Annotated in this window: 99 protein-coding genes and 1 pseudogene (2 of these 100 only partly in view); 61 read left to right on the top strand and 39 right to left on the bottom strand. The window is 53.9% G+C overall.

The genetic code is table 11. The features are described from left to right. On the bottom strand, positions 1–383 hold the start of the coding sequence (locus J4617_RS16365) for a LysR family transcriptional regulator (protein ID WP_000358042.1). 517 nt of this gene lie to the left of the window's left edge; the window shows 383 of its 900 coding nt (coding positions 1–383); the start codon lies at positions 381–383; its stop codon lies beyond the left edge, outside the window. Between the two features lie 630 nt (positions 384–1,013). Between J4617_RS16365 and J4617_RS16370 the strand changes: the two genes are divergently transcribed. Then, positions 1,014–1,616, top strand: coding sequence for a response regulator transcription factor (locus tag J4617_RS16370; protein WP_001196081.1), 603 nt, complete (start codon positions 1,014–1,016; stop codon positions 1,614–1,616). 5 nt (positions 1,617–1,621) lie between these two features. Here J4617_RS16370 and J4617_RS16375 read toward each other — a convergent pair whose 3' ends face one another. Beyond that, positions 1,622–1,978, bottom strand: coding sequence for a lysozyme (locus J4617_RS16375; RefSeq protein ID WP_001120251.1), 357 nt, complete (start codon positions 1,976–1,978; stop codon positions 1,622–1,624). 280 nt (positions 1,979–2,258) lie between these two features. Between J4617_RS16375 and J4617_RS16380 the strand changes: the two genes are divergently transcribed. Then, positions 2,259–3,848 (top strand): STY4199 family HEPN domain-containing protein, encoded by a 1,590-nt coding sequence (locus tag J4617_RS16380; RefSeq protein WP_000185023.1) that lies wholly within the window; start codon positions 2,259–2,261, stop codon positions 3,846–3,848. Positions 3,849–3,860: 12 nt separating this feature from the next. Here J4617_RS16380 and J4617_RS16385 read toward each other — a convergent pair whose 3' ends face one another. Beyond that, positions 3,861–5,510, bottom strand: a complete 1,650-nt coding sequence (locus J4617_RS16385; RefSeq protein ID WP_000934254.1) for an alpha,alpha-trehalase — start codon at positions 5,508–5,510, stop codon at positions 3,861–3,863. A gap of 325 nt (positions 5,511–5,835) precedes the next feature. Here J4617_RS16385 and J4617_RS16390 point away from each other — a divergent pair, with 325 nt between their 5' ends. From J4617_RS16390 to fraE, 5 genes are all read left to right on the top strand, one after another. Next, on the top strand, positions 5,836–6,555 hold the full coding sequence (locus tag J4617_RS16390) for a GntR family transcriptional regulator (protein WP_000572570.1): 720 nt from the start codon (positions 5,836–5,838) through the stop codon (positions 6,553–6,555). 175 nt (positions 6,556–6,730) lie between these two features. Then, positions 6,731–7,708: a 6-phosphofructose-aspartate deglycase gene (gene fraB, locus J4617_RS16395; protein WP_010989080.1), complete on the top strand. Its 978-nt coding sequence runs from the start codon at positions 6,731–6,733 to the stop codon at positions 7,706–7,708. Between the two features lie 63 nt (positions 7,709–7,771). After that, positions 7,772–8,617 carry a fructose-aspartate kinase gene (gene fraD, locus J4617_RS16400; protein WP_017465320.1) on the top strand — a complete coding sequence of 282 codons (846 nt, stop codon included), beginning with the start codon at positions 7,772–7,774 and terminating at the stop codon, positions 8,615–8,617. 53 nt (positions 8,618–8,670) lie between these two features. After that, positions 8,671–9,990, top strand: coding sequence for an anaerobic C4-dicarboxylate transporter family protein (locus tag J4617_RS16405; RefSeq protein ID WP_017465321.1), 1,320 nt, complete (start codon positions 8,671–8,673; stop codon positions 9,988–9,990). Between the two features lie 58 nt (positions 9,991–10,048). Next, a complete protein-coding gene (gene fraE / locus J4617_RS16410) occupies positions 10,049–11,092 on the top strand; it encodes a fructose-asparagine asparaginase (protein ID WP_000702755.1) in 1,044 nt (347 codons plus the stop codon). Between the two features lie 46 nt (positions 11,093–11,138). On the opposite strand, the gene gorA is transcribed toward fraE, so the two are convergent. Then, positions 11,139–12,491: a glutathione-disulfide reductase gene (gorA, locus tag J4617_RS16415; protein WP_017465322.1), complete on the bottom strand. Its 1,353-nt coding sequence runs from the start codon at positions 12,489–12,491 to the stop codon at positions 11,139–11,141. Between the two features lie 104 nt (positions 12,492–12,595). Then, positions 12,596–13,438, bottom strand: coding sequence for a 23S rRNA (adenine(2030)-N(6))-methyltransferase RlmJ (locus J4617_RS16420; RefSeq protein ID WP_017465323.1), 843 nt, complete (start codon positions 13,436–13,438; stop codon positions 12,596–12,598). A gap of 210 nt (positions 13,439–13,648) precedes the next feature. Between J4617_RS16420 and J4617_RS16425 the strand changes: the two genes are divergently transcribed. The 3 genes from J4617_RS16425 (at position 13,649) to rsmJ (ending at position 17,909) form a co-directional block, all read left to right on the top strand. After that, the gene (locus tag J4617_RS16425; RefSeq protein ID WP_017465324.1) at positions 13,649–14,920 is read left to right on the top strand and encodes a phosphatase PAP2 family protein; all 1,272 of its coding nucleotides are present in this window, start codon (positions 13,649–13,651) and stop codon (positions 14,918–14,920) included. A gap of 181 nt (positions 14,921–15,101) precedes the next feature. Continuing rightward, a complete protein-coding gene (gene prlC, locus J4617_RS16430) occupies positions 15,102–17,144 on the top strand; it encodes an oligopeptidase A (RefSeq protein WP_017465325.1) in 2,043 nt (680 codons plus the stop codon). A gap of 6 nt (positions 17,145–17,150) precedes the next feature. After that, the gene (gene rsmJ / locus J4617_RS16435; protein WP_017465326.1) at positions 17,151–17,909 is read left to right on the top strand and encodes a 16S rRNA (guanine(1516)-N(2))-methyltransferase RsmJ; all 759 of its coding nucleotides are present in this window, start codon (positions 17,151–17,153) and stop codon (positions 17,907–17,909) included. 91 nt (positions 17,910–18,000) lie between these two features. Here the strand turns inward: rsmJ and dtpB are convergent, their stop codons facing one another. Together dtpB and uspA are read right to left on the bottom strand one after the other, a co-directional pair. Then, the gene (gene dtpB / locus J4617_RS16440) at positions 18,001–19,473 is read right to left on the bottom strand and encodes a dipeptide/tripeptide permease DtpB (protein ID WP_001098280.1); all 1,473 of its coding nucleotides are present in this window, start codon (positions 19,471–19,473) and stop codon (positions 18,001–18,003) included. 324 nt (positions 19,474–19,797) lie between these two features. Then, entirely contained in the window at positions 19,798–20,232 is a 435-nt protein-coding gene (gene uspA / locus J4617_RS16445; protein WP_000323565.1) for a universal stress protein UspA, read from the bottom strand. A 387-nt stretch (positions 20,233–20,619) separates the two neighbouring features. Here uspA and uspB point away from each other — a divergent pair, with 387 nt between their 5' ends. Continuing rightward, a complete protein-coding gene (uspB, locus tag J4617_RS16450; protein WP_000626193.1) occupies positions 20,620–20,955 on the top strand; it encodes a universal stress protein UspB in 336 nt (111 codons plus the stop codon). Between the two features lie 119 nt (positions 20,956–21,074). Here the strand turns inward: uspB and pitA are convergent, their stop codons facing one another. Beyond that, positions 21,075–22,571: an inorganic phosphate transporter PitA gene (gene pitA, locus J4617_RS16455; protein WP_000902764.1), complete on the bottom strand. Its 1,497-nt coding sequence runs from the start codon at positions 22,569–22,571 to the stop codon at positions 21,075–21,077. A 230-nt stretch (positions 22,572–22,801) separates the two neighbouring features. Here pitA and J4617_RS16460 point away from each other — a divergent pair, with 230 nt between their 5' ends. The 4 genes from J4617_RS16460 (at position 22,802) to J4617_RS16475 (ending at position 29,233) form a co-directional block, all read left to right on the top strand. Then, a complete protein-coding gene (locus tag J4617_RS16460; RefSeq protein WP_000439230.1) occupies positions 22,802–23,998 on the top strand; it encodes an NAD(P)/FAD-dependent oxidoreductase in 1,197 nt (398 codons plus the stop codon). 305 nt (positions 23,999–24,303) lie between these two features. Continuing rightward, on the top strand, positions 24,304–25,371 hold the full coding sequence (locus J4617_RS16465) for an HlyD family efflux transporter periplasmic adaptor subunit (RefSeq protein WP_000359836.1): 1,068 nt from the start codon (positions 24,304–24,306) through the stop codon (positions 25,369–25,371). Next, positions 25,368–28,109 carry a ribosome-associated ATPase/putative transporter RbbA gene (rbbA, locus tag J4617_RS16470; RefSeq protein WP_017465327.1) on the top strand — a complete coding sequence of 914 codons (2,742 nt, stop codon included), beginning with the start codon at positions 25,368–25,370 and terminating at the stop codon, positions 28,107–28,109. The genes J4617_RS16465 and rbbA overlap by 4 nt, the downstream gene beginning before the upstream one ends. Beyond that, a complete protein-coding gene (locus J4617_RS16475; RefSeq protein WP_001214750.1) occupies positions 28,109–29,233 on the top strand; it encodes an ABC transporter permease in 1,125 nt (374 codons plus the stop codon). The genes rbbA and J4617_RS16475 overlap by 1 nt, the downstream gene beginning before the upstream one ends. A 101-nt stretch (positions 29,234–29,334) precedes the next feature. Here the strand turns inward: J4617_RS16475 and nikR are convergent, their stop codons facing one another. From nikR to J4617_RS16490, 3 genes are all read right to left on the bottom strand, one after another. Further along, positions 29,335–29,736, bottom strand: a complete 402-nt coding sequence (gene nikR, locus J4617_RS16480; RefSeq protein ID WP_001190057.1) for a nickel-responsive transcriptional regulator NikR — start codon at positions 29,734–29,736, stop codon at positions 29,335–29,337. Between the two features lie 91 nt (positions 29,737–29,827). Beyond that, positions 29,828–30,406, bottom strand: coding sequence for a 4'-phosphopantetheinyl transferase AcpT (acpT, locus tag J4617_RS16485; protein ID WP_000285379.1), 579 nt, complete (start codon positions 30,404–30,406; stop codon positions 29,828–29,830). Between the two features lie 51 nt (positions 30,407–30,457). Continuing rightward, the gene (locus J4617_RS16490) at positions 30,458–31,507 is read right to left on the bottom strand and encodes an AI-2E family transporter (RefSeq protein ID WP_000179588.1); all 1,050 of its coding nucleotides are present in this window, start codon (positions 31,505–31,507) and stop codon (positions 30,458–30,460) included. Between the two features lie 89 nt (positions 31,508–31,596). Here J4617_RS16490 and J4617_RS16495 point away from each other — a divergent pair, with 89 nt between their 5' ends. Further along, on the top strand, positions 31,597–32,856 hold the full coding sequence (locus tag J4617_RS16495) for an MFS transporter (protein ID WP_077684039.1): 1,260 nt from the start codon (positions 31,597–31,599) through the stop codon (positions 32,854–32,856). A gap of 3 nt (positions 32,857–32,859) precedes the next feature. On the opposite strand, the gene J4617_RS16500 is transcribed toward J4617_RS16495, so the two are convergent. Further along, complete coding sequence (locus tag J4617_RS16500) at positions 32,860–33,417, bottom strand: DcrB family lipoprotein (RefSeq protein ID WP_001245277.1); 558 nt, start codon at positions 33,415–33,417, stop codon at positions 32,860–32,862. A 72-nt stretch (positions 33,418–33,489) separates the two neighbouring features. Continuing rightward, the gene (locus J4617_RS16505; RefSeq protein WP_001519906.1) at positions 33,490–34,155 is read right to left on the bottom strand and encodes a 7-cyano-7-deazaguanine/7-aminomethyl-7-deazaguanine transporter; all 666 of its coding nucleotides are present in this window, start codon (positions 34,153–34,155) and stop codon (positions 33,490–33,492) included. A gap of 169 nt (positions 34,156–34,324) precedes the next feature. Between J4617_RS16505 and tusA the strand changes: the two genes are divergently transcribed. After that, positions 34,325–34,570, top strand: a complete 246-nt coding sequence (gene tusA / locus J4617_RS16510) for a sulfurtransferase TusA (protein WP_001541054.1) — start codon at positions 34,325–34,327, stop codon at positions 34,568–34,570. 23 nt (positions 34,571–34,593) lie between these two features. Here the strand turns inward: tusA and J4617_RS16515 are convergent, their stop codons facing one another. The 3 genes from J4617_RS16515 to J4617_RS16525 form a co-directional block, all read right to left on the bottom strand. Beyond that, on the bottom strand, positions 34,594–36,237 hold the full coding sequence (locus J4617_RS16515; protein ID WP_017465328.1) for a methyl-accepting chemotaxis citrate transducer: 1,644 nt from the start codon (positions 36,235–36,237) through the stop codon (positions 34,594–34,596). A gap of 199 nt (positions 36,238–36,436) precedes the next feature. Beyond that, entirely contained in the window at positions 36,437–38,635 is a 2,199-nt protein-coding gene (gene zntA / locus J4617_RS16520) for a Zn(II)/Cd(II)/Pb(II) translocating P-type ATPase ZntA (protein ID WP_017465329.1), read from the bottom strand. 80 nt (positions 38,636–38,715) lie between these two features. Continuing rightward, on the bottom strand, positions 38,716–39,342 hold the full coding sequence (locus J4617_RS16525; protein WP_000964735.1) for a lysoplasmalogenase: 627 nt from the start codon (positions 39,340–39,342) through the stop codon (positions 38,716–38,718). A 141-nt stretch (positions 39,343–39,483) separates the two neighbouring features. Between J4617_RS16525 and J4617_RS16530 the strand changes: the two genes are divergently transcribed. Then, entirely contained in the window at positions 39,484–39,855 is a 372-nt protein-coding gene (locus J4617_RS16530) for a DUF2500 domain-containing protein (protein WP_000042852.1), read from the top strand. A gap of 21 nt (positions 39,856–39,876) precedes the next feature. On the opposite strand, the gene J4617_RS16535 is transcribed toward J4617_RS16530, so the two are convergent. Both J4617_RS16535 and rsmD read right to left on the bottom strand, forming a co-directional pair. Further along, on the bottom strand, positions 39,877–40,146 hold the full coding sequence (locus tag J4617_RS16535; protein ID WP_017465330.1) for a DUF1145 family protein: 270 nt from the start codon (positions 40,144–40,146) through the stop codon (positions 39,877–39,879). Further along, positions 40,136–40,732, bottom strand: a complete 597-nt coding sequence (gene rsmD, locus J4617_RS16540) for a 16S rRNA (guanine(966)-N(2))-methyltransferase (protein WP_000743275.1) — start codon at positions 40,730–40,732, stop codon at positions 40,136–40,138. Before rsmD ends, J4617_RS16535 begins: the two co-directional genes overlap by 11 nt. Before the next feature lie 125 nt (positions 40,733–40,857). Here rsmD and ftsY point away from each other — a divergent pair, with 125 nt between their 5' ends. The 5 genes from ftsY to livJ all read left to right on the top strand — a co-directional run bounded on the left by ftsY (position 40,858) and on the right by livJ (position 46,577). Beyond that, on the top strand, positions 40,858–42,333 hold the full coding sequence (ftsY, locus tag J4617_RS16545) for a signal recognition particle-docking protein FtsY (RefSeq protein ID WP_001118686.1): 1,476 nt from the start codon (positions 40,858–40,860) through the stop codon (positions 42,331–42,333). Positions 42,334–42,335: 2 nt separating this feature from the next. Beyond that, positions 42,336–43,004, top strand: a complete 669-nt coding sequence (ftsE, locus tag J4617_RS16550) for a cell division ATP-binding protein FtsE (protein ID WP_000617729.1) — start codon at positions 42,336–42,338, stop codon at positions 43,002–43,004. Next, positions 42,997–44,052: a permease-like cell division protein FtsX gene (gene ftsX, locus J4617_RS16555; protein WP_001081707.1), complete on the top strand. Its 1,056-nt coding sequence runs from the start codon at positions 42,997–42,999 to the stop codon at positions 44,050–44,052. Before ftsE ends, ftsX begins: the two co-directional genes overlap by 8 nt. 245 nt (positions 44,053–44,297) lie before the next feature. After that, the gene (rpoH, locus tag J4617_RS16560; RefSeq protein WP_000159621.1) at positions 44,298–45,152 is read left to right on the top strand and encodes an RNA polymerase sigma factor RpoH; all 855 of its coding nucleotides are present in this window, start codon (positions 44,298–44,300) and stop codon (positions 45,150–45,152) included. A gap of 321 nt (positions 45,153–45,473) precedes the next feature. Beyond that, entirely contained in the window at positions 45,474–46,577 is a 1,104-nt protein-coding gene (livJ, locus tag J4617_RS16565; RefSeq protein ID WP_001528146.1) for a branched chain amino acid ABC transporter substrate-binding protein LivJ, read from the top strand. An 83-nt stretch (positions 46,578–46,660) separates the two neighbouring features. On the opposite strand, the gene J4617_RS16570 is transcribed toward livJ, so the two are convergent. Both J4617_RS16570 and panM read right to left on the bottom strand, forming a co-directional pair. After that, complete coding sequence (locus tag J4617_RS16570) at positions 46,661–46,795, bottom strand: hypothetical protein (RefSeq protein WP_001517957.1); 135 nt, start codon at positions 46,793–46,795, stop codon at positions 46,661–46,663. Then, positions 46,773–47,156, bottom strand: a complete 384-nt coding sequence (gene panM / locus J4617_RS16575; RefSeq protein ID WP_000778873.1) for an aspartate 1-decarboxylase autocleavage activator PanM — start codon at positions 47,154–47,156, stop codon at positions 46,773–46,775. Before panM ends, J4617_RS16570 begins: the two co-directional genes overlap by 23 nt. Positions 47,157–47,577: 421 nt before the next feature. Between panM and livK the strand changes: the two genes are divergently transcribed. From livK to ugpQ, 12 genes are all read left to right on the top strand, one after another. Then, positions 47,578–48,687: a high-affinity branched-chain amino acid ABC transporter substrate-binding protein LivK gene (gene livK / locus J4617_RS16580; protein ID WP_000822976.1), complete on the top strand. Its 1,110-nt coding sequence runs from the start codon at positions 47,578–47,580 to the stop codon at positions 48,685–48,687. 59 nt (positions 48,688–48,746) lie between these two features. Continuing rightward, the gene (gene livH / locus J4617_RS16585; protein ID WP_000003007.1) at positions 48,747–49,673 is read left to right on the top strand and encodes a high-affinity branched-chain amino acid ABC transporter permease LivH; all 927 of its coding nucleotides are present in this window, start codon (positions 48,747–48,749) and stop codon (positions 49,671–49,673) included. Next, entirely contained in the window at positions 49,670–50,947 is a 1,278-nt protein-coding gene (gene livM / locus J4617_RS16590) for a branched chain amino acid ABC transporter permease LivM (protein WP_000803764.1), read from the top strand. Before livH ends, livM begins: the two co-directional genes overlap by 4 nt. Continuing rightward, positions 50,944–51,711, top strand: coding sequence for a high-affinity branched-chain amino acid ABC transporter ATP-binding protein LivG (gene livG, locus J4617_RS16595; protein ID WP_017465331.1), 768 nt, complete (start codon positions 50,944–50,946; stop codon positions 51,709–51,711). Before livM ends, livG begins: the two co-directional genes overlap by 4 nt. Before the next feature lies 1 nt (position 51,712). Further along, positions 51,713–52,426, top strand: a complete 714-nt coding sequence (gene livF, locus J4617_RS16600; protein ID WP_000416114.1) for a high-affinity branched-chain amino acid ABC transporter ATP-binding protein LivF — start codon at positions 51,713–51,715, stop codon at positions 52,424–52,426. Between the two features lie 131 nt (positions 52,427–52,557). Further along, on the top strand, positions 52,558–52,779 hold the full coding sequence (locus J4617_RS16605; RefSeq protein WP_001599562.1) for a type II toxin-antitoxin system Phd/YefM family antitoxin: 222 nt from the start codon (positions 52,558–52,560) through the stop codon (positions 52,777–52,779). Further along, positions 52,776–53,144, top strand: coding sequence for a type II toxin-antitoxin system death-on-curing family toxin (locus J4617_RS16610; protein ID WP_000174965.1), 369 nt, complete (start codon positions 52,776–52,778; stop codon positions 53,142–53,144). The genes J4617_RS16605 and J4617_RS16610 overlap by 4 nt, the downstream gene beginning before the upstream one ends. A 258-nt stretch (positions 53,145–53,402) precedes the next feature. After that, a complete protein-coding gene (gene ugpB / locus J4617_RS16615; protein ID WP_017465332.1) occupies positions 53,403–54,719 on the top strand; it encodes a sn-glycerol-3-phosphate ABC transporter substrate-binding protein UgpB in 1,317 nt (438 codons plus the stop codon). Between the two features lie 104 nt (positions 54,720–54,823). Beyond that, the gene (gene ugpA, locus J4617_RS16620; protein WP_000094074.1) at positions 54,824–55,711 is read left to right on the top strand and encodes a sn-glycerol-3-phosphate ABC transporter permease UgpA; all 888 of its coding nucleotides are present in this window, start codon (positions 54,824–54,826) and stop codon (positions 55,709–55,711) included. Then, entirely contained in the window at positions 55,708–56,553 is an 846-nt protein-coding gene (ugpE, locus tag J4617_RS16625; RefSeq protein WP_000572196.1) for a sn-glycerol-3-phosphate ABC transporter permease UgpE, read from the top strand. The genes ugpA and ugpE overlap by 4 nt, the downstream gene beginning before the upstream one ends. 1 nt (position 56,554) lies before the next feature. After that, positions 56,555–57,625: a sn-glycerol-3-phosphate import ATP-binding protein UgpC gene (locus J4617_RS16630; protein ID WP_000907838.1), complete on the top strand. Its 1,071-nt coding sequence runs from the start codon at positions 56,555–56,557 to the stop codon at positions 57,623–57,625. Then, positions 57,622–58,362, top strand: a complete 741-nt coding sequence (gene ugpQ / locus J4617_RS16635; protein WP_000073542.1) for a glycerophosphodiester phosphodiesterase — start codon at positions 57,622–57,624, stop codon at positions 58,360–58,362. The genes J4617_RS16630 and ugpQ overlap by 4 nt, the downstream gene beginning before the upstream one ends. A 12-nt stretch (positions 58,363–58,374) precedes the next feature. Here ugpQ and J4617_RS16640 read toward each other — a convergent pair whose 3' ends face one another. Beyond that, complete coding sequence (locus J4617_RS16640) at positions 58,375–58,791, bottom strand: DUF2756 family protein (RefSeq protein WP_000826041.1); 417 nt, start codon at positions 58,789–58,791, stop codon at positions 58,375–58,377. 125 nt (positions 58,792–58,916) lie between these two features. Here J4617_RS16640 and ggt point away from each other — a divergent pair, with 125 nt between their 5' ends. Next, complete coding sequence (gene ggt, locus J4617_RS16645) at positions 58,917–60,659, top strand: gamma-glutamyltransferase (RefSeq protein WP_000805091.1); 1,743 nt, start codon at positions 58,917–58,919, stop codon at positions 60,657–60,659. A 44-nt stretch (positions 60,660–60,703) separates the two neighbouring features. Here ggt and J4617_RS16650 read toward each other — a convergent pair whose 3' ends face one another. From J4617_RS16650 to yhhY, 5 genes are all read right to left on the bottom strand, one after another. Beyond that, positions 60,704–61,738, bottom strand: a complete 1,035-nt coding sequence (locus tag J4617_RS16650; RefSeq protein WP_000675710.1) for a phosphotriesterase — start codon at positions 61,736–61,738, stop codon at positions 60,704–60,706. Beyond that, entirely contained in the window at positions 61,735–62,706 is a 972-nt protein-coding gene (locus tag J4617_RS16655; protein ID WP_017465333.1) for a DMT family transporter, read from the bottom strand. Before J4617_RS16655 ends, J4617_RS16650 begins: the two co-directional genes overlap by 4 nt. A 53-nt stretch (positions 62,707–62,759) precedes the next feature. Further along, on the bottom strand, positions 62,760–63,521 hold the full coding sequence (locus J4617_RS16660; protein ID WP_001066509.1) for a glutamine amidotransferase: 762 nt from the start codon (positions 63,519–63,521) through the stop codon (positions 62,760–62,762). Positions 63,522–63,536: 15 nt separating this feature from the next. After that, positions 63,537–64,751: a PfkB family carbohydrate kinase gene (locus J4617_RS16665; RefSeq protein ID WP_000667440.1), complete on the bottom strand. Its 1,215-nt coding sequence runs from the start codon at positions 64,749–64,751 to the stop codon at positions 63,537–63,539. Positions 64,752–65,015: 264 nt separating this feature from the next. Next, the gene (gene yhhY / locus J4617_RS16670; RefSeq protein ID WP_001290278.1) at positions 65,016–65,504 is read right to left on the bottom strand and encodes an N-acetyltransferase; all 489 of its coding nucleotides are present in this window, start codon (positions 65,502–65,504) and stop codon (positions 65,016–65,018) included. 467 nt (positions 65,505–65,971) lie between these two features. Between yhhY and J4617_RS16675 the strand changes: the two genes are divergently transcribed. The 5 genes from J4617_RS16675 to gntU all read left to right on the top strand — a co-directional run bounded on the left by J4617_RS16675 (position 65,972) and on the right by gntU (position 70,962). Then, positions 65,972–67,009 carry an oxidoreductase gene (locus J4617_RS16675; protein WP_000172396.1) on the top strand — a complete coding sequence of 346 codons (1,038 nt, stop codon included), beginning with the start codon at positions 65,972–65,974 and terminating at the stop codon, positions 67,007–67,009. Positions 67,010–67,132: 123 nt separating this feature from the next. Beyond that, positions 67,133–67,828: a pirin family protein gene (locus tag J4617_RS16680; protein ID WP_017465334.1), complete on the top strand. Its 696-nt coding sequence runs from the start codon at positions 67,133–67,135 to the stop codon at positions 67,826–67,828. Positions 67,829–67,957: 129 nt separating this feature from the next. Further along, positions 67,958–68,953, top strand: coding sequence for a gluconate operon transcriptional repressor GntR (gntR, locus tag J4617_RS16685; protein ID WP_000730239.1), 996 nt, complete (start codon positions 67,958–67,960; stop codon positions 68,951–68,953). A gap of 138 nt (positions 68,954–69,091) precedes the next feature. After that, on the top strand, positions 69,092–69,625 hold the full coding sequence (gntK, locus tag J4617_RS16690; RefSeq protein WP_000108342.1) for a gluconokinase: 534 nt from the start codon (positions 69,092–69,094) through the stop codon (positions 69,623–69,625). Beyond that, complete coding sequence (gntU, locus tag J4617_RS16695) at positions 69,622–70,962, top strand: gluconate transporter (protein ID WP_000105950.1); 1,341 nt, start codon at positions 69,622–69,624, stop codon at positions 70,960–70,962. Before gntK ends, gntU begins: the two co-directional genes overlap by 4 nt. On the opposite strand, the pseudogene J4617_RS16700 reads toward gntU, so the two are convergent. Further along, positions 70,879–71,258 (bottom strand): annotated as a pseudogene (locus tag J4617_RS16700) (MarC family protein). The gene gntU and the pseudogene J4617_RS16700 overlap by 84 nt on opposite strands. A gap of 126 nt (positions 71,259–71,384) precedes the next feature. On the opposite strand from J4617_RS16700, the gene asd reads away from it, so the two are divergent. The 7 genes from asd to J4617_RS16735 all read left to right on the top strand — a co-directional run bounded on the left by asd (position 71,385) and on the right by J4617_RS16735 (position 83,140). Beyond that, positions 71,385–72,491 carry an aspartate-semialdehyde dehydrogenase gene (gene asd / locus J4617_RS16705; RefSeq protein WP_000799940.1) on the top strand — a complete coding sequence of 369 codons (1,107 nt, stop codon included), beginning with the start codon at positions 71,385–71,387 and terminating at the stop codon, positions 72,489–72,491. A gap of 346 nt (positions 72,492–72,837) precedes the next feature. Then, on the top strand, positions 72,838–75,024 hold the full coding sequence (gene glgB / locus J4617_RS16710; RefSeq protein WP_000098543.1) for a 1,4-alpha-glucan branching enzyme: 2,187 nt from the start codon (positions 72,838–72,840) through the stop codon (positions 75,022–75,024). Then, positions 75,021–76,997 (top strand): glycogen debranching protein GlgX, encoded by a 1,977-nt coding sequence (gene glgX / locus J4617_RS16715; RefSeq protein ID WP_000192485.1) that lies wholly within the window; start codon positions 75,021–75,023, stop codon positions 76,995–76,997. The genes glgB and glgX overlap by 4 nt, the downstream gene beginning before the upstream one ends. Before the next feature lie 14 nt (positions 76,998–77,011). Continuing rightward, on the top strand, positions 77,012–78,307 hold the full coding sequence (gene glgC / locus J4617_RS16720; protein WP_000253994.1) for a glucose-1-phosphate adenylyltransferase: 1,296 nt from the start codon (positions 77,012–77,014) through the stop codon (positions 78,305–78,307). Then, positions 78,307–79,740: a glycogen synthase GlgA gene (gene glgA / locus J4617_RS16725; protein WP_017465335.1), complete on the top strand. Its 1,434-nt coding sequence runs from the start codon at positions 78,307–78,309 to the stop codon at positions 79,738–79,740. Before glgC ends, glgA begins: the two co-directional genes overlap by 1 nt. 19 nt (positions 79,741–79,759) lie before the next feature. Next, on the top strand, positions 79,760–82,207 hold the full coding sequence (gene glgP / locus J4617_RS16730; protein WP_000993424.1) for a glycogen phosphorylase: 2,448 nt from the start codon (positions 79,760–79,762) through the stop codon (positions 82,205–82,207). Positions 82,208–82,384: 177 nt separating this feature from the next. Then, positions 82,385–83,140, top strand: a complete 756-nt coding sequence (locus tag J4617_RS16735) for an IclR family transcriptional regulator (RefSeq protein WP_000724553.1) — start codon at positions 82,385–82,387, stop codon at positions 83,138–83,140. Between the two features lie 43 nt (positions 83,141–83,183). On the opposite strand, the gene J4617_RS16740 is transcribed toward J4617_RS16735, so the two are convergent. Genes J4617_RS16740 through J4617_RS16750 form a run of 3 tightly spaced genes read right to left on the bottom strand, consistent with a single transcriptional unit; the run spans position 83,184 to position 87,179 of the window. Then, positions 83,184–84,089, bottom strand: a complete 906-nt coding sequence (locus tag J4617_RS16740; RefSeq protein ID WP_000192193.1) for a dihydrodipicolinate synthase family protein — start codon at positions 84,087–84,089, stop codon at positions 83,184–83,186. A gap of 43 nt (positions 84,090–84,132) precedes the next feature. Then, entirely contained in the window at positions 84,133–85,848 is a 1,716-nt protein-coding gene (locus J4617_RS16745) for a dihydroxy-acid dehydratase (RefSeq protein ID WP_000078494.1), read from the bottom strand. After that, positions 85,845–87,179, bottom strand: a complete 1,335-nt coding sequence (locus tag J4617_RS16750) for an MFS transporter (RefSeq protein WP_023198559.1) — start codon at positions 87,177–87,179, stop codon at positions 85,845–85,847. Before J4617_RS16750 ends, J4617_RS16745 begins: the two co-directional genes overlap by 4 nt. Before the next feature lie 337 nt (positions 87,180–87,516). On the opposite strand from J4617_RS16750, the gene J4617_RS16755 reads away from it, so the two are divergent. From J4617_RS16755 to J4617_RS16765, 3 genes are all read left to right on the top strand, one after another. After that, positions 87,517–88,626 carry a glycerol dehydrogenase gene (locus J4617_RS16755; protein ID WP_208290703.1) on the top strand — a complete coding sequence of 370 codons (1,110 nt, stop codon included), beginning with the start codon at positions 87,517–87,519 and terminating at the stop codon, positions 88,624–88,626. Between the two features lie 157 nt (positions 88,627–88,783). Beyond that, entirely contained in the window at positions 88,784–90,280 is a 1,497-nt protein-coding gene (locus J4617_RS16760; protein WP_000786253.1) for a PstS family phosphate ABC transporter substrate-binding protein, read from the top strand. A gap of 9 nt (positions 90,281–90,289) precedes the next feature. Further along, positions 90,290–90,835, top strand: a complete 546-nt coding sequence (locus tag J4617_RS16765) for a hypothetical protein (RefSeq protein ID WP_017465337.1) — start codon at positions 90,290–90,292, stop codon at positions 90,833–90,835. A 46-nt stretch (positions 90,836–90,881) separates the two neighbouring features. Here the strand turns inward: J4617_RS16765 and glpD are convergent, their stop codons facing one another. Further along, positions 90,882–92,390 (bottom strand): glycerol-3-phosphate dehydrogenase, encoded by a 1,509-nt coding sequence (gene glpD / locus J4617_RS16770; RefSeq protein WP_000448180.1) that lies wholly within the window; start codon positions 92,388–92,390, stop codon positions 90,882–90,884. 198 nt (positions 92,391–92,588) lie between these two features. On the opposite strand from glpD, the gene glpE reads away from it, so the two are divergent. The 3 genes from glpE (at position 92,589) to J4617_RS16785 (ending at position 94,673) form a co-directional block, all read left to right on the top strand. Beyond that, entirely contained in the window at positions 92,589–92,915 is a 327-nt protein-coding gene (gene glpE, locus J4617_RS16775) for a thiosulfate sulfurtransferase GlpE (RefSeq protein WP_000434523.1), read from the top strand. Positions 92,916–92,990: 75 nt separating this feature from the next. Then, positions 92,991–93,821: a rhomboid family intramembrane serine protease GlpG gene (gene glpG / locus J4617_RS16780; RefSeq protein WP_000928698.1), complete on the top strand. Its 831-nt coding sequence runs from the start codon at positions 92,991–92,993 to the stop codon at positions 93,819–93,821. A gap of 93 nt (positions 93,822–93,914) precedes the next feature. Beyond that, complete coding sequence (locus J4617_RS16785) at positions 93,915–94,673, top strand: DeoR/GlpR family transcriptional regulator (RefSeq protein ID WP_017465338.1); 759 nt, start codon at positions 93,915–93,917, stop codon at positions 94,671–94,673. Here the strand turns inward: J4617_RS16785 and rtcR are convergent. Further along, entirely contained in the window at positions 94,670–96,253 is a 1,584-nt protein-coding gene (gene rtcR / locus J4617_RS16790; RefSeq protein ID WP_017465339.1) for an RNA repair transcriptional activator RtcR, read from the bottom strand. The genes J4617_RS16785 and rtcR overlap by 4 nt on opposite strands. A gap of 189 nt (positions 96,254–96,442) precedes the next feature. On the opposite strand from rtcR, the gene J4617_RS16795 reads away from it, so the two are divergent. From J4617_RS16795 to J4617_RS16810, 4 genes are all read left to right on the top strand, one after another. Then, entirely contained in the window at positions 96,443–97,996 is a 1,554-nt protein-coding gene (locus J4617_RS16795; RefSeq protein ID WP_017465340.1) for a TROVE domain-containing protein, read from the top strand. Positions 97,997–98,343: 347 nt separating this feature from the next. After that, entirely contained in the window at positions 98,344–99,558 is a 1,215-nt protein-coding gene (gene rtcB / locus J4617_RS16800; RefSeq protein ID WP_017465341.1) for an RNA-splicing ligase RtcB, read from the top strand. Between the two features lie 3 nt (positions 99,559–99,561). Further along, positions 99,562–100,596, top strand: a complete 1,035-nt coding sequence (rtcA, locus tag J4617_RS16805) for an RNA 3'-terminal phosphate cyclase (RefSeq protein WP_000101029.1) — start codon at positions 99,562–99,564, stop codon at positions 100,594–100,596. Next, a complete protein-coding gene (locus J4617_RS16810) occupies positions 100,593–101,153 on the top strand; it encodes a hypothetical protein (RefSeq protein ID WP_000220926.1) in 561 nt (186 codons plus the stop codon). Before rtcA ends, J4617_RS16810 begins: the two co-directional genes overlap by 4 nt. Before the next feature lie 141 nt (positions 101,154–101,294). Here the strand turns inward: J4617_RS16810 and malT are convergent, their stop codons facing one another. Continuing rightward, positions 101,295–104,000 (bottom strand): HTH-type transcriptional regulator MalT, encoded by a 2,706-nt coding sequence (gene malT / locus J4617_RS16815; protein WP_000907030.1) that lies wholly within the window; start codon positions 103,998–104,000, stop codon positions 101,295–101,297. A 594-nt stretch (positions 104,001–104,594) separates the two neighbouring features. On the opposite strand from malT, the gene malP reads away from it, so the two are divergent. Together malP and malQ are read left to right on the top strand one after the other, a co-directional pair. Further along, on the top strand, positions 104,595–106,988 hold the full coding sequence (gene malP, locus J4617_RS16820; protein WP_000082250.1) for a maltodextrin phosphorylase: 2,394 nt from the start codon (positions 104,595–104,597) through the stop codon (positions 106,986–106,988). A 9-nt stretch (positions 106,989–106,997) separates the two neighbouring features. After that, positions 106,998–109,076 (top strand): 4-alpha-glucanotransferase, encoded by a 2,079-nt coding sequence (malQ, locus tag J4617_RS16825; protein ID WP_017465342.1) that lies wholly within the window; start codon positions 106,998–107,000, stop codon positions 109,074–109,076. A gap of 118 nt (positions 109,077–109,194) precedes the next feature. Here malQ and gntT read toward each other — a convergent pair whose 3' ends face one another. The 3 genes from gntT to gntX form a co-directional block, all read right to left on the bottom strand. Beyond that, complete coding sequence (gene gntT / locus J4617_RS16830) at positions 109,195–110,511, bottom strand: gluconate transporter (protein ID WP_001131741.1); 1,317 nt, start codon at positions 110,509–110,511, stop codon at positions 109,195–109,197. A gap of 376 nt (positions 110,512–110,887) precedes the next feature. After that, on the bottom strand, positions 110,888–111,463 hold the full coding sequence (gene nfuA / locus J4617_RS16835; RefSeq protein ID WP_000619387.1) for a Fe-S biogenesis protein NfuA: 576 nt from the start codon (positions 111,461–111,463) through the stop codon (positions 110,888–110,890). Positions 111,464–111,521: 58 nt separating this feature from the next. Beyond that, positions 111,522–112,205: a DNA utilization protein GntX gene (gntX, locus tag J4617_RS16840; RefSeq protein ID WP_017465343.1), complete on the bottom strand. Its 684-nt coding sequence runs from the start codon at positions 112,203–112,205 to the stop codon at positions 111,522–111,524. A 37-nt stretch (positions 112,206–112,242) separates the two neighbouring features. On the opposite strand from gntX, the gene bioH reads away from it, so the two are divergent. Continuing rightward, positions 112,243–113,013: a pimeloyl-ACP methyl ester esterase BioH gene (gene bioH, locus J4617_RS16845; RefSeq protein WP_000998145.1), complete on the top strand. Its 771-nt coding sequence runs from the start codon at positions 112,243–112,245 to the stop codon at positions 113,011–113,013. 35 nt (positions 113,014–113,048) lie between these two features. Here the strand turns inward: bioH and J4617_RS16850 are convergent, their stop codons facing one another. The 3 genes from J4617_RS16850 to feoB all read right to left on the bottom strand — a co-directional run. Beyond that, positions 113,049–113,963 (bottom strand): Rpn family recombination-promoting nuclease/putative transposase, encoded by a 915-nt coding sequence (locus J4617_RS16850; protein ID WP_017465344.1) that lies wholly within the window; start codon positions 113,961–113,963, stop codon positions 113,049–113,051. A gap of 234 nt (positions 113,964–114,197) precedes the next feature. Then, positions 114,198–114,434 (bottom strand): [Fe-S]-dependent transcriptional repressor FeoC, encoded by a 237-nt coding sequence (gene feoC, locus J4617_RS16855; protein ID WP_000157589.1) that lies wholly within the window; start codon positions 114,432–114,434, stop codon positions 114,198–114,200. A gap of 12 nt (positions 114,435–114,446) precedes the next feature. Next, positions 114,447–115,343, bottom strand: partial view of a Fe(2+) transporter permease subunit FeoB gene (gene feoB / locus J4617_RS16860; RefSeq protein WP_000736983.1) — the 3' portion only. It continues 1,422 nt past the right edge of the window; 897 of the gene's 2,319 nt are visible here — the last part of the coding sequence; its start codon lies off the right edge, out of view; it ends in the stop codon at positions 114,447–114,449.

Here is a 115,343-nt window from a genome sequence, read left to right on the forward strand (position 1 = left end):
CTACTACAAAGTTCCAGCGCAATGCCGGGATACTGATGCAAAAAAGTGGGCAGGCGCGGCATGATGAGGCTGTTTGCGAGACATGGCGGTATATCTACCCGTATTTTGCCACTGATACTGGCGGGATCAGGCTGGAAAAGACCCTCCAGTTCATCCAGGTTACTCAACAGATCTTTTGCCCGTTCGTAGTAAACCATCCCGTCCTGAGTAAGCTGTACCCGCCGGGTGGTGCGGTGGAGCAGGCGGATGCCCAGTTGATGTTCTAACGCTTGTATTTGCCGTGAGACGCTGCCTTTGGGAAGGCCGATATCTTCTGCTGCACGGGAAAAACTTTCCCGTTCCGCCACGCGCACAAACAATTTCATTGCATATATTTTATCCATCATCAGGCTCTATTATTGTTTTTATTGAAACAGTGACGCTGAAGCGGCTGGTTTTATTGATTTTCTAGCATCTAATAAGCCCTTTCGCAATCATTGCTCGCGTGACGAATACGTCTGATCGCGTTGTGCGGCGGATTTATCGCCTTCCGGCCAGGCTTTTTAGCGCCAAAAAGCCGATAAACGGGACGAGAGCGGTAAAACACGCTGATAGCCGCGGGTGTAGTGGGAGAGAGAAATGCATGTACATACACGGTATTGTCATTGACCCATCGTCGCGGTTTTCAGGCGGATTGGCTATTTTTTAACAAAATGTGCTACTTTATTTTTTGTAACACATCAGGCGAAAAGCAAATATTTCCTTTGTGACGCGCCAGGCGTACTCTTCATTAAATTAATATTCAAATTAGCCCTGTCTGTTTGTACTAATAAGATATTCCTTACTTTAAAACGCTAATGTTAGCGAATTCTGTAATCACGATGTTGAAGCTGTAAATATTCATAACCTTTCTCTTCCTCAACCAATGACTATCGGTAAAATGGCCTATACCAAATGGCGACTTCTTATTTTACCCTACGGGTAATACCCTTCCTCATCTTGAGACTATTATCTTACCCAGGTGGAGAAAAGTAATGCAGGTAATCATGTTTGACAGGCAGTCAATATTTATTCATGGAATGAAAATCAGTTTGCAGCAGCACATTCCAGGAATAAGTATCCAGAGTGTCGGTCAGGCAGAAGAACTCTGGCAAAAAATAGAAAGCGCGCCGGATGCGCTGGTCATGCTGGATAGCGGCCTGGATGCTGAATTTTGCCGCGAGGTGTTACAAAGAATCGCGCAGCAATTTCCGGAGGTGAAGATTATTATCACGGCGATGGATGGCAGTCAAAAGTGGCTGCATGAAGTCATGCAATTTAACGTTCAGGCCGTGGTGCCACGCGATTCTGATGCCGAAACCTTTGTCCTTGCGCTCAATGCTGTCGCTCGCGGGATGATGTTTTTACCGGGGGATTGGTTAAATTCAACGGAGCTGGAGTCCCGTGATATAAAAGCGTTAAGCGCCCGCCAGCGGGAAATTTTGCAGATGCTTGCCGCAGGAGAATCAAATAAACAAATTGGGCGGGCGTTAAATATTAGTACCGGGACGGTTAAAGCGCATCTGGAGTCGCTTTACCGGCGGCTGGATGTAAAAAATCGTACCCAGGCCGCCATGATGTTAAATGAATCGAATTAACGACGTTAAATTCGTAGTCCGCTTATTTCTGGCTGTGAAATATCACCCGTATTGATTAATGATAAAAAACGCTGATGTCCGATACTGAACATCAGCGCAATAAGCGTTTCGCGTTGAAACCGATCGTTAAGTTCCGGCAAACAATTCTGTAGCAGCATATCGCAGCTATTGAGGTCATCCAGCAAGAATGCCTCCGCCTGGTCGGGCGTAATGAACGTCAGCGTCTCATCCGGCGTCAACATATGCCCGTAACCAATCACCCAGTTACCCTGCCGATCGCGATACTTTTCCAGCGACAGACCCTGCCACTGTTTAATAAACGCGATGCAGGCGGAGCTAAAGCGAGATGAAATGTGCGGCATGGCATCTTTCTCATAAAAAGCGCGATTATAAAGTGTGCTGCACGCGTGGCTAGCGGTCAGACGGCCAAACGCAGGCAGGGAAAAGGTCTATGCCGTTCAGCGTCACGCCGCGTTGACAGAATGAAAAACTGATGTTTTTGGTTAGTAACCGATCTTCTTATAAATTTGCAATCATTAAGATTAAGTCACTGAAATGTGGCTAAATCTGTTATATCTATGAAAAAACATAATTAAAAGAAAACGAAGATCTCGTCGCGGGATCGTCTTTTTAGGGAAGATAATGACGAATAGCGCTTCGCAGGCGACACGCGCGCCTTTTGAACATAGCCTGGGGATTATCCGCCAGGCATCAATAGAAATCCTGCTGCTGCTGGGTATTCATACCACAGAGGGAAAAGAGCCCCGGTGGTTCATGGAACAACTTGAGCAGGCGCGTCTTAACCTGGGCGGTTGGGGCGCGGTGGCGAAAAAATTGCGGATAAATGACGCGCAGTTGAGCCAGTTTATGCTGCAACTGCGTCACCTTCAGCAGCATGTTCCCCAGTATGACAGCGGGCAAGAGGTGAGCGAAAATCAACTCCTTGCCGCGTTGCGTTTTGTCACCTCGCTGGAACATCTACGTCAGCAGCAGCCGCTACTGACGTATCAAACTGAGCTGGAAGAACCCGACCAGGAGGCGCATCTTGAGGCGCAGCGTCAGCTGCGAGCGATAGAACTGACGTTAAAAGCGCTTATTGCGCGCGCATGGCCGGATCGGGCGTCGCTGAATCACTACCTCAAGCAACATTTTGGCCCGGACCGTTTGCGCCAGTGGTTAAAACAGGGAGAAGATCAACATGCGCTGGAGGGCATGTTGTTCAGCGAACTGGCGCTTATGGTGGTCGATAAAAAATTGTTTGCCCGTCATTACGTCAGAATTTTTAATGACGCCTCAGCGTTAACGCTGTTCGCCGAGTCGCGCACCACTCTGCGTATGTTTCTGGATGATTGTCGCCTCGCGCGAAACGAGGTTATCGCCAGGCAGCCGCTTACCTCAGCGCAGCTTATGCTGCTAAACGTTCAGTATCAGCAAATCGTTCGGCCCATCCAGCGCGCCTATGCCGAAAAACGTACCCGCGTGAATCCTGCTTCGTTTCTGCTGGCGGATGAACGTGAATTGCGCCAGTTCTGGGAAACCGCTCGGCTTAAAGATCGGCAGGCCGGGGGAGATAAGCATGAGATTAGCGAGAGCATAGAACCACCGCGTAAGCGGCCTCCGCGTACGCCTGAAGAGCGTGAGCAACTTATTTCCGGCGCTTTGTGGGGCGCGGTTGGCGTCATGACGCTGGCGATACTGGCGGGCGCGTTCTGGCTATTTAGTTCGTCGTCGCCAGGCTCCGATAACGGGCAAGCTCCCGCAATGGCGCAGGATGAACCGCCGCGCGAGGCGCCTTCCGCGCGGGAAACGCTCAATCATATGGGGATTACCTGGGATGCGTTTACCATGCGGGCGGCGATAGAGCGCAATGATACGCGGGTGACGGCGCTGTTCCTCCAGGGTGGAATGAACTGGCAGCTCGCGTGGACGGAGCAGGCGTTTGCGGCAGGACATACCGAGGTGCTGCAACTGTTGTTGCGTTATCCCGCGCTGATGGATGAGGTCAAACCCTGCCGACGATTTATCACAACGTTAAGTCATGACATGTCGAGCGGCGCGCCGCTGACCGCGATGCATAAAACCTATTTGCAAACGTTTTGCACCGTTCCGGCTGTTGTGACACGCCAGCAGCACGATACGGAGCAGGCCCGACTGCGCGCTCAGGCCCGGCCCAGCGCAGACAATAAAAAATGGCTGAAAATTCAGTCAGCCATTTATGATGCGATTCACTGAGGTCGGAGCAGGTTAAGGCTCTCCGTAAAGGCCAATCAGGCGGCGCACCACGCCATTGGTCCAGCCGAACCCATCCTGTAGCGGATACTCGCCCCCGCCGCCTTCGCGGGGCGTACCGCCGGAAATATGGTATTTCTCGATCAGTTTGTGGTGCTCCTGATAAAAATGGTTCACTGTTTTTAACCAGTTATGGGCGATTTCATCGCCCAGCATATCGTCGCCATACAGTTTGAAGCCCTGAATCGCCATCCATTGCAGCGGTGCCCAGCCGTTCGGTTTATCCCACTGTTCGCCGGTTTCGTATTCGGTCGCCATAATCCCGCCGGGCGTTAACAGACGGCTGCGTACTACATTTGCCAGACGGTCGGCCTGCTCATGGTTCGCCATACCGACATACAGCGGCACGATACTGGCGGCGGAAAAGAGCGCCATTTCTTCGCGTCGCCAGTCATAGTCCCGATAACAGCCGTTTTCATCATCCCACAGATAATGGTTCACGGCGGCGCGTCGGTCGCTGGCTTTCTGACGAAATAGCGCCTCGGTGTCACGTTCGCCTTTCAGCGCTGAAATATTGGCGATAGCGCTCTCCAGTTTATACAGAAAAGCGTTCAAATCGATAGGGATAAACTGGGTCGTACGTATGCTGGCAAGCCGGCCCGCATCGCGTAGCCAGCGTGAAGAATAGTCCCAGCCGGACGCCGCCCCGGCGCGCAAATCCCGGTAGACTTCATTGGGCGGACGACCGGAATGTTTTGCGGTTTCGACATCTTCCAGCCAGGACTCGTCGCGCGGCGTGTCGCGATCGTCCCAGTAGCGGTTCAGCAGGGAACCGTCCGGCATCCGCACAACGTGGCGATAAGCCTGGTTGAGCGCCAGCGATTCGGCGCCGTCCATCCAGAAGGCGTATTCCATTTTGAGATGGTCGAGATAACGCCGCGCGCCGCGTACGCCATCTTCTTCGAACAGTTCAACCATCAGGGCGAAAACCGGCGGCTGCGAGCGGCTCAGGTAATAGGTGCGGTTGCCGTTGGGAATATGGCCATAGTTTTCAATCATCCAGGCGAAATTATCCGCCATACATTTAAGTAAGTCTTCGCGCCCGCTTTCCGCCAGACCCAGCATGGTAAAATAAGAGTCCCAATAATAGGTTTCGCTAAAACGGCCTCCCGGCACGATATAGGATTGCGGCAGCGCCAGCAGCGAAGACCACGGAATATGATCCTGCGGTTCGCGCGTCAGTATCGGCCAAAGCTGGTCAATATGTTCTTTGAGCGAGTTTTCGGGGTTAGAGACATACTCGCTGGATAAGGTTTCCGGTAGCCAGAAATGGTTCTCGACGAAGCGGCGTAAGTCAAAATCACGGTGGCGTCTGACCTTACGGTAGCGGATCAGGATATCAAGCGGGTCCATCTTCGGCGCGCAGTCCGGGAACGTTTTACTGTCTGGAAACAGTTTTGTTGACTGTACATGCTCGAACAGTTCGAGATACCGATCGGCAGGGGTCAGGGCGTCAGAGGCGGGAAGCCCCTCGATCATCTCCGGCTCCGGTTCCGCCTCGATCATTTCATCCAACTTTAACTCGCACGGGTCTGTTTCATAAAGCAGATCGACATCAATAGTCAGATCTTCAGAAGGCGTGGGGTTTAATTTCTGGTTGAGCATAATGACAAGGACCTCCGGCTTGCGTCGTAAAAGATACGGGTGTTGCCCGGCTGTCTATTAAGCGTAGACATTCGCTTCGATACCTGAGTGGCAAAGTGTGCGATAGATCACATTTTGCAATTTGTCTCTTAAGAAAAACACTTCATAACTTACTGAATAGTATTGCGAAAATCCTATTTTCATGACGCCCGCCCCAGACCTAAAATCAGAACATTCGTTTCATAGCGGTATCACTACGTCACCGCATGGCGTGGATTCACAAGCAAAGGTAACGTAAATAGTTATAATACAAGCTATGGCACCATGATAATACAAATGGATACAAATGATCGAGCAACCCGACAGTAAAAGCGCCAAACCGCTTTATAAGCAGCTTGAAGACGCCTTAAAAGAGGCTATTGCGCGTGGAGAGTATAAACCAGGCCAGCAGATCCCGACGGAAAATGAACTGAGCGTGCGCTGGCAGGTGAGCAGGGTCACGGTCCGTAAGGCGCTGGATGCGCTGACGCGTGAAAATTTGCTGACCCGTGTCTCCGGCAAAGGCACCTTTGTTTCTGGTGAGAAATTTCAGCGTAGCATGACCGGCATCATGAGTTTCAGCGAGTTATGCCAGTCCCAGGGACGTCGCCCGGGGTCACGCACCATCAAATCCGTTTTTGAATCGGTAGACGATGAGACAAAAGCGTTACTGAATATGAACGATGGCGAAAAAGCGGTCGTCATTGAACGTATCCGCTATGCCGACGATGTGGCGGTATCGCTGGAAACCGTACATCTTCCCCCACGTTTTGCGTTTTTGCTGGACGAAGATCTTAATAATCACTCTTTGTATGAATGCTTACGCGAGAAATACCATTTATGGTTTACCCACTCCCGTAAGATGATCGAACTGGTTTATGCCAGCTTTGAAGTCGCCCATTATCTTGGCGTCAACGAGGGTTATCCGCTGATCCTGATAAAAAGTGAAATGATTGATAACAAAGGAGAACTCTCCTGCGTTTCGCAACAGTTGATTGTCGGCGATAAAATACGGTTTACTGTATGATGTCAGCATTACGCTAACGAAGAGCAGGCTGAATCGGGATCCAGATCGCGGATCCCGATTTTTTTTGGTTTCCATCTTGATCAAATGTCTTTAAATGTCATATAAAAATAATAATACATTATGAGTCATTTATGGCGAATCCTCGCCTGTATCATTGATGGAACCAGAGGAAAGCATGATGGGTATGAAAGAGACAGTTAGCAATATTGTGACCAGCCAGGCAGAGAAAGGAGGCGTTAAACACGTCTATTACGTGGCGTGCGGCGGTTCTTATGCGGCGTTCTATCCGGCGAAAGCATTTTTAGAAAAAGAAGCGAAAGCGTTGACTGTCGGTCTGTATAACAGCGGAGAATTTATTAACAACCCGCCGGTAGCGCTGGGAGAAAATGCCGTTGTGGTTGTCGCCTCCCACAAAGGTAATACGCCAGAGACAATTAAAGCGGCTGAAATCGCCCGTCAGCACGGCGCGCCGGTCATTGGTTTAACCTGGATAATGGATTCACCGTTGGTGGCGCATTGCGACTATGTGGAAACGTACACGTTTGGCGACGGTAAAGATATTGCCGGAGAGAAAACGATGAAAGGCCTGCTGAGTGCGGTCGAACTGCTCCAGCAGACGGAAGGGTATGCGCACTACGACGATTTTCAGGATGGCGTCAGCAAAATCAACCGTATCGTCTGGCGCGCTTGCGAGCAGGTTGCGGAACGCGCGCAGGCGTTCGCGCAGGAATATAAAGACGATAAAGTCATTTACACCGTCGCCAGCGGCGCGGGCTATGGCGCAGCCTACCTACAGAGCATCTGCATCTTTATGGAAATGCAATGGATACATTCCGCCTGTATTCATAGCGGTGAGTTTTTCCACGGGCCGTTTGAAATTACCGATGCGAATACGCCTTTCTTCTTCCAGTTTTCCGAGGGCAATACGCGGGCGGTGGATGAACGCGCGTTAAACTTCCTGAAAAAATATGGTCGCCGGATTGAAGTTGTCGATGCGAAAGAGCTGGGGCTATCGACCATTAAAACCACGGTTATTGATTACTTTAACCACTCTCTCTTTAATAACGTTTATCCCGTTTACAATCGGGCGTTAGCTGAGGCGCGTCAGCATCCGTTAACGACGCGCCGCTATATGTGGAAAGTGGAATATTAATTACATCAGGATGGATAAAAAAGCAGGGACGCTTTTTATTGTAAAGACAAACAAGGAATAATGATGAGCATCAGCGTATTGGGTATTGGCGACAACGTTGTCGATAAATACCTGCATTCCGGCATCATGTACCCCGGTGGTAATGCATTAAATTTTGCTGTCTATGCGAAATTAGCAGACATCCCCAGCGCGTTTATGGGGGCGTTTGGCAATGACGACGCCGCGCAGCACGTACAGGATGTATTACACCAGCTACAGATAGACATCTCTCACAGCCGCCATTATACCGGCGAAAATGGGTATGCCTGTATCCGTCTCTCGCATGGCGATCGGCAATTTGTCGCCAGCAACAAAAACGGCGTATTGCGGGAACATCCTTTTAGTCTGTCTGACGACGATCTTCGCTATATATCACAATTTACCTTAGTCCATTCCAGTATTAACGGCCACCTGGAATCGGAACTGGAGAAAATTAAACAACAAACCGTCTTACTCTCTTTTGATTTTTCCGGGCGCGGTACAGACGACTATTTTGAAAAGGTATGCCCGTGGGTAGATTATGGATTTGTCTCCTGTAGCGGGTTATCGCCAGATGAAATCAAAATAAAACTCAATAAACTTTATCGTTATGGCTGTCGGCATATTATTGCCACCTGCGGGCATGAAAAAATTTATTATTTTTCCGGCAGGGATTATCTGGAGTGGCAACCTGTTTATATCGAACCTGTCGATACGCTGGGCGCAGGCGACGCGTTCTTAACCGGTTTTTTGCTTTCCATTTTGCAATCGGGTATGGCGGAACCCGATAAAGAAAGCGTGTTACGCGCCATGCGGCAGGGCGGGAAATCGGCGGCGCAGGTGTTATCTCATTACGGCGCATTTGGTTTTGGTAAACCGTTTGCACAATAGGTTACGTCCCTCAATGTAAAGCGACACTCACTCCAGATAACCCAGGAGGAAGTATGTTTTGGACGGAATTATGTTTTATCCTTGTGGCCCTGATGATAGGCGCCAGGATCGGCGGCGTATTTTTAGGGATGGTCGGCGGGTTAGGCGTCGGCGTGATGGTTTTTATTTTTGGCCTGACGCCTTCTACACCACCGATTGATGTTATTCTGATTATTCTTTCTGTTGTCCTGGCGGCCGCTTCTTTACAGGCCTCCGGCGGGCTGGATTTACTGGTCAAACTGGCGGAAAAAATTCTGCGTCGCCACCCTCGTTACATTACGTTATTAGCGCCGTTTATCTGTTATATCTTCACTTTTATGTCAGGAACGGGGCATGTCGTTTATAGCTTGTTACCGGTTATTTCTGAAGTCGCACGGGATTCAGGTATTCGACCGGAACGTCCTTTATCTATTTCCGTTATCGCATCGCAACAGGCGATCACCGCCAGCCCTATATCTGCCGCCATGGCGGCGATGATTGGTTTAATGGCGCCGTTGGGCGTCTCTATTTCAACCATTATGATGATTTGCGTGCCTGCCACGTTAATCGGTGTAGCGATGGGGGCAATAGCGACCTTTAATAAAGGAAAAGAGTTAAAAGACGATCTGGAATATCAACGTCGGCTTGCTGAAGGGTTAATTAAACCTGCGCAGAAAGAAAGTAAAAATACGGTAGTCACTTCGCGCGCCAAATTGTCGGTGGCGTTATTTCTGACCAGCGCGATCGTTATCGTTCTGTTAGGACTGATTCCGGCGCTGCGACCCATGGTAGAAACAGCGAAAGGGCTACAACCGCTTTCGATGTCCGCCGCTATCCAGATTACGATGCTCTCTTTTGCCTGCCTGATTGTGTTGTTATGCCGGCCGCAGGTCGATCAGATTATCAGCGGTACGGTATTTCGGGCGGGCGCGCTGGCGATTGTCTGCGCCTTCGGCCTGGCCTGGATGAGTGAGACGTTCGTGAATGGTCATATCGCGTTGATTAAGGCAGAAGTGCAAACTCTATTGCAACAGCATACCTGGCTTATCGCCATTATGATGTTTTTTGTGTCCGCTATGGTCAGCAGCCAGGCGGCAACGACGTTAATTCTGTTGCCGCTGGGGCTGGCGTTAGGGTTGCCCGCTTATGCATTAATCGGTTCCTGGCCTGCCGTTAACGGCTATTTCTTTATTCCGGTGGCGGGACAGTGTCTGGCGGCGCTGGCGTTTGACGACACCGGTACGACGCGTATCGGCAAATATGTGCTTAACCATAGTTTTATGCGTCCGGGATTAGTTAACGTGATTGTCTCGGTCATTGTCGGGCTGTTAATAGGAAAAATGGTTCTGGCCTGATTGTTATTCATGTTTTTATAGCACACGCCACTTATTATTTTTAATTCAGAGGAAGAAAATGAAAATTAGAGTTTTCATGGCCACCGTGTTGCTGCTCATCAGCCACTGTGTATTTAGCACAACGTCACTACCGCATATTGTTATTCTCGCGACAGGCGGTACTATCGCCGGGACGGCAGCCAATAATACGCAAACCGCCGGATATAAATCCGGTGAGCTTGGCGTGCAAACATTAATAAATGCCGTGCCGGAAATGAATAATATCGCTCGCGTTGACGGCGAGCAGGTGGCGAATATTGGTAGCGAAAATATGACCAGCGATATTATCCTGAAACTTTCACAGAAGGTGAATGCGTTATTGGCGCGGGACGATGTTGACGGTGTGGTCATTACTCATGGCACTGACACGCTCGATGAAACCGCCTACTTTCTTAATTTGACCGTGAAAAGCGACAAACCGGTGGTGTTTACCGCTGCAATGCGGCCCGCGTCGGCAATCAGCGCCGATGGCGCAATGAACCTGCTGGAAGCGGTCACGGTGGCTGCTGACCCGAATGCGAAGGGACGCGGCGTAATGGTGGTTTTAAACGATCGTATTGGTTCGGCGCGCTTTGTAACGAAAACCAATGCCACGACTCTGGATACCTTTAAAGCGCCGGAAGAGGGCTATCTGGGGGTCATCGTTAATGGTCAGCCACAGTTCGAAACGCGGGTGGAAAAAATTCATACCCTGCGATCTGTTTTTGACGTACGTAATATCAAAAAATTACCCAATGTGGTGATTATTTACGGCTATCAGGACGACCCGGAATATATGTATGATGCGGCGATCGCCCATCACGCGGACGGTATTATTTATGCCGGAACCGGCGCAGGTTCAGTCTCGGTACGCAGCGACGCGGGGATTAAAAAAGCGGAGAAGGCCGGGATTATCGTGGTGCGCGCTTCCCGCACCGGAAACGGCGTAGTACCGTTGGATAAAGGGCAGCCAGGGCTGGTGTCTGACTCGCTCAACCCGGCGAAGGCGCGAGTCTTGCTGATGACGGCATTAACTCAGACGCGTAATCCGGAACTGATCCAGAGTTATTTCAGTACGTATTAATCATGCAGGCTTGTGCGCCCACCCTTGAAGATGGGCGCACAAGATATTAACGCATGGTCACAAACTCTTCCGATGCGGTCGGGTGAATGGCGACGGTATTATCGAAGTCTTTCTTGGTAGCGCCCATCTTCAGCGCTACCGCGAAGCCCTGCAACATTTCATCCATGCCGAAGCCGATACCGTGGATACCCACAATTTTTTCTTCCGGCCCGACGCAGACCAGCTTCATACGGCACGGCTGGCGGTGCGTCGTCACCGCGGTATACATAGCGGTAAACGATGATTTATAGACTTTCACCTGCTCGTCGCCGTACTGCTCGCGCGCCTGCGGCTCGCTTAACCCGACGGTGCCGATAGGCGGATGGCTAAAGACCACGGTCGGGATGTTGCTGTAGTCCAGATGCTCGTCCGGCTTGTTGTTAAACAGGCGCTCGGAGAGACGGCGACCGGCGGCGACGGCGACTGGCGTTAGTTCTACCGCGCCAGTATTGTCGCCAACGGCGTAAATGCCTTCAACGTTGGTATTCTGGAATTTATCGACAATGATGTAACCTTTTTCATTGGTTTTCACGCCCGCTGCCGCCAGATTAATATTGTCGGTCGACGGTTCGCGACCAATGGCCCAGATCAGGCAATCAACGGTTTCACTGCGGCCATCTTCCAGTTCCAGAGTCAGACTGCCGTCGGCGTTTTTTACCACCGCTTTCGGCACGGCGTGAGTATGCAGTTGCGGGCCTTCGGCGTTCATCACCTCAACCAGCGTTTCGCTAATCATCGGGTCAAAACTGCGCAGCGGCGCATGTTTACGGACAAACAGATGCGTTTTCGCCCCCAGCGCGTTGATAACGCCAGCCAGTTCAACGGCGATATAACCTGCGCCTACCACCGCAACGCGCTCCGGCAAGGCAGACAGCGCAAAGAAACCGTCGGAATCAATGCCGTATTCCACGCCTGGAATGCTCGGATGGCTCGGACGGCCGCCGGTAGCGATCAAAATATGGTCGGCGGTGATGCTTTCGCCGTTCACTTCAATGGTTTTGGCATCGACAAAGCGGGCAAAGCCTTTAATCACATCCACGTTATTTTTGCCCAGCACGTTGTCGTATGAAGTATGGATGCGGTCAATATACGCGGTACGGCTGGCAATCAGCTTGCTCCAGTCGAACTGATTAATCGTGGTGTCAAAACCGTAGTCCGGGCCATACAGATGAATCGCTTCACGAATCTGCGCGGCATGCCACATCACTTTCTTCGGCACGCAGCCCACGTTAACACAGGTACCGCCCAGCTCTTTGGCTTCGATGAGCGCGCATTTCTGGCCGTACATAGCGGCGCGGTTAATCGAGGCGATACCGCCGCTGCCGCCGCCGATAGCGATGTAATCATAGTGTTTGGTCATGACCGCTCCTTTATGTTCGTTGTCGGACGGATAGATTCTGCGCTACCCGCCAAAATATTCGCGATTGTATACCTGAAGGTGAAAGGTTCCACCGATGGCTGTGATTACTCCGGCACGATCCAGCTTACCGAAGTGTGTCCGTGACCGTTTGGCACCAACCTGCTGTGCAGCCACGGTAGCACGTTGTTCATCTGCTGCTCCAGTTTCCACGGCGGGTTAACCACGATCATACCGGACGCCGTCATCCCGCGCTGATCGCTGTCCGGGCGGATCGCCAGCTCAATTTGCAGGATTTTACGGATGCCGGTGGCCTCCAGCTCATGAATCATGCGCTTAATTTGCTGGCGGAGCACCACCGGATACCATAGCGCGTATGTACCGGTGGCGAAACGTTTATAACCCTCGCTGATGCCGCTGACTACCGCCTGGTAGTCGGTTTTCATTTCATAAGGTGGGTCAATGAGGATCAGACCGCGGCGGGAAACCGGCGGTAATTTGGCTTTCAGTTGCTGATAGCCGTCAGCGCGTTCCACGCGGGCGCGGTTGTCTTTTTGAAACTCCGCGCGCAACAGTGGGAAGTCGCTGGGATGCAATTCCGTGAGTTGCAGACTGTCTTGCTCACGCAGCAACTGGCGGGCGATTAACGGGGAGCCCGGATAGTAGCGTAACTGCCCGCTGCGGTTGAAATGTTTTACGACGCTAATATACGGTTCCAGTTCGGCGGGCAGGTCGTCCTGCTGCCAGATACGGGCGATGCCTTCCAGATACTCTCCGGTACGTTCAGCATGTTCGCTGCCCAACTGATAACGCCCCGCGCCCGCGTGCGTGTCCAGATAGAGAAACGGTTTTTCTTTCTCTTTTAGCGACTCGATGATCAGGCTCTGAACGGTATGTTTAAGGACGTCGGCGTGGTTGCCAGCGTGAAAGCTGTGACGATAACTGAGCATGGATGCAGATATTCCGGGAAGTAAACAAGTTAGCCGATAGTTTACCGCAGATCCGCGCAGATTACCCCAGTACCGCCATGTTGTTTCGCGCGTTGTGAAAGTATTGCAAGACGTGTTCGTATCATCAAACCGTCAACTGCGCAGGCCAGCATCGCCTGTGGGCAAGGTAGTGGTTTTGACCTGGCGTTATTTTTAATGAAAGGAACCATAATGAAACTACACATTACTGTACTGGCGTCATCTCTGGCGCTGGCGATGCCGGCACTGGCGAAAGATATTCTCCTGTCCCAGGCGGAGTCGATAGCGAAAAGCGTGACGCCCGACTCGGCGAGCGTCGCCTTTAATGACCTTGAGGCTCAATGGCTGACACAGTTGCGTAAGGCATTACAAGGCGATACCGCCGCGTTGACTCGCGACGCCCTGGCTCAGATGCGACAGAATTCCATCCAGGCGGATAATGCCTGGTTAAAGGCTAGCGGTTATGATTTTCATACTACTGAGAATCAACAGATGGGGATTACCCTACTTTCCGCCTTCAATACATTGCCGGAAGCAGTATTGAAAGACAATCTGGCGACGGTGACGGCGATTAATCACGATGCCGATGTTAATACCCGTCACCAGGCGCTGGCGGATGCGGAAAGCGTGGAGTATCTCTATTTCCTGAGCGACGCAATGGGGCCGCGGCTGGGGCGGGCATTTCTCGCCGCTTATGATAAAGGTGAGTTGGGCAAAGCGGCGGCGTTGATTAAAGCCTCGGAAGTCAGCACCGGCGCGGCGAAAAAATATTTTCATTACCCGCGTCCTTACCAGGTGCCGGGTAATACTATCCATTTGACGCCGGATGATGTGGTGGTAAAAGATGGTCATCCTTATACCGCAGGTGGCGGTGCTTTCCCCAGCGGACACACGAATACCGGTTATACGGATGCGCTGTTGATGGCGGAAATGATCCCGGAACGCTTTGATGCGCTGGTGATTCGTGGCGCGCGTTATGGCTATTCTCGCCTGGTCCTTGGCGTACACTATCCGCTGGATGTGATGGGCGCGCGGATGGTCGCGCAGCGTAATGTCGCGCATTATCTTAACGATCCGTATTACCGTACGTTATTCAACGAAGCTCGCGCTCAACTGCGCGAGGCGCTGGTGAAAGAGTGCGGTACGACGATTGTCGAATGCGCGGCATCGACCGGAAAAGACGATCCGTACCGCGATCCGGCCATGCATACTTTCTACCGCTTCACCATGACTTATAACCTGCCGCAACAGAAAGGCGAGCATCAGCCGTTGAAAATACCAAAAGGCGCCGATGTTCTGCTACAGACAGCGCTGCCGAACCTGTCGCCAGCGCAGCGTCAGGCGTTAATGGAAGAGACGGCGTTACCGGCAGGATATCCGTTGTCGGGCGAGACCGAGGATCAACAGTTCTGGCAGCGTCTGGATCTGTCCGCTGCTTACGAGATGGCGAGAAAAACGCGCTGACGTTGTCACCCGGCTTATAAAACGTAAGCCGGGATGATGTTAAAGGGGCGGCTTATTGCAGCGATACCCACGTCTGTACGCTGTCCATCATTGAAATTCCCCTTACTATCCCCCATTCTAGATCTCATCGCGAGAGCGCCAAAAGCGCGCTCCACTCACCTTCTTCTACAGGACTGCGCATATGACCAATCCATTACTAACGTCTTTTTCACTGCCGCCTTTTTCTGCAATTAAACCGGAGCATGTGGTGCCTGCGGTCACCAAAGCGTTGGCCGATTGCCGGGCGGCGGTAGAAGGCGTTGTGGCGCATGGCGCGCCGTATAGCTGGGAAAACCTCTGCCAGCCGTTGGCGGAAGCCGACGATGTTCTGGGGCGTATTTTCTCGCCAATTAGCCACTTAAACTCGGTGAAAAATAGCCCGGAGCTGCGTGAAGCCTACGAACAGACGCTGCCGCTGCTGTCGGAATACAGCACCTGGGTTGGCCAGCATGAAGGGTTGTACAACGCGTACCGCGACCTGCGCGACGGCGATCATTACGCCACTCTGAATACCGCGCAGAAGAAAGCGGTTGATAACGCGCTGCGTGATTTTGAACTGTCCGGCATCGGCCTGCCGAAAGAGAAACAGCAGCGTTACGGCGAAATCGCCACTCGCCTGTCTGAGCTGGGCAACCAGTACAGCAATAATGTGCTCGATGCCACTATGGGCTGGACGAAGCTCATCACCGATGAAGCCGAGCTGGCGGGAATGCCGGAAAGCGCTCTGGCGGCAGCTAAAGCCCAGGCGGAAGCCAAAGAGCAGGAAGGTTACCTGCTGACCCTGGATATCCCGAGCTATCTGTCGGTCATGACCTACTGCGACAACCAGGCGTTGCGCGAAGAGATGTATCGCGCCTATTCCACTCGCGCCTCCGACCAGGGGCCGAACGCCGGTAAGTGGGATAACAGCCCGGTGATGGAAGAAATTCTTGCGCTGCGCCATGAACTGGCGCAACTGCTGGGCTTCGAAAATTATGCCCATGAATCGCTGGCCACCAAAATGGCGGAAAATCCGCAGCAGGTGCTCGACTTCCTGACCGATTTGGCGAAACGCGCCCGTCCGCAGGGGGAAAAAGAGCTGGCCCAGCTGCGCGCCTTCGCCAAAGCCGAATTTGGCGTTGAGGAGCTACAACCGTGGGATATCGCGTACTACAGTGAAAAGCAAAAACAGCACCTGTACAGCATCAGCGATGAGCAGCTACGTCCGTACTTCCCGGAAAACAAAGCCGTGAATGGCCTGTTTGAAGTGGTGAAACGTATTTACGGCATCACTGCCAAAGAGCGTACTGACGTTGATGTCTGGCACCCGGAAGTGCGTTTCTTTGAACTGTATGACGAAAATAACGAGCTGCGCGGCAGCTTCTACCTTGACCTGTACGCACGCGAACACAAACGCGGCGGGGCGTGGATGGACGACTGTGTCGGCCAGATGCGTAAGGCGGACGGCACATTGCAAAAGCCGGTCGCTTATCTGACCTGTAATTTCAACCGTCCGGTGAACGGTAAACCCGCTCTGTTTACCCATGACGAAGTGATCACCCTGTTCCACGAGTTTGGTCATGGCCTGCATCATATGCTGACCCGCATTGAGACCGCCGGGGTCTCCGGTATCAGCGGCGTGCCGTGGGACGCGGTCGAACTGCCAAGTCAGTTTATGGAAAACTGGTGCTGGGAGCCGGAAGCGCTGGCGTTTATCTCCGGCCACTATGAAACCGGCGAACCGCTGCCGAAGGAGCTGCTGGATAAAATGCTGGCGGCGAAAAACTATCAGGCGGCGCTGTTTATTCTGCGTCAGCTGGAGTTCGGTCTGTTTGATTTCCGTCTGCATGCGGAATTTAACCCGCAGCAAGGAGCGAAAATTCTTGAGACGCTCTTTGAAATCAAAAAACAGGTCGCCGTGGTGCCGTCACCGACATGGGGCCGCTTCCCACATGCGTTCAGCCATATCTTTGCTGGCGGCTATGCGGCAGGCTACTACAGCTATCTGTGGGCCGACGTACTGGCGGCGGACGCTTATTCCCGCTTTGAGGAGGAAGGCATTTTCAACCGTGAGACCGGTCAGTCGTTCCTTGATAACATCCTGACTCGCGGTGGTTCTGAAGAGCCGATGGAACTCTTTAAACGCTTCCGTGGCCGTGAACCACAACTGGACGCGATGCTGGAGCATTACGGGATTAAAGGCTGATTTTACGTGCGAATCTGCTTAATGGATGAAACGGGCGCCACAGACGGCGCCTTATCTGTTCTGGCTGCCCGCTGGGGACTGGAGCATGACGAAGACAACCCGATGGCGCTGGTGATGACGCCGCAACATCTGGAGCTGCGCAAGCGCGACGAACCGAAGCTCGGCGGCATTTTCGTCGATTTTGTTGGCGGCGCGATGGCCCATCGACGTAAGTTCGGCGGCGGGCGCGGCGAAGCGGTGGCGAAAGCCGTCGGTATCAAAGGCGATTATCTGCCGGATGTGGTTGATGCCACGGCCGGACTGGGGCGCGATGCGTTTGTGCTGGCGTCCGTCGGTTGCCGCGTGCGGATGTTGGAGCGTAATCCGGTGGTCGCCGCGTTGCTCGACGACGGCCTGACGCGCGGTTACGCCGATGCGGACATTGGCGGCTGGCTTCAGGAGCGTTTGCAGCTGATTCATGCTTCCAGCCTGACGGCGTTGACCGATATCACGCCGCGCCCGCAGGTGGTCTACCTCGATCCGATGTTTCCTCACCGGCAGAAAAGCGCGCTGGTGAAGAAAGAGATGCGGGTGTTTCAGTCGTTGGTGGGGCCGGATTTAGACGCCGACGGACTGCTGGAACCGGCGCGTCAGTTGGCGACCAAACGCGTGGTGGTCAAACGTCCCGATTATGCGCCGCCGCTGGCGGATGTCGCGACGCCCAACGCCATCGTTACCAAAGGGCATCGGTTTGATATTTATGCCGGAACCCCTCTGACGGAGTAACGGATTGCCCGATGGCGCTACGCTTATCGGGCCTACGATTCTCAATTATTTGTAGGCCGGATAAGGCGTAAGCCGCATCCGGCACTGAGTATTACTGTTCGGTACCTGGCGTATTAATCATTCGGTTTAACCACGGCACCATAATGGCCATCACCACGGTGACTGCCAGCGTTACCAGACCAATTTTGCTAAAGACGCCGGTATAAATGGGCAGCGTCTGCAACGGATCGGTGATGTTTTCCGGTACGGCAGTGAAGGTCGCCACATAACCGCCGAGCAGGAAGGCGGCGGCCTGGGTCAGGAACCACATTCCCAGAATAAAACCCATCAGATGCTGCGGCACCAGAGCGGCGACCATTGCCAGCCCCAGCGCGCTAATCAGCAGCTCGCCCAGACTCTGGAACAGATACACCAGCACGATAAACCACGGCGACGTCAATCCTTGCGCATCGGCAAACCACATCCCGGCGGCGGCGGCGGTCAGAAAACCCAGCGCGCAGAGGAACATACCGAGCGTAAACTTCATCGGCATAGTCAGATCTTTGCCTTTGCTACCCAGTCGGGTGTAAACCGCTGCCAGTACCGGACTGGCGACGACCACCCAGAATGGGTTCAGCGCCTGAAAACTCACCGGGTTAATGGCGAATCCAAGAATTTCATGATGCACGTTATTAATCGCAAAGAAGTTCAGCGAGGTAGGCATCTGCGCATACAGAATGTAAAACAGCACGGCTTCAATCATCAGAATAAACGCCACGAACATTTTATTGCGGCCGGTTTTATCCAGACGAAACGCTTCGCGAAAGAAGAAAATAGTGACGACGATAGAAAGGACGATGAGCACCAGATTGGCAATCTTAACGTTGTGCATCAGCCAGGCGCAGAGGAAAATCATGACGACGGTGCCGAGTAGTACCAGCAGCAAATTGCGAAAACGTAGCGGTTTATGATCCGGTTCAGAACCGATATTTTTCACCATGCCACGGCAGGCGAAGTACACCAGAAGCGCAACAATTAAACCAGCGCCGCACAGATTATAGGTCACCGCATAGCCAAATTTATCGGCAATCACCGGCGCCAGCGATAGCGATAACAAAGAACCGATGTTAATCGACATATAAAACAGGGTGAAAGCGCCATCCAGCCGGGGATCTTTAGGCTGATAGCATTTAGAGAGCAGGCTGGCGGGATTGGCTTTAAATAACCCGTTGCCCACGGCAATCGTACCCAGTGCGATAAAAATCAGATCGGGATTTAATAGCGACATGCCGGTCATAAAATAGCCAATCGCCAGCACAATCGCGCCCAGGACCAGGGTGCGTTTAGTCCCTAACAGATGGTCGCCAACATAGCCGCCGATGGAGATTAGGCCATAAACCAGCGCCGCAAAAGCGCCAAAGGTAATAAAGGCCTGTTCCTGAGAAAAACCCAATTGTTTAACGAAAAAGACCGCCAGGATGCCCTGGACGCCGTAATAGCCAAATCGTTCCCATAATTCTACAAAAAAGATCATGAAAAATGGACGAGGTTGCTGCAGCAAGCCCGTAGGTGCAGTTGTATTCATATTCCTTCGCCTTTTAATGCCATCCCGAAACGTATGAGCGCGTATATCAAAACGCGCCGAAAAGACTTACCCTGATATAGACTGCGGTTATTAGCCTGATCAATAGGTTATTATACAAATGATACGCAAACTAATTAGTGGATCACACTAATTATGTTTGGTGTGCTGGAATGATGTACTGAGTACTGCGAAGAAGGGGGGATAAACAAAACGCCCACATAAGCGGGCGTTGTTGTTGATAGCCGGAATTTGCCTGATGGTTCAGGCCAACCTGATTGACTATAGACCAGATGCGGTCTTAGCCGCCAGCCGGCACGGCAAGCATTACTCTTCTTCGTCGCGCAGCGGCACAATCAGCATGTCAACGTGAACGGTGTTGATCAGCTGGCGCGCAGAAGACATCAGTTTGCTCCAGAAGTCCTGGTGATGACCGCAAACGACCAGATCCATATCGTATTTCTTGATGGCGTCAACCAGCACCTGGCCCAAATCGCCGCTACCGCTCAGGGTTTCAGTGATAGGGTAGCCAGCGTTGGTAGACAGCTCGGTCAGCGCGTGGTGGGTTTCTTCGGAGATACGTTTCTGCATATCGCCCAGATTGACGTCAATCAGACCGGTGTACAGGTCAGAATAGTTCACATCAACGTGGATGAGGGAGATTTTCGCGTTGTAGGGGCGCGCCATAGAGACCGCTTTTTCAACCAGAACTTTACTTTCCGGGGAGAGATCAACTGCGATAAGAATGTGTTTATAAGCCATAGTGTTACTCCTTCCATAAGTTGTCGATGACCATTGAGCTACTGGCGTTTCTTATGCCGCCGCGTCACCCGCGTCCTGCGAACTCTATGCGCGGGGCTAGCTCAGCCGTTTACCATAACTATCCTTACATTATAGCGACCAGGATAATCCGTCAATCTGCCTTGCTTGCCAGTTAGTTAAACAAAATTTTCAGGGAATTGCATTGATAGTGATTAACCTTCTGGTAAAAAAATTAACTGATCTCCTACAATGTGTATAAGAGCCGTTCGAATGCGGAGCGCTAATATGGACGGCTTTCGTAGTACTCTTTCACTGATTGTCTGGCAGGGTATCGGGGAGCGGTAGTCCCGGAGAGGAACTCCGTGGGCGGGTCGCCGGGGAGGAGATATGATAAGCACCGTCTCACTATTCTGGGCTTTATGTGTCGTTTGCATTGTTAATATGGCGCGCTATTTCTCATCGCTACGCGCACTGTTAGTGGTACTTCGTGGTTGCGATCCTTTGCTCTATCAATATGTCGATGGCGGCGGCTTCTTTACCACGCATGGTCAGCCCAACAAACAGGTGCGCCTGGTATGGTATATCTACGCTCAGCGCTATCGCGATCATCATGATGAAGAATTTATTCGCCGTTGTGAACGCGTGCGCCGCCAGTTTCTGCTGACCAGCGCGTTATGCGGTTTGGTGGTGGTGAGCTTGATTGCGCTCATGATTTGGCACTGAATAAAAAAGCGGGCCAGTTTCCTGACCCGCTCGTATTAGATAAGCCTCCCGGATGACAGGCCTGTGTTGCTTCATCCTGACAGGCCGGATTAGCGACAGCGCTATCCGGCCCATTTGGCTTAAATAATCTTCAGGGAAAGCCAGTACAGCACGCCGGAAAGAATAATCGCCGCCGGTAACGTAAATACCCAGGCCATCAGAATGCTGGTCACGGTTTTACGCTGCAACCCGCCGCCATCAACGACCATGGTTCCCGCCACTGAAGAGGAGAGTACGTGAGTGGTAGAAACTGGCATACCGGTGTAGCTGGCAAGACCGATAGAGACTGCCGCCGTCATCTGTGCCGACATTCCCTGCGCATACGTCATGCCTTTTTTACCAATTTTCTCGCCGATAGTGGTCGCCACGCGACGCCAGCCGATCATCGTACCAATACCCAGCGCCAACGCCACTGCCATAATGATCCACACTGGCGCATACTCAATGGTGCTTAACATATCGGTCTTCAGCTTTTTCAGCAGGCGCTGGTCATCGCTGCTTACGCCAGGCAATTTCACGACTTTGTCGGTCGTGTCGGAAATGCACAGCATAATGCGACGCAACTGACTACGCTGTTCAACGCTTAACTTGTCGTAGCTTTCCACGTTTGCCAGCATCCCTTTCGCACGGTTAAGCGCGTTAATGGTGTTAGCCGGATGGCAGTGGAATTCAGTCGGTTCAGTCGCGCCCGGTTCCGGAGAGGGAATCAGTTGGTCAACGCCGGTGACGGCTTTCAGCAGGTCAGGACGCTGCTCAAAGTACGTTTCGACATTGTTGATAGCATCGCGCGTACGGGTGATTTCGTAGCTGGAGGCATTCATATTGACCACGAAACCCGCAGGTGCGACGCCAATCAGCACCAGCATGACCAGGCCAATGCCTTTCTGACCATCGTTCGCGCCATGCGAAAACGCCACGCCGATAGCGGAGAGGATCAGCGCGATACGCGTCCAGAACGGCGGCTTTTTCTTGCCGTCTTTCTTTTCACGTTCGGCTGGCGTCAGGTGGATACGGGCGCGTTTCTTAGTACCGCTCCAGTAGCGGCGCAGCAAGAAAATCAGACCGCCGGCGAATACCAGACCGACAATAGGGGAGATAATGAGTGAACCGAAAATATTGATAACTTTCGGGATGTTAAGCGCATCCACCACTGACGTGCCGGTCATCATCGCATTGGTTAAACCGATGCCGATAATGGCGCCAATCAGCGTGTGGGAACTGGACGCCGGCAACCCGAAATACCAGGTGCCGAGGTTCCAGATAATCGCCGCCAGCAACATGGAAAAGACCATAGCGAGGCCGTGCGCGGAACCCATGTTGAGCAGGAGATCTGTCGGTAGCATATGCACAATGGCATACGCCACGCTGAGACCCCCCAGCAAAACGCCAAAAAAGTTAAACACCGCCGCCATGACAACCGCCAGCTGCGAACGCATCGCACGGGTGTAAATCACGGTTGCGACTGCATTGGCTGTGTCATGGAAGCCGTTAATCGCTTCGTAGAACAGCACAAAAGCCAGAGCAAGCAATAATAAAAGCCCGGTATGTAAATCCAGGCCAGCAAACAAATGTAGCATAGGACGTTACGCCATTTTGAGGACATGAACGCGGCGCATTATCAGTGACTTTGGCGGCGCGGGCAAAGTGAAATATAGACTTTTTTTGATGTACTTCGTGCTTTGTTTGATATCACTAAAGAATTATCTTATATATTTCAGATAAATACCATTTTCAGGCGCTTTTCGCGCTGGTGCGACCACTGAGGAAACTTTACAATTCCCGCCCGAATTTGAGAGAGGAAGGCGACGTGGAAAGGTTTGATGCCGTTATTATAGGCGCTGGCGCAGCGGGCATGTTTTGCGCCGCGCAGGCAGGACAGGCGGGTAGCCGCGTGCTGCTCATCGATAATGGCAAGAAGCCAGGACGTAAAATCCTCATGTCCGGCGGTGGGCGCTGCAACTTTACTAATCTTTATGTTGAGCCTGCTGCGTATTTGAGCCAGAACCCCCATTTTTGTAAATCAGCGTTAGCCCGCTATACCCAGTGGGACTTTATCGATCTGGTCGGCAGGTATGGGATAGCCTGGCATGAGAAAACGCTGGGACAGCTTTTTTGCGATGATTCCGCCCAACGCATTGTCGATATGCTGGTTGCCGAGTGCGACAAAGGCGGCGTAACGATGCGCCTGCGTAGCGAGGTACTGAGCGTCGAGCGTGATGAGTCGGGTTTCGTACTGGCGTTGAACGGCGAGACGGTGACTACGCAAAAGCTGGTGATTGCCAGCGGCGGCCTGTCGATGCCGGGGCTTGGCGCATCACCGTTTGGCTATAAAATCGCCGAACAGTTTGGTCTCAAGGTGTTGCCGACGCGCGCCGGGCTGGTGCCCTTTACGCTACATAAGCCGCTGTTAGAACAGCTCCAGACGCTGTCTGGCGTCTCTGTGCCCTGCGTAATTACCGCCCGCAATGGCACGGTATTTCGGGAAAACCTACTTTTTACCCATCGTGGGCTGTCCGGCCCCGCTGTTTTACAGATTTCCAGCTACTGGCAACCGGGGGAGTTAGTGAGCATTAACTTATTGCCGGACCTCTCGCTGGAAGATGTTCTCAATGAACAGCGTAACGCGCACCCGAACCAGAGTCTGAAGAACACGCTGGCGATGCATTTGCCGAAACGGTTGGTGGAGTGTTTACAACAGTTGGGGCACATCCCGGATGTATCGCTCAGACAGTTGAACGTTCGTGATCAGCAGGCGTTGGTTGACACGCTTACTGCCTGGCAAGTGCAGCCTAACGGCACCGAAGGCTATCGGACAGCGGAAGTGACGCTGGGCGGCGTGGATACAAACGAACTATCATCGCGGACTATGGAAGCGCGCCGAGTGCCGGGTCTCTATTTTATCGGCGAAGTGATGGACGTCACCGGCTGGTTGGGCGGCTATAACTTCCAGTGGGCCTGGTCGAGCGCCTGGGCCTGCGCGCAGGATTTGGCGGCAAAACGCTAAGTACCATTACAAACAATAAGCGAATAGACATCCCGGACAGAGGTGTTAGTATCGATTTATAGCAGTTATGAGTATGCGTGTTTCATTTACGGCCAGGAACGCTGATGATGACAACATTACTCCCTCTTTTCCGGGTACCTACATCATTCACACCCTTTGACGGCGAGCGCTTCATCGGCGTCTGTTCGTCGTCTGGCCCCTTTTCTTTTTTCATTCTTATCCCGAATGGAAACCCCCGCTGAGCGCACGCCCGGCGGATTTTGTGACACGCATGGTTAGACAACAGGGATTACGGCGGGTCGATTATGGACAAAATGAAGCGTCATCTGGTGTGGTGGGGAGCGGGGATTCTTGTGGCGGTGGCCGCGATAGCCTGGTGGATGCTGCGCCCTGCGGGAATACCGGAGGGGTTTGCCGCCAGCAACGGCAGAATTGAAGCCACCGAAGTGGATATTGCCACTAAGATTGCCGGGCGTATTGATACCATCCTCGTTTCGGAAGGGCAGTTCGTTCGTCAGGGCGAGGTGCTGGCGAAAATGGATACCCGCGTGCTGCAGGAGCAGCGGCTGGAGGCGATTGCGCAGATTAAAGAGGCCGAAAGCGCGGTTGCCGCCGCCCGTGCCTTGCTGGAGCAACGCCAGAGTGAAATGCGCGCCGCGCAGTCGGTCGTCAAACAGCGGGAAGCTGAGCTGGACTCCGTCTCTAAACGTCACGTGCGTTCCCGTTCGCTGTCGCAGCGTGGCGCGGTATCTGTACAACAGTTAGATGACGATCGCGCGGCGGCGGAAAGCGCGCGCGCCGCCCTGGAGACCGCCAAAGCGCAGGTATCTGCGGCAAAAGCGGCGATTGAGGCGGCGCGTACCAGTATTATCCAGGCGCAAACGCGCGTGGAAGCGGCGCAGGCGACCGAGCGGCGTATTGTCGCCGACATCGACGACAGCGAATTAAAAGCGCCGCGCGATGGACGCGTGCAGTACCGCGTTGCGGAGCCGGGCGAAGTGTTATCGGCTGGCGGCCGGGTGTTGAACATGGTCGATCTCAGCGACGTTTATATGACATTTTTCCTGCCGACCGAACAGGCTGGGTTGTTGAAGATCGGCGGCGAAGCGCGACTGGTGCTGGACGCCGCGCCGGATCTGCGTATTCCGGCGACGATCAGTTTTGTCGCCAGCGTGGCGCAGTTCACGCCCAAAACCGTGGAAACCCACGATGAACGGCTGAAGCTGATGTTCCGCGTCAAAGCGCGTATTCCGCCAGAGCTGCTGCGACAGCATCTGGAATATGTCAAAACCGGTTTGCCGGGAATGGCCTGGGTTCGTCTGGATGAGCGCGTGCCCTGGCCTGACGCTCTAAGCGTGAGGCTGTCGCAATGACGTCGCTGAAGCTGGTGCCTGTTCCTCCCGTGGCGCAGCTTGAGGGGGTGAGCCAGCATTACGGAAAAACAGCCGCGCTGAACAATATCACGCTGGACATTCCCGCCCGTAGTATGGTCGGGCTGATTGGTCCGGACGGGGTGGGTAAGTCGAGCCTGCTGTCGCTGATTTCTGGCGCGCGGGTGATTGAGCAAGGGAACGTTATCGTCCTGGGCGGCGATATGCGCGATGCGAAACATCGCCGCGACGTCTGTCCGCGCATCGCCTGGATGCCGCAGGGGCTGGGGAAAAACCTTTATCACACGTTATCGGTTTATGAGAACGTCGATTTTTTCGCTCGTCTCTTTGGTCATGACAAAGCTGAACGCGAAGCGCGTATTACCGAGCTGCTGAACAGCACCGGCCTGGCGCCGTTTCGTGACCGTCCTGCCGGGAAGCTGTCCGGTGGGATGAAACAAAAGCTGGGGCTGTGCTGTGCGCTGATTCATGACCCGGAATTGCTGATTCTTGATGAGCCTACCACCGGCGTGGACCCGCTCTCCCGCGCTCAGTTCTGGGACTTAATCGACAGTATCCGCCAACGGCAGACCAATATGAGCGTGTTGGTCGCAACGGCCTATATGGAAGAGGCGGAGCGTTTTGACTGGCTGGTGGCGATGAATGCGGGCGAGATACTGGCAACCGGCAGCGCGCAGCAACTGCGGGCAAAAACCCATAGCGCGACGCTGGAACAGGCGTTTATCGCCCTGTTGCCAGAAGCGCAGCGCCAGGCGCATAAGCCAGTGGTGATCCCGCCCTATCACGCTGAGCAGGAAGAGATTGCCATTGAGGCGAAAGATCTGACCATGCGCTTCGGTAAGTTCGTCGCGGTTGACCATGTTAATTTCCGCATTCCGCGCGGCGAGATTTTTGGCTTCCTCGGTTCAAACGGTTGCGGCAAATCGACCACCATGAAAATGCTGACCGGTCTGCTTCCCGCCAGCGAAGGCCAGGCCTGGCTATTTGGCCAGCCGGTAGACCCGAACGACATCGATACCCGTCGCCGGGTCGGGTATATGTCGCAGGCTTTTTCGCTCTATAACGAACTCACCGTGCGGCAGAATCTGGAACTTCATGCCCGCCTGTTTCATATTCCGCCAGTGGAGATCCCGGCGCGCGTCGCGCAGATGATCGAACGCTTTATGCTAACGGAGGTGGAAGATACGCTCCCCGCTTCGTTGCCGCTCGGTATCCGCCAGCGTTTATCGCTGGCGGTAGCGGTGATCCATCGCCCGGAAATGCTGATTCTTGATGAGCCAACGTCCGGCGTTGATCCGGTCGCCAGGGATATGTTCTGGCAGCTTATGGTCGATCTTTCGCGTCAGGATAAGGTGACGATTTTTATCTCGACCCATTTTATGAACGAAGCGGAACGTTGCGACCGAATGTCATTGATGCACGCCGGTAAAGTGCTCGCCAGCGGTACGCCGCAGGAATTGGTGCAACAGCGGGGCGCGGCCAATCTGGAAGCGGCGTTTATTTCCTGGCTACAGGAAGCTGCGGGAGCGGCGCCTGAAACCCCAATACCGCCATCCCAGACGCCCGCCGCGTCAGGTAAACCGTCGCGGCAGGGATTGAGCTTCCGGCGTTTGTTCAGCTACAGTCGCCGCGAAGCGCTGGAGCTACGCCGCGATCCGGTACGTTCCACGCTGGCGCTGCTGGGAACGGTAATTCTGATGCTGATTATGGGCTATGGCATCAGTATGGACGTGGAGAACCTGCGTTTTGCCGTCCTCGATCGTGACCAGACCGTCAGTAGTCAGGCATGGTCGCTCAATCTGGCGGGATCCCGCTATTTTATCGAACAACCGCCGCTCGCCAGCTATGACGAGCTTGACCGGCGGATGCGTTCGGGAGAGCTGGCGGTTGCCATTGAGATCCCGCCTAATTTTGGCCGCGATATTGCTCGCGGTACGCCAGCGCAGATTGGCGTCTGGGTGGATGGCGCCATGCCCAGCCGCGCCGAGACGGTGAAGGGGTACGTTCAGGCGATGCACCAAAGCTGGCTGCAGGAGGCGGCAAGTCGTCAGCCGAACCCGGTTAAACAGGTCGGGCTGCTCAATATTGAAACGCGCTATCGCTATAACCCGGATGTGAAAAGTCTGCCCGCTATCGTTCCGGCGGTCATTCCGCTGCTGCTCATGATGATCCCGTCAATGCTTAGCGCCCTGAGCGTGGTGCGGGAGAAAGAGCTGGGGTCGATAATTAATCTGTACGTAACGCCGACGACGCGCAGCGAATTTTTGCTGGGTAAACAACTGCCGTATATCGCGCTGGGTATGCTGAACTTCTTGCTACTGTGCGCGCTGTCGGTCTTTGTGTTCGGCGTGCCGCTGAAAGGTAGCTTTCTCACGCTTACCCTCGCGGCGCTACTTTACGTCATCATCGCCACCGGTCTGGGGCTGCTGATCTCCACGTTTATGAAGAGCCAAATCGCCGCTATTTTTGGGACGTCGATTATTACCCTCATTCCGGCAACACAATTTTCCGGCATGATCGATCCGGTGGCTTCGCTGGAAGGACCGGGAAGATGGATCGGCGAGATCTACCCGACCAGCCATTTTCTGACGATCGCGCGCGGGACGTTTTCCAAAGCGTTGGATCTGTCCGATCTCTGGCCGTTATTTATGCCGTTACTGATTGCCGTCCCGGTGGTGATGGGTCTGAGCATTCTGCTGCTGAAAAAACAGGAGGGGTAATGCGCGGATTACGTAATATTTATAATCTCGGCGTTAAAGAACTGCGCAGTCTGCTGGGCGACAAAGCGATGCTGGCGCTGATCGTCTTCGCCTTTACGATTTCGGTTTACTCCTCCGCTACCGTCCTGCCCGGTTCGTTGCATCTTGCCCCTATCGCCATCGCCGATATGGATCAGTCACAGTTGTCGAACCGTATTGTGAATAGTTTTTATCGCCCGTGGTTTCTGCCGCCGGAGATGATTACGGCAACGGAAATGGATGCCGGACTGGATGCCGGACGCTATACCTTTGCGGTCAATATTCCGCCGAATTTCCAGCGTGATGTGCTGGCCGGACGTCAGCCTGATATTCAGGTTAACGTCGATGCGACGCGCATGAGCCAGGCGTTTACCGGCAACAGTTATATCCAGAATATTATTAGCGGCGAGGTCAACAGCTTTGTGGCGCGCGCGCGGGGAGATAACGTTCAGCCGGTGTCGCTGGAGATTCGGATGCGCTTTAACCCGAATCTCGACCCGGCGTGGTTTGGCGGCGTGATGGCGATTATCAACAACATTACCATGCTGGCGATAGTGCTGACCGGGTCGGCGCTGATCCGCGAGCGAGAACACGGCACGGTAGAGCATCTGTTAGTGATGCCGGTCACGCCCTTTGAGATCATGATGGCGAAAGTGTGGTCGATGGGGCTGGTCGTGCTGGTGGTTTCCGGTTTGTCTTTGATGCTGATGGTGAAAGGCGTACTTGGCGTACCGATTGAAGGATCGATCCCATTGTTTATGTTGGGCGTGGCGCTGAGCCTGTTCGCCACCACTTCAATTGGGATTTTTATGGGCACCATCGCCCGTTCGATGCCGCAGCTGGGGTTATTAATGATTCTGGTACTGTTACCGCTACAAATGCTTTCCGGCGGTTCCACGCCGCGTGAAAGTATGCCGCAGGCGGTGCAGGATATTATGCTGACCATGCCGACGACGCATTTTGTCAGCCTTGCCCAGGCTATTCTTTATCGCGGCGCAGGTTTGAGTATCGTCTGGCCGCAGTTCCTGACCCTGCTGGCGATAGGCGGCGTGTTCTTCCTGATAGCGCTGTTACGCTTCAGAAAAACGATTGGCACAATGGCGTAAACATTATTGCCGGATGGCGGCTGCGCCTCATCCGGCCTACAAACGACGACGTGCGAACGTAGGCCGGGCAAGCGAAGCGCCCCCGGCAAAGCGCTGGGGCGTTAGTCTTCTTTCGGCAAACACTGCAAGTGGCCGTGGCGCACGCCGCGCTGGGCGATAACATCATCGGCAAAATGCTGTACGTCGCCCATATCGCCCTTCAGAACGGCGATCTCCAGACAGTCATCGTGGTTGATATGGACGTGCAGCGTGGCGACGGATAAATCATGATGATGATGCTGGGTGGAGACGATGCGGCTGGCTAAATCCCGTTTCTCATGTTCATAAACATATGAAAGTACCGCGAAACCCTGTGTGCCGTGTTCCTGAGTGGCCTCCTGCGCCAGAGCGCCGCGCAGAATATCACGGATCGCTTCGGAGCGATTGTTATAGCCGCGTCGCTGGCTCAGGCTGTCCAGCGTTTCCAGTAAATCGTCATCGAGGGTGATGGTGACACGTTGCATCTGACTTAAACCTTTTGGTATGGCGCGTCGGCGCATGGGAAGCTCCGCATTTTGTAACACACGTCCGCCGCCAGAGGGAAAAATTAATGTGTCATAGCGCTTTCGTTATCGTCTGCGGCGTCAGCGTAAACGGTGTGGGGGTACAGACTGCCAGACTGAGCGTATCGAGCTGACACTGGCTGACCGACAAGGCAGAGGGCAACGTGCTGTCCACGCTGACGATTTGCCAGGCGCTGCCGCCGCGTTGTTTTACGATGGCTTCTTTACGCGTCCAGATACGCCAGAATGCCGCCAGTTGTTGCTCCGGACGTTCCGCTTCCATTTCAGCATGTTCGCCGAGGCTGAATACCGCATTTGCCAGCGAACGCCAGTTATCGCGCGGGCGGATCACTTCAATATCGCAGCCGACTTCACCTTCGTCGCTAAGCAACAGAGCAATAGTGTCGCCGCTATGGCTGAGGTTAAACCACAGCGGCGTTCCGGCGGAAAAAGCCGGTTTACCCTGTTCGCCATACACCATCTCCGGTAGCGGCGAGAGCGCACGGGAAAGCAGCACGCGCCCGGCCAGCCAGCTTGCCCGGCGAACGCCCTGCGGCGCCTGAGCGATTAACGCGTCGGGCAATTGACCTGCGCTTAATGTTGACACTTTTCCCAGAACGACCTGGTACATATCAGGACCAACGTTGCCTATGAAGAAGAGGAGATTGTAGCATCTGTCGCCTCATCCCGGTAAACGGCTTTTCGGTCGGCCTGGCCCCAGTAAGATCGCCAGTTTGCTGCCGCCTTTAGTGGTTTCCATCCAGATTTTGCAGACGCTGGTCAAAGGAACGGACAAGAGCATCCCGACCGGGCCTAATAGCCATCCCCAGACCAATAACGAAAGAAATACCACCAGCGTGGACATTCCCAGACGATGGCCCATCATGCGTGGCTCCATAATGTTGCCAATCACCATATGGACCACCAAAAAGAGCGCGCCGACCAGTACGCACTCGTAAAAACCGTTAAATAACAGCGCCTGAATCATGGGGGGAACGGCGGAAATCACCGAGCCGATATTAGGAACGTAATTGAGCAAAAAGGCCAGTACGCCCCACATTAGCGCAAACTGAATATCCATTAACGCCAGCCCCAGCCAGATAATCGCGCCCGTCCATAGACTGAGCAGCGTTTTCAGCGCCAGATAATGCGAGACGCCTTTCAGGGCGCGGTGCAGGCCGGCAATATGAATTTGTGGATTGTTTAGCGCGAAACGTAATTTATAAGGCACGTGACGCACCTCAAACAGCATAAAAACCACGGTCATCACCAGCAGCACAATGCTTGCCATCGCGCCCGATACGCCGGTCATTAATGTTGTGGTGAAGAGCATGATTTTATCGGAGTCCATCCCGCGGAGCATACGTTCCGGCGACATATGTAAATTCAGGAAGGGCATTAACTCCTGAAGGTGTAAGACCTTACGCGTCAGCTCCTTGCTGTATTTAGGCAGCATAGCGATAAATTCATTAAGCGATGCGGCAAGCACACCCACCAGCGCGGTAAGCACGATCAGCATGACAACCACCACGATAGTAATCGCCAGCGGTCGCTTCACGCCCCGGCGAATAAACCAGGTCACTAATGGATTAAGAACGATGGCAAAAAAGAGCGCCAGCAAGAGTTGTACAATAATATCCGCCGCGGCATGAATCCCGGCGAGAATAATAACCAGGGAGGCCAGTTTCAGCAGAATATGCATACCCGTTTTGTCGGGTTGAGCGGTTGCCATGAAGTTTTCCTTGTTGTGTTTTTTTCTAAGTGTAGCGGCTGCCCTGATACCGATAATCTGAATCTCACTACTGATTTTCACCGCGCGCCATGATAGAAAAGAAAACATGTTGTAAAAATGCGGTGATACTCATGCCCGAACCCGTCGCTGAACCGGCGCTAAACGGATTGCGCCTCAATCTGCGTATTGTCTCCATCGTGATGTTTAACTTTGCCAGCTACCTGACTATCGGCCTGCCGCTCGCCGTCTTGCCCGGCTATGTGCATGATGCGATGGGATTCAGCGCGTTCTGGGCGGGGCTTATTATCAGCCTGCAATACTTCGCCACTCTGTTAAGCCGTCCCCATGCCGGGCGGTATGCGGATGTATTAGGGCCGAAAAAAATCGTTGTCTTTGGCTTATGCGGCTGTTTTTTAAGCGGACTCGGCTACCTGCTGGCGGATATCGCCAGCGCCTGGCCGATGATCAGTTTGTTGCTACTGGGGCTGGGTCGCGTGATTTTGGGGATTGGGCAAAGTTTTGCCGGCACCGGTTCGACACTGTGGGGCGTCGGTGTCGTCGGGTCGTTGCATATTGGTCGGGTTATCTCCTGGAACGGTATCGTCACCTACGGCGCAATGGCGATGGGCGCGCCGCTGGGCGTGCTGTGTTATGCCTGGGGCGGGTTACAGGGGCTGGCGCTAACGGTGATGGGCGTGGCGCTGTTGGCGATACTGTTAGCCCTTCCACGTCCGTCGGTGAAGGCGAACAAAGGCAAGCCGCTGCCGTTTCGCGCGGTGCTGGGGCGTGTCTGGCTGTATGGTATGGCGTTGGCACTGGCCTCGGCAGGGTTTGGCGTCATCGCGACGTTTATTACCTTATTTTATGATGCTAAAGGTTGGGATGGCGCCGCCTTTGCGCTCACGTTATTTAGCGTCGCGTTTGTCGGCACGCGTTTGCTGTTCCCTAACGGCATCAATCGTTTAGGCGGGTTGAATGTCGCCATGATCTGCTTTGGCGTGGAGATTATTGGTCTGTTACTGGTGGGAACGGCAGCCATGCCGTGGATGGCAAAAATCGGCGTTTTACTCACGGGGATGGGGTTTTCGCTGGTCTTTCCGGCGCTGGGCGTGGTGGCCGTCAAAGCCGTGCCGCCGCAGAACCAGGGCGCGGCGCTGGCGACCTATACCGTCTTTATGGATATGTCTTTGGGGGTTACCGGGCCGCTGGCGGGGCTGGTGATGACCTGGGCGGGCGTGCCGGTGATTTATCTGGCGGCGGCCGGGCTGGTAGCGATGGCGCTATTGCTGACCTGGCGCTTAAAAAAACGGCCTCCGTCTGCACTGCCGGAGGCCGCATCATCGTCGTAAAGGTTACTTAATAACCAACGTATTGATGATGTTTTCAGCCGTGGTTTGCGCTTTTTGCTGATTGTCCGCAGGCAGCGTGACCTGAATCGTCAGCAATTGGTTATCCACTTTGCCCAGCACGATGGAAGAGTACGCCGTCTGGCCTTTCGCGGAGATAATGCTGTCCAGTTGTTGCAACGTATGGCCTTTGAGCTCAATAGACTTATTGGTGACCACCTGAAGCTGCGGGTCGCGGCTACGCTGTTGCTCAAGCAGGCGGTTCGCCAGCACCGGCAACGCTTCATCGGTATTATCGCCGACGATAACAATCACCGCTTTCTGGCCCGTCGGGTCAGAATAAACGTGCATATTATTCGCCTGGGTGCCCAGCTTACCGCTTTGATCGGTCATATCCGCCGGCAGCGAGAAACTGAGTTTGCCATCCATCAGGCTGATGGGCTGACCGGAGGCCTGGCTTTCCGCGGCGGCGCTTTCTGCCGACGCTTTTGTATCATTGTTATCACAGGCCGCAAGCCCCATAACCAGCAGGCCAATACCGGCATATTTAACCAAATTGCGCATTGACTTCTTCCTTTCGATAAACGGCCATAACGGCTCATTCGCTCATCTTATCACAACTCGGAAAACGAACCTTTAACTTGCCGGTAATGGGGAAATTTCAGATTTATCTGCCAGCTTTTTCAGCAACATATTCAGTAGAACGCCGTACATCGGCAGGAAGAAAATAATGCTGATGAGCACCTTAAAGCAATAATCCACCAGCGCAATTTCCATCCAGTGTTCGGCCATAAAGGCATCGGGGCTTCGCCAGAACGCAATGAAGAAAAAGGCAAGGGTATCGCTGATATTGCCAAACAGCGTTGAAGCGGTCGGCGCCAGCCACCAGCGACGATTTTGGCGCAGGCGGTTAAACACATGGACATCAAGGATCTGTCCCAGCGCGTAGGCCATAAAGCTGGCGGCGGCGATACGGGCGACAAACAGATTAAAGTTCGCCAACGCGGCGAAACCTTGCCAGGCGCCCATATAGAACAGCGATGACACCACATACGACACCAGCAGCGCAGGGATCATGACGGCGAAGATAATGCGGCGCGCCAGCGGTGCGCCAAAAATACGCACGGTAAGATCGGTGGCAAGAAAAATAAAAGGAAAACTAAACGCGCCCCAGGTCGTGTGGAAACCAAAAATAGTGATGGGGAGCTGCACCAGATAGTTACTGGAAATGATCACCAGTAAATGGAATAGCGATAGCCAGAACAACGCTTTTACGCGCTGTGATTGTGTAAACGGAGTCATATTGTGACCTTTTTGTTGGATGGGGTGAGGGAACCCAATAAAGAACCGCCGCATAATACTGTTTTGCGCTGGCATTGCAATGGCTAATTTTCACGCAATCGTTAACCTGCCTGGCTTACTGACGAAGATGGGCGTAAAATATCGCCGTTTTTCTACCATTGAGACGAAGATGAGCGATCTGTTTTCCTCCCCTGACCATACGCTTGACGCCCTGGGGCTGCGTTGCCCTGAACCGGTAATGATGGTGCGCAAAACGGTGCGCAACATGCAAACTGGCGAAACATTGCTGATTATCGCCGACGATCCGGCGACAACGCGTGATATTCCGGGGTTCTGTACCTTTATGGAACACGATTTGCTGGCGCAAGAGACGGAGGGTCTGCCGTACCGCTATTTATTGCGTAAAGCGCATTAACCGCACGGCAGATAGCATTCTGATTAGAAGCGTTCCCAGTTCGCCTGTTCTGCGGCGGGCTGTGGCGTTAAGCCTTTGCTTAACGGCGTCGGCGACGCCTCCCGACGAGGCTGTTTCTGGATGCGGAACGCGGCGACCGCCTGACGAAGTTCGTTAGCCTGATCTTCCAGCGCCGCCGCCGCTGCTGCGGATTCTTCTACCAGCGAGGCGTTTTGCTGCGTCACGCTGTCCATTTCCGATACCGCCTGCGCCACCTGCTCAATGCCTTTGCTTTGCTCATCGGAGGCAGAGGCGATTTCGCCCATAATATCGGTCACGCGGGTCACGGCGTTAACGATCTCTTTCATGGTTTCTCCCGCTTCGCGTACCTGCGTAGAGCCGGTATCAATGCGCGACACGGAGTTTTCAATCAGCACTTTGATCTCTTTGGCGGCCTGCGCGCTACGGCTGGCCAACGTGCGTACCTCTCCGGCCACAACCGCGAATCCTCGCCCCTGTTCGCCGGCGCGGGCGGCTTCTACCGCAGCGTTCAGCGCCAGGATATTAGTCTGGAAGGCGATACCGTCAATCACGCTGGTGATGTCCACGATTTTTTCCGAGCTTTCGGCGATATCGTTCATGGTGCTCACTACGTTATCCACCACGCGTCCTCCTTTACGCGCGGTTTCTGATGCGGTTTTCGCCAGACCCGTCGCCTGTCGTGCGTTATCGGTGTTTTGCCGTACCGTGGCGGTTAACTGTTCCATGCTGGCGGCGGTCTCCTCCAGCGCCGAGGCCTGCTGTTCGGTACGGGAAGAGAGGTCGCTGCTGCCAGCGGAAATTTCGCCTGCGCCAGTATAGATAGAGTCTGCGTTATCGCGCACCGCGCTGACGGTACGGATTAACGACTGCTGCATCGTTTTGAGACCGGCAGCCAGTTGGCCCATTTCACTGCGTCCTTCGGCCTCTATCTCATGGGTAAGATCGCCGTCGGCGATAGTTTGAATGTGCGCCATAATCCGTTGCAGCGGGCGGAGTAGAACGCGTTGCAGCCCCAGCCAGATAAACGCCAGTACGATGAGCACGATAAGTAGAATTATCCCCAGCGTCCATTGCATCTGGGTAAAACTGCTCTGATTCTGATCGCTGGCTAATTTTATTAATTGCGCATTTTGAGAGAGCCACTTGTCATATACCTGCTCCATGTCATCCTGCGCTTTTTGCGCGTCAAGGTTGCCATAGGCGGCGTAATTATCGGCTTTAAGATAGTGGATAGACTGCTGCAAAACGTCATACATCTGCTTAAAGCTGGCTTCGGCCTGGGCATCCAACGCCGGATCTTTGCCTGCGATCGCTTCGGAGTTCACGTAGTTGTTGAAATGTTTTTCCGCTTCGTTGAGCGACGCGCCAGCGTTGGTTAACAGCGTGTTCATGGCGTCCAGCGAGGCGGGATCGCGCTGATTTTTTAACATGCGTATCGCCACGCGGTTAATGGTAACGCGGGTTTCGATCAATGTCTGAAAACTGCCGCCCAGTTCCTGTTGTTGGTAACTCAGTGCGCTCGCATTCTGGAAATTCAGCCGATCGCTGCTGACGGCGGAATAAAACAGTATTCCTGTCACCAGCAATAAGGCGCTAAATATGCCCAGCGTCGCGATAACGCCGGTGATGACTTTGATATTTTTCATAGTGCCTAACATTCCTTATTTTGTAGACGGTATGATCAATATCGGTTGGATAAAAATTAACCTTACATCAAATCACGCTATTTCTGATTAATGGTTTGATAAGTAATAGAAAATAAATAATTTTCGCGTGAATAATATGTACAAAGAAAGGAATACCGCGGGATAACCCGGCGACACGACGCCGCCGGGCGGGAGAAGATTAGTTTTTACGCAGCAAACGTAGCGCGTTGGCGGTCACCAATACCGTAGCTCCCGTATCCGCCAGGATTGCCAGCCATAGCCCGGTAAAACCCAGTAGCGTCGTCACCAGGAAAATGGCTTTCAGCCCCAGCGCAATGGTGATGTTCTGCCGGATATTCGCGTGGGTAGCGCGCGCCAGCGTAATCATCTGCGCTAACCCGCGCAGACGGTTATGAGTAAGGGCGGCGTCAGCCGTTTCCAGCGCGACGTCAGTACCGCTGCCCATCGCAATTCCGATACTGGCGGCTTTCATCGCGGGCGCATCATTAATGCCGTCGCCCACCATGGCCAGCGGCGCTTGTTGGTTAAGAGCGGTGACTGCCCGCACCTTGTCTTCCGGCAGTAGTCTGGCTTTAAACGCCAGATCCAGCTCGCCGGCAATCGCTGCCGCCGCCCGTGGGTTATCGCCAGTCAGAATCACGCCGTTAACGCCTAACTGATGCAGATCGCGGATGGCGTCGCGCGCATCGTCACGCAACGTATCCTGGAGGGCGAGGACGCCAACAACGGTCTCGTTACGCAGCACCAGAACCACCGTCTGCCCGGCGTTTTCCAGTTCGCTAATTTGCCCGGCAAACGCTGCCGCAGGCTGTTTTCCCGCCGCGCAAATCAGAATACGTTCGCCGTTAACCTGCGCTTCAATCCCGGTGCCGGCCAGCGTTCGCTGCGATTCCGCCGTCGGGATCGCCAGATCGCGTGTCTGCGCTTCGCGGACAATAGCCTGTGCCAGCGGGTGCGTAGCGCCTTGTTCTACGGCTGCCGCCAGCGCCAACAGTTCAGCTTCGCTGATACCGCTTGCCGGATGAATCGCCGTCACCCGTGGTTTACCAATGGTCAACGTACCGGTTTTATCAAAGGCGACCTGCGTGATACGGCCCAGTTGCTCCAGCGCTGCGCCGCCTTTAATCAATGCGCCGCGCCGTGCCGCCGCCGCTAGCCCGGAGGTAATGGCCGCGGGCGTGGAGATCACCAGCGCGCACGGGCAACCGATGAGCAGCAGCGTCAGCCCTTTATAAATCCACTCCTGCCAGCCGCCATCGAACATCAGCGGCGGAATAAGCGTCACCAGCAGCGCGATGACCATAATGACTGGCGTATAGATGCGGCTGAAACGGTCAATAAACCGCTCAATGGGCGCACGGCGCTCTTCCGCCTCTTCAATCAGCGTCAGGATACGGTCAATCGCGCTGGAGCCAGGTTCAGATAACACCTCCAGGGTGACGAGACGGTCAACGCTGGTCGCGCCTGCCGGGACTTTGTCGCCCGTTGCGCGCTCCACAGGGATAGACTCGCCGGTGAGCGCGCTTTCATCAAAGCTGGCGAAACCGGAAACCAGTTTACCGTCGGCGGGTAAACGCCCCCCGGCGGCGACTTCGATAATATCGCCCGGTCGCAGGGTATTAATCGCGACCTCTTCCCGTACGCCGTCGCGCAGACGGGTCGCCGTTTCCGGTTTAAGCGCCATTAACGCGCTGACGCCTTTACGGGCGCGGCTGGCGGCCCATCCTTCCAGGCGCTCGCCGATGAGGAACAGCAGCAATACCATTGCCGCCTCCGCCGTCGCGCCAATAAACAGCGCGCCAATGGCGGCGACGCTCATCAGCGTTTCAATAGCGAACCAACTGCCGCTTTTCATCAGTCGCAGCGCCTGGCGGGCAATAGGATACAGACCGACCAGGGTGGTGGCGATAAAGGCCAGTTGGCCGAACGGGTGGTTAAATTGCTCCAGCCCCCAGCTTATCGCCATCATAATGATCAGCGTAATAAGCGGCAGGTTCTCTTTAAGACGAGATTCAGGTGCGGCGTCGCGCGAATCTTCACTACGCAAGGTATAACCCGCCTTCTGTACGGCGTGTTCAATTTGCGCGCGAAGGTCGGCGTCGGCATCGACCACTAACTTTTCGGTGGCGAACAGCACTTGCGCCTGGTTGACGCCGCGAATTTGGCGTACCGCATTCTCCACTTTTCGGGCGCAGGCGGCGCAGTCCATGCCGGAGATTTTCCAGGTATAGCGCGTGCCTGCCACGGCAGTAGAAACAGGCGCGCTGGACGCGCAATGTTCTTCGCAGCAGCAGCTATCGGCCTTCTGTATTGCCGGGGCTAATCTGAAGGAGGTAAAGGGCGGGACTTTTTTGCCATCGGTATCAGGGGTCGACATAACGTCCTCCGGTTGATGATAATTTTCTCATTAACCGGAGGATACACTCTGGAGTCGACTCCAGAGTCAAGCGCTATTATTTACAGGTACAGCGAGCGAACAATCAGGAAGTGTCCGGCAAAGTAGCAGGCGGCGGCAATTGCGTTATCCGCCCGGAAACGGCGGCGGTAATGGCTACCCAGCCAGACGATATTGCCGATAAACAGCAGCGTCGCGCCGGTAAAGGCCGAAAGGGCTGGCGCCGTTGGACGGAAGAACCACAGTTCGCCCGCCAGCCAGACCATGACCAGCGTCATGGCGATAAAAGTACATACCGGCCAGCGTAGCTCCTCCAGTCGCGTCCAGATAACGGCGATAAGCAACGCGCCGACTATCAGTAACGCCAGCGGCAGCGGCCAGAAGAACGACAACGTCATTTGGCTGGCAAAGTAAATGGTGTAGAGCAGATGCGATAAGAAAAATGCCCCGACGGCGTACAGCAGGCGTTGACGCGGCAAGAGCGTTAACGCATCGCCGACCAGCGAGGCGCACAGTCCGGCCAACACAAGATAACTGATGGCGTCAAACATCGGCGCTTGCCAGGCCAGTAACAGCAACAGTAATAACGTGACGGGCTTAAAAACCCAGCGTTGCCAGGCTGGCCCGCGATAGGAGGCGTCCACATACAGCCATGCGGACAGGCAGACAGCGATAAACGACCAAAGCATCTTAATTCCTTGAATTCGTTATTTTTTCGCAAACGGTATGCTTGCGGCTCTATTATTCAGTGTAGAGGCCGTGACGGTCAGATGACAACACTATAACGGGCAGGGTATGCTTATTTCCGCATTTTCTGACAGGTTAACAGTATGAGTAAGCCACCGCTTTTCTTCATTATAATCATCGCATTAATCGTAGTTGCCGCGTCGTTCCGCTTCGTTCAGCAACGGCGGGAAAAAGCCGCTAATGAGGCGGCGCCGTTACAGCAAAAGCTGGTCGTGGTCAGCAGTAAACGGGAGAAGCCGGTTAACGACCGACGCTCTCGCCAGCAGGAAGTGAGCCCGGCGGGAACCAGTATGCGCTATGAGGCCAGTTTTAAGCCGCTCAATGGCGGTCTCGAAAAAACGTTCCGTTTACAAGCGCAGCAGTACCACGCTTTGACGGTGGGCGATCAAGGTACGCTAAGCTATAAGGGAACGCGGTTCGTCGGGTTTGTTAGCCGTACCCCGGATAACGAATAAACCGTCATCCGGCAGCAAACGTTATTTTTTGTTCTTAAACTTCTTCTGCCAGACCAGCAGCTCAAACACGCCGAACAGGAAAATGCGGGTTTTTTCTCCCGTCGTCATCTGCGGACCCTCTTTCGGTATCGTTGATTTCAGCAGCGCCAGTTGCATACCGTGCATCAGCGCCATGAACACCAACGCCACGTTGACGAAGATATTGAGTGGGCGCGGGAAGGGATGCACCAGATTAAGAATCAAAAATGCCCACACGAAGAGCATTAATAAGCGGCCCAGATTAATCAACATCATTTTCTCCTTGCGCGTCGCGCTGATACAGACGATAAGCGACCTGTCCGGCCACCTTTTCTCGATACAATGCCCAGTTCGCCGGAACGGGCGGCAGACCGTTTTCCACCTCGCTTTCTACGTAGATTAGCGCGTCGTCGGCCAGCCATCCCTGGGTTTCCAGCAATTGTAACGTCTCTTCCAGCAGCCCTTTACGAAACGGCGGGTCGACAAAGACGACGTGATGCGGCGTCCCCGGCTGGCTGAGGAAGGCCAGAGTATTGGTATTGACGACGCGAGCATTGTTGGCTTTCAGCGTCGCCAGATTTTTTTGCAACTGCTGCGATACGGCGCGATCCATTTCCAGTAACGTTGCCTGGGCCGCATAACGCGATAGCGCTTCCAGACCCAGCGCGCCGCTGCCGGCAAAGCAATCCAGACAATGGGCGTCTACCATTACCGGAGCCAGCCAGTTAAATAACGTTTCGCGCACGCGATCGGTGGTGGGACGCAGACCCGGGCTGTCCGGAACCGGTAATTTACGGCCACGCCATTGCCCGCCAATAATGCGGATTTGGCCGCTGCCAGAGTGAGTCGGTTTTTTCATTTCTCTTGCTCGAACCGCCTGTTGCAAGTTATTCCAGGCGGTGATGTGAATTAAGTTAAGTGATAGACTATTTCATCATTTTTTTAGCTTCCATGTATATAGCGCCGCGAGGGGTGTAGTCGCAGATGGCAAAACAGAAAAAACGTGGCTTCTTTTCCTGGTTGGGCTTCGGTGATAAAGAGCAGAAGCAGGAACAGACCGAAGAACAGCAGATTGTTGAGGAACAACGACCGGTTGAGCCCCCTGTTGAAACGGCGGCAGACGTAGACGCGCAAACGCCCGCACACAGCAAAGCAGAAACCGAAGCCTTTGCGGAAGAGGTGGTGGACGTTACTGAGAAAGTTCAGGAGAGCGAAAAACCGCAGCCGGTAGAGCCGGAGCCCGCGGCGGCCATTGAGACGGCAGCGCCGCAGATCGCGGTGGAACGCGAGGAATTGCCGCTGCCGGAAGAGGTCAAAGACGAGGCTATCTCGCCGGAAGAGTGGCAGGCCGAAGCGGAAACCGTAGAGGTCATTGCTGCGGTAGAAGAAGAGGGCGAAAACGCGGCGAAATTCACCGACGAAGAGCTGGAAGCGCAGGCGCTGGCCGCTCAGGCGGCGGAAGAGGCGGTGATGGTTGTTCCGCCAGCGGAAGAAGATGCGCCGGTGGAAGCGATCGTTCAGGAGCAGGAAAAACCGACTAAAGAAGGTTTCTTTGCCCGCCTGAAACGCAGTCTGCTGAAAACCAAAGAAAATCTCGGTTCCGGATTTATCAGTCTGTTCCGCGGCAAGAAAATCGACGATGATTTGTTCGAGGAGCTGGAAGAGCAGTTGCTCATCGCTGATGTCGGGGTGGAAACCACGCGTAAGATTATCGCTAATCTGACGGAAGGCGCCAGCCGCAAACAGCTTAAAGATGCCGAGGCGCTGTATGGTCTGTTGAAAGACGAGATGGGCGAGATTCTGGCGAAGGTAGACGAACCGCTTAATATTGAAGGTAAAACGCCTTTTGTTATTCTGATGGTTGGCGTGAACGGCGTGGGTAAAACCACTACTATCGGTAAACTGGCGCGCCAGTTTGAGCAGCAGGGTAAATCAGTGATGCTGGCGGCGGGGGATACTTTCCGCGCGGCGGCGGTCGAACAGCTACAGGTCTGGGGACAGCGTAACAACATTCCGGTTATCGCCCAGCATACCGGCGCGGACTCCGCCTCGGTGATTTTTGACGCTATCCAGGCCGCGAAGGCGCGTAATGTGGATGTGTTAATTGCCGATACGGCAGGGCGTCTGCAGAACAAGTCGCACCTGATGGAAGAGCTGAAAAAAATCGTTCGCGTCATGAAAAAGCTGGACGAAGAAGCGCCACATGAAGTTATGCTGACCATTGACGCCAGCACCGGACAGAACGCGGTAAGCCAGGCCAAACTGTTCCATGAAGCGGTAGGCTTAACCGGTATTACCCTGACCAAGCTGGACGGTACGGCGAAAGGCGGGGTGATTTTCTCGGTAGCTGACCAGTTTGGCATTCCTATCCGTTACATTGGCGTGGGCGAACGTATCGAGGATTTGCGTCCGTTTAAGGCGGACGATTTTATTGAGGCACTTTTTGCCCGAGAGGATTAACAATGATTCGCTTTGAACATGTCAGCAAGGCCTATCTCGGCGGGAGACAAGCGCTGCAGGGAGTGACATTCCATATGCGGCCAGGCGAGATGGCGTTTCTGACCGGCCACTCCGGCGCGGGGAAAAGTACCCTGCTGAAGCTAATCTGTGGGATTGAGCGGCCCAGCGCCGGCAAAATCTTCTTCAGCGGGCATGATATTACGCGCCTGAAAAACCGCGAAGTGCCGTTTTTGCGCCGCCAGATTGGGATGATTTTCCAGGATCACCATCTGCTGATGGATCGCACGGTCTATGACAATGTGGCGATACCGTTAATCATTGCTGGCGCCAGCGGCGATGATATCCGTCGTCGTGTGTCGGCGGCGCTGGATAAGGTTGGACTACTGGACAAAGCGAGAAACTTCCCGATTCAACTCTCCGGAGGCGAACAACAGCGCGTGGGCATCGCCCGCGCGGTGGTCAATAAGCCAGCGGTATTGCTGGCGGATGAACCGACCGGGAACCTGGACGACGCGTTGTCGGAAGGGATTTTACGTCTGTTTGAAGAGTTTAACCGCGTAGGGGTGACGGTACTGATGGCGACGCACGATATTGGACTTATCTCCCGTCGTTCCTATAGGCAGCTCGTCCTGAGCGATGGACATCTGCATGGAGGCCTGGCCAATGAATAGGCGCGACGCGATTAACCAAATCAGGCAGTTCGGCGGACGGCTGGATCGACTGCGTAAGTCTCGCGGCGGAACAGGCGGCGGGCGCAACGCGCCAGGACGCCAGAAGCCGACGCCGAAACCAAACTCACGTAAAACAAATGTCTTTAATGAACAGGTGCGCTATGCCTGGCACGGCGCGCTGCAAGATCTGAAAAGCAAACCGCTGGCGACGTTTCTGACGGTGATGGTGATCGCCATCTCCCTGACGCTGCCCAGCGTCTGTTACATGGTCTATAAGAACGTCAACCAGGCGGCGACTCAGTATTATCCGTCGCCGCAGATCACCGTTTATCTGCAAAAAACGCTGGATGATGACGCGGCGGCGCGAGTTGTTGGGCAGCTTCAGGCCGAGCAGGGCGTTGAGAAGGTCAACTACCTGTCCCGTGAGGACGCGCTGGGAGAATTCCGCAACTGGTCGGGTTTTGGCGGCGCGCTGGATATGCTGGAAGAGAACCCGCTACCGGCGGTGGCGGTGGTGATCCCCAAGCTGGACTTCCAGAGTACCGCCTCGCTTAATACGCTGCGCGACCGTATCTCGCAGATTAACGGCATTGACGAAGTCCGCATGGATGATAGCTGGTTTGCGCGCCTGGCGGCGCTCACCGGGCTGGTGGGCCGCGTGTCGGCGATGATCGGCGTGCTGATGGTCGCGGCGGTCTTTCTCGTTATCGGCAACAGCGTGCGCCTGAGCATTTTTGCCCGTCGCGATACCATTAACGTGCAAAAGCTGATTGGCGCGACCGATGGCTTTATCCTGCGTCCGTTCCTCTATGGCGGCGCGTTGCTCGGTTTTTCCGGCGCGTTTCTTTCACTGATATTGTCTGAAATTTTGGTGATGCGTTTATCATCGGCGGTGACTGAAGTGGCGCAGGTCTTCGGCACGAAGTTTGATCTCAATGGCTTATCGTTCGATGAGTGCCTGTTGCTGCTGCTGGTCTGTTCCATGATTGGCTGGATCGCCGCCTGGCTGGCCACGGTGCAACATTTACGTCACTTTACTCCCGATTGATAAAATCGTGGTATAATCTTTCCCTGCAATGGGCTTCCGTTCGCAGGGAAAGAGTCCCTGTTGTCTCTTCCCCGCGCGTCATCTTTATGTCACAAGATTTGTGCAAATTATGCACAGTGTTACATTGAACTTGTGGATAAAATCACTGTCTGATAAAAGAGTGGGTGATATTCTCGTTGCTCATCGGCTTTGGCACGGTTGTTGCTCGCTGACGGTGCCAGGCAATACTGATTGAGAGGATTTGAATGACCAAAGAAATGCAAAATTTAGCTTTAGCCCCTGTTGGCAACCTGGAATCTTATATCCGGGCGGCGAACGCGTGGCCGATGTTATCGGCTGACGAGGAGCGGGCATTGGCTGAAAGGCTGCATTACCAGGGCGATCTGGAAGCAGCTAAAACGCTGATCCTGTCTCACCTGCGCTTTGTTGTTCATATTGCTCGTAACTATGCGGGCTATGGTCTGCCGCAGGCGGATTTGATCCAGGAAGGCAACATCGGCCTGATGAAAGCCGTACGTCGTTTCAACCCGGAAGTAGGCGTGCGCCTGGTCTCCTTCGCCGTACACTGGATTAAAGCAGAAATTCACGAATACGTGCTGCGTAACTGGCGTATCGTTAAAGTCGCAACCACGAAAGCGCAGCGTAAGCTGTTCTTTAATCTGCGTAAAACCAAGCAGCGTCTGGGCTGGTTTAATCAGGATGAGGTTGAAATGGTGGCGCGCGAACTGGGTGTTTCCAGTAAAGACGTGCGTGAGATGGAGTCGCGTATGGCGGCGCAGGACATGACGTTTGACATGTCTTCGGACGATGAGTCCGACAGCCAGCCAATGGCGCCGGTGCTGTATCTGCAGGATAAATCGTCTAACTTTGCCGACGGCATTGAAGACGATAACTGGGAAGAGCAGGCCGCTAACCGACTGACCGATGCGATGCAGGGGCTCGACGAGCGTAGCCAGGATATTATCCGCGCTCGCTGGCTGGACGAAGACAATAAGTCTACGTTGCAGGAGCTGGCCGATCGTTACGGCGTCTCCGCTGAGCGTGTGCGCCAGCTTGAAAAGAACGCCATGAAAAAGCTTCGCGCTGCGATCGAAGCGTAATCTTCGCGAATTGCCAATGAACCCTCGAATGTGAATTCGGGGGTTTTGTTTTTTGTAGGCCGGATAAGGCGTTTACGCTGCTATCCGGCAACACGTTTGCCCGATGTCGCTTCGCTTATCGGGCCTACGGGCCCTTCCTCTCCCCCACCGACACAAATCTGTTATCTGGATGTAAATTTAGCTATTCCAAAATAATAAAAATCGGGTATGTTTTAGCAGAGTATGCTGCTAAAGCACGGGTAGCTAGCCAATAATCGAAATAAAGTGCTGAACAATAACACCACAACACACGTAACAACCAGAATAATGGGGATTATCAGGATGAATATGAAGGGTAAAACGTTATTGGCAGGATGTATCGCCCTGTCATTAAGCCATATGGCATTCGCAGAGGACATTAAAGTCGCGGTTGTCGGCGCGATGTCCGGTCCGGTGGCGCAGTATGGCGACCAGGAATTTACCGGTGCGGAGCAGGCAATTGCCGATATCAATGCGAAAGGCGGTATTAAAGGCGATAAGCTCGTCGCGGTGAAATATGACGACGCCTGTGATCCGAAACAGGCGGTAGCGGTCGCTAACAAAGTGGTGAACGACGGCATCAAGTATGTTATCGGTCACTTATGCTCCTCTTCCACACAGCCAGCGTCTGATATCTACGAAGACGAAGGCATCCTGATGATAACCCCGGCGGCGACCGCGCCGGAGCTGACCGCGCGCGGCTATAACCTGATTTTGCGCACCACCGGTCTGGACTCTGACCAGGGGCCAACGGCGGCAAAATATATTCTGGAGAAGGTAAAACCGCAGCGCATCGCGATTATCCACGATAAGCAGCAGTACGGCGAAGGGCTGGCGCGCGCGGTGCAGGACGGTCTGAAGAAAGGCGGCGTTAACGTCGTATTCTTTGACGGCATCACCGCCGGCGAAAAAGATTTCTCCACTCTGGTAGCGCGTCTGAAAAAAGAGAATATCGACTTTGTCTACTACGGTGGTTATCACCCGGAAATGGGGCAGATTTTGCGCCAGTCCCGCGCCGCAGGGCTGAAAACCCAGTTTATGGGGCCGGAAGGGGTGGCGAACGTGTCGCTGTCTAACATCGCCGGAGAGTCGGCGGAAGGCTTACTGGTCACCAAACCGAAGAACTACGATCAGGTGCCAGCGAACAAACCGATTGTGGATGCCATCAAAGCCAAGAAACAAGATCCTAGCGGCGCATTCGTGTGGACCACCTACGCCGCGCTGCAATCGTTGCAGGCGGGGCTGAACCACTCCGACGATCCGGCGGAAATCGCCAAATACCTGAAAGGCGCCACGGTCGACACCGTAATGGGACCGCTGTCGTGGGATGAGAAAGGCGATCTGAAAGGATTTGAGTTCGGCGTGTTTGACTGGCATGCGAATGGTACGGCGACGGACGCCAAGTGATTTTCCTGGCGCCTTTCGCGCTGCAGGTGCGTTGGCTACGTTATTCAACCCCGGTCACTTACTTATGTAAGCTCCCGGGGATTTCATAACTTGCCGCCTGCCTGCAACGCGAAATTCTTGGAAAATTGCGAGGTGGTTTTTATCTTTTCTCCCGGCATGTAGGCCGGATAAGCGTCAGCGCCATCCGGCTTTCTTTTAGCGCTTCTCCCAGCCGTCATGCTGGGCGGTAAAACCTAACGCCTGCATAAACGCGGCCATCACGCTGCGGTCTTCAACACCGACATCCGCCATCCACCACGACGAGACGTTGGGATTATCGCGGATGACTTCTTCTACCAGGTATTGCCCGACGCCGCGGCGACGGGTGATTTCACGCACGCGTAAGGAATCCAGCGCGCCCTGCGTTCCGCTCAGCGTCACTCTTACGGCGCCCAACAAACGCTCGTTAAACCGCGCGGCATAAATCCGGTGCGTTTCATCTACGCTTAATGAGGAGGCGGAATATTCCGGCCAGATTTTGCCCAGATCGATCTGATCCTGAGCGCTAAAGTGTTCTAAACGAAGAATGGTCAGCTTCATCGACGGCTTGTCCCGATTTCAAAAGATGCGATCAGTGTACCGAAACAGGCAGGCCAGATGCTTTCTCTTTTTTGTGTCATTTACCAGGTTATTAATTTTTTAACAACGATAATTACAGTTTGAAGCATTAGAGAATGGAAAACAGGCAGCATAATTCCCTGAATGCTAGTGAATTATTCCGCTTAATATGCCGTTATTTTATGCTGACAAGCGTGCTTTTTTTTGTTTATCTATAGCGAAAAGCAGAATATTATCTTTTCTTAATAGACTGAAAAATAGAGATTTTAATCTTATTATGCTTTAAATGCTGCGCTAACTCATTAATGAGTCAGTAAAAAGCGCACCATTTATAAAAAGTACAGTCTGCTTTTTAACCAGCAAAAAACAAAACATATAACATCACGAATGGGGATACAGGCACATGAAACGGAAAGCGAAAACAATAATCGCAGGGATTGTTGCATTAGCAGTCTCGCAGGGGGCAATGGCAGATGATATTAAAGTCGCCATAGTCGGGGCGATGTCCGGCCCGGTAGCGCAATGGGGCGATATGGAATTTAACGGCGCGCGCCAGGCCATTAAAGACATCAACGCTAAAGGCGGTATTAAAGGCGATAAGCTGGTCGGCGTAGAGTACGATGATGCCTGCGATCCAAAACAGGCGGTGGCGGTGGCCAACAAAATCGTTAACGACGGTATTCAGTACGTTATTGGTCACTTGTGTTCTTCTTCTACTCAGCCAGCATCCGATATCTATGAAGATGAAGGTATTCTGATGATCTCCCCGGGGGCGACTAACCCGGAGCTGACCCAGCGCGGCTATCAGTACATTATGCGTACCGCCGGCCTGGACTCCTCCCAGGGGCCAACGGCCGCGAAATACATCCTGGAAACGGTGAAACCGCAGCGCATCGCTATCATTCACGATAAACAGCAATACGGCGAAGGACTGGCGCGCTCCGTGCAGGATGGTCTGAAGCAGGGCAATGCCAATATTGTCTTTTTTGATGGTATTACCGCCGGCGAAAAAGATTTCTCCGCCCTGATTGCCCGCTTGCAAAAAGAGAATATCGACTTTGTGTATTACGGCGGCTACTACCCGGAAATGGGGCAGATGCTGCGCCAGGCGCGGGCTAATGGCCTGAAAACGCAATTTATGGGGCCGGAAGGCGTGGGTAACGCGTCGCTGTCCAATATTGCGGGCGGTGCGGCGGAAGGCATGTTGGTGACGATGCCAAAACGTTATGACCAGGACCCGGCGAATAAGGCGATTGTTGAGGCGCTGAAAGCCGACAAGAAAGATCCCAGCGGTCCGTATGTCTGGATCACCTACGCCGCCGTCCAGTCGCTGGCGACCGCAATGACGCGTAGCGCCAGCCATGCTCCACTGGATCTGGTGAAAGATCTTAAAGCGAACGGGGCTGATACCGTTATTGGGCCGCTGAAATGGGATGAAAAAGGCGATCTTAAGGGATTTGAATTTGGCGTCTTCCAGTGGCACGCCGACGGCTCGTCAACCGTCGCGAAGTAATGCCAGAAGATAAGTTATCCCACCGCCCGCACGCCGGGCGGGTTTAAAAAGGTTACCTTATGTCCGAGCAGTTTCTCTATTTCTTGCAGCAGATGTTTAACGGCGTCACGCTGGGGAGCACCTACGCGCTGATTGCTATCGGTTATACGATGGTGTACGGCATTATCGGCATGATCAACTTCGCTCATGGCGAGGTGTATATGATCGGCAGCTACGTCTCTTTTATGATCATCGCCGCGCTAATGATGATGGGAATAGACACCAGTTGGCTCCTGGTGGCCGCCGGATTTATCGGCGCGATTATTATTGCCAGCGCCTACGGCTGGAGTATCGAGCGAGTCGCTTACCGGCCCGTGCGCAATTCCAAGCGCCTGATCGCCCTGATTTCCGCCATCGGGATGTCCATCTTTCTGCAAAACTACGTCAGCCTGACGGAAGGTTCGCGCGACGTGGCGTTACCCAGCCTGTTTAACGGCCAGTGGATTGTGGGCAGCAGCGAAAACTTTTCCGCATCCATCACCACCATGCAGGCGGTTATCTGGATAGTCACCTTTCTGGCTATGCTGGCGCTCACCATTTTCATTCGCTACTCCCGGATGGGCCGCGCCTGCCGCGCCTGCGCGGAGGATCTGAAAATGGCCAGCCTGCTCGGCATTAATACCGACCGCGTCATTGCGCTAACGTTTGTTATCGGCGCGGCAATGGCGGCGGTGGCGGGCGTGCTGCTCGGTCAGTTCTATGGCGTAATTAACCCCTACATCGGTTTTATGGCCGGGATGAAAGCGTTCACCGCGGCGGTGCTGGGCGGGATTGGCAGCATTCCGGGCGCGATGATCGGCGGTCTGATTTTGGGCGTCGCCGAAGCGCTCTCGTCTGCATATTTAAGTACCGAATATAAAGATGTCGTGTCGTTCGCTCTGCTGATTCTGGTACTGCTGGTGATGCCGACCGGTATCCTGGGGCGTCCGGAGGTAGAGAAAGTATGAAACCGATGCATATTGCGATGGCTCTGTTCTCTGCGGCGATGTTCTTCGTTTTGGCTGGCGTCTTCATGGGCGTACAACTGGAGCTGGACGGCACCAAACTGGTGGTGGATACCGCCGCCGACATCCGCTGGCAGTGGATCTTTATCGGTACGGCAGTGGTTTTTTTCTTTCAGTTGCTGCGTCCGATGTTCCAGAAAGCGGTGAAGCACGTCTCCGGACCGAAGTTTATTCTGCCGGCGATCGATGGCTCTACCGTTAAGCAAAAGCTGTTTCTGATGGCGCTGCTGGTTATCGCCGTGGCATGGCCGTTTATGGTGTCGCGCGGTAGCGTCGATATCGCCACCATGACCATGATTTATATCATCCTCGGTCTGGGGCTGAACGTGGTGGTGGGGCTGTCCGGTCTGCTGGTATTGGGCTACGGCGGCTTTTACGCCATCGGCGCTTATACCTTTGCGCTGCTCAACCACTATTATGGTTTGGGTTTCTGGACCTGCCTGCCGCTGGCGGGACTGGTCTCCGCCGCTGCTGGTTTCCTGCTCGGCTTCCCGGTACTGCGTCTGCGCGGCGACTATCTGGCGATTGTGACGCTCGGCTTCGGCGAAATCGTCCGTATCCTGCTGCTCAACAACACTGAAATTACCGGCGGCCCGAACGGCATCAGCCAGATCCCCAAACCGACGCTGTTTGGTCTGGAGTTTAGCCGCAACACCCGCGAAGGCGGCTGGGATACCTTCAGCAATTTCTTTGGCGTGAAGTACGACCCATCCGACCGGGTCATTTTCCTCTATCTGGTGGCCCTGTTGCTGGTGGTCCTGTCGCTGTTTGTCATTAACCGCCTGCTGCGTATGCCGCTGGGCCGGGCGTGGGAAGCGTTGCGTGAGGATGAGATCGCCTGTCGCTCATTAGGTTTAAGCCCGACGCGCATCAAGCTGACCGCTTTTACTATCAGCGCCGCGTTTGCCGGTTTCGCCGGGACGTTGTTTGCCGCCCGCCAGGGCTTTGTCAGCCCGGAATCTTTCACCTTCGCCGAATCCGCCTTCGTGCTGGCGATTGTGGTGCTGGGCGGAATGGGCTCGCAGTTTGCGGTGATCCTGGCGGCGGTTCTGTTGGTGGTGTCGCGCGAGTTGATGCGCGATTTCAACGAATACAGCATGTTGATGCTCGGCGGTTTGATGGTGTTGATGATGATCTGGCGCCCGCAGGGATTGCTGCCGATGACGCGTCCGCAGTTGAAGCTGAAAAGTGGTCAGGCGAAAGGAGAGCAGGCATGAGTCAGCCATTATTAGCGGTTAACGGCCTGATGATGCGCTTTGGCGGTTTGCTGGCGGTCAACAATGTATCGCTGGAATTGCGTGAGCGGGAAATTGTGTCGCTGATTGGCCCTAACGGCGCGGGTAAAACGACGGTGTTTAACTGCCTGACCGGTTTTTATAAGCCGACAGGCGGTACGATCATGTTGCGCGAGCGGCATCTGGAAGGGTTGCCGGGCCAGCAGATCGCCCGCATGGGCGTGGTACGTACTTTCCAGCATGTTCGCCTGTTTCGCGAAATGACGGTGATTGAAAACCTGCTGGTGGCGCAGTACCAGCAACTGAAAACGGGCCTCTTTTCCGGCCTGTTGAAAACGCCCGCTTTCCGCCGCGCGCAAAGTGAAGCGCTGGACCGCGCGGCGACCTGGCTTGAGCGTATTGGCCTGCTGGAACATGCCAACCGCCAGGCCAGTAATCTGGCCTACGGCGACCAGCGTCGGCTGGAGATTGCCCGCTGCATGGTGACGCAGCCAGAAATTCTGATGCTCGACGAACCGGCGGCTGGTCTTAACCCGAAAGAGACCAAAGAGCTGGATGAGCTGATTGCCGAACTACGTAACCATCACAACACCACTATCTTGCTGATTGAACACGATATGAAGCTGGTGATGGGCATTTCCGATCGCATTTACGTGGTGAACCAGGGCACGCCGCTGGCGAACGGCACGCCGGAAGAGATCCGCAACAACCCGGACGTCATCCGCGCTTATCTGGGTGAGGCATAAGATGGAAAAAACGATGTTAACGTTTGAAAAAGTCAGCGCCCACTACGGCAAGATTCAGGCGCTGCACGACGTCAGTCTGCACATCAACCAGGGGGAAATCGTTACCCTGATTGGCGCTAACGGCGCGGGGAAAACGACGCTGCTTGGCACCTTGTGCGGCGATCCGCGCGCCTCCAGCGGACGGGTGGTGTTTGACGGTAAAGACATAACCGACTGGCAGACGGCGAAAATCATGCGTGAAGCGGTGGCGATAGTGCCGGAAGGGCGGCGCGTCTTCTCGCGGATGACGGTAGAAGAGAACCTGGCGATGGGCGGTTTTTTTGCCGAGCGCGATCGGTTTCAGGAGCGTATCAAGTGGGTGTACGAGCTGTTTCCGCGCCTGCATGAGCGCCGTATCCAGCGAGCGGGCACCATGTCCGGCGGCGAACAGCAGATGCTGGCGATTGGCCGCGCGCTGATGAGCCAGCCGAGGCTATTGCTGCTGGATGAACCGTCGCTGGGGCTGGCGCCGATCATCATCCAGCAGATCTTCGACACCATTGAGCAGTTGCGCGAGCAGGGTATGACCATCTTCCTTGTCGAGCAAAACGCCAACCAGGCGCTGAAGCTCGCCGACCGCGGTTATGTGCTGGAAAACGGCCACGTAGTGCTATCCGATACCGGTGATGCGCTGCTGGCGAACGAAGCGGTGCGCAGCGCCTATCTGGGCGGTTAGACTGTGCCAGGGGGAAGCGCGTGCGCCGCCCCCCGGTAACGGCAAGCGGTAAAATTTTTCAAAAGAGCCTGATGGCTCTTTTTTTGTACATGTTTGTTGTACAATAAACATGTACAACTGGGGAGGTGTTTATGCGTACGGTTAACTATAGCGAAGCGCGGCAAAATCTGGCCGAAGTCCTGGAAAGTGCGGTGACGGGGGGCCCTGTCACCATCACGCGTCGTGGGCATAAGTCCGCAGTGATCATCAGCGCCGAGGAGTTTGAGCGTTATCAGACGGCGCGAATGGATGATGAGTTTGCTGCCATTATGGCGGTTCATGGCAATGAGCTCAGGAAGCTGGCGGATAAATGACCCTACAACTTATCTCAGCGGAAGAGATAATTCAGTTTCACGACAGGCTTCTCCGCGTTACGCCTGGTGTAACAGGCATGCCTGATCCTGGCCGCGCGGAAGCGCTAATGTATCGGGTACTCAATCAAATCGAATATGAAGGGGTGACCGACGTGTGGCTGCTGGCGGCAATGCATTTGCTTGCTATATCCCGTGGGTATATCTTCAATGATGGTAACAAACGCACCGCCTTATTTATTACGCTGCTGTTTTTAAAGCGTAACGGGATCTCACTCGCTGCGAATCCGGATTTTGTCGATATGACAGTCGATGCGGCGGCAGGGCGGCTTACGCTGGAGCAAATTGCCGTTCGCTTACGTGCCTGAGACGTTAATCCCGGCGACGCTCCGTCTGGTTGGGTTACGGCATGTGCGCCGCCCCCGAGAATAACGTCGTACCTATTCGTGCCGTAGCTCCCACTTTTCTTTTCCGGCGCTTTCACTGCCTTGCCATCTCTCTGTCGCCTTACTATCTTTTTTTTGTAATAAAAAAGTTATTTTTCTGTCATTCGAGCATGTCATGTTACCCCCGCGAACATAAAACGCGTGATATCGCGCATCCCGGCACAAAAAGAGAGATAACCGATGATATCGTTACGACATACAGCTTTAGGACTGGCGCTGAGTCTGGCATTTACGGGTCAGGCGTTGGCCGTCACCACTATTCCATTCTGGCATTCAATGGAAGGGGAGTTAGGCAAAGAAGTTGATTCACTGGCGCAACGTTTCAACCAGGCCAATCCGGATTACAAAATCGTTCCGGTCTATAAGGGGAACTATGAACAGAACCTGAGCGCCGGGATCGCGGCATTCCGTACCGGCAACGCGCCGGCAATATTGCAGGTTTATGAGGTTGGGACGGCGACCATGATGGCCTCGAAAGCCATTAAGCCGGTTTATGAAGTGTTTAAAGACGCCGGTATTAACTTTGACGAGTCCCAGTTTGTACCGACCGTTGCAGGCTACTACACCGATGCTAAAAGCGGGCATCTGCTCTCCCAGCCCTTTAACAGTTCCACGCCGGTACTGTACTACAACAAAGACGCCTTTAAGAAAGCCGGTTTAGATCCGGAACAGCCGCCGAAAACCTGGCAGGAGCTGGCTGACTATACCGCGAAACTGAGAGCGGCAGGCATGAAATGCGGTTACGCCAGCGGCTGGCAAGGCTGGATCCAACTGGAAAACTTCAGCGCCTGGAACGGCCTCCCCTTCGCCAGTAAAAAAAATGGCTTTGACGGTACAGATGCGGTGCTGGAGTTTAATAAGCCAGAGCAGGTGAAACATATCGCGCTGCTGGAAGAGATGAATAAAAAAGGCGATTTTAGCTATGTTGGGCGTAAGGACGAGTCTACCGAGAAGTTTTATAACGGTGACTGCGCGATGACAACCGCGTCCTCCGGTTCGCTCGCCAATATCCGCCAGTATGCCAAATTTAACTATGGCGTGGGTATGATGCCGTACGACGCTGATATCAAGGGCGCGCCGCAAAACGCCATTATCGGCGGAGCCAGCCTATGGGTCATGCAGGGTAAAGATAAAGAAACCTATACCGGCGTCGCCAAATTCCTCGACTTTCTGGCAAAACCGGAAAACGCTGCTGAATGGCATCAAAAAACTGGCTACCTGCCGATTACCACCGCCGCCTACGAGCTGACCCGCGAGCAGGGTTATTACGATAAAAACCCCGGTGCGGATATCGCCACTCGCCAGATGTTGAATAAACCGCCGTTACCCTTCACCAAAGGCTTGCGTCTGGGCAATATGCCGCAGATTCGTACCATCGTGGACGAAGAGCTGGAAAGCGTCTGGACCGGGAAGAAAACCCCACAACAGGCGTTGGATACCGCAGTGGAGCGCGGGAATCAGTTGCTGCGTCGTTTTGAGAAAGCGAGCAAATCTTAAGTGTATAAGTGCCTGGTGGCGCTGCGCTTATCAGGCCTACAGCGTTTGTAGGCCGGATAAGGTGCTTGCACCGCCATCCGGCACCTTCCAGGAAAAGAACCTTCATGTCATCATTCCGTCCGGTGTTCCGCTCGCGCTGGCTGCCGTATTTACTGGTTGCCCCGCAGTTGGTTATCACCGTTATTTTCTTTATCTGGCCTGCGGGCGAAGCGCTGTGGTATTCGCTGCAAAGCGTCGATCCGTTTGGTTTTTCCAGCCAATTTGTCGGGCTGGAGAATTTCGTCGCGCTTTTTCACGACAGCTATTATCTCGACGCCTTCTGGACGACGATTAAATTCAGCGCGCTGGTCACGTTTAGCGGCCTGCTGGTCTCGCTGTTTTTCGCCGCCCTGGTGGATTACGTGGTGCGCGGCAGCCGTTTTTATCAGACGCTGATGCTGCTGCCTTATGCCGTCGCGCCCGCCGTCGCCGCCGTATTGTGGATTTTCCTGTTTAACCCAGGGCGGGGATTAATCACCCATTTCCTCGGCGAATTCGGCTATGACTGGAACCACGCGCAAAACAGCGGTCAGGCGATGTTCCTGGTGGTATTTGCGTCAGTCTGGAAGCAGATTAGTTACAACTTTTTATTCTTCTTTGCCGCGCTGCAATCCATTCCCCGCTCGCTGGTGGAAGCGGCGGCCATTGACGGCGCCGGGCCGATTCGTCGTTTCTTCCGGCTTTCTTTGCCGCTTATTGCGCCGGTCAGTTTCTTCCTGCTGGTGGTCAACCTGGTGTATGCCTTTTTCGACACCTTCCCGGTGATCGACGCCGCGACCGCCGGCGGGCCGGTACAAGCCACCACGACGCTGATTTATAAGATCTATCGCGAAGGGTTTACCGGCCTGGATCTCTCGGCGTCCGCCGCGCAGTCGGTGGTGTTGATGTTCCTCGTCATCATTCTGACGGTGGTGCAGTTCCGCTATGTGGAAAGTAAGGTGCGTTACCAATGATAGAGAATCGTCGCGGGCTGACAATATTCAGCCATACCATGCTGATTCTGGGGATCGCGGTCATTTTGTTTCCGCTGTATGTCGCGTTTGTCGCGGCGACGCTGGACGACCGCGCGGTGTTTGAGACGCCGATGACGCTGCTTCCCGGCACGCAGTTACTGGAGAATATCAAAACTATTTGGGTCAACGGCGTCGGTGTTAATAGCGCGCCATTCTGGCTGATGATGCTTAACAGTTTCATTATGGCGTTCAGCATTACGGTAGGCAAAATCACGGTATCTATGCTTTCCGCATTCGCCATCGTCTGGTTTCGTTTTCCCCTGCGTAACCTGTTCTTCTGGATGATTTTTATCACCCTGATGTTGCCGGTTGAAGTGCGTATCTTCCCGACGGTGGAAGTGATCGCCAACCTGAAAATGCTCGACAGCTATGCCGGTCTGACGCTACCGCTGATGGCGTCCGCTACCGCCACTTTCCTGTTTCGTCAGTTCTTTATGACGCTTCCGGATGAACTGGTGGAGGCGGCCCGTATTGACGGCGCGTCGCCGATGCGCTTTTTCCGCGACATCGTGTTGCCGCTGTCAAAAACCAACCTGGCGGCGTTATTCGTCATCACCTTTATCTACGGCTGGAACCAGTATCTGTGGCCGCTGTTGATTATCACCGACGTGAATCTTGGCACTGCCGTAGCGGGTATCAAAGGGATGATCGCCACTGGCGAAGGTACCACGCAATGGAACCAGGTGATGGCGGCAATGCTGCTGACCCTTATTCCCCCGGTTGTCATCGTTTTAGCCATGCAGCGCGCGTTTGTGCGTGGCCTGGTCGATAGTGAGAAATAAAATGGCTGGTTTAAAACTACAGGCAGTAACCAAAAGCTGGGACGGCAAAACCCAGGTCATTCAACCGCTGACGCTGGACGTGGCGGATGGCGAATTTATCGTGATGGTCGGGCCGTCCGGCTGCGGCAAATCAACGTTGTTGCGGATGGTGGCCGGTCTGGAACGCGTGACCAGCGGCGATATCTGGATTGATCGCAAACGTGTCACCGAGATGGAACCCAAAGATCGCGGCATCGCGATGGTATTTCAGAACTATGCTCTCTATCCCCATATGAGCGTAGAGGAGAACATGGCGTGGGGACTAAAAATTCGCGGTATGAGCAAAGCGCATATTGAAGAACGCGTGCGGGAGGCGGCGCGCATTCTGGAGCTGGACGGCCTGCTTAAACGCCGTCCACGCGAGCTTTCCGGCGGTCAACGGCAGCGCGTGGCAATGGGGCGCGCGATCGTCCGCGAGCCGGCAGTCTTCTTATTCGACGAACCGCTCTCTAACCTCGACGCCAAGCTGCGCGTGCAGATGCGTCTGGAGTTACAGCATCTGCATCGTCGTCTTCGTACCACCTCGCTCTATGTTACTCACGATCAGGTAGAGGCGATGACGCTGGCCCAGCGGGTGATGGTGATGAATAAAGGTGTCGCAGAACAGATTGGCACGCCGGTAGAGGTATATGAAAAACCGGCCAGTCGCTTCGTGGCGAGCTTTATCGGCAGCCCGGCGATGAACCTGTTGGATGGCGTTATCAGCGCTTCCGGCGACCGTTTCGAATTGCCTGGCGGTCTGGCGTTACCGATAGGTGCGGACTATCGGGGTCATGCCGGACGTAACATGACGCTGGGTATCCGACCGGAGCATATTGCGTTAAGCTCGCAGGCGGAAGGCGGCGTGCCGCTAACGGTAGATACGCTGGAGATTCTGGGCGCGGATAATCTGGCGCATGGGCGCTGGGGCGATCAGAAACTGGTGGTGCGGTTGGCGCATCAGCAGCGCCCGGCGGCGGGCAGTACGCTATGGCTGCATCTGCCGGAACATCAGCGGCATCTTTTTGATGGCGAAACAGGACAACGTGTATGAGTAACTGGCCTTATCCCCACATTGTCGCCCATCGCGGCGGCGGTAAACTGGCGCCGGAAAACACTCTGGCGGCGATTGACGTGGGCGCGCGATACGGGCACACCATGATTGAGTTTGATGCCAAGCTGTCGAAAGACGGCGAAATTTTCCTGCTGCATGACGATAACCTGGAGCGCACTAGCAACGGTTGGGGCGTGGCGGGCGAGTTGAACTGGCAGGATTTATTGCGTGTGGACGCTGGCGGTTGGTTTAGCGGCGAATTTAAAGGCGAGCCGCTGCCGCTGCTCTCGCAGGTGGCGGAGCGCTGCCGTAAACACGGCATGATGGCGAATATTGAGATCAAACCGACAACGGGGAGCGAAAGGCTAACAGGACGCGTCGTGGCGTTGGCCGCCCGCGAACTGTGGGCCGGGATGACGCCGCCGCTGCTTTCTTCCTTTGAGATAGAGGCGCTGGAAGCGGCGCAGGCGGCAGCACCTGAACTGCCGCGCGGGTTACTGCTGGATAAATGGCGTGAAGACTGGCGTGAACTGACGACCCGTCTGGGCTGTGTTTCCCTCCATCTCAACCATAAATTACTCGATGAGACGCGAGTGCAAGAGATTAAGGCCGCGGGTCTGCGGATTCTGGTGTATACCGTCAATCAGCCCCAGCGGGCGGCAGAGCTGCTGCGCTGGGGCGTGGATTGTATCTGCACCGATCGCATTGATGACATCGGCCCTCACTTTCAGTTTTAAGGGCCGTCAGTTTTAAGGGCTGATGGTTTTCAGCGGGATGTCAGGCTGCGGCGTCCCGCTGTCCTGCTGCAACATTGGCTGGGAATGGTTTAGCATCCGGTCCGGATTTCCGCTGCCGCTGAGCATTCCGCCCTGCGTATTGGGCAGCGTTTGCTGACCGAGCATACCGTTGCCCGGCTGTCCCTGCTGAACCCGCTGCGTATTGGCATTCAACTGCGACTGTAGATTTTGCTGCTGGCTGCGCGCCTGCGTTTGCATCTGTTGTTTCAACATACCCTGCTGCTGAATCTGCTGCGTTTGCATCTGCGTCTGCATACGCTGCTGGCTGGGGATCTGATAACCTGGCTGATTAGGATTATTCATAGTGTTAATTGGCTGGGCCAATACAGCAAAGGGTAACAAAGCCGTAATAAGTAGTAAGCGTTTCATTGTCGTCTCCTCCCGATGAGGCCTCTTTTTAAGTGTACCTCTATTTCGCCATGATGATGATTTTTTAAGCGTTGTGGGCCAGGATTAAACGGGACATACACCCATTTATCTGGAGAAAAACAACGATGAAACCAACGTTTATGCGCTGGGTGGCGATCGCCGCTCTGCTGGCCGGGGGGACGTTTAGCGCGGTGGCCAATCCTCCCGTCGCGCCGCCAGTCTCCTATGGTGTTGAAGAAGATGTCTTTCATCCTGTGCGGGCGACGCAAGGGATGGTGGCGTCCGTGGATGCAATGGCGACGCAGGTTGGCGTGGATATCTTAAAGCAGGGCGGTAATGCCGTGGATGCCGCCGTCGCCGTGGGCTATGCGCTGGCTGTCACGCATCCGCAAGCCGGGAATCTGGGCGGCGGAGGATTTATGCTGCTGCGCACTAAAGATGGCGCTACCACGGCGATCGATTTTCGTGAAATGGCGCCTGCTGGCGCGACCCGTGATATGTTCCTCGACGATCAGGGTAACGCCGATGCGAAAAAGTCGCTGACGTCGCATCTGGCATCCGGTACGCCGGGTACTGTGGCGGGGTTCTCGCTGGCGCTGGAGAAATACGGCACGATGCCGCTGAATAAAGTGGTGCGTCCGGCGATGAAGCTGGCGGAAGAGGGTTTTGTGGTTAACGATGCGCTGGCCGACGACTTAAAAACTTACGGCAGCGAAGTGATCCCCAACCATGAGAACAGCAAAGCCATTTTCTGGAAAGACGGCGAGCCGCTGAAAAAAGGCGATAAGCTGGTCCAGAAGAATCTGGCGAAAAGCCTGGAAATGATTGCCGAAAACGGCCCGGATGCGTTTTATAAAGGGGCGATTGCTGACCAGATTGCCGGAGAAATGCACAAGAACGGCGGTCTGATGATCAAAGAGGATTTAGCCAGCTATAAAGCCGTTGAGCGTACGCCAATCAGCGGTGACTATCGCGGGTATCAGGTCTTCTCCATGCCGCCGCCATCCTCGGGCGGTATTCACATCGTACAGATCCTTAATATTCTTGAAAATTTCGACATGAAGAAGTACGGCTTTGGCAGCGCCGATGCCATGCAAATCATGGCGGAAGCGGAAAAATACGCCTACGCTGACCGCTCAGAGTATCTGGGCGATCCGGACTTTGTGAAAGTGCCGTGGCAGGCGCTGACCCACAAAGCCTATGCGAAAACGCTGGCCGATCAAATTGATATCAACAAGGCCAAACCTTCCAGCCAGATAAAACCGGGCAAGCTCGCCCCGTATGAAAGCAACCAGACCACCCACTTCTCGGTGGTGGATAAAGACGGCAATGCTGTGGCGGTGACCTATACCCTGAACACCACCTTCGGCACAGGAATTGTGGCGGGAAATACCGGTATTCTGCTGAATAATCAAATGGATGATTTTTCTGCTAAACCCGGTGTACCTAATGTTTATGGCCTGGTGGGCGGCGATGCTAACGCGGTCGGTCCGAAGAAGCGTCCGCTGTCGTCGATGTCGCCGACTATCGTCGTTAAAGAGGGCAAAACCTGGCTGGTGACCGGCAGCCCTGGCGGGAGTCGAATCATCACTACTGTGCTGCAAATGGTAGTGAATAGCATTGATTTTGGCATGAACGTCGCCGAAGCGACCAACGCGCCGCGTTTCCATCATCAATGGTTGCCGGACGAACTGCGGGTAGAAAAGGGCTTCAGCCCCGATACGCTAAAGTTGCTGGAACAGAAAGGGCAGAAAGTGGCGCTGAAAGAAGCGATGGGCAGCACCCAAAGTATTATGGTTGGACCGGATGGCGAACTGTATGGCGCGTCTGACCCGCGTTCCGTGGATGATTTAACGGCGGGATACTGATTTTTAATTCCAGGCCCGGTGTCAGACACCGGGCTATTTGCAGATTATGCCGTGAGTAATCGGGCTGGATTATCAATACAAAGCTTGCGCAGAGTATCGTTGTCTACTCCGCGAGCAGCCAGATAGGCGAGGAAGACATTCGGGACAAACCCCCAGCCATTTCCGCCATTTTTCGCCCACATCTGTTTGAGAAAAACATCATGGCTTAAAACGATTTGGTCGGCGTAACCCAGTGCAATCAGATTCGCTACTGCATCTGCGGTCTCCTGAACGCCCGGCGCGACACCTTCTTTTGGAAAGGTGATGTCCAGACCAATCATGTCAAATTCAAGCCATACGCCGCGGTCGAGCATTTTACGTTGATAGACGACATCTTTTCCTGAAGGGTCCGAATGCGCCAGCGAGACTTTTGCCGGAGAGACGTTCATTTCTTCCAGCACGATATCCAGCACCTCATCCCCCAGCCGCAGCCACCCTGGCATATGGATATTCATCGCCGTGTGGGGGTTGTTACATTGTGCCAGAGACGCTGCCCGCAGGCTGTTACGCTCCGCTTGGGTAAACGCGGGAGATACGCCGATTTCACCGATCATGCCAGCGCGAATATCCGTCTCGCCAATACCCTGATTCAGTTCTTTATCAATGAGTGAGGCTAACAGCTCAACAGGTTTATGGATCCGGGTACTTTCAAATTTCTCCAGATAAGGTCCGGATGACGCAACGATATTCAAACCCGTTTTTAAGGCAACTTCTCGCAGCGCTGAGGCGTCCCGTCCAATGGATTCTGATCCGGTGGCGTCGACAATCGTCCTGCCGCCCAAAGACATAAAGTTATTGATTTCGAAGATAACATCATCAATCTCTTTGCGGTCCATGTTATCGGCGCAGCAGTATGGGTCGTGTTTCAGCCCCCACTGCAGGTCAGCACTGACTTTCTTTCCCACCAGTTGCTGTGAAAAAGCATAATGTGGCTCGTCTACGACCGAAGACAGATCGTTAAACAGATGTTCATGCGGTAGCGTCAGCCCCATATCCGTATGCGCCACCGGGCCTGTTACGGTTTGCAGGAAACCTTTCATTCTGACACCTCCATTCTTTGCGCCATTTTGGATGCTCTGTATTCAGGGATGGTGGTCACAATCGCACCGACTAACGCGAACAGCGTACCGATGATGGTGACCAGGTAGACCGTATTGCCTAATGAAGGGATCAATTCATCAATTAGCACTGAGCCAAGCAGTTGTCCTGCTGTTGACGCTACGCCCAGCATCAATAGTCCTAAGCCTCTCACCAGAATCGCCATTAGCCCGATGGACAGCAGACCCAGCGGACCACCGAGATACATCCACCATGTATCGGGTAACTGGATGGTGACATGGCCTAATGCGATACGTATCGCCAGCGCCGCGCCCAGGACACAAAAGCCGACGATGAAGTTCCATGTAATGGACACCAGCATGGAGCCCGTTGCCTCGGCGACTTTAGCATTCCCCGCAGGCTGCCAGCCAGCGAGTAACCCTGCCAAAAAGGGGAGGATAGCGAGCAGGATAAACGAGGTTGAGTGCCACTGTGGCGACACGACAAAAATGGTGGCGATAACGGCGAACAATGCGCCAGTAATGCGCCATGGCGTAAAATATTTTTTCTCCTCCACACCGATGCCAAAACGGTCGCACAGCAGGCCGGAAAGAAGCAGAGCGGAAATTAATGCCGTTTGAAAGGTGGCAACGCCCAGCGCGCTGGCGGATGCGCCTTCAGAAAATACGACCATCGCCCCGCATAATCCTGCAAACCAATTCCATAGCGGGATTTTTCTCTTTTTAATCAGAGTAGGGATTGAGACGAATTGCTGGCGTGTTTCTTTGCGCGCAATAATAATAAAAAACATGACGACCAGACCGCTGGCAAACGAGATTACTGCGCAAGCATTACCGTCTTGTAACCAATGTCCTAACTGCCCATTAACGGCAGACTGCATCGGGGAAAGCATACCGGCTAAGATGGTGGCAAGCATCAGTAAGGGGGTTGAGTACTTATTCTTGTTCATACATCAATCCTTATATTTTATAAAAGGAGTAACTTTCGTTACTCCATTGTTTTTTATTTTCTGGCGATGAATTGAAGCGTGTTGACCCACAGGTCGGTATAAAATGGCCATGACATAAACTGCTGGGTTCCCCAGTGTGGGGAGCAGTCACTCATAAAGCAGGCGGTTTTACCCTGTTGGTATTCACCGAACACTAACAATGGGTCATTATTTATTGTTAATACGACATCGGCATCGTCTCTGGCGACGGCCTGGTTATATCCAAGAAATACCGGATAATCTGAGAACCCGTTAACAACAGGATGTTCAGGTGAGACAGCCTCAGCACAGATACCCTCGGGCTTTTCTACCCGGTCATCGCCATCAAGCATAATAACTGGCAGAACCTCAGCAAGAACGGTGTTCTTATAATTGGCTTTTGCCTCAATACCCATAAATGACAGATAACCGCCAATCATGAGTAGTCCACCGCCATTTTTGACGTACTCTTTAATGGACTCCAGAGCGTTTGGTTTTATTTTTAGCTGATAAAATGTCTCGTTTTGCAACAGGAAGGTATTACTACCAATGTCGCTAATAACAATCACATCGTAACGGTTTAATTCGTCAATACTCTCTGGAAAGGCAATTTGTACCGTGTGGGCAGGCATGTAATCAATATCAACGCCGCCCTTCCTCAAGCATTCCAGTAACCATGTGGCGCCTTCTTCATATTTACTGGAGGTGAAACTGTCATAACCTTTTGAATGAATCATATGAATATGCCAGGATTCTCCAATAAAGAGCACCTTTAGTTTTTTCTGCGTATTGTTCATAGTCTGCTCCTTGATTTAGTGAGTAGAGATAGTTTGTTTGTAATGTGAACCCTGAATACGATGAAGAACGGAGTCGTTTTCCGGCATATCAGAGGCATTAGGCGTTTCAACCGCAAGTGAGGCAAATGCGCTGGCGTAGCACAATGCGGATGCCAGTGACTTTCCTTTTGCAAGACCAGATGCGAGGGCGCCATTGAAAGCGTCACCCGCTCCCGCCGTATTTTTTACAACTGCCGGAAATGCCGGGGAATAGATGAATTGTGTGCCATCATAAGCAAGCGAACCTTTGCTACCTAATGTAATAATGGTATTTTTGACGCCTTTCTGATGAATAATTTTGGCCGCGCATTTGGCTGATTCGATATCATTAACCGCCATATTGGCCAGCAGGCCGGCTTCCGTTTCATTTGGTGTAATATAGTCAATGTTATCAATGATGGTGTTAACCATGTCATTGTACGGCGCTGGATTGATGATGACCGGTATGTCATTTTTTTGTGCGAGACGAATTGTTTGCTGCAGCGCTTCGTAATTCGTCTCCAGTTGGACAAGAACAATATCTGAATGAACAATGGCTTCTTTCTGAATGGTGATTTCATCAGGGGAAATTGTCATGTTGGCGCCAGGGTAAATAGCGATGACGTTATCTCCGGTATCTCCATTCACCATGATGGTTGCTGTACCTGTTTGTGTTTCTTTGGTCTGGTAGATAACACTTTTATGGATTTTTGATGAGTTTATAAAATTAATGGCGTAATCACTAAAATGATCTGAGCCTACTTTAGTAATAAAATGCACATCAGAGTCGGCATAGCTTGCTGCTAATGCCTGATTACATCCCTTACCGCCGGGTGAAAAAATAAATTTATCGGCCAGCAATGATTCTCCCGTTGAGGGTAATCTCGGTAGATAACTGATAATATCAACATTGAACGAGCCAATAACACATACATTATTTTTCATGGCAGAGAGACCTTTTTTTATTTTCTGCGCTGATTCATATTTTTCCAGCACATAAGCAATTTCATTTTTTGCGACGTTATCAAGAGAATCAAGGGTAATAAATGCACCACCATGACAGCGAGTAAGATATCCCTGTCCGGCAAGTTCATTGAGATCTGAACGAATAGTTTCCTTTGTTACCTTGAGACTTTTCGCCAGATTTGAAACTTTTACAACTCCCGAAATACTGAGTTCCTTCAATATTCTATGATGGCGTTCAAATTTCATTTTTTACCTCACCGTGGTTAAATTAGTCCCGGGAGGAGTATATTGTTGTGATTGTCACCATAAAGTGATGGCAGAAACCAAAAAAAAACAAAAATGTAATATTAATATTGCTAAAATTACGGAAAAAACGGTGATAAAGCTTAAAGTGGTAATAACCATGAAATTCAGATGGTTATTGTTTTGATATAGGGGAAGTAGGTTGCAATAACTGGAATGTTGTGAAGGTTTGTGACGTTTCGCCCCACAGGGTGGGGCGGGGAAGCGTTATTTCACGCGCGCCATAAAGTACGCATCAACGTACTCACCGTTGCGCAGGCCGTATTTCTTACCAGTGCCTTCGATTTCAAAGCCGTACTTCTTATACACCGCCACCGCGGGCTCGTTATCAACAAACACCGTTAACTCGATACGGTCAACGCGCAGCCAGTTGTCACACATGTCGATCATCGTGCGGATCAGCGCGCTGGCAATGCCGCGATTGTGCCACCGGGCATCCACGCAGATACCAAAATCGGCCACGTGGCTGCGACGGGGACGTTGGGTGACCTGAATAGAAAGATGGCCAACGACAATATCGTCAATGCAGGCAACCAGTTGTTTAACCCCGGCTTGCTCGGTTAGCCGCGCCTGCCACATTTCGAGGGAAGGATGAGGAACCTGTAGCGTGTTGTGGTACACCTCCGGCTGGGCGTGGATCTGACGAATGGCGTCGTAATCTTTCGGTTCAGCGTGGCGTATCACTATTTCACTCATTCCTTATCTCCTGCAGGGGTAATTGTGTATTTACACTCGCTGAGAAAGAAAATTCCGTCAACTGCATTTTTTTGCAAAAAGAAGTAGACAAGTGCGAATGAGAATGATTATTATTGCCTTGCATTCAGGGGAACCCCTACGGAGAACCTGAAAGCACGACATTGCTCACATTGCTTCCAGTATTATTTTGGCCAGCTTTTGCTGGCTTTTTTTTTGGGTTTTGTTTCAGCCTGGCTTACTTGTCATTTTGTCCCCGGGAAGTGCTCGTGCTCCTCACGTACATTTAGTACGCTCCGGGCCCTGCGCGCTTGCCGTGAACAATCTGCCTGCGCCACTTACGCCCGATCTTGAGGCATCTGCTTTTGTAGGCCCAAAAAGGCAACGCCGCATCCGGCAAAGAATCCAACATTCAGTCTCCTCACGCTTTGCGCTATGGTGTAGACAATCATCTTCAAAAGGATCGTCTCATGACCTTACACTGCGCATTTATTGGATTCGGCAAAAGCACCACCCGTTACCATCTCCCCTACGTTCTGAATCGGAAAGATACCTGGCATGTCGCGCATATTTTCCGTCGTCACGCTAAACCGGAAGAGCAGGCGCCACAGTATTCACATATTCACTTCACCAGCGATCTGGATGAGGTGTTGGGCGATCCGCAGGTAAAGCTGGTGATCGTCTGTACGCATGCTGACAGCCATTTCGAATACGCCAAACGCGCGCTGGAAGCGGGTAAAAATGTGCTGGTTGAGAAACCTTTCACGCCGACGCTGGCGGAGGCAAAAGTGTTGTTCGACCTGGCGCGAAGCAAAGGACTGACCGTTACGCCGTATCAGAATCGTCGTTTTGATTCCTGTTTTCTCACGGCTAAAAAAGCGATAGAGAGCGGCAAACTGGGCAAGATTGTCGAAATTGAAAGCCATTTCGATTATTACCGCCCGGTAGCAGAAACCAAACCGGGCCTGCCGCAGGACGGCGCATTCTATGGACTTGGCGTCCACACCATGGATCAAATTATTTCGCTATTTGGCCGCCCGGATCATGTCGCGTATGACATTCGTAGCCTGCGTAATAAAGCGAATCCGGATGACACCTTTGAAGCGCAACTGTTTTATGGCGATTTGAAGGCTATCGTTAAAACCAGCCATCTGGTGAAAATCGACTATCCGAAGTTTATTGTTCACGGCACCAAAGGTTCGTTTGTGAAATACGGTATCGATCAACAAGAAACCAGCCTGAAAGCGAACATTATGCCTGGCGAGCCGGGTTTTGCCGCTGACGAATCCGTCGGTGTGCTGGAGTATGTCAATGACGACGGCGTTACGGTGAAAGAAGAGGTGAAACCGGAAACGGGTGACTATGGTCGCGTCTATGATGCGCTGTACCAGACGTTGACCGTCGGTACGCCTAATTACGTCAAGGAATCTGAAGTTCTTACCAACCTGGAAATCCTCGAACGTGCTTTCGAACAGGCAACGCCTGCGACGATAACCCTCGCTAAATAGCCCTTACAGACTCCTCTGCGCTTATTCATATTTTTTGAACAGAGGAGTCAATTTTCACCCTCTATGATCCCGGACGGAATGAGTCCACACTTATTCCATCGAAAACATCTGGGGGTGAACACAATGATCTACTTACGCAAAGCAAACGACCGCGGTCATGCGAATCATGGCTGGCTTGACTCCTGGCATACCTTTTCTTTTGCCGATTATTACGATCCGAACTTTATGGGGTTCTCGGCGCTGCGTGTGATTAACGACGATGTGATCGACGCAGGCCAGGGTTTCGGCACGCATCCGCATAAAGACATGGAAATTTTGACCTATGTACTGGAAGGCGCCGTAGAACACCAGGACAGTATGGGCAATAAAGAACAGGTTCCGGCCGGTGAATTCCAGATTATGAGCGCCGGGACCGGCGTTCGCCACTCCGAGTACAACCCGAGCAAAACGGATCGTCTGCGGCTGTACCAGATCTGGATCATTCCGCAAGAAACCGGCATCACGCCGCGCTACGAACAGCGCCGCTTCGACGCCGCGCAGGGCAAGCAACTGGTGCTTTCGCCAGATGCTCGCGATGGTTCGCTGAAGGTCCACCAGGATATGGAGCTGTACCGCTGGGCGCAGCTCAAAGATGAGCAGTCGGTGCATCAGATTGCCGCTGAGCGCCGCGTCTGGATCCAGGTGGTAAAAGGTAACGTGACCATTAACGGCACCAAAGCCACCACCAGCGACGGCCTGGCGATTTGGGATGAGCAGGCAATCTCGATTCATGCCGACAGCGACAGTGAAGTGTTGCTGTTTGACTTGCCGCCAGTTTAACGTGCTGTAACCTTTTGTAGGCCGGATAAGACGCGAAAGCGTTGCCATCCGGCTTTTCATCGTTTGTCATTAATTCCGCACGTCCGTGGTAAACTGGGCAAATCTATCCCTTTTATACCTTTCAGGACGATGAAAAAGAAAAGACCCGTACTTCAGGATGTAGCCGACCGCGTGGGCGTGACCAAAATGACGGTCAGCCGTTTTTTGCGTAATCCGGAGCAGGTCTCCGTCGCGCTGCGGGGTAAAATTGCGGCTGCGCTTGATGAGCTCGGGTACATTCCTAATCGCGCGCCTGACATTCTTTCCAACGCCACCAGCCGCGCCATTGGCGTTCTGCTGCCGTCTTTAACCAACCAGGTCTTTGCGGAAGTGTTACGCGGCATTGAGGCTGTCACCGACGCGCATGGTTATCAAACCATGCTGGCGCACTACGGCTATAAACCGGAGATGGAGCAGGAGCGCCTGGAATCGATGCTCTCCTGGAATATCGACGGCCTGATCCTCACTGAGCGTACCCATACGCCGCGCACCTTAAAAATGATCGAAGTCGCCGGGATTCCGGTGGTGGAACTGATGGACAGCCAGTCGCCGTGTCTCGATATTGCCGTCGGTTTTGACAACTTCGAGGCCGCCCGTCAGATGACCGCCGCGATTATCGCGCGTGGTCATCGTCATATCGCCTATCTGGGGGCGCGCCTCGACGAACGTACTATCATCAAGCAGAAGGGCTATGAACAGGCGATGCGGGACGCAGGCCTGGTTCCTTACAGTGTGATGATGGAGCAATCTTCATCCTACTCTTCCGGTATCGAACTCATGCGCCAGGCGCGACGTGAATACCCACAGCTTGACGGTATTTTTTGCACCAACGATGACCTGGCGGTGGGGGCGGCCTTCGAATGCCAGCGCCTGGGGCTAAAAATCCCGGACGACATGGCGATCGCCGGGTTCCACGGTCATGACATCGGCCAGGTGATGGAACCGCGTCTGGCAAGCGTCCTGACGCCGCGCGAGCGAATGGGCAGCATTGGCGCGGAACGCCTGTTGGCTCGCATTCGCGGCGAAACGGTCACGCCGAAAATGTTAGATTTAGGTTTCACCTTGTCACCGGGCGGATCTATTTAGTCTGACAACTTTGAAGTAGCTCACACTTATTCACTTTTGGCACGAATGGTCATTGCGTCGTGAATGGTGCGGTTGGACAATGTTACCGATAACAGTTACCCGTAACAAATTTTGCAACTTGTAGAGTGGGGGCCCGCTTTGAGCACGACTAATCATGATCACCACGTTTACGTTCTGATGGGCGTATCAGGCAGCGGTAAATCCGCTGTCGCAAGCGCCGTGGCGCATCAGCTTCATGCCGCGTTTCTGGACGGCGATTTTCTGCATCCGCGCTGCAATATTGAAAAAATGGCTTCCGGCGAGCCGTTGAATGATGATGACCGCAAACCGTGGTTACAGGCGCTGAACGACGCCGCTTTCGCGATGCAGCGTACCAATAAAATCTCGCTGATCGTCTGCTCCGCACTGAAAAAACATTATCGCGACCTGCTGCGCGAGGGAAACCCGAACCTCTCCTTTATCTATCTGAAAGGTGATTTCGACGTCATTGAAAGCCGTCTGAAAGCGCGCAAAGGTCATTTCTTCAAAACCCAAATGCTGGTGACGCAGTTTGAAACGCTGCAAGAGCCGGGTGCCGACGAACGCGATGTTCTGGTGGTGGATATCGACCAGCCGCTGGAAGGCGTCGTGGCGAGCACCATTGAGGTCATCAATAAAGGCAGTACGCTGTGAGTACATTAACACTGGTTTTAACCGCCGTCGGTTCCGTCTTACTGCTGCTGTTTTTGGTGATGAAGGCGCGTATGCACGCCTTCGTCGCGTTAATGGTCGTCTCGATGGGCGCGGGGCTTTTTTCAGGGATGCCGCTTGATAAAATCGCCGCGACCATGGAAAAAGGGATGGGCGGCACGCTGGGATTCCTGGCGATTGTGGTCGCGCTGGGGGCGATGTTCGGCAAGATTCTGCATGAAACCGGCGCGGTCGATCAGATAGCCGTCAAGATGCTTAAATCCTTTGGCCATAACCGCGCGCACTATGCGATTGGCCTGGCCGGGCTGATTTGTGCGCTTCCGCTGTTCTTTGAAGTGGCGATTGTGCTGCTGATAAGTGTGGCATTCTCTATGGCGCGTCATACCGGCACAAACCTGGTGAAGCTGGTCATTCCGCTGTTTGCGGGCGTGGCGGCAGCCGCGGCGTTTTTGTTGCCTGGGCCTGCGCCGATGCTGCTGGCTTCCCAGATGCATGCTGATTTCGGCTGGATGATCCTGATTGGGCTGTGCGCCGCTATTCCTGGCATGATTATCGCCGGGCCGCTGTGGGGGAATTTTATCAGCCGTTACGTTGAGCTGCGTATTCCTGACGACATTACCGAGCCGCATCTGGGTGAAGGTAAAATGCCTTCTTTCGGCTTCAGCCTGTCGCTGATCCTGCTGCCGTTGGTGCTGGTAGGGCTGAAAACGATCGCCGCGCGTTTTGTGCCGGAAGGTTCCACCGCTTACGAATGGTTTGAGTTTATCGGTCACCCCTTCACTGCGATTCTGGTCGCTTGTCTGGTAGCGATTTATGGCCTGGCGATGCGTCAGGGGATGCCGAAAGACAAAGTGATGGAAATCTGTGGCCACGCGCTGCAACCGGCGGGCATTATCCTGCTGGTGATTGGCGCAGGCGGGGTGTTCAAACAGGTACTGGTTGACTCCGGCGTCGGCCCGGCGCTGGGCGAAGCGTTAACCGGTATGGGACTGCCGATTGCCATTACCTGCTTTGTGCTGGCGGCGGCAGTGCGCATCATTCAGGGTTCCGCGACCGTGGCGTGTTTAACCGCGGTCGGTCTGGTGATGCCGGTCATAGAGCAACTGAATTTCTCCGGCGCGCAGATGGCTGCGCTCTCTATCTGTATCGCCGGCGGTTCAATTGTGGTTTCTCATGTTAACGACGCTGGCTTCTGGCTGTTCGGTAAATTTACCGGCGCGACCGAAGCGCAGACGTTAAAAACCTGGACGATGATGGAAACTATCCTCGGTACGGTCGGCGCGATTGTCGGGATGATTGCTTTCCAACTGCTGAGCTGAGTCTTGTTGCCCGGTGGCGCGGTGCTTACCGGGCCTGGAAACGGGCACATATCGACACCGTAAGCCGGGTAAGGCGTAATCGCTACCCGGTTTTTTATTGAGGTGTGCATGGCAATCGCCCAACGACATTTTGCCTCGCCATGTTTCAGTACGCGCATAAAAGCAGGCAAATTTCTACGCTGATCCATAATTAGGATCAATAAAACAGCGACGGAAATGATTCCCTTCCTAACGCAAATTCCCTGATAATCGCCACTGGACTTTCTGCTTGCGCGGTAAGGCAGGATAAGTCGCATTACTGATGGCTTCGCTATCATTGATTAATTTCACTTGCGACTTTGGCTGCTTTTTGTATGGTGAAGGATGCGCCACAGGATACTGGCGCGCATACACAGCACATCTCTTTGCAGGAAAAAAACGCTATGAAAAATGTTGGTTTTATCGGCTGGCGCGGAATGGTCGGCTCTGTTCTCATGCAACGCATGGTAGAGGAGCGCGATTTCGACGCTATTCGCCCTGTTTTCTTTTCTACCTCCCAGTTTGGACAGGCGGCGCCCACCTTCGGCGACACCTCCACCGGCACGCTACAGGACGCTTTTGATCTGGATGCGCTAAAAGCGCTCGATATCATCGTGACCTGCCAGGGCGGCGATTATACCAACGAAATTTATCCAAAGCTGCGCGAAAGCGGATGGCAGGGTTACTGGATTGACGCGGCTTCTACGCTGCGCATGAAAGATGATGCCATTATTATTCTCGACCCGGTCAACCAGGACGTGATTACCGACGGCCTGAATAATGGCGTGAAGACCTTTGTGGGCGGTAACTGTACCGTTAGCCTGATGTTGATGTCGCTGGGCGGTCTCTTTGCCCATAATCTCGTTGACTGGGTATCCGTCGCGACCTATCAGGCCGCCTCCGGCGGCGGCGCGCGCCATATGCGCGAGCTGTTAACCCAGATGGGTCAGTTGTATGGCCATGTCGCCGATGAACTGGCGACGCCGTCTTCCGCAATTCTTGATATTGAACGCAAAGTTACGGCATTGACCCGCAGCGGCGAGCTGCCGGTTGATAACTTTGGCGTACCGCTGGCGGGAAGCCTGATCCCCTGGATCGACAAACAGCTCGATAACGGCCAGAGCCGCGAAGAGTGGAAAGGCCAGGCGGAAACCAACAAGATTCTCAATACTGCCTCTGTGATTCCGGTTGATGGTTTGTGCGTGCGCGTCGGCGCGCTGCGCTGTCACAGCCAGGCGTTCACCATCAAGCTGAAAAAAGAGGTATCCATTCCGACGGTGGAAGAACTGCTGGCGGCACATAATCCGTGGGCGAAAGTGGTGCCGAACGATCGTGATATCACTATGCGCGAATTAACCCCGGCGGCGGTGACCGGCACGTTGACTACGCCGGTTGGTCGTCTGCGTAAGCTGAACATGGGGCCAGAGTTCTTGTCGGCGTTTACCGTAGGCGACCAGTTGTTATGGGGCGCCGCCGAGCCGCTGCGTCGAATGCTGCGCCAGTTGGCGTAGTAGCTATTGCAGCGCTTATCGGGCCTGCGTGTGGTTCTGTAGGCCGGATAAGGCGCGTCAGCGCCGCCATCCGGCGGGGAAATTTGTGTTAAACCAGGGGTGCATCGTCACCCTTTTTTTGCGTAATACAGGAGTAAACGCAGATGTTTCATTTTTATCAGGAGTTAAGCAGAGCATTGGCTATTCTTTAAGGGTAGCTTAATCCCACGGGTATTAAGCCTAACCTGAAGGTAGGACGACGCAGATAGGATGCACAGTGTGCTGCGCCGTTCAGGTCAAAGAAGTGTCACTACCTGATGTTGAATTCAGTGAGATGGAGTGACGCCACAAAACAGGATGACAAACCATGTCCAGTCGTATCGATAGAGACGTGATTAATGCGCTAATTGCAGGACATTTTGCGGACCCTTTTTCCGTACTCGGAATGCACCAGACCCAAGCCGGACTAGAAGTCCGCGCCCTATTACCTGACGCCACCGACGTATGGGTGATTGAACCCAAAACCGGACGTAAAGTCGGCAAACTGGAATGTCTCGACGCTCGCGGTTTTTTCTGCGGCGTTTTACCCCGACGTAAAAATTTCTTTCGCTATCAGCTCGCCGTGACCTGGCACGGACAGCAGAACCTCATCGACGATCCTTACCGTTTTGGTCCATTAATACAGGAAATGGATGCCTGGCTATTGTCGGAAGGCACCCACCTGCGTCCTTATGAAACGCTGGGCGCGCACGCCGATACGATGGATGGCGTCACCGGCACCCGTTTCTCCGTTTGGGCGCCTAATGCTCGTCGCGTTTCGGTTGTCGGGCAATTCAACTATTGGGATGGGCGTCGCCACCCGATGCGTCTGCGCAAAGAGAGCGGTATTTGGGAGCTGTTTATCCCCGGCGCGCATAATGGACAACTGTATAAATTCGAGCTGCTTGATGCGAACGGTAATCTGCGCATTAAAGCCGATCCCTATGCTTTTGAGGCGCAGATGCGTCCGGAAACGGCGTCGATGATTTGCGGACTGCCGGAGAAAGTGACGCCAGGCGAAGAACGACAAAAAGCCAATCAGTTTGATGCGCCGATCTCGATTTATGAGGTGCATTTAGGTTCATGGCGCCGCCATACGGATAACAATTTCTGGCTGAGCTATCGTGAGCTGGCGGATCAGCTTGTGCCTTACGCCAAATGGATGGGCTTTACGCACCTTGAACTCTTGCCGGTCAACGAACATCCGTTTGACGGCAGTTGGGGCTACCAGCCGACCGGCCTCTACGCGCCGACCCGCCGCTTTGGTACGCGGGACGACTTCCGCTATTTCATCAATGCGGCCCATGCGGCGGGCCTTAACGTCATTCTCGACTGGGTGCCGGGCCATTTCCCGTCCGATGAATTTAGCCTCGCGGAGTTTGACGGCACCCACCTCTATGAGCACAGCGACCCGCGCGAGGGCTATCACCAGGACTGGAATACGCTGATCTACAACTATGGTCGTCGTGAAGTCAGTAATTATCTGGTGGGCAACGCCCTGTACTGGATGGAGCGTTTTGGGATTGATGCGCTGCGTGTCGATGCGGTGGCCTCTATGATCTACCGCGACTACAGCCGCAAAGAGGGCGAGTGGATACCGAACGAGTTCGGCGGTCGTGAAAACCTGGAAGCCATTGAGTTTCTGCGTAATACCAACCGCATTATTGGCGAGCAGGTGCCCGGCGCGGTCAGCATGGCGGAAGAGTCGACAGACTTCTCTGGCGTGACGCGTCCACCGGAAACGGGTGGGCTGGGGTTCTGGTACAAGTGGAATCTGGGCTGGATGCACGACACGCTGGACTACATGAAGCTGGACCCGGTGTACCGCCAGTATCATCACGACAAGCTGACCTTTGGTATGTTGTACAACCATACCGAAAACTTTGTTCTGCCGCTGTCGCACGATGAGGTGGTTCACGGCAAGAAATCCATTCTCGATCGTATGCCGGGCGATGCGTGGCAAAAATTTGCCAACCTGCGCGCCTATTATGGCTGGATGTGGGCCTTCCCCGGCAAGAAACTGCTGTTTATGGGGAATGAGTTTGCCCAGGGACGCGAGTGGAACCATGACGCCAGCCTCGACTGGCACTTGCTGGAGGGGGGCGATAACTGGCACCACGGGGTTCAGCGTCTGGTACGCGATCTCAACCACACCTATCGCCACCATAAAGCGTTGCATGAGCTGGATTTTGATGCTTACGGCTTTGAGTGGCTGGTGGTCGATGACAATGAACGCTCGGTACTGATTTTTGTACGCCGTGATAAAGCCGGTAACGAGATCATCGTCGCCAGCAACTTTACGCCCGTTCCTCGCCACGACTACCGCTTTGGCATCAACCAGCCGGGACGCTGGCGTGAAATTCTCAATACTGATTCGATGCATTATCACGGTAGCAACACCGGCAATGGCGGCGTGGTGCACAGCGATGAGATCGAAAGCCATGGCCGTCAGCACTCTCTTAACCTGACGTTACCGCCGTTGGCGACGATCTGGCTGATGCGGGAGGGGGAATGACGCAGCTTGCGATCGGCGAAGCAACGCCGCATGGCGCAACGTATGACGGTCATGGCGTGAATTTCACGCTCTTTTCCGCCCATGCGGAGCGCGTAGAGCTGTGCGTTTTTGATTCCCGAGGGAATGAGCGTCGCTATGACCTGCCAGGACGTCGCGGCGATGTCTGGCATGGTTATCTGGCAGGCGCCAGGCCAGGTTTGCGCTATGGCTACCGCGTACATGGCCCGTGGCAACCAGCGCAGGGGCATCGGTTTAATCCGGCGAAGTTACTGCTTGACCCTTATGCGCGCCGGGTCGAGGGCGAACTAAAAGATCATCCGCTGTTGCACGGCGGACACGATGAACCGGACTACCGCGATAACGCGGCGGTGGCGCCGAAAAGCGTGGTAATCAGCGACCATTATGACTGGGAAGATGACGCCGCGCCGCGCACGCCGTGGGGAAAAACGGTCATCTATGAAGCGCATGTCAAAGGGCTTACCTACCTGCATCCGGAACTCCCCCAGGAGATACGCGGTACCTATAAAGCGCTCGGTCATCCGGTCATGGTGGCGTACTTCAAACAGCTTGGCATTACGGCGCTGGAACTGTTGCCGGTGGCGCAGTTTGCCAGCGAGCCGCGCCTGCAACGTATGGGGCTGACCAATTATTGGGGTTATAACCCGATGGCGATGTTCGCGCTGCATCCCGCCTGGGCCAGTTCGCCCGAGATGGCGCTGGACGAGTTTCGCGATGCGGTGAAAGCGCTGCATCGCGCGGGGATTGAGGTCATTCTGGACATCGTATTAAACCATAGCGCCGAGCTGGATCTGGACGGTCCAACCTTCTCTCTGCGCGGAATTGATAACCGTAGCTATTATTGGATAAGGGACGATGGCGATTATCACAACTGGACGGGATGCGGCAACACGCTCAATTTAAGCCATCCCGGCGTGGTGGAATACGCGTGCGAGTGTTTGCGCTATTGGGTGGAAACCTGTCATGTCGATGGTTTTCGTTTTGATTTGGCGTCCGTCATGGGGCGCACGCCGACGTTTCGCCAGGATGCGCCGCTGTTCGCCGCGATTAAAGCGTGTCCTGTGTTATCAACGGTCAAGCTGATTGCTGAACCGTGGGATATTGGCGAGGGCGGCTATCAGGTCGGGAATTTTCCGCCACCGTTTGCCGAGTGGAACGACCATTTTCGCGATGCGGCCCGCCGATTCTGGTTGCCGCGTAACCTGACGACCGGGGAATTTGCCTGTCGTTTCGCCGCTTCCAGCGATGTGTTTAAACGCAATGGCCGCGCGCCCGGCGCCTCTGTCAATCTGCTCACGGCGCATGACGGTTTTACGCTCCGGGACTGCGTCTGTTTCAATCAGAAACACAATGAGGCGAACGGTGAGGAAAATCGCGACGGCACCAACAGCAATTACAGCGACAATCATGGTAAAGAAGGATTAGGCGGTCCGCTTGATTTAATGGAGCGGCGGCGCGACAGCATTCATGCCCTGCTGGCGACGCTACTGCTCTCTCAGGGAACGCCGATGCTGCTGGCAGGCGATGAACACGGCCATAGCCAGCACGGCAACAATAACGCCTACTGTCAGGATAATGCCTTAACCTGGCTGGACTGGCAGCAGGCAAATCGTGGGTTAACCACGTTTACCGCCGCGCTGATTCGTTTGCGTCAGCAGATACCGGCTTTAACCGGCAATAGCTGGTGGGAAGAAGGCGATGGCAACGTGCGTTGGCTAAATAAAAACGCGCAACCCTTGAGTGCGGATGAGTGGCAAAACGGGCCTAAGCTGATGCAAATTCTGTTGTCGGACCGTTTTCTGATTGCGATAAATGCCACGCTTGAGGTGACAGATATAGTTTTACCCGAAGGGGAATGGCGCGCCGTTCCCCCATTCGCTGGAGAGGATAATCCGGTGATAACGGCGGTCTGGCAGGGACCTGCGCATGGACTGTGTGTGTTCCAGAGAGGATAAAAAAGGAGTTAATCATGGTGAGTTTAGAGAAGAACGATCGTGTAATGTTGGCGCGCCAGCTGCCATTGAAATCTGTTGCCCTAATCCTGGCCGGCGGCCGCGGCACGCGTCTAAAAGATTTAACGAACAAACGCGCCAAACCAGCCGTCCACTTTGGTGGGAAGTTCCGCATCATCGATTTCGCCTTATCTAATTGTCTGAACTCCGGGATTCGCCGTATCGGCGTGATCACTCAGTATCAGTCCCATACGCTGGTGCAGCATATTCAGCGCGGCTGGTCACTGTTTAGCGAAGAGATGAACGAATTTGTCGATCTGCTGCCAGCTCAACAGCGTATGAAGGGCGAAAACTGGTATCGCGGCACGGCAGACGCGGTGACCCAGAACCTGGATATTATTCGTCGCTATAAAGCGGAATATGTCGTCATCCTGGCAGGCGATCATATCTACAAGCAGGACTACTCGCGTATGTTGATCGATCACGTTGAAAAGGGCGCGCGTTGCACGGTGGCCTGTATGCCGGTGCCGATCAAAGAAGCGACGGCGTTCGGCGTGATGGCGGTTGATGAAAGCGACAAGATTATTGATTTTGTCGAAAAACCGGCGAATCCCCCCGCAATGCCTGGTGACGCCAGCAAAGCGCTGGCCAGTATGGGCATTTACGTTTTTGACGCCGATTACCTGTATGAATTGCTGGCGGCAGACGATAAAGATGACGCGTCCAGCCACGATTTCGGTAAAGACATTATCCCCAAAATCACCCGCGAAGGTATGGCTTACGCGCATCCTTTCCCGCTCTCCTGCGTGCAGTCCGATCCGCAAGCCGAACCGTACTGGCGCGATGTAGGTACGCTGGAAGCTTACTGGAAGGCGAACCTGGATTTAGCCTCAGTGACGCCGGAGCTGGATATGTATGACCAGAACTGGCCTATCCGTACGCATATGGAATCGCTACCGCCTGCGAAATTCGTGCAGGACCGCTCCGGTAGCCACGGTATGACGCTGAACTCGCTGGTCTCCGGCGGCTGCATTATCTCCGGTTCGGTGGTGGTGCAATCTGTGCTCTTCCCCCGGGTGAGAATAAATTCTTTTTGTAATATTGATTCGGCAGTGTTGTTACCTGAGGTTTGGGTAGGGCGCTCCTGCCGTTTACGTCGCTGTGTTATTGACCGTGCCTGTATTATCCCGGAAGGCATGGTGATTGGTGAAAATGCGGAAGAGGACGCTCGTCGTTTCTACCGTTCAGAAGAAGGTATTGTACTGGTCACGCGTGAAATGCTGCGCAAACTGCAGGTCAAACAGGAGCGATAATGCAGGTTTTACATGTATGTTCAGAGATGTTCCCCCTGCTGAAGACTGGGGGGCTGGCGGATGTGATAGGCGCGTTGCCTGCGGCACAAATTGCGGATGATGTTGATGTTCGCGTTCTGCTTCCAGGGTTTCCCGATATCCGTCGGGGGATACCCGACGCGCATGTGGTGAGCCGCCGCGATACTTTCGCAGGTAAGATATCGCTGCTGTTCGGGCATTATAACGGCGTGGGCATTTATCTGATCGACGCGCCGCATCTGTACGAGCGTCCAGGCAGTCCCTATCACGATACGAATTTATATGCCTATACCGATAACGTGCTGCGCTTTGCCCTGTTAGGGTGGGTCGGCTGTGAAATGGCCTGCGGACTTGATCCATTCTGGCGCCCCGACGTGGTGCACGCCCATGACTGGCACGCTGGGCTGGCGCCCGCCTATCTGGCGGCGCGCGGGCGGCCGGCGAAATCGGTCTTTACCGTACACAACCTGGCCTATCAAGGCATGTTTTATGCAAAGCATATGGATGACATCGAACTGCCGTGGTCATTCTTTAATATGCATGGGCTGGAGTTCAACGGACAACTCTCCTTTTTGAAGGCCGGTTTGTACTATGCCGACCATATTACGGCGGTGAGCCCGACCTATGCGCGTGAAATTACCGAACCGCAGTTTGCTTATGGTATGGAAGGCTTGCTGCGTCAGCGTCATCTGGAAGGGCGCTTGTCCGGCATACTGAACGGCGTGGATGAGAAGATCTGGAATCCGGAATCCGATCTGCTGCTGGCGTCGCGCTACACGCGCGATACCCTGGAAGAGAAGGCGGAAAACAAACGTCAGCTACAAATTGCGATGGGGTTGAAGGTTAACGACAAAGTGCCGCTGTTTGCCGTGGTAAGCCGTCTGACCAACCAGAAAGGTCTGGATCTGGTGCTGGAGGCGTTACCGGGGCTGCTGGAGCAGGGCGGGCAGTTGGCGCTACTCGGCGCGGGCGATCCGGTGCTTCAGGAAGGGTTCCTCGCGGCGGCGGCGGAACACCCAGGGCAGGTTGGCGTACAGATCGGCTATCACGAAGCTTTCTCGCATCGCATTATGGGCGGCGCGGACGTTATTCTGGTGCCCAGTCGTTTCGAACCGTGCGGCTTAACGCAGTTATATGGCTTAAAGTATGGCACGCTGCCTCTGGTGCGGCGTACCGGGGGGTTGGCCGATACGGTCTCCGACAGTTCGCTGGAAAATCTGGCGGACGGTATCGCCAGCGGTTTTGTCTTCGAAGACAGTAACGCCTGGTCGTTGCTACGCGCGATTCGGCGTGCTTTTGTGTTGTGGTCACGGCCTTCGCTTTGGCGGTTTGTACAACGGCAGGCGATGGCGATGGATTTTAGCTGGCAAGTTGCCGCGAAATCATACCGCGAGCTGTACTATCGCTTGAAATAGTCATCCAGGAATCATTTATATGAATGCTCCGTTTACTTATGCATCGCCCACACTCAGCGTTGAGGCGCTTAAGCATTCTATTGCCTATAAGCTGATGTTTACGATTGGTAAAGACCCGGTCATTGCCAATAAACACGAATGGCTGAACGCCACGTTGTTCGCGGTGCGCGATCGTCTGGTGGAGCGCTGGCTGCGTTCTAATCGAGCTCAATTATCGCAGGAAACCCGGCAGGTTTATTACCTGTCGATGGAGTTTTTGATTGGTCGTACTCTCTCTAACGCGCTGCTCTCGCTGGGCATTTATGACGACGTTAAAGGCGCGCTGGAGGCCATGGGCTTAGATCTCGAAGAGCTGATCGATGAAGAGAATGACCCAGGGCTTGGCAACGGCGGCTTAGGACGGCTGGCGGCTTGCTTCCTGGACTCGCTGGCGACGCTAGGATTACCGGGTCGCGGGTATGGCATTCGCTACGACTACGGCATGTTTAAGCAGAATATTGTCGACGGGCGGCAAAAAGAATCTCCGGATTACTGGCTGGAATATGGCAACCCGTGGGAGTTCAAGCGCCACAATACGCGCTATAAGGTGCTTTTTGGCGGGCGCATTCAGCAGGAAGGTAAAAAAGCGCGCTGGATTGAGACGGAAGAGATTCTGGCCGTCGCGTATGATCAGATCATCCCCGGTTACGACACCGACGCCACTAACACACTGCGGCTGTGGAATGCGCAGGCCAGTAGTGAAATCAACCTCGGTAAATTCAACCAGGGCGACTACTTTGCGGCGGTGGAAGATAAAAACCACTCTGAGAACGTTTCACGGGTGCTCTATCCGGACGATTCCACCTATTCCGGACGCGAGCTGCGCCTGCGCCAGGAGTATTTTCTGGTCTCGGCGACGGTACAGGATATCCTGCACCGTCATTATCAACTGCATAAAACCTATGAGAATCTGGCGGATAAAATCGCCATTCACCTCAATGATACGCATCCGGTGCTTTCAATTCCGGAGCTGATGCGCCTGCTGATTGATGAACATAAATTTAGCTGGGACGACGCGTTTGAGGTGTGCTGTCAGGTCTTCTCTTATACCAACCATACGTTGATGAGCGAGGCGCTGGAGACCTGGCCTGTCGATATGCTGGGGAAAATTCTGCCCCGTCACCTGCAGATTATCTTCGAGATTAACGACTATTTCCTGAAAACGTTGCAGGAGCAATATCCCAACGATACCAGCCTGCTTGGACGCGCGTCGATTATTGATGAGTCGAACGGCCGCCGGGTACGGATGGCCTGGCTGGCGGTGGTGGTCAGCCATAAAGTCAACGGCGTTTCTGAACTCCATTCCAACCTGATGGTGCAGTCGCTGTTCGCGGATTTTGCGAAGATTTTTCCGACCCGTTTTTGTAACGTCACTAACGGCGTTACGCCGCGCCGCTGGCTGGCGCTGGCAAACCCGCCGCTTTCTGACGTGCTGGATGAGAATATTGGTCGTACCTGGCGTACCGATCTTAGCCAGCTCAGCGAGCTGAAGCAGCATTGTGATTATCCGCTGGTCAATCATGCGGTGCGTCAGGCGAAGCTGGAAAATAAAAAGCGGCTGGCGGTAGTGATAGCGCAACAACTGAATGTGGTGGTGAACCCTAAAGCGTTATTTGACGTGCAGATTAAGCGTATTCACGAGTACAAACGTCAGCTGATGAACGTGCTGCATGTCATTACCCGCTATAACCGCATTAAAGAAAATCCGGAGGCCGACTGGGTGCCGCGGGTGAATATTTTTGCCGGTAAGGCGGCTTCCGCCTATTACATGGCAAAACACATTATTCATCTGATCAACGACGTGGCGAAAGTGATTAACAACGATCCGCAGATTGGCGACAAGCTGAAAGTGGTGTTTATCCCGAACTACAGCGTCAGCCTGGCGCAGGTGATCATTCCCGCTGCCGACCTGTCTGAGCAGATTTCGCTGGCAGGGACAGAAGCTTCCGGCACCAGTAATATGAAATTTGCCCTGAACGGCGCGCTCACCATTGGTACGCTGGATGGCGCGAACGTAGAGATGCAAGAGCATGTCGGCGAGGAGAATATCTTTATCTTCGGTAATACTGCCGAAGAGGTGGAAGCGTTGCGCAGGCAGGGTTATAAGCCTCGCGACTATTATGAAAAAGATGAAGAGCTACATCAGGTACTGACGCAGATTGGTAGCGGCGTCTTTAATCCGGAAGAGCCAGGCCGTTACCGCGATCTGGTAGATTCGCTGATTAACTTTGGCGATCACTATCAGGTGCTGGCGGACTACCGCAGCTACGTGGACTGCCAGGATAAGGTGGATGAGTTGTATCGTCGCCCGGAAGAGTGGACGACGAAAGCGATGCTCAACATTGCCAATATGGGCTACTTCTCATCGGACAGAACCATCAAAGAGTATGCCGAAAATATCTGGCATATTGATCCGGTGCGGTTGTAGCGGTTTAACGCTTGAGAACGGGGCCAAACGGCCCCGTTTTTTATCGTGGTATATTCGGGGGGTATGCCGATATTCGTCTGCTGAATCTGTTAGCGGCACTTGGTCTCTGTCATGGAAAAAGGGTTGAGTACTGGTGTATAGTATTAGCAGAAAAATCCATAATTAATTGATAATAATATGAAAAAGATTACGACATCTATTCCGGCTCTCGATAAAATTATGCGCGTATTTGCTTACCTTCTGGAGTGCGATGGCGCAACGTTTACCCAGATCCATCAAAATTCAGGGATTGCGAAAAGCAGTACCTCATCTTTGCTCAACGGCATGGTGGAGCATGGGTTATTACGCCAGGAAAAAGACAAGTATTATCTGGGGCTACGCCTGTATGAATTAGGTAATAAAGCGGCGGAACAGTATGACATTAAAAAAATCGCGTTACCGATTCTTGAAGAGATTCGCGATAACACCGGCCTGACCTGCCATCTTGGCGTTCTGGAGGGCGATGCCCCCATTTATCTTCTGAAAGTCGAAAGCCCACAGGCTATTGTGATTCGAAGCTGGGAGGGCAAGCGCCTCTCATTACATAGCTCAGGGCTGGGAAAGGTGCTGATTGCATGGCTTAGCGGGGAAGAGCTGGAGGAGTTGCTGCCTCCAGATCAGATATTAACGCGTTTTACGGATACGACGATCACAGATGTGAATATCCTTAAGCAGGAGTTAGCAGGAATTCGCCGTCGCGGCTGGGGTTATGATAACGAAGAAGACTCCCTTGGCGTGCGCTGCATTGCGGTGCCGGTATTCAATACGCAGGGGAAAGTGATCGCCGCCCTGAGCGTATCCGGCGTTACGTTCCAGATCCCCGATGATAAACGCGAGTCGCTTGCTACGCTGATGATGGATGCCAGCCGTAGCCTGACGCGTCTGATGTGCTGAAATAAAAAGACACAGCGGGCAAGAAGCCCGCTTTCGTCATCGCTTAAAGTCCCGCACGCTGTAAGATCTGCTTCAAATTCGAAATATGTTCTTCATTTGCCGGCAAAACGGGGGGCATTACATGAGTTGAAATATCGACTCCGCTAAGCTGAATTGCCTTTTTGATTATCCCGAAGAAAGGTGAATCCAGGCTGTAAATAGTGGAAAGCGCGGACAGCCTGCGCTGTAATCCGAACATTGTCTCATACTCTTTTTCACACCACGCACGGTAGATCCCGCAGGTTAGCTGCGGCGCAAAGTTCGCTGTCGCTGGGATCCCGCCGTTGCCGCCTAAGATAAGCGTATCCATCATATATTCATCATAGCCGGAGAAAATAACGAAGTCCGGACGCACTGGCCTGACATTATTGATGATTTCACGAATATGGCTGATATTATCAACGGTATCCTTAATGCCGATAATATTGGGGTGATCCTGCGCCAGCCGGGTAATTAAATCAACGCTAAGGTCCTGTCCCGTCAATGCTGGAAAGTTGTAGAGAATGACCGGGCTTTTTATGTTATTAGCCACGGTTTTGAAATGATGATAAATATACTCATCGGTCAATCTGGCATAGTAGGGATTGAGTACCAGCACGGCATCGACTTCGAGTCGGTCGGCATGCTGACCATACTCAATCACTTCCTGCGTGCTGGTGCTGCTAATACCTAATAGTACTGGAATGCGGCGGTTAATATGACGAACGCAAAACTCTGCGGTTTCCAGACGCAGCGCATTGGTCATATGGCAAAATTCCCCTCCGCTGCCCAGCAGTAATACGCCATTGACCTTGCTTGCAATAAGATGATCCAGCAAGGTTGCCATGCCGACTTTATCTAACTCTCCCTGCGCATTAACAATGGTCGGAACTGGCGGAAATACGCCGTGAAATTTCGTAATCTGAGTCATGTATTGATCCTTAAAACAGGCGAGCCGTAGCCCGCCAGGGATATTATTTAAGCCAGGCTCCGGCCATTAATGATGTTGCATTAGCGGTGAACTGTTTAAAGACGCCGCGACGGTTTGAATAATCAGGTTTCTTCCAGCTTGCTCGACGCTCTTCAAGACAGCGGCGTATTTCCTCTTCTGTTTTAGGCATCCCGTCGATCCCTACAATATTGAGCTTGCGGCCTTTCACATCCATTTCGATTAAATCACCATCTTCCACCAGGGCAATCGGCCCGCCATCAGCGGCTTCTGGCGAGACGTGTCCGACACATGGCCCGCTGGTCGCTCCAGAGAAACGACCGTCGGTAATCAATGCGACTTTTCCGTCGAGGCGTTTGTCATACACGATGGCATCGGTTGTCATCAGCATTTCCGGTGCGCCAGAGCCTTTTGCGCCTTCGTAGCGAATGAAAATGACGTCGCCGGGTTCGATATGGTTATGGATGATGGCCTGCTGAGCGTCTTCTTCGGAGTTAAAGACCCGAGCAGGACCGGTATGGTGGTGCATATCCGGCGCACAGGCCGCGTATTTAATGACCGCTCCTTCAGGCGCGATGTTGCCTTTCAGTACCGCAATCGACCCTTTTTTGGTGGCATTTTCTGGTTTACGGATCACCTCCTCCGGGCTGACTTTGTAATTGTTGAGGTAACCGTGGTTGCGGGTAAAGAAGCCGGATTGATGGAGCATTTCCAGGTTGTCGCCGAGCGTACGGCCAGTCACGGTAAGAACATCAAGATCCAGATAATCGCGCAGATACCATTGCACCATTGGCACGCCGCCTGCGAACCACATCATTTCGGTAACGTATTCACCGCTGGGCTGAATATTGGTCAGATAAGGGATTTCATTATTGATCCGATCAAACAGTTCGGGCTTCAGCTCCCATCCAAGTTCATGAGCGATGGCCGGAAGGTGGATCATCGCATTGGTGCTGCCACCAATAGCAGCATGGACTTTGATAGCATTTTCAAACGCCGCAGGAGTCAGGATCTTATGGGTGGTGATATTTTTCTCCGCCAGATACAGCGCCTGGTGGCCTGCAGTTCTGGCAACGCGGCGAATTTCCGCCAGGGTCGATGGCAGCAAAGCGCTGCCTGGCAGGGCCAGCCCCAAGGCCTCCGACATGCACTGCATGGTACTGGCCGTTCCCATAAACTGGCAGGCTCCGGCGGTGGGGCAACCGCATTGCTGCATGGCTTCCACTTGCTGAATGCCGATTTCGCCTTTCTTCAACTTAGCAGTGATCCCACCGAGGTCAGAAGTACTCATATTCGGTGCCGGACGCATAGAACCGCCGGGAATATGCAGTAGCGGCAGGTTCAGGCGTGCGGCGGCAATCAGATGCGCCGGGATAGATTTATCGCAGCTTGAGATCAGAATACCGGCATCATAAGGCACCACTGAGGCATGAATTTCGACCATGTTGGCAATGGCTTCGCGAGATGCCAGGATGTAGTTCATCCCATCGTGGCCCTGACCCCAGCCGTCGCAGATATCCGTCACATGGTGACGGACCGCGCGACCGCCGCTTTCATGAACACCCAGCACGGCTTCATCGCCCAGTTGGTTAAGATGGAAACTGCCCGGATGACTTTCACCATAGCAATCATCCACCAGGACCTGCAGTTTATTGACATCTTCTTTGCTGTAATTCATTCCAAGACGCAGGGCGTCGAGCTGCGACCACAGGTCGCGAGCATGTTGACATTTTTGGCTCATTTGGCGATTCCTTCCTGTTTAAGTGACGCACCCGGCGTCGAGGTGTTAGGTGTGTTGCTGCTACCTGCAGGACGAGCGGTAACAGAAGGTAAGCTGAAAAGCAGTCCAACGGCGATAAGCAGGGCGGCAACCAGTACGGTCATTCCTGCTGTTTGCGAGAACGTCACCGTTAACAGCCCGACGAGATACGGACCGATAAAGCCGCCGATGTTGCCCAGGGCGTTGATCGTGCCGCGCACGCCGCCCAGAACGTTGGGGGCGAAGAGTAATGGCGGCAGCGTCCAGAATGGACCGGCATAGGCTTGCAGGAAGAACCCGCAAATAACCATCATGCCGTAGGCGAGCCAGACGTTATCTTTCAGTAATAAGGAGAGGGCGAGGCAGACCGCGAAACCCAGCAGAGGAATAGCCGTGTAAAGGCGGCGATTCATCGTTTTATCACACCATTTGGCGATGTAATACTGACCGATAATGCACAGAACGTAAGGCGCCGCGGTGAGTACCCCAACGATGGTCATGCCGCTGCCGGTCAGGTGTTTAATCAGATTTGGCATCCACAGCGCGAAGCCATAGAATCCGACCTGTACGAAGAAATAGATACCGACAAGCTTCCACAGGTTGATGCTTTTTAATACGCAGCGAATGCTGCTTTGTTCTCCGCCAATACTCAACGCGCGATCGGCCAGCAATTTTTGTTCGATCCAGGCGCGCTCTTTCGGATCCAGCCACTTTGCCTGATGCGGGTGATCGGAAACCAAAGGTAGCCAGACAAAGAGCAGTCCCAGAGAGAGCAAGCCTTCGATGATAAACATCTCCCGCCAGCCGTAGGTTTCAATAAGCCAGCCGGAAAGCGGCCCGGTAATAATAGAAGCGACGGCCAGGTTCATCTGGAAATAGGCGATAGCCCTGGCGCGCTCCTCATTTGGGAACCAGTGGCCAATCAGCGCCAGAATGGCGGGATACACAGCACCTTCCGCCACGCCGAGCACAAAGCGAATAATCAACAACTGCGTCGGTGTCTGAACAAAACCGGTCAGCAGGGCAAAGCCCCCCCAGGCGACGATTGTCCAGGCAATTAACTTTTTGGCGCTTAGCCGCTCGGCTATCTGACCGCCGGGAATTTGCAGGAAGATATAACCAATAAAGAAGATCCCGGCGACCAGACCGGCAAAAGAAGCCGTCATGCCTAAATCTTCATCCATGCCGCCTGCGATCCCAATGGCGATATTGGTCCTGTCCATATAGGCCACGATATAAACGAGGATCGTGGCTGGAATAATATGCAGCCAGCGCCCTCGTGTGGTCGGTTTCTCTATTTCAATGCTCATCATTGCATCCCTTTAGTATCAAAAATGTGTTCTGTATATGGAACTGCTGTTCTGTATATTGACACTATGCCGACGTATTCATACAGCGTCAATTCCATACTCTAAGGAAGGTTATATTTTGTGATTTGCTTCAAAAATGAACGGAGATAAGGTGAGAAAGAGCGGATAACCCAATGGAAACTGCTCATCGGTCTAATACATCGCCAAAATTGTGCGCTGCCTCACAGGATAAGATTATGCTCTCACCTGGTCATTGTGCGTTCAGAGTAAACAGCATTAAATTCTTTATGTGGAATTTATGTTCTGTATATTGAACTTTAATGCTTTTTAAGGAGAAACAATGGTTACTACCGCGATCTTTCCGTCACGATATGTTCAGGGTAAAGGAGCGTTGACAACGCATCTCCCGCAGGAATTGGCCGCACTCGGTCATAAGGCGCTGATTTTGCAGGATCCTGTTGTTCACAACACCTACCGGGATACAGTTGCAACAGCACTGCACGGGGTGATTGAATTTGATATCGAAGTGTTCAGTAGCGAGTTCAGTGATGAGGAAATTGCTCGCATCTCCGCACGCGCGCAGGAAATTGGCGCCGATGTGATTGTTGGTATGGGGGGCGGGAAAACCCTGGATACGGCAAAAGCAACCGGCGCCAGCCTGCGGCTGCCTATTGCCGTGGTTCCTACTCTGGCCTCAACGGATGCGCCGTGCAGTTCACTGGTTGTTATCTATACGCCAGAAGGGAAATTCAAACGCTACCTGATGATTCCACGTAACCCGACGCTTGTGCTGGTGGACAGCAGTATTATTGCTGCCGCGCCGGTACGCTTTTTGGTTTCCGGGATAGGCGATGCGCTGGCAACCTGGTTTGAAGCGGAAGATTGCCGCATCAAAGGGGCAGGCAATATGACCACCAGGCCAGGACCGATGACCGCATTTGAGCTGGCGCGCTTTTGCTACACCACCTTAATGCGCTATGGGCGCCTGGCGAAGCTTGCCTGTGAACAACATCAGGTTACTCCGGCGCTCGAACATGTTATCGAAGCGAATACACTATTATCCGGGCTCGGTTTTGAAAGCGGTGGGCTGGCGGCGGCGCACGCCATTCATAACGGTCTGACGGTACTGCCCGCCACGCACAAATACTGGCATGGGGAAAAGGTTGCGTTTGGCACGCTGGCAATGCTTATGCTCACCGATAGAGCGCCTGAGCTTATCGAGGAGGTTTATCAATTTTGTGAAGATATAGGCTTGCCCACCACGCTGGCGGATATTGGTCTGGCTGGCGTTAGCGATGATGAACTGCTGGCCGTTGCCAGGGCGTCTTGTCAAACTGGGGAAACGATGCACAACGAGCCGTTTACCATTACGCCGGAGGCTGTGCAGGCGGCATTGCGGGCCGCCGATGCTGTTGGGCAGGCGCGGAAAAAGATCGATCTTGCAGGTTAATGTGAGCCTGTAAATAAAAAACGGCAGCCGGAACTTTCAACTTCTGTCTGCCGCTATCGTGAATGTTTTAACGTCGTGATTTCAGAAAAATGCTTGGAGGGTGCTCAGGACTACCGGGTTTATACTTCCGTTATCGCAGGGATTAGCGGATAGAAAAATGAAAAATGCTAATTGGCTTTTTTTGTCAATCATAATGGCGTTTATCGGCGTGCCGCTGCTGGTGAACATTATTACGATTATCGTGGGGGGAATGTGGGCGTGCATTAGCGTTCTTGAAAATAGTATCCCCGTCGCGCAATCTATTGAGGAGGCGACCATTATCCCGGTAGTGCTTCTGGGCGTAGGGTTAATTTTTCTTTGTGGCCGGATATGGGGAAAGGGAAATGCATCAGAGGTAAATCCAGAATGGCGTGATTGCTGCCTGCTTATGCCCGCTCTGGTGGTGCTGATGGGGTGGGTCATCCTGATGTTTCTCACCGATCTTAATATTCGCGCGATAGGGCGTAAACCCATCGCCCAGGTGGTGCAAACGCTTTGGTTAGTACCCAGCGTAATATCCTTTTTCAACGGCTGGGTATGGGCAGTGTTGCTCATCCCGGTTGGCTCGCAGCTCTGTTTTGCATTAGGGTATGGCGGTGCGCGTTGGGGAGTGCTACGCGGCGGTGCGGGCTACTCTTGTCGTAATCTGCTGGTGATTTGCCTGCTGTTTTTCGGGAGCTGTGCCGTATACCAGTCACATCTTTATGCCGTGAAGTATCCCGCTCCCGAGAGCAGTGAATATCTTTATTTCCGCGATTATCAGGCGCACACATGGGGCAACAAGCTAACCGGGCTGCGCGATGAACCGACACTTCTGCTCACCCAAAATTGGCCGCGGCTCGATGGCGCAACGGCTGGCTTGCCGTTATACGCCTCGGCTTTTTATGCGCTTACGCGCTTTCCGGATGATATCTGCCCTGAAGACTACCTTGAAAACCAGGGAACCATTGAAGCCTATCAAAATATCCTTAACGGCAATGCCGATCTTATTTTTGTCGCCCAGCCTTCCACTGCTCAAAAGCAATTGGCCGAGGCCAGTGGCGTAAAACTGGTTTACACCCCCTTTGCACGTGAAGCGTTTGTGTTTATCGTCAACCAAAACAATCCCGTGTCATCGTTGAGTGATGTACAAATTCGCGGCATTTTTAGCGGAAGAATCACCCACTGGAATGAGGTAGGCGGAGAGGCAATCGACATTAAGCCCTGGCAGCGACCGGAAAACTCTGGCAGCCAAACGGCGATGCTGGCGAAGGTAATGAAAGAAACAAAGCTGATGCCAGCGCAAACAACATCAGTGGCAACCGCGATGGGGGAAATGGTGGATATCGTGGCTGAGTATCGCAATACGCACAACGCCATTGGCTATACCTTTCGTTATTACGCTACGCAGATGCACAGCAATAAAGAGATTAAATTACTGGCGATAAACGATGTTGCGCCGACGGTTGAAAATATTCGTAACGGCAGTTACCCATACACGGTTGATGTTTATATGGTCACCCGTGAACACCCCACAGCGGAAACACAAAAGCTGGTGGACTGGTTTCTAAGCCCGCAGGGACAACAGTTGGTGCAGGATGTGGGATATGTGCCGCTGTATCCGGCCGCGAAATAAAGGGACTAAATGGAAGATGTTAAACTATATGTGGAACGGGTTGGCGTAGACCCGGCCAGCGGCGCTGATATTCGTATTGCACGGCGTGAATCCCCTTCGTGGCATAAAGATATTGTTGCTGAGCTGATTAATCAGGTTCTCCGGTGTGGCGCGGCATTAATCATCATCGCTGTGCTGACCGCCTGCGATGATCGCCAGGTAAGCTATTTTCCTGATTATGCCGCCATACCCGAGCAATCCGGTATCTGGACCTGGCTGCCTGTGTTCTTTCCATCGTCCGCCAGTGAAATAGAGATGACGTTTAACCTGGACAGCAATCTTTTTTATGCTGACTTTAGCGTGGCCGACGGTGATAAACGCGCGCATTTTGAAAGCGTGCTGGGGGAGGAGAGCGTGGTTCATTATGCCAACTTTTCTCATAAAAGCTGGTGTAAAACGGGGAAAACTCTCTGGAATAGCGAAGCGCGGGCAAAACCCTTTTTTATTACCAAAATAAGTGTCGATCGCTACCGTATCACTAATCATATGCCCGGCTGTACAAAACCCGGCGAGTGAATGCGGTATGTGGCGAAAAGGGCGGTATAAACCGCCCCGGATTTTATTACGACGCCAGTGAAAGTTGGTGTTTCTCAACATACGTCGCCAGCCACTGGGTGATGCGGGATTGCTGCTCGGCGGTCAGCCACATGCCTTCTTTGGTGCGACGCCAGATAGCGTCTTCAGTACGGCGCACCCATTCGTGATCCACCAGGTACTTGAGTTCCGCTTCGTAAAACTCATGACCGAAATCTTCGCCTAAATCAAGCAGCGACGTGGCTTCGCCGAGAATCCACTCCGTGTTGCTGCCGTAAGTGCGCGAATAGTGGCGCGCCAGCGATTCCGTCAGGAACGGATAACGACGACGCAGCTTCGCCGCGTAATCTTCGCGGCTGCCGTCGATGTCGCCGCCGGGCAGTACGCACGTTTTGGTCCATGCCGGCCCGATGCCTGGATAATAAGACGCCAGTTTTTCCATCGCGTGTTCGGCCAGCTTACGGTAGGTCGTGAGCTTACCGCCAAACACGGAAAGCAGCGGCGCTTTGCCGTTTTCATCATGGATATCCAGGGTGTAATCGCGAGTGATCGCCTGCGGTGAGTCGGACTCATCATCGCACAGCGGACGGACGCCGGAGTACGTCCAGACGATGTCATCGCGCCCCAGTTGTTTCTGGAAGTGCGCGTTATAGACCTTCAACAGGTAATTAATTTCGCTCTCTTCAATTTTTACCGCTTTCGGATCGCCTTTATATTCGACATCGGTTGTGCCAATGATCGAAAACTCTTCCATCCACGGAATGACAAAGACGATACGCTTATCTTCGTTTTGCAGAATATACGCCTGCTTCTGATTATGGACGCGTGGCACGACGATATGGCTGCCTTTGATCAGGCGGATGCCATACGGCGACGGCAGGTGCATCCCTTCGTCGAAGAACTGTTTGACCCACGGTCCGGTGGCGTTAACCAGTCCGCGCGCCTGCCAGACATATTTTTTACCGGTGTCGATATCTTCCGCTTCGACAATCCACAGGCCATTTTCCCGACGAGCGGCGGTTGCGCGAGTACGGGTAAGGACTTCGCCGCCTTTACGCACCACCATCTGTGCGTTAGCCAGCACCAGACGCGCATCGTCTACCCAGCAGTCGGAATATTCGAATCCGCGCACGATTTCCGGTTTGAGCACCGAATCTGCGCCAAACCGCACACCGGTGGAACCGGGTAAACTGGTACGTTTGCCGAGGTGATCGTACATAAACAGACCGATACGGATCATCCAGGCCGGACGTAAATGCGGGCGGTGCGGCAGACGAAAACGCATCGGGAAGGCGATGTGCGGCGCCATTTTCAACAGCACTTCACGTTCGGCCAGCGCTTCGCTGACCAGACGGAACTCGTAGTGCTCAAGGTAGCGTAAGCCGCCGTGGATAAGTTTCGAACTGGCGGAAGAGGTTGCGCAGGCCAAATCCTGCGCTTCCAGCATGAGTACGGACAAACCGCGCCCGGCGGCATCAGCCGCGATGCCTGCACCGTTAATGCCCCCGCCTATCACGATCAGATCTTTGGTTTCCATGCTGCCCTCTTGCACTTTCGTTAAAGTTCAAAAATGTTCGTTATCGAACATAATAGCAAAGAAACGCGCTATTGGTAACATCGAAAAAACATTTTAGAGTGATATGTATAACATTATGGCGCTAAGCTACTCCGTCAACGTACACTGGGCGATAAAATGCCTTAATTGGCTTCACCGGCAATAATGAAAGAGCGATTCATGGAACAATTTGAATGTATCACTGTAGAAGAGGCGTATCAGAAACTGCACCAGGGCGCGGCGGTGCTGGTCGATATTCGCGATCCGCAAAGTTATGCCATGGGTCATGCGCCGCAGGCGTTTCACTTGACTAACGATACGCTGGGCGCGTTTATGCGTGAGCATGGTTTCGATACCGCCGTGATGGTAATGTGCTATCACGGCAACAGTAGTAAAGGCGCCGCGCAGTATCTGCTCCAGCAAGGCTATGATGCGGTTTACAGCATTGACGGCGGGTTTGAGGCCTGGCATCGCCGTTTCCCTGCCGATGTCGCGAATGGCGCGTAATCCCATAAAGATGCAGCCTCCGACGAGAAGGGTATATATACTGTCTTCTTTTGTATGGACTAAGCGACAGCAATAATGTTGATGATTACTTCCTTTGCGAATCCTCGCGTGGCGCAGGCATTTGTTGATTACATGGCCACCCAGGGCGTCATTCTTACTATTCAGCAACATAATCAAAGCGATATCTGGTTGGCAGATGAATCGCAGGCCGAACGTGTGCGGGGCGAGCTGGCGCGGTTTATAGAAAATCCCGGCGATCCGCGTTATCTGGCGGCTAGCTGGCAGTCCGGGCAGACTAACAGCGGACTGCGCTACCGCCGTTTTCCCTTTCTTGCCACGCTGCGTGAACGAGCCGGCCCTGTTACCTGGATCGTGATGCTCGCCTGCGTGCTGGTCTATATCGCGATGAGTCTCATCGGCGATCAGACGGTGATGGTGTGGCTGGCGTGGCCGTTCGATCCGGTTTTAAAATTTGAATTCTGGCGCTACTTCACCCATATCTTTATGCACTTCTCATTGATGCATATTCTTTTTAACCTGCTGTGGTGGTGGTATCTCGGCGGGGCGGTAGAGAAGCGCCTGGGCAGCGGTAAATTAATCGTCATTACGGTGATAAGCGCGCTGCTAAGCGGCTATGTACAGCAGAAATTTAGCGGCCCGTGGTTTGGCGGGCTGTCTGGCGTCGTCTATGCGCTGATGGGGTACGTGTGGCTGCGCGGAGAGCGCGATCCGCAAAGCGGAATTTACCTCCAGCGCGGCTTAATTATTTTTGCATTATTGTGGATAGTCGCTGGTTGGTTTGACTGGTTTGGCATGTCTATGGCGAACGGCGCGCACATCGCCGGGCTTATCGTCGGTTTAGCGATGGCCTTTGTTGATACGCTGAATGCGCGAAAACGAACGTGAGGCGTATCCGGCCTGTGGTCGAGATATTTTTCCAGGCCGGGTAGGGCGAATGCCGCTATCCGGCGCAAGGTTGGTTACTTTCAGAGATTATTCATGAAACAAACACAACGGCATGACGCGATCATTGAACTGGTAAAAAAACAGGGGTACGTCAGTACGGAAGAGCTGGTGGAGCATTTTTCTGTCAGCCCGCAAACCATTCGTCGGGATCTTAACGATCTGGCGGAACAGAATATGATTTTGCGCCACCACGGCGGCGCGGCGTTGCCCTCCAGCTCGGTGAACACGCCGTGGCACGATCGTAAGGCGACGCAAACGGAAGAAAAAGAGCGCATCGCTCGCAAAGTCGCGGCCCAGATTCCCAATGGTTCAACGCTGTTTATTGATATCGGCACGACGCCGGAAGCCGTAGCGCACGCCCTGTTAGGGCACAGTAATTTGCGGATCGTGACCAACAATTTGAACGTAGCGAACACGCTAATGGCGAAAGAGGATTTTCGTATTATCCTCGCCGGCGGCGAACTCCGTAGCCGCGACGGCGGCATTATTGGCGAGGCGACGCAGGATTTCATCTCCCAGTTCCGTCTCGATTTCGGCATTCTGGGGATTAGCGGCATCGACAGCGATGGTTCGCTGCTGGAGTTTGATTATCACGAGGTGCGTACCAAACGGGCGATTATTGAAAATTCACGCCATGTGATGCTGGTGGTGGATCATTCCAAATTTGGCCGCAATGCGATGGTCAATATGGGCAGCATCAGCATGGTTGACGCCGTCTATACCGATACCATGCCGCCCACCGGCGTGATGCAGGTGTTGACGGAGAACCATATCCAACTGGAGCTGTGTTAATTCTGTAAAATTTCCCACGTCAGACCAAAACGCGCCAGGTACTTACGCAGCCGGTCAGCGTCATTCACCGTGGCTTTCCCCTGACGGGAAACGTTGAATAGCTGCCGCCCGGCGTCGGAAAGGGTTTTCGCCTGGCGGCAGACGGCAACGACGTTTTCCAGTTGCATACGGTCAAACAGATCCAGCGCCGTTGCGTCAATGCCCGGCAGTCCGTCGAGCGCGGAGGGGCGATGGTCATTCCAGCTATAGCGCAAACGCGCGATTTCATCGTCTACCGTTTCGACCGTGATTCGCCCGTTGTCCGCCAGCGTCGCCATGCGGGTGACGCTGGCGGAGAGCTCGCGGAAGTTACCGCGCCAGGCGGCCTGCGGCGAGGTGGCGAAGCTCAGCCAGGCGCGGCGCGCTTCGGTATTAAAACGCACGCTGTCGCCGGTTAGCGCCGCGTGGCGTTCCAGTTCGTAGTCAAGGTTTGGTTCAATATCTTCCTGGCGCTGACGCAGGCCCGGTAGTTCGAAGGTCCAGAGATTAATACGCGCGTACAGGTCTTCGCGGAATGTCCCCTCCGCCACCCGCTGGCGCAGGTCGCGCACCGTGCCGGCAATCAACTGGAAATCGCTGCTGACCTGCTGGTCGCTGCCGAAAGGGTAAAAGCGTTTTTCTTCAATGGCTTTCAGCAACATGGCCTGTTCATCCGCGCCCAGTTCTCCCACTTCGTCAAGAAACAACATGCCGCCGTCGGCGCTGCGCAGCAGCCCTGCACGCTCCTCTCTCGCGCCGGTAAACGCCCCCTTAACGTGGCCGAACAGCGCCGACATCGCCGTGTCGCCGCGCAGGGTGGCGCAGTTCACTTCGACAAACGGGCCGCTGAACTGGTGGCGGGCCAGTTTTAGTTCATAGATGCGACGGGCGAGAAACGACTTGCCCGCGCCGGTCGGGCCATTGAGCAGGATTGGCGAACGGGAGCGTATCGCGACGCGCTCAATTTGCTCAATCATCCGGTTGAAACACGGGTTGCGGGTTGCAATGCCGGACTTCAGGAAGTTGAGCGTCTCCTCCCGCTCCTGGGCGAAGCGGGTGGCGATATCATTGTAGCGGCTGAGGTCGAGGTCAATAATCGTCACGTCGCCCGTGCTATGCGGTTTATCTTTTTTGCGCGGCGGCGAGGTCTGCGCTAATCGCGCCGGAAGATAGCGCGCCTCCGCCAGCAGGAACCAGCAGATCTGCGCGACGTGGGTGCCGGTGGTGATGTGAATCAGATAGTCTTCATCTTCGGGATGAAAAGTATGGCTGCGGGCGAAATCGTGCAGGCAGGCGTAAACCTCTTCGAAGTCCCACGGGTTGCGGATCGCGATTTCTACGCCGACGACTTCCGTTTCCGGCGAGACGCTGGCGATATCCTTCTTTAATCCTTCAAACAGCGAGCGAGAGCGGGCATCGTACAGCAGTTCCAGGCGGTGAACGACCAGCGTCTCCTGCTGGCACAGACACAAAGTAGGGCGCCATTTTTCCCAACGTTGACTGCCGCGTCCTGCATAGTCGAGTACCGTACCGACAAAACCAAAGGCCACCGTTTTTCGCATCTTAGATTTCCTTCTAAAAGACGAGATAATTTTATCGCTTTTTAATGACTACCGTGCAGGCATTTTTCTTTCACTTGAACGCTAAAGAAATAAATCAATTAAAAATCAATATATTAAAAAATAATTTATTTTCTGGCACGCTGGTTGCAATAACCATGGCATGGAGAATAACGGAAATGGGAAAAACAAATGGCTAATCCACTTTTGTTCCGTTCGCTGTTAAGGGACGTGCCGCTGGCCAACGCCAGCAATCAGCAAGGCGCAGCGGCCTTTGCCTTCACCCCGCGCCATAAACTGGCGCAAATGGTGATGACCGGCTGCATGAACGAGACTTTTTATGCCAGCGGCCAGGCGCAGCTAAATGATGTTCTGGCGACGGCGAAAGATCTCGACGATCTGTTTTTAGCGCAACTGGCGATTTATGGCCGCGAACGCGGGATGATGAAGGATATGCCCGCGCTGTTGACCGCCATTCTGGCGGCGCGTGGTTCGGCGCTGCTGCCGGTAGTATTTGCGCGGGTGATCAACAATGGCCGGATGCTGCGTAACTTTGTGCAAATTTTGCGCAGCGGCGTGACCGGGCGGCGCTCGCTGGGGACGCGGCCAAAGAAGCTGGTGCAGCGTTGGTTACAGAACGCCAGCGAAGAGCGTTTATTGCAGGCATCGGTGGGCAATGCGCCGTCGCTGGCGGATATCGTCAAAATGGTGCACCCACGGCCGCAAGCGGCGTGGCAGGAAGCCTTCTTCGCCTGGCTGATTGGTAAGCCGTGCGATAAGACGCAACTGCCGGAAAAAACGCGCGCGCTGCTGGCGTTTCGTGAAGGCGACATGGGCGCGGCCTTACCCGATGTGCCGTTTTTACTGCTGACCAACGCGCCGCTGAGTCGCGAACAGTGGGCACAACTGGCGCAGCGGATGAGTTGGCAAACGTTGCGGATGAATTTGAATACGCTGGCGCGTCATGACGTGTTTGAGAATACAACGCTTGCCGCCAGCGTGGCGCAGCGGCTGGCGGACAGGGCGCAGGTGCGCCAGTCCTGGGTCTATCCTTATCAGCTGTTGTCGGCGTGGAGCAATCTGCAAAGCAGCGTGCCGCAGGTTATTCGCGAGGCTTTAGTGCAGGCGATGGAGTACGCGCTGGAGAACATTCCGCCGTTTCACGGCAATGTGGTGGTCTGCCCGGACGTGTCGGGGTCGATGAAGTCGTCGATAACCGGCTATCGCAAGGGGGCGACCAGTAAGATCCGCTGCGTGGACGTTGCCGGGCTGATCGCCGCCGCCGTGCTGCGTAATCATCCGCAGGCCCGCGTGCTGCCGTTTGAATGCGATGTGGTCGACGTGCAGCTTGATGCGCGCCAGTCGGTTATGCACAACGCGCAAAAGCTGGCGGCGGTTGGCGGCGGCGGCACCAACTGCTCCGCGCCGCTGCGTAGGTTGTTGAACGAGCGGGCGCGGGTGGATCTGGTGATTATGGTGTCGGATAACGAATCGTGGGTTGATAAGTCTCGCCATGGCTCAACGGCCACCATGGAATGCTGGATCGAACTGAAAAAGCGCAACCCGCAGGCGCGCCTGGTGTGTATCGATCTGCTGCCTTACGGTACCACCCAGGCGGCGGAACGAAGCGATATTTTGAACGTCGGCGGCTTCAGCGACGAGGTGTTTACGGTGATAGATAACTTTGTTAACGGTCGCTATGGCAGCGCGCACTGGCTGGAAGAGATTGAAGCCGTGACGCTGTAAAGAGTATTCAGCGCGGCGCGAATGCTGGCCGGGATTACATCTTTCCCGATGCGTATCATCCCGGCTATGAATTTGTCGCGCAACGCTGAAGGCACGAATGCTGGTGGATCTACACCTTGTATGGCCAGACGCAGGTTCGAACCCTGCCGGGGCTTAGCCCTGTAGCTCAACGGTAGAGCGGGTGATTCACCTTAACTTGTCGTGCCACCCTATTTTGGCGAATGCCTGTGGATCTACATTTGTTGCGGGTTCGAGACCCGTCAGAGCCCGGCTCTGTAGCTCAATGGTAGAGCGGTGTATTCACATAAACTTGTCGCCACCCTAATGATTAAAACGAGAAAAAAATGATGAATTACGAATTGATGACCAACCAGAACGCACCGGTAAAAATGTGGACCAAAGGCGTACCGGTAGAAGACGATGCCCGTCAGCAACTGATCAATACGGCGAAAATGCCGTTTATTTTCAAACATATTGCCGTTATGCCGGATGTGCATTTGGGGAAAGGATCGACCATCGGTAGCGTGATCCCGACGAAAGGGGCGATTATTCCGGCGGCGGTGGGCGTGGATATCGGCTGTGGAATGAACGCGCTGCGTACCAGCTTAACGGCGGCCGATCTACCGGAAAACCTGGCGGATCTGCGTAGCGCCATAGAGGCCGCTGTGCCTCACGGGCGTACCACCGGACGCGGGCATCGCGATGTGGGCGCATGGGGAAACCCGCCCGCCAACGTTGATGAAAAATGGGCGCAACTGGAAGCGGGATATCAGTGGTTAACGCAAAAATATCCGCGCTTTTTGAATACCAATAACTATAAGCACCTGGGAACGTTGGGAACCGGTAACCACTTTATTGAGATCTGTCTGGATGAAACCGATCGGGTATGGATCATGCTGCACTCCGGTTCGCGCGGGATCGGTAACGCCATCGGCACCTATTTTATCGGCCTGGCGCAGCAAGAAATGCAGGAGCAGTTAGAAACGCTGCCGTCCCGCGATCTGGCGTATTTTAATGAAGGAAGCGAATATTTTGATGATTATCTGAAAGCGGTACACTGGGCACAACAATTCGCCAGCCTGAACCGCGAGGCGATGATGGAAAACGCGCTGGCGGCGCTCCAGCGCTGCGTGGAAAAACCGATCGCCCTCGATATGGACGAGATAAACTGCCACCATAACTATGTGCAAAAAGAGCAGCACTTTGGCGAAGAGATCTATGTGACGCGTAAAGGGGCGGTTTCGGCGCGGCGCGGTGAGTTCGGTATCATTCCTGGTTCGATGGGGGCGAAAAGCTTTATCGTGCGCGGGCTGGGTAACGAAGAGTCGTTCTGTTCGTGCAGCCACGGCGCCGGGCGTGTGATGAGCCGAACGAAAGCGAAGAAACTGTTTAGCGTTGACGATCAGATTCGCGCCACCGCGCATGTCGAATGCCGTAAAGATGCGGACGTGATCGACGAGATCCCAATGGCGTATAAAGACATTGATGCGGTGATGGCGGCGCAGTCTGACCTGGTGGAAATCATGTACACCCTGCGGCAGGTGGTGTGCGTTAAAGGATAGAAAATGGCAAGGATTATCGCGCTGGATGGCGCACAGGGAGAGGGCGGCGGGCAGATTTTGCGCTCGGCGCTGAGTTTATCAATGATAACCGGCCAGCCGTTTGAAATGAGCGGCATCCGCGCCGGGCGCGCCAAACCGGGGCTGCTACGCCAGCATTTAACGGCGGTGCGGGCGGCAACGGAAATCTGCGGCGCGCAGGTGAACGGCGACGAGCTGGGCTCGCAACAGTTGCGTTTTACGCCGGGGCCGATTCGCGGCGGCGAGTACCGTTTCGCGATTGGTAGCGCGGGCAGTTGTATGCTGGTGCTACAAACCGTTCTGCCCGCGCTGTGGTTTGCCGATGGTTCATCCCGCGTGGAGGTTCACGGCGGGACGCATAATCAGGCCGCGCCCAGCGCCGATTTTATTTGCCGCGTCTGGGAGCCGCTGTTGGCGAGGATGGGCATCAGCCAGCGCACCACGCTGATAAAACACGGCTTTTATCCGGCAGGCGGCGGCGCGGCGGCAACGGTCGTCGAACCGGCAGCGTCTTTACGCGGTCTGACGCTGATATCGCGCGGCGAGACGCTGCGCACCACCGCTGAAGCTTTGCTGGCGGCGGTTCCTTACCACGTTGGCGAACGTGAAGTCGCAACGCTGGAAGCCCACTTCCCGCAGGCGGAGAAAAACGTCGTTGCGCTGGAAGGCGGCTGCGGGCCGGGCAACGCGCTGTCGCTGATGATTCAAAGCGAACAACTGACCGAACTGTTCGCCGCGTTCGGCGTAAAAGGCACCAGCGCGGAAGCGGTAGCTAACCAGGTTGCGCATGAAGCGCGGCGCTATCTCGCAAGCCCGGCGGCGGTGGGAGAGCATCTGGCCGACCAGCTGATTTTACCGCTGGCGCTGGCGGGCGAGGGCGCGTTTACCGTGGCGCGGGCTTCCGCTCACTTGCTTACCAATATTGCGGTGGTGGAACGGTTTTTGCCGGTAACGTTCAACCTGGAGGAGGCGAGGGAGATGGTGCAGGTTATGGTAAGTAAAAAGGATAGCGGATCATGACATACCACGCTGATTTCCTTGATACTGAACAACGCGTTGCTGACGCCATCCCGGAGAGGGATGTTAATCCCTTTTCCGGCCCTTCAACGATGCGGCGAAGAGTGCTGGTGAGTCAGGACGGCGAGCCGGTTATCGTGCTGTGTCTTTTTGTCGCGCTGGAAGAGGGGCGCTGGATCGTTGAGCAGTGCTTCAGCGGCATCATGAATAATGATAAGACTATTGCGATATTATACGGTCAGCACGTTCACTTATTTGATACGGATTCACATCAGGTTAAGAGCCTGTTTCTTGATGATTATGTTGGCCATATTTATTCAATACCCGATGTTTGGGATCATAAGGCCTCGCTGAGCGAGAATTTCCTGGTCACAACCTTTCAGTATACGTTTCTTATCCACGTGAGTTCCGGCATTATCTGGCGATCGGAACCGTGTGGTATTGATGGCGTCATTATTCACGATATCCGGGAGGGTATTATTTATGGCAGTGGTGAGTGGGACCCGCCGGATGGATGGGCGCCATTTAACCTGCGGCTGAGCGACGGCCATCGGGCCTGAAGCCAACTCAGCGTCTGGATTTACGTTTATGCCGGATGGCGGCTACGCCTCTACGCCTTACCCGGCCTACAAAACCAGCAATATCAATATGTTTTAAAATGACTCTACAGGCCTGATAAGCGAAGCGCCATCAGGCACACGTTAAACCCCGTACCCCATCATCTTCAGCAACTGCTGCGCGTGCTGTACCGCGTCCTGACGGTGCGCGACGCCGAGTTTCTGGTAGAGGTTGCGGATATGCGTCTTAATGGTGGTCGCGGCCACCGCCAGTTCGCCGGCAATCTGTTCGTTGCTGTAACCGGAATAGATAAGCCCTAACACCTGCCATTCACGCTGGGTGAGCGGGCTGGTGCGAATAAGCTCCGGGACATCCGGATGGTTAAGCAGGCGCTCGACGAAGCCTTCGTCAAAATGGGCGAATTTATGCCGGTGATGTTGGTTAATCTCTCGCAGGATGCGCTGCGCGCGATGCTGCTCCATCTCCGGCAGCGTATTAAGCTGGATAAGCTGACGCAATTGTTGCGCCATGGCTTCGCCTTCAATCACAAAATGGCTGATAAATCCGGTGCGGTTGGCGAGCTGTAAGGCATCAAGCAATACGCGCTGGGCGTCGTTTTTCCGCCCGGATTGCCAGTAAAGCTGATTGAGTAACAGCAGATTGCGGTTTAAATCGCTCATTAAGCGCAGGCTACGGGCATTCTCATTTAACTCTTCCAGCACGATTTCCGCAGGCTCGAATTCGCCCAGCAGGATCTGCGCGCGGGCGATATTCCGCCATTGTCCTTGCAGAAAATGGTTATTGGCAAACGCCGGTTTGGGCGTATGACGTAACCAGTTGGCGGCGGATTTCTTGTCGCCGGTTAACTGCCAGTAAATGACACGCACTTTATCGGCGTTAGAGATCCAGTCGCAGTGATAACGACCATTGCCTAATAAATTTTCCAGTCGGTTAAGCTGACTACGGGCATTATCCAGATCGCCGCGCGCCAGCGAGCACTGCACCAGTAACGTCAGGCACTGCAACTGTTGTTGCGGCTGGAAGGTGGACAGCACAGCGATACCGCTGCGCGCCGAGGCCTCCGCTTCGTCAAGGCGCGCCCACGCCCACAGCAATTGCGCGCGGATACGTACCAGAAACTCATGCATCGGCAGTTGTTCCAGATGTTGCTCTTTGATCAACTGGAAGGCTCTCTCCTGCGTTTCCCATGCGGCCTGCAGGAATCCCTGGGCGAACTGAATTTCGCTTTGTTGAATTAAGCTCCACAGCGCGTAATGCCAGACGTCATGATGGCGCGCCATTTGTTCGGTTTGCTGCATCAGCGATAAAGACTGGCTGAGATCGCCTTTACAGTGCAGCACTTCGCCGTGAACGGAGGTCGCGACAATACGGCTATAAAACCAGGCGAGAGGAAGCTCATCCAGCGCCAGTTTCGCCAGCCGCTCAGCCTCTTCCGGATTGCCGTCGTTGATGGCGACCTGGGCGCGCAGCGCGTTAAATTCAGCATGTAGCGTGCCGTCCATGACCCCTTTGATCTCTTGCTCGGCGCGCGCCAGCAGCGTATTCACTTCGCTGTAGCGGTGTTGGCTTTGCATCAGCCAGGCCTGTAACAACACCAGCCGCGGATTTTCCAGCAGGCTTTCCCACGGCAGCGCTTTTAATGACTCTTCCAGCAGCGCCAGTTCACTGTGATTAAACAGCCCCCACGCATGGTTAAGCAGGATATCGCGCAGCATTTGCGCGTCACCCGCCGCCAGCGCATGATGAATAGCTTCGCTGGGAAAACCTTGTTCCATCCAGCTTTCCGCGGCCGCACGGTGGATCTCCGGTAGTTCCGCCGCCAGTTCCCACTGGCAACGCTGGCGCAGAAAGCTACCAAACAACGGGTGATAGCTGAACCATTCGCCCGTGTCGTCCATGCGTTGCAGGAATAACCCCTGGCGCTCAATCTCCTCCAGCCGCATCTGGCCGTTTTCTTCGCCGGTCACGCGCACAATCAACGCGTCATTCATTGAGCGTAAGATCGCGCTTTTAAGTAAAAAATGTCGGGTGCTGACATCCACGTTATCCAGTACTTCGTCCACCAGATAATCAGAAAGGTGGCTGGCATTAATCCCGGCAAGACGGCGGGCGGAGTGATGCGCAGAGGTATGGTTCTGGCGCGCGGAGAGGGCGATCAACTGTAGCGCAGTGGCCCAACCGGCCACATCGTCGCACATGCGGCTGCTCTCAGCGGCTTCAATGGGCGACGAAAGACGACGGTCAAAAAATTGCTTTGCTTCCTGATGGTTAAAAGCCAATTGCTGGCTGCCGATTTCCAACAGCTGATCGCGCACGCGCAGATTAGCGATGCCCAGTTGCGGCAAATTACGCGATAACACCACCAGGGTGAAATTTTCCGGCTGATGCCGTAAGAAAAAGCGCATCGCGTCGTGAATCACCGGATTGGTAATCAAATGGTAGTCGTCAATCACCAGATAAAGCGGGCGATGCCATTGCGCCAGTTCAATAAAGAGCTGTGCGAAGAGAGACGTCAGGCTGGCGTACTGACGTTTTTGCGCCATCGCTTCGCTGGTAGAGCAGTGTCCGCCGGTGGCCTGTTGGATAGCGGCAATTAAGTAACTGGCGAATCGCTCTTGCTGGTTATCGCCTTCGTCGAGAGAGTACCAGCCCAATTCATTTTTGCCCGCCGCCCACTGTGAGACAAGCGTGGTTTTGCCATAGCCAGCAGGACTGGTTACCAGGGCGAGCCTGAAATTGTTCGCGCCGGAAAGTTTAGCCAACAGCCGCTCACGAACCACGGTATGGTCGAGACGAACCGGACGACTTAATTTAGACGGAATCAACATAGCAATCACTTCACTGTGGGAAATGGGGGGAACTGCGATTTTTTTTGCGCTTCGTAATTAATACGATATAAGGTCGGCCAGAAAGCATTTTAATGCAAGCTAAGCAGACTTTTTATGTGTCTGAATTTGCACTCTGTCACAATTCTAAATAACGGTATTAAAAAAGTATTCGGCGCGGTTGAAACGAGCGTCAGAGCTGGGCTGAGGTCATATTTCCGTTATTGTAAATAATGTCCTGGACAGGATGCGGATTTAACACAATGGCGATACCAGGCGTTTAATTAATTATGTTAAGTTAGTGAACCTCCCGCTGCTGAATATTTCAGGTAAGAAACTATTTCGGCGTTCATATAATCTTCGAAAATACCCCTTCGCGATTTACTGTTATTTCTGTTTATTCATTTGATTATGCGTAACACTGGGTGTCGTTGACAGGAATCGGCGCGTTTATACAGGGGTAAGTGGCGGCGATCACACTTTTATGCTCATCCCCGCTCCTCCTCCCTCCCTAATCATTGCCGGGAGGAGGAAGGTCAACATCGAGCCTGGCAAACTAGCGATAACGTTGTTTTATTACCCGAGGACGGATTTCCTATGTCACAGCCAACCTTCAATAAAGATCAATTCCAGGCCGCCCTGACGCGTCAGTGGCAGCGTTTCGGTTTACTGTCGGCGTCCGACATGACGCCTCGTCAGTGGTGGCAGGCCGTTAGCGGCGCGCTGGCGGAATTACTGAGCGCGCAACCGGTAGCGCAGCCGACGAAAGGCCAGCGTCATGTGAACTACATTTCGATGGAATTTTTGATTGGCCGCCTGACGGGAAATAACCTGTTAAATCTGGGGTGGTACCAGGACGTTAGCGATGTGCTGAAAGCGCACGATATTAATCTGACCGATCTGCTGGAAGAGGAAGTCGATCCGGCGCTCGGCAACGGTGGTCTGGGACGTCTGGCCGCCTGCTTCCTCGATTCGATGGCCACCGTCGGGCAGTCCGCTACGGGCTATGGTCTGAACTACCAGTATGGGCTGTTCCGTCAGTCATTTGTTGAGGGCAAGCAGATGGAAGCGCCGGATGACTGGCATCGCGGCAGCTATCCGTGGTTCCGCCACAACGAGGCGCTGGACGTCCAGGTTGGAATCGGCGGTAAAGTCACCAAAGAAGGGCGCTGGGAACCCGGTTTTGTGATTACAGGCCAGGCCTGGGATCTGCCTGTGTTAGGCTATCGTAACGGTGTCGCTCAACCGCTGCGTTTGTGGCAGGCGACCCACGCGCATCCGTTTGATCTGACCAAATTCAACGACGGCGCTTTCCTGCGGGCGGAACAGCAGGGTATCGATGCGGAAAAACTGACGAAGGTGCTTTATCCCAACGATAACCACACGGCGGGTAAAAAACTGCGTCTGATGCAGCAATACTTCCAGTGCGCCTGCTCGGTAGCGGATATTCTGCGTCGCCATCATCTGGCCGGACGCAAACTGCATGAGCTGGCGGATTACGAGGTCATTCAGTTGAACGATACTCACCCGACTATTGCCATCCCTGAACTGCTGCGCGTGCTGATTGACGAGCACCAACTGAGCTGGGATGACGCCTGGGCTATCACCAGCAAAACCTTCGCCTACACCAACCATACCCTGATGCCGGAAGCGCTGGAGTGCTGGGACGAGAGGTTAATCAAAGCGCTGTTGCCGCGTCATATGCAGATTATCAAGCAGATTAACGATCGCTTTAAGACGCTGGTCGATAACACCTGGCCTGGCGATAAGCAGGTATGGGCAAAACTGGCGGTGGTGCATGACCGTCAGGTACGCATGGCCAATATGTGCGTGGTCAGCGGCTTTGCGGTCAACGGTGTGGCGGCGCTGCACTCCGATCTGGTGGTGAAAGATCTGTTCCCGGAATATCACCAGCTTTGGCCGAACAAATTCCACAATGTCACCAACGGCATTACGCCGCGTCGCTGGATCAAACAGTGCAATCCGCAGCTTGCGGCGTTGCTGGATAAAACGCTGAAAAAAGAGTGGGCTAACGATCTCGACCAGTTGATCAACCTCGAAAAATACGCTGACGACGCCAAATTCCGTCAGCAATATCGCGACATCAAACGGGCGAACAAAGAGCGCCTGGTGAAATTTATCCAGGCCCGTACCGGGATTGAGATTTCGAGCCATGCGATTTTTGATATTCAAATCAAACGTCTGCACGAGTACAAGCGTCAGCATCTGAATCTGTTGCATATTCTGGCGCTGTACAAAGAGATCCGCGAAAACCCGCAGGCCGACCGCGTACCGCGCGTATTCCTGTTTGGCGCGAAGGCGGCGCCGGGCTATTACCTGGCGAAGAACATCATTTTTGCTATCAATAAGGTTGCGGAAGCCATTAATAACGACCCGGCGGTGGGTGATAAGCTGAAGGTGGTTTTCCTGCCGGATTACTGCGTCTCGGCGGCGGAAATGCTCATTCCGGCGGCGGATATTTCCGAGCAAATTTCTACCGCCGGGAAAGAGGCGTCCGGCACCGGCAACATGAAACTGGCGCTGAACGGGGCGTTGACTGTGGGAACGCTGGACGGCGCTAACGTTGAAATCGCTGAGAAGGTGGGTGAAGAGAATATCTTTATCTTTGGCCATACTGTGGAAGAGGTCAAGGCGCTCAAAGCCAAAGGCTACGATCCGGTGAAATGGCGTAAAAAAGACAAAGTGCTGGATGCGGTGCTAAAAGAGCTGGAAAGCGGTCAATACAGCGATGGCGATAAACATGCCTTTGACCAGATGCTGCATAGCCTCGGCAAACAGGGGGGCGATCCGTACCTGGTCATGGCGGACTTCGCCGCTTATGTCGAGGCGCAAAAGCAGGTGGATGCGCTGTATCGTGACCAGGAAGCGTGGACGCGCGCCGCGATCCTCAATACCGCGCGCTGCGGTATGTTCAGTTCCGATCGCTCTATTCGCGATTATCAGGCCCGTATCTGGCAGGCAAAACGCTAAGGGAGCGCGATGGAAAATAAACGTCTCGATAGTGCCGCGCTGGCGGCGGGGATCAGCCCCAGTTACATCAATGCTCATGGCAAACCGCAGTCTATTGGCGCTGAAACCAAGAGACGTTTGCTGGCGGCGATGCACGGCACGACAACAGGACCACAGTCGGTCGTGCCGAATGTGAAGGTTTATACCGCGGGTAAAAAAATGGCGTTGCCGGTAGAGGGGCGCGGTGAGTTTGCCTGGCTGCTGACTACGGAAGAGGGCGTGCATTACAAAGGGCGCGTGACGGGCGGTAAAAAACTTAACCTTCCGGCTACATTGCCGGAGGGCTACCACACCCTGACGTTGACTCAGGATGAACAGCGTACGCACTGCCGTATTATCGTTGCCCCGCCGCGATGCTATGAGCCGCAGGCGCTGCTGGAGGGGAAAAAACTGTGGGGGGCCTGCGTCCAGCTTTATACTCTGCGTTCAGAAAAAAACTGGGGTATTGGCGATTTCGGCGATTTGAAGTCGATGCTGGTCGACGTGGCGACACGCGGCGGCGCGTTTATCGGCCTGAACCCGATCCACGCGCTTTATCCGGCGAATCCGGAGAGCGCCAGTCCCTACAGCCCCTCGTCTCGTCGCTGGCTGAACGTGATATATATCGACGTCAACGCCGTCGAAGATTTCCGCCTGAGCGAAGAGGCGCAGGCATGGTGGCAAATGCCCGCCACACAGCAAAAGCTGCGACAGGCGCGCGATGCGCAATGGGTGGATTACGCTACCGTTACCGCGCTGAAAATCACGGCGCTGCGGATGGCGTGGACGCGGTTTGCCGCTCGCGACGATGCGCAAATGGCGGAGTTTCGTCACTTTATCGCCCGCGAAGGCGAGAGCCTTTACTGGCAGGCGGCATTCGACGCGCTGCATGCGTATCAGGTAAAAGAGGATGAGCAGCGCTGGGGCTGGCCAGCCTGGCCGGAGGCGTACCAGTCGGTAGAGTCTCCCGCGGTAAAACAATTCTGTGAAGCGCACCGCGAAGAGGTGGAGTTTTACCTCTGGCTTCAGTGGCTGGCCTGGCGCCAATTCGCCGCCTGCTGGGATACCTGCCAGAGTTTTAAACTACCGATTGGTCTGTACCGCGATCTGGCGGTTGGCGTAGCGGAAGGCGGCGCGGAAACCTGGTGCGACCGGGAGCTGTACTGCCTGAAAGCATCTGTCGGCGCGCCGCCGGATATCCTCGGCCCGCTCGGTCAGAACTGGGGGTTGCCGCCAATGGACCCGCATATCATTGTCGCCCGGGCGTATGAGCCCTTTATCGACCTGCTGCGCGCCAATATGCAAAACTGCGGCGCGTTGCGCATTGACCATGTCATGTCGTTGCTGCGTCTGTGGTGGATACCGTATGGCGAAACAGCGGATCAGGGGGCTTACGTCCATTATCCGGTAGATGATTTGCTTTCTATTCTGGCGCTGGAGAGCCAACGTCACCGTTGTATGGTGATAGGCGAAGATCTGGGGACGGTGCCAGTTGAGATTGTCGGCAAGCTGCGCGATAGCGGGGTCTATTCTTATAAAGTGCTGTGGTTTGAAAATGACCTTGAGAAAAACTTCCGCGCGCCAGGCGCGTATCCGCAACAATCGATGGCTGTCGCCTCGACGCACGATCTCCCCACGCTGCGCGGCTATTGGGAATGCGGTGACCTGACGTTGGGTAAAGCTCTGGGGCTTTATCCGGATGAAGTGATTCTGCGCGGGCTGTATGAGGATCGCGAGCGGGCGAAACAGGGGCTATTGGACGCGCTGCATAAATATGGCTGTCTGCCAAAACGCGCCGGGCATAAGGCATCGTTAATGTCGATGACGCCAACGCTAAATCGCGGACTTCAGCGCTATATCGCCGACAGTAACAGCGGTCTATTGGGGCTTCAGCCGGAGGACTGGCTGGATATGGCCGATCCGGTTAACGTACCGGGCACCAGCGATCAGTATAAAAACTGGCGGCGGAAGCTCACCGCCACGCTGGAGCAGATGTTTGCCGATAAGGGCGTAAACAAGCTGATTAAGGATTTGGATAAGCGCCGAAAAGCGGCCGCGAAGAAGAAGTAATAAAGCCGGGGATTTCCCCGGCTTTATGATGGTGAGAGCACGTAGGCCTGATAAGCGCAGCGCCATCAGGCAATCCTGGCGCACATTGCTGCCTTATCCGGCCTACAAGCCGCCTCGCTTAAACCACCATACCCAACAGCAGACAGCCGATCAGGCCGCAGACGGAGATGATCGTTTCCAGCATCGACCAGGATTTAATGGTCTCGCCGATAGTCAAATTGAAATACTCTTTGAACAGCCAGAAGCCCGGGTCGTTGACGTGAGAGAAAATCACGCTCCCGGAACCGACTGCGATAACCATCAGTTCAGGGCTAACGCCGGTAGTGGCGATCAGCGGCGCCGCAATGCCGCCTGCGGTAATCGCCGCGACAGTCGCGGAGCCCAGCGCGATACGCAGCACCGCCGCGATAGACCACGCCATTAACAGCGGAGAGACATTGGTTTCATGCATCATTGAAGCGATGTATTTATCCACGCCGCTATCGACCAGCACCTGCTTGAACGCGCCGCCGCCGCCGATGATCAGCAGCATCATGGCGATAATTTTGATGGAAGAGACCAGCGTATCGTTAATCTGATCCATTGAACGCCCGCGGTTCAGGCCAAAGGTGAACATCGCAATCAGTACGGCAATTAACGTAGCCATTACCGGGTCGCCCAGGAACTCGGCAACGGGCAGGAAAGCGTGGCCTTTTGGCAGAATCATCTCGGCAACCGCACGCATCGCCATCAGAATAACCGGAACCAGCGACGTCCAGACGCTGACGCCAAAGCCCGGCATCTCTTCTTCCGTAAAGGTTTTCGCGCTGTACAGGCCTTCCGGGATCGGCTTATCGATGCCTTTCAGAAAACGGGCGTAAACCGGTCCGGCAAGGATCACGGTCGGGATCGCCAGAATCGTACCAAACAGCAGCGTCTTACCCATATCGGCATGGAAAATCGTGGCGATCGCGGTTGGACCCGGGTGCGGCGGCAAGAAACCGTGTGTGACGGAGAGCGCCGCGGCCATCGGCACGCCGACGTACAGTAACGGGATATTCGCCGCTGCGGCAATGGTGAATACCAGCGGCAGCATCAGAACGAAGCCCACTTCATAGAACAGAGCGAAGCCGACGGTAAAGCCGGTTAACACTACGGCCCACTGAATATGCTTTTTACCAAATTTCGCGATCAGGGTAGTGGCGATACGTTGAGCGCCGCCGCAGTCGGCAAGCATTTTGCCCAGCATGGCGCCGAACCCCATAATCAGGGCCAGACTGCCAAGCGTACCACCGACACCGGCTTTGATGGAGCCGATGACTTTATCCAGAGGCATTCCCTGCATCAACCCGACAGCGAGCGCTACCAGGACAAGGGCGATAAATCCGTTCATTTTGAAGCGGATCATCAGAAGAAGTAACAAGATAACACCGATAGCAACGATGACTAATGGCATGATTTACCTGGCCTTTACTTTGTTATGGGTAACGTCATTGTTTCGACGACAAATTCCTGTTGTTCCCGACGGGAACAGAGTCGCAATAGCACCAATAATGATTACCGTTGAAACGAATGAGCGTAGTCAGATGTTATATGGATGTTAGGTGCCCATAAGAATGATACGGGTAACATATGGGTGTTGAAAATGACCCTGGCAGGCAAAATTTAAATTATGAGACACAGGTCATGTTATCGGCGAAAGAAGAAGGGCCATTGTTATGAGATGTGGTTGATAGCGCCGGATGGCGGCGTAGACGCCTTATTCGGCCTACGGTGGGGCAGACAAGGCCCGACAGGCGCAAGCGCCATCGGGCATGGATGCGGGGAAAATCTTAGTAGTATGAGTGCTCGCCGCGCTGGTGTTCGGTCAGATCGCGAACCCCTTTCAGTTCCGGGAATTCATTCAGCAACTGTTTCTCGATCCCTTCTTTCAGCGTGACGTCAACCATCGAGCAACCGTTACAACCGCCGCCAAACTGCAGAATTGCATAGCCTTCATCGGTAATTTCCATCAGCGAGACGCGACCGCCGTGGCCCGCCAACTGCGGGTTAATCTGCGATTGCAGAGCATATTCCACGCGCTCCATCAGCGGCGCGTCATCGGCCACTTTGCGCATCTTCGCGTTTGGCGCTTTCAATGTAAGTTGAGAACCTAGCTGGTCGGTCACGAAATCAATTTCCGCGTCTTCCAGATAGGGCGCGCTCAGCTCGTCGACATAAGCGGTCAACAGGTCAAATTTCAGTGCAGTATCGGTGGCTTCTACGGCGTCGGGCGGACAATAAGAAACGCCGCACTCTGCGTTAGGAGTGCCGGGATTAATGACAAATACGCGGATTTGCGTCCCTTCTTCCTGATTTGCCAGCAGTTTGGCAAAGTGCGCTTGTGCAGCATCGGAAATACGGATCATAGTAATGGCCTAATAGTTGACTATTTTAGTTGGTTATAATACGCCCATCATCGAGGCTCTACAAGGTTCGACACAGGCACCATACCTGGACAGTCGCTGCGCCGTTGCGCAAAAGCAGTTGCGCGATTTCCGCGACGGTACTTCCGGTAGTGACGACATCATCCACAATAACCATATGGAGACCCTGTACCGGCAATTCAAGGCGAAACGCGTTTTTCAAATTGCGTTTCCGTAACCTGGCGCTGAGATGACGTTGTGTTGCGGTCGCCCGTACCCGCGTGATGGTCTGGCTGTCCCACGCGCAGCCCAGCCAGTGCGCTAACGGTTGGCATAACAGATCGCTTTGGTTAAATCCCCGCCGCCAGTGTCGGCGCGACCAGAGCGGAACGCTGACGATTCTGTCGGGAAGCTGCAAGCCAGTGCTGCGGCGCGCCATGAGGACTTCCTGCAACAGTAGACGCGCCAGAGCGGCGGCAATTTCGCTGCGGCGGGTAAATTTAAGCTGATGCACCAGTAAACTCAAGGGCGGCGTATAGTCACTGACGCTCACCAGACGCTGCCAGGGCGGCGGTTTTTGCAGGCAGCGACCGCAGGGGAGCGAAAGATGCCTGGCGGGTAATCCACATTGCGGACACACGCTGACGCGCTGGCGGACGGCGCGCGCGCATACGGAACAAATCCCCCAGTGGCTTAACGCCAGCGGCATTCGGCATAGCCAGCATAATCCCGGTACTGTTAGCATAGGTGCATCCTTGTTAGACAAAAGAGAACAGTAACTGATGAATGACATCTGGTGGCAGACCTACGGCGAGGGAAATTGTCATCTTGTGCTGCTGCACGGATGGGGATTGAACGCGGAGGTATGGCATTGCATTCGCGAGGAACTCGGCTCGCATTTTACGCTGCATCTGGTCGACTTGCCGGGCTATGGTCGCAGCTCGGGGTTTGGCGCCATGACGCTTGAAGAGATGACGGCGCAGGTAGCGAAAAACGCGCCGGACCAGGCTATCTGGCTTGGCTGGAGCCTGGGTGGCCTGGTGGCGAGTCAGATGGCGCTCACCCACCCTGAACGCGTCCAGGCGCTGGTGACTGTCGCCTCTTCGCCATGCTTTAGCGCGCGTGAGGGGTGGCCGGGAATAAAACCAGAAATCCTCGGCGGATTCCAGCAGCAGCTTAGCGACGATTTTCAGCGCACGGTGGAGCGTTTTCTGGCGCTGCAAACGTTAGGGACGGAGACGGCGCGTCAGGATGCCCGCACCTTAAAAAGCGTGGTGCTGGCGCAGCCTATGCCGGATGTAGAGGTGCTCAATGGCGGACTGGAAATCTTAAAAACGGTCGATCTACGAGAAGCGCTTAAAAATGTGAACATGCCGTTTTTGCGTTTGTATGGTTATCTGGACGGTCTGGTGCCGCGTAAAATCGCGCCTTTGCTCGATACGTTATGGCCGCACAGTACATCACAGATAATGGCGAAGGCGGCCCATGCGCCGTTTATCTCGCATCCGGCGGCGTTTTGTCAGGCGCTGATGACGCTAAAATCATCGCTGTAACCAGGGCGTTGCCGGGCCCGGACCATTCTGCCAGATTAATGGCTTTCAGACGCCAGATCGGCAGGCGCCAGCCCGGTAACCCTAAGCACGGTATCGCGATCGAAACCATCGTTTAGCATGGAGCGGGCAATGCGCAATGCGGCGAGCCGTTGGCCTTCCTGTTTGCCTTGCTGTAACCCGTTACGATGTCCTTCCTGACGTAATCTGTCTGCGATAGTCATGATCTTCTCCTTATGCTGTGGGATACGCATAGCCACCTGGCGGATAAACGTATTGAAGCGCGCGGCGTCGCCAGTGTGCATCATGTAATTAAACAAACTTTGAAGCTGGGTGTCATTAGCGTATCCCTTAACCAGCAGGGCGACCAGCTGTTCGACAAGCCCCATCAGATCACGCTGGCGGATGTGTTTTTGTATGAGTTCCAGCAGCGCGACCCGTCGGTGTCGCATAATCTCGTCGTCCGGCACGACCGTAATATCGACCAGAGGAAAGGCGGTGGCGTATAGCTTACGCGCCATCACCGGGTCGGCAAATTCATCCAGCCAGCATAATGAGAACGGATACGGGCTGCGGTTTCCGTGATAAAACAGCATTGGCACCACTAACGGCAACGTCTTATGCCCGGCCTCCAGGTGCCGTTGCATTGCAGCCATTGCGTAACGCATCAGCCGAAATGCCATATGCGCGTCCGGCGTACTCTGATGTTCAATAACCACGTAAATGTAACCTTCACCTTCACTTGTTTCCAGCGACCACAGAATATCGGAATAATGGGGGCGTAAATCCTCTTCAATAAAGCTACCGGACTCCAGCCGTAACGTATTCAGATTACAGATTTGACGTAATGTCTTCGGGAGATGGATTTCCAAAAAATCCCGTGCAGTATCGGGGTGGCATAAAAACTGTTTGAATACCGCGTCATGCGGCGTGGATGTTGTTGAGGTCGCCATATCGATCCGTCATCGGTGAAGTTCAATGGCGTGACACTACGCGCAGACCGGGCTGATTGCAGTAGAGGATTAGTGCGCTTGCGAGGCGCGTGGGGAGATAAATGCGCACGGCGGTAACGCTTTCATCTTTGTGGAAGGCATGACGCAAAATTGCCCGGCAGCGTGACGCGTACCGGGCAATATAACGCGGGATAAAGGCCGGATAAGACGCGTTACGTCGCTACCCGGCGAAGGCTAACGCAAGGCCCACCATTCGCGCAGGCAGGCTTTACCTTCCGGACAACTTTTACAGCTGCCTGAAAGGCAGCCGTCCGGTTCTTCCGGGATACGTACCGCTTTACCCATGATCTCCAGTTGATTCAGCATGGCATCGATCATGGGCTGCGGAGCGTGCAGCGTATGGCTGATTTGCGTTGCTTCCATACGCCCCCGCAGCGCCAGTAGATCGCGAACCTGTATCAATGAAGCCATTTTTTACATCCCTTAGTGACAATTGCCCGCAGTGCCCGAACAACAGGAACTGACGTTTTTGCGGGTTGCCAGCAGTTCAATGTCTACACGGCTGCGGGCGCGGCGTAACAGGCTTAACACCACAACGTTAAAGACGATCACTGCCAGAATACAGATCAGGCTGTATGTCGGGTGTTGACTGAAGCTGGTAACCTGGTAGAACAGCGTGGCGAGCGAATAGGCGATATTCAGCCCCCACAGGATGGAGAAGCCCATCCAGCCGCGGCTGGACTCGCGGGCGATAGCGCCCATTACCGAGATACACGGTACGTAAAGCAGGACGAAAATCAGGTAACTGTACGCCGCCGCGGCGCTGCCGAATTTTTGATCCATCACGCCCATCGCGCCGGTCGCCATTTCGCCGTCACCTTTACTCGCTTCGATCGGGTTAGCCAGTACGCTCAGGCTAAAGGTGTCTTTCAGGCTTTGCCAGGTATCGTCAACCGCGCCCAGCAGTTCATCGCCGAGGTGAAAGTCGGCAGGATTAAACGCTTCGTCCTGAATATTTTCGGCGGTGTAGAGCGTGTTCAGCGTACCGACGACAACTTCTTTCGCCATGGCGCCCGTAAACAGACCCACGGTCGCTTGCCAGTTATCCTCATGGACGCCGATCGGTTTAAAGACTGGCGTGATGACCCGGCTTACAGAGGCGAGGGCGGAGTCATTAATGTTATCGACGATTTTGCCGCTCAGCGAGAAACTGTTAAACGCGCTCAGGAAAATACTCACGATGATAATGACTTTACCGGCGCGTAGTACAAAACCTTTCAGGCGTTGCCAGGTCTGGATGATCAGGCTCTTGATATGCGGGACGTGGTAAACCGGCAGCTCCATCACAAACGGAGAAGCTTCGCCGCGCATAATGGTATG

This window comes from Salmonella sp. 32010601201800023SM (assembly GCF_017572235.1).
In the GTDB taxonomy this organism is placed as follows: Bacteria; Pseudomonadota; Gammaproteobacteria; order Enterobacterales; family Enterobacteriaceae; genus Salmonella; species Salmonella enterica.

Bases quoted from the DNA above. Each gene is read 5' to 3' on its own strand.
- J4617_RS16370 (WP_001196081.1), top strand. From the start codon at position 1,014: ATGCAGGTAATCATGTTTGACAGGCAGTCAATATTTATTCATGGAATG.
- J4617_RS16375 (WP_001120251.1), bottom strand. From the start codon at position 1,978: ATGCCGCACATTTCATCTCGCTTTAGCTCCGCCTGCATCGCGTTTATT.
- J4617_RS16380 (WP_000185023.1), top strand. From the start codon at position 2,259: ATGACGAATAGCGCTTCGCAGGCGACACGCGCGCCTTTTGAACATAGC.
- J4617_RS16385 (WP_000934254.1), bottom strand. From the start codon at position 5,510: ATGCTCAACCAGAAATTAAACCCCACGCCTTCTGAAGATCTGACTATT.
- J4617_RS16390 (WP_000572570.1), top strand. From the start codon at position 5,836: ATGATCGAGCAACCCGACAGTAAAAGCGCCAAACCGCTTTATAAGCAG.
- fraB (WP_010989080.1), top strand. From the start codon at position 6,731: ATGATGGGTATGAAAGAGACAGTTAGCAATATTGTGACCAGCCAGGCA.
- fraD (WP_017465320.1), top strand. From the start codon at position 7,772: ATGAGCATCAGCGTATTGGGTATTGGCGACAACGTTGTCGATAAATAC.
- J4617_RS16405 (WP_017465321.1), top strand. From the start codon at position 8,671: ATGTTTTGGACGGAATTATGTTTTATCCTTGTGGCCCTGATGATAGGC.
- fraE (WP_000702755.1), top strand. From the start codon at position 10,049: ATGAAAATTAGAGTTTTCATGGCCACCGTGTTGCTGCTCATCAGCCAC.
- gorA (WP_017465322.1), bottom strand. From the start codon at position 12,491: ATGACCAAACACTATGATTACATCGCTATCGGCGGCGGCAGCGGCGGT.
- J4617_RS16420 (WP_017465323.1), bottom strand. From the start codon at position 13,438: ATGCTCAGTTATCGTCACAGCTTTCACGCTGGCAACCACGCCGACGTC.
- J4617_RS16425 (WP_017465324.1), top strand. From the start codon at position 13,649: ATGAAACTACACATTACTGTACTGGCGTCATCTCTGGCGCTGGCGATG.
- prlC (WP_017465325.1), top strand. From the start codon at position 15,102: ATGACCAATCCATTACTAACGTCTTTTTCACTGCCGCCTTTTTCTGCA.
- dtpB (WP_001098280.1), bottom strand. From the start codon at position 19,473: ATGAATACAACTGCACCTACGGGCTTGCTGCAGCAACCTCGTCCATTT.
- uspA (WP_000323565.1), bottom strand. From the start codon at position 20,232: ATGGCTTATAAACACATTCTTATCGCAGTTGATCTCTCCCCGGAAAGT.
- uspB (WP_000626193.1), top strand. From the start codon at position 20,620: ATGATAAGCACCGTCTCACTATTCTGGGCTTTATGTGTCGTTTGCATT.
- pitA (WP_000902764.1), bottom strand. From the start codon at position 22,571: ATGCTACATTTGTTTGCTGGCCTGGATTTACATACCGGGCTTTTATTA.
- J4617_RS16465 (WP_000359836.1), top strand. From the start codon at position 24,304: ATGGACAAAATGAAGCGTCATCTGGTGTGGTGGGGAGCGGGGATTCTT.
- rbbA (WP_017465327.1), top strand. From the start codon at position 25,368: ATGACGTCGCTGAAGCTGGTGCCTGTTCCTCCCGTGGCGCAGCTTGAG.
- J4617_RS16475 (WP_001214750.1), top strand. From the start codon at position 28,109: ATGCGCGGATTACGTAATATTTATAATCTCGGCGTTAAAGAACTGCGC.
- nikR (WP_001190057.1), bottom strand. From the start codon at position 29,736: ATGCAACGTGTCACCATCACCCTCGATGACGATTTACTGGAAACGCTG.
- acpT (WP_000285379.1), bottom strand. From the start codon at position 30,406: ATGTACCAGGTCGTTCTGGGAAAAGTGTCAACATTAAGCGCAGGTCAA.
- J4617_RS16490 (WP_000179588.1), bottom strand. From the start codon at position 31,507: ATGGCAACCGCTCAACCCGACAAAACGGGTATGCATATTCTGCTGAAA.
- J4617_RS16495 (WP_077684039.1), top strand. From the start codon at position 31,597: ATGATAGAAAAGAAAACATGTTGTAAAAATGCGGTGATACTCATGCCC.
- J4617_RS16500 (WP_001245277.1), bottom strand. From the start codon at position 33,417: ATGCGCAATTTGGTTAAATATGCCGGTATTGGCCTGCTGGTTATGGGG.
- J4617_RS16505 (WP_001519906.1), bottom strand. From the start codon at position 34,155: ATGACTCCGTTTACACAATCACAGCGCGTAAAAGCGTTGTTCTGGCTA.
- tusA (WP_001541054.1), top strand. From the start codon at position 34,325: ATGAGCGATCTGTTTTCCTCCCCTGACCATACGCTTGACGCCCTGGGG.
- J4617_RS16515 (WP_017465328.1), bottom strand. From the start codon at position 36,237: ATGAAAAATATCAAAGTCATCACCGGCGTTATCGCGACGCTGGGCATA.
- zntA (WP_017465329.1), bottom strand. From the start codon at position 38,635: ATGTCGACCCCTGATACCGATGGCAAAAAAGTCCCGCCCTTTACCTCC.
- J4617_RS16525 (WP_000964735.1), bottom strand. From the start codon at position 39,342: ATGCTTTGGTCGTTTATCGCTGTCTGCCTGTCCGCATGGCTGTATGTG.
- J4617_RS16530 (WP_000042852.1), top strand. From the start codon at position 39,484: ATGAGTAAGCCACCGCTTTTCTTCATTATAATCATCGCATTAATCGTA.
- J4617_RS16535 (WP_017465330.1), bottom strand. From the start codon at position 40,146: ATGTTGATTAATCTGGGCCGCTTATTAATGCTCTTCGTGTGGGCATTT.
- rsmD (WP_000743275.1), bottom strand. From the start codon at position 40,732: ATGAAAAAACCGACTCACTCTGGCAGCGGCCAAATCCGCATTATTGGC.
- ftsY (WP_001118686.1), top strand. From the start codon at position 40,858: ATGGCAAAACAGAAAAAACGTGGCTTCTTTTCCTGGTTGGGCTTCGGT.
- ftsE (WP_000617729.1), top strand. From the start codon at position 42,336: ATGATTCGCTTTGAACATGTCAGCAAGGCCTATCTCGGCGGGAGACAA.
- ftsX (WP_001081707.1), top strand. From the start codon at position 42,997: ATGAATAGGCGCGACGCGATTAACCAAATCAGGCAGTTCGGCGGACGG.
- rpoH (WP_000159621.1), top strand. From the start codon at position 44,298: ATGACCAAAGAAATGCAAAATTTAGCTTTAGCCCCTGTTGGCAACCTG.
- livJ (WP_001528146.1), top strand. From the start codon at position 45,474: ATGAATATGAAGGGTAAAACGTTATTGGCAGGATGTATCGCCCTGTCA.
- J4617_RS16570 (WP_001517957.1), bottom strand. From the start codon at position 46,795: ATGACGGCTGGGAGAAGCGCTAAAAGAAAGCCGGATGGCGCTGACGCT.
- panM (WP_000778873.1), bottom strand. From the start codon at position 47,156: ATGAAGCTGACCATTCTTCGTTTAGAACACTTTAGCGCTCAGGATCAG.
- livK (WP_000822976.1), top strand. From the start codon at position 47,578: ATGAAACGGAAAGCGAAAACAATAATCGCAGGGATTGTTGCATTAGCA.
- livH (WP_000003007.1), top strand. From the start codon at position 48,747: ATGTCCGAGCAGTTTCTCTATTTCTTGCAGCAGATGTTTAACGGCGTC.
- livM (WP_000803764.1), top strand. From the start codon at position 49,670: ATGAAACCGATGCATATTGCGATGGCTCTGTTCTCTGCGGCGATGTTC.
- livG (WP_017465331.1), top strand. From the start codon at position 50,944: ATGAGTCAGCCATTATTAGCGGTTAACGGCCTGATGATGCGCTTTGGC.
- livF (WP_000416114.1), top strand. From the start codon at position 51,713: ATGGAAAAAACGATGTTAACGTTTGAAAAAGTCAGCGCCCACTACGGC.
- J4617_RS16605 (WP_001599562.1), top strand. From the start codon at position 52,558: ATGCGTACGGTTAACTATAGCGAAGCGCGGCAAAATCTGGCCGAAGTC.
- J4617_RS16610 (WP_000174965.1), top strand. From the start codon at position 52,776: ATGACCCTACAACTTATCTCAGCGGAAGAGATAATTCAGTTTCACGAC.
- ugpB (WP_017465332.1), top strand. From the start codon at position 53,403: ATGATATCGTTACGACATACAGCTTTAGGACTGGCGCTGAGTCTGGCA.
- ugpA (WP_000094074.1), top strand. From the start codon at position 54,824: ATGTCATCATTCCGTCCGGTGTTCCGCTCGCGCTGGCTGCCGTATTTA.
- ugpE (WP_000572196.1), top strand. From the start codon at position 55,708: ATGATAGAGAATCGTCGCGGGCTGACAATATTCAGCCATACCATGCTG.
- J4617_RS16630 (WP_000907838.1), top strand. From the start codon at position 56,555: ATGGCTGGTTTAAAACTACAGGCAGTAACCAAAAGCTGGGACGGCAAA.
- ugpQ (WP_000073542.1), top strand. From the start codon at position 57,622: ATGAGTAACTGGCCTTATCCCCACATTGTCGCCCATCGCGGCGGCGGT.
- J4617_RS16640 (WP_000826041.1), bottom strand. From the start codon at position 58,791: ATGAAACGCTTACTACTTATTACGGCTTTGTTACCCTTTGCTGTATTG.
- ggt (WP_000805091.1), top strand. From the start codon at position 58,917: ATGAAACCAACGTTTATGCGCTGGGTGGCGATCGCCGCTCTGCTGGCC.
- J4617_RS16650 (WP_000675710.1), bottom strand. From the start codon at position 61,738: ATGAAAGGTTTCCTGCAAACCGTAACAGGCCCGGTGGCGCATACGGAT.
- J4617_RS16655 (WP_017465333.1), bottom strand. From the start codon at position 62,706: ATGAACAAGAATAAGTACTCAACCCCCTTACTGATGCTTGCCACCATC.
- J4617_RS16660 (WP_001066509.1), bottom strand. From the start codon at position 63,521: ATGAACAATACGCAGAAAAAACTAAAGGTGCTCTTTATTGGAGAATCC.
- J4617_RS16665 (WP_000667440.1), bottom strand. From the start codon at position 64,751: ATGAAATTTGAACGCCATCATAGAATATTGAAGGAACTCAGTATTTCG.
- yhhY (WP_001290278.1), bottom strand. From the start codon at position 65,504: ATGAGTGAAATAGTGATACGCCACGCTGAACCGAAAGATTACGACGCC.
- J4617_RS16675 (WP_000172396.1), top strand. From the start codon at position 65,972: ATGACCTTACACTGCGCATTTATTGGATTCGGCAAAAGCACCACCCGT.
- J4617_RS16680 (WP_017465334.1), top strand. From the start codon at position 67,133: ATGATCTACTTACGCAAAGCAAACGACCGCGGTCATGCGAATCATGGC.
- gntR (WP_000730239.1), top strand. From the start codon at position 67,958: ATGAAAAAGAAAAGACCCGTACTTCAGGATGTAGCCGACCGCGTGGGC.
- asd (WP_000799940.1), top strand. From the start codon at position 71,385: ATGAAAAATGTTGGTTTTATCGGCTGGCGCGGAATGGTCGGCTCTGTT.
- glgB (WP_000098543.1), top strand. From the start codon at position 72,838: ATGTCCAGTCGTATCGATAGAGACGTGATTAATGCGCTAATTGCAGGA.
- glgX (WP_000192485.1), top strand. From the start codon at position 75,021: ATGACGCAGCTTGCGATCGGCGAAGCAACGCCGCATGGCGCAACGTAT.
- glgC (WP_000253994.1), top strand. From the start codon at position 77,012: ATGGTGAGTTTAGAGAAGAACGATCGTGTAATGTTGGCGCGCCAGCTG.
- glgA (WP_017465335.1), top strand. From the start codon at position 78,307: ATGCAGGTTTTACATGTATGTTCAGAGATGTTCCCCCTGCTGAAGACT.
- glgP (WP_000993424.1), top strand. From the start codon at position 79,760: ATGAATGCTCCGTTTACTTATGCATCGCCCACACTCAGCGTTGAGGCG.
- J4617_RS16735 (WP_000724553.1), top strand. From the start codon at position 82,385: ATGAAAAAGATTACGACATCTATTCCGGCTCTCGATAAAATTATGCGC.
- J4617_RS16740 (WP_000192193.1), bottom strand. From the start codon at position 84,089: ATGACTCAGATTACGAAATTTCACGGCGTATTTCCGCCAGTTCCGACC.
- J4617_RS16745 (WP_000078494.1), bottom strand. From the start codon at position 85,848: ATGAGCCAAAAATGTCAACATGCTCGCGACCTGTGGTCGCAGCTCGAC.
- J4617_RS16750 (WP_023198559.1), bottom strand. From the start codon at position 87,179: ATGATGAGCATTGAAATAGAGAAACCGACCACACGAGGGCGCTGGCTG.
- J4617_RS16755 (WP_208290703.1), top strand. From the start codon at position 87,517: ATGGTTACTACCGCGATCTTTCCGTCACGATATGTTCAGGGTAAAGGA.
- J4617_RS16760 (WP_000786253.1), top strand. From the start codon at position 88,784: ATGAAAAATGCTAATTGGCTTTTTTTGTCAATCATAATGGCGTTTATC.
- J4617_RS16765 (WP_017465337.1), top strand. From the start codon at position 90,290: ATGGAAGATGTTAAACTATATGTGGAACGGGTTGGCGTAGACCCGGCC.
- glpD (WP_000448180.1), bottom strand. From the start codon at position 92,390: ATGGAAACCAAAGATCTGATCGTGATAGGCGGGGGCATTAACGGTGCA.
- glpE (WP_000434523.1), top strand. From the start codon at position 92,589: ATGGAACAATTTGAATGTATCACTGTAGAAGAGGCGTATCAGAAACTG.
- glpG (WP_000928698.1), top strand. From the start codon at position 92,991: ATGTTGATGATTACTTCCTTTGCGAATCCTCGCGTGGCGCAGGCATTT.
- J4617_RS16785 (WP_017465338.1), top strand. From the start codon at position 93,915: ATGAAACAAACACAACGGCATGACGCGATCATTGAACTGGTAAAAAAA.
- rtcR (WP_017465339.1), bottom strand. From the start codon at position 96,253: ATGCGAAAAACGGTGGCCTTTGGTTTTGTCGGTACGGTACTCGACTAT.
- J4617_RS16795 (WP_017465340.1), top strand. From the start codon at position 96,443: ATGGCTAATCCACTTTTGTTCCGTTCGCTGTTAAGGGACGTGCCGCTG.
- rtcB (WP_017465341.1), top strand. From the start codon at position 98,344: ATGAATTACGAATTGATGACCAACCAGAACGCACCGGTAAAAATGTGG.
- rtcA (WP_000101029.1), top strand. From the start codon at position 99,562: ATGGCAAGGATTATCGCGCTGGATGGCGCACAGGGAGAGGGCGGCGGG.
- J4617_RS16810 (WP_000220926.1), top strand. From the start codon at position 100,593: ATGACATACCACGCTGATTTCCTTGATACTGAACAACGCGTTGCTGAC.
- malT (WP_000907030.1), bottom strand. From the start codon at position 104,000: ATGTTGATTCCGTCTAAATTAAGTCGTCCGGTTCGTCTCGACCATACC.
- malP (WP_000082250.1), top strand. From the start codon at position 104,595: ATGTCACAGCCAACCTTCAATAAAGATCAATTCCAGGCCGCCCTGACG.
- malQ (WP_017465342.1), top strand. From the start codon at position 106,998: ATGGAAAATAAACGTCTCGATAGTGCCGCGCTGGCGGCGGGGATCAGC.
- gntT (WP_001131741.1), bottom strand. From the start codon at position 110,511: ATGCCATTAGTCATCGTTGCTATCGGTGTTATCTTGTTACTTCTTCTG.
- nfuA (WP_000619387.1), bottom strand. From the start codon at position 111,463: ATGATCCGTATTTCCGATGCTGCACAAGCGCACTTTGCCAAACTGCTG.
- gntX (WP_017465343.1), bottom strand. From the start codon at position 112,205: ATGCTAACAGTACCGGGATTATGCTGGCTATGCCGAATGCCGCTGGCG.
- bioH (WP_000998145.1), top strand. From the start codon at position 112,243: ATGAATGACATCTGGTGGCAGACCTACGGCGAGGGAAATTGTCATCTT.
- J4617_RS16850 (WP_017465344.1), bottom strand. From the start codon at position 113,963: ATGGCGACCTCAACAACATCCACGCCGCATGACGCGGTATTCAAACAG.
- feoC (WP_000157589.1), bottom strand. From the start codon at position 114,434: ATGGCTTCATTGATACAGGTTCGCGATCTACTGGCGCTGCGGGGGCGT.